Here is a 98253-nt window from a genome sequence, read left to right on the forward strand (position 1 = left end):
CCCCCCCCGCGACCGCGGCCGAAACGGAGCCGCGCAAACGCCCCAGCCCCCCGAGCCCCCAAACATCCAAGCCCTCCCAAGCCCCCCAGCCACCCCGAACGCCCAAGCCCCAAGCCCCCTCCGACTCTGCGACAATCCCGCCCTACGCGCCCGCTTCGAGGCGTAGCCCTCACCCCACGAAATCTGATGGAACAACAGACCACCTACGACAAGATCGGCGGCGAACCCACCGTGGCCCGCCTATGCGACCGCTTCTACGGCCTGATGGCCGAAACGCCCCAGTTCGCCGAACTGCGTGCCATGCACCCGCAAGACCTGCAAGGCTCGCGCGACAAGCTGTTCATGTTCCTGTCCGGCTGGCTGGGCGGGCCGGACCTGTTCGTGCAGCACTTCGGCCACCCCCGCCTGCGCGCCCGCCACATGCCGTTCGCGATCGGCACCCGCGAGCGCGACCAGTGGGTCGCCTGCATGCTGCTGGCGATGGAAGAGGTCGGCATCGAGGAAGGCCTGCGCGAACGCCTGCTGCAGAACTTCTTCAACACCGCGGACTTCATGCGCAACAAGGCGGGCTGAACCCCGCTCTCGGGCGGCCTGCGTGCGCCGGGTCAGCTCAGCGGGCTGCATGTCAACGTGCGGCGTTGGCCGAAGCGCACGCAACCGGTTACAGTCGCCACCCCAACCCCATCCCGGAACCGCATTGACCACCCATCACGCCACCGCATCCGACGCCACCCGCGGCCTGCTCGCCGCCCTCGCGGTCGTGATGTTCTGGTCGGGCTTCAACATCGTGTCGCGCTTCGGCGCCACCGCCACGTTCACGCCCTTCGACATCGCCGCGCTGCGCTTCGGCGTGTCGGGCGCGATCGCGCTACCGCTCTACCTGCACTTCGTATCACCCCGGGACTGGCCGCGCCACATGGTGCTCGCGGCGGTGGGCGGCCTGGGCTACGGCATCCTGGTGTACATCGGCTTCGCCTTCGCGCCGAGCGCGCACGCCGGGGTGTTCGTCAATGGCGGCATCCCGTTCTGGACCATCCTGATCATGGCGGTGATGACGGGATTTCGCATCGCCCGCCCGACCGTGATCGCGCTGCTGCTGTCGACCGCCGGTCTGCTGCTGATCGGCTTCGAGAGCCTGTTCGCCGCCAACGCGGGTGCCAACGAATGGATCGGCGATCTGCTCTTTCTCGCCGCCGCGCTGTGCTGGGCGATCTTCGGGCTGCTGATGCGGCGCTGGCAGGTCAAGCCGCAGTTCGGCATCCTCGGCATCGCCTGCTTCTCGGCGCTGGCCTATCTGCCGGTGTACCTGCTGTGGCTGCCGGGCAACCTCGCCGCCGCGAGCTGGGGCGCGATCGCGCTGCAGGGCGGCTATCAAGGCATCGTCGCAGCACTGCTCGCCGGCGGTTTCTACAGCTACGCGGTGCAGAAGGTGGGCGCGAGCGAAGCCTCGATGATGCTCGCGCTGGTGCCGGCCTTCACCGCCGTCGGCGCCTTCCTGATCCTCGACGAGGCGCTCGGCCTCACCACCATCATCGGCATCGTGGTGGTGTCGGTCGGCGCCCTGCTCGGTGCGTTGCCACCCGCGGCGCTCGCCCGCGTGCGCGGATTCGGCAGGCGCTGAACACCGGGACGGGCAGCCCCGCCAAGGCGGCGCACACGCGCCGTCACCAGCGAACCGGCCCCCGAGCAGAACCGACGGGCCTGCGCCGCCGGCTTGCGCGTTCAGTCGCCGTTGCGCGGATCGACCTCGGCCCACCGCGCCCGATAGGCGCCGTCCGCGTCGTACATCGCCGCCTGCCGGTCCGGATCGAAGCGCCGCCCGCCACGCGGGTCGGTGCCGCGGCCGGCGAGGTACGACCAGTTGCCCTGGTTGCTGTAGACGTCGTAATCCACCAGTTGCGCCTCGAACCACGCCGCGCCCGCGCGCCAGTCGCAGCCGAGGTCGTGGATCAGGTAGCTGGCGACGATCTGGCGCATGCGGTTCGACAACCAACCGGTCGCGGCCAGCTCGCGCATGCCCGCGTCGATGAAGGCGTGACCGGTGCAGCCCGCGCACCAGCGCGCGAACGCCTCGGGGTCGTGAGCGGGCAGCGAGGCGCGCTCATCGAGCCCGCGCGCGCGGTACAGCCGGCGACCATGCTGCCGGTGCAGGAAGCGGAAGTAGTCGCGCCACAGCAGCTCGAACCACAGCCAGTAGGTGCTCTCGTTCGCGCCGCGCTCGGCCTCGTGGCGGCGCAGCGCGGCAAAAGCGACCCGCGCCGACAAGGCCCCCTGCGCCAGCCAGGGCGAGAACTTGCTGGAGAAGTCGATGCCGGTGAGGCCGTTTCGGGTGGTCTTGTAGCGCTGTGCCGCGTCGCCGGCGAAGTAGCGCGCCAGATGGGCGAGCGCCGCCCGCTCGCCACCGGCGAAGTCGGGCTGCCACCACGGGAAGGAGGCGTGGGCGCGCGCCCGCTCGCCAATCCTAAGCGGCTCATGCGCGCCTGGCCCCCTGTACGGGTGGCGCACACCGCGCTCATCGGCCGGGAACCCGCAAGCGGTTGATGTCTGCACCGCCGGATCGCCGCTTGCGCCGCGCCAGCCGGGGGCGCTGTGCGCTGGCTCGAACAAGGAACGCGTCCGCAGGATCATGGATTCCGGCAGCGGCGGAAGTACCGCCGGCGCGGCAAGCGGCGCCGGTGGCTGCTGGCCTGCGGCCTCGACCGCACGTCGACAATCCGTGAACACCTTCGGCAAGCGCTCGACCGCGAACGGCAGCGCCGCCGGATCGAGCAGGCTGGACTGCCACACCGTGCGCACCGTCAGCCCGTCGGCACGCAACGCGGCGACGGCGTCCTGCTCCTCAGGCGCGGCAATCTCCTCGCACACCACGCTGTCCGCTCCGATCGAGCGCGCAAGCGCCGGCACCACCTCGGCCGGTGCGCCGCGAAGCTGCAACAGGCGGCTGCCGCGCGCACGCAGTTGCGCATCCAGATCGTCCAGCGCGGCAGCGAGGAAGCCCCGCCGGTGCGGCCCGCGACGCACGAAGCCCCAGGGCGTGGCCGCTTCCTCGGCCGGGTCGTGGCAATACACCGGGAGCAAGCAGCGACCCTCAGCCGAGGCGCAAGCCAGATGCAGCGCCGCGTTATCGCCCAGGCGCAGGTCGGAACGGAACCAGTAGATCACCACATTCAATGACATTCGCGATCCTCGGGCCGTTCACTGCGCAGGCTTGCCACGGCCGCGCCTGCAGCGCTCCGAACAGTAGCGCACCTCGTCCCACACCTTCTCCCAGCGCTTGCGCCACGCGAAAGGCCGCCCGCAACAGGAGCACACCTTGGTCGGCAGATCCCCCTTGCGCCGCATGCCCATCCGTCACTCTCCCTCAAAACCCGAGATCGAGCTGCGCCGCGGCCTGCGCAGCATCGACCTGCGCACGACCACGCCGCCCTTGCGGCCGCATGCGCGAACCGTGGCGCTCGACGATCGCCGCCTTCGCCGCACGCACCTCGGGCTGCGCGCGCAGCGCATGCACGCGGGCCTTGGCGGCGCGGGTGGCCGCCTCCAGCTCGACCAGCGGCAGCGCGATGTCCTCGCCGACGCGCACGCCGCAACGCGCCTGCACCGATTCCGGCATGCGCCAGGGCTCGAACAGCCACGTATCCGGCACCCGGCGCAGCGCCGGCAGCCAGCGCCGCACGAACACCCCCTGCGGGTCGTGGTCGCGGGCCTGCTTGATCGGGTTGTAGACGCGCGTGGTGTTGATCCCGGTGGTGCCGGACTGCATCTGCAACTGGCTCCAGTGGATGCCCGGCTCGTAGTCGAGGAAGGCGCGCGCGAGCCACAGGCCCACCTCGCGCCAGTGCAGCCACAGCGCATAGGCCGCCACCGACACCAGCATCGCGCGCATGCGAAAGTTGATCCAGCCCGTCTCGCGCAGCATCGCCACGCAGGCATCGACCAGCGGCCAGCCGGTGCGCCCGGCGACCAGCGCGTCGAAGTGCGCCGGGTTCCATTGCGGTTCGCGCAGGCCGTCGTAGCCGCGGTGCAGGTTACGGAACTCGAGCGCCGGCTCGGTTTCGAGCTTCTGGATGAAATGGCAGTGCCAGTACAGCCGGCTGACGAAGGCGCTCAAGCCGGCGCGGCGGCGGTCGCCCGCGGGCAGCATGGCGATGCGCGCGCGGGTCGCCTGCACCAGCTCGCGCAGGCTCAGGCAGCCCCAGGCGAGATACGGCGACAGCCGCGAGCAGGCGGTGGGCGCCTTCAGCGGCGAGGAGATGCCGCCGCGGTACTGGCCGCTGCGCGCATCGAGAAAGCTCGCCAGCGCGTCGAGCGCCGCACGCCGGCCGCCGCGCTGGCGGGCCGGCGGCTGGAAGGGGTCGAGGCCGAGCGCGACCGCCTCCGGTGCGCGCGCGGCGACGATCATGCCCGGCGCCGGCCACGCGGCCCCCTCGGCCGGCAGTAAGCCCGCAGGCAGCGGGGCGAAGCGCAGTTCAGTCGGCAGCACGGCCTGCGGCGCGGCGACGTGCGCCTCCCACGCCGCCTGCCAGCGGTTGCGATTGCCCTGTCGGCGCACCACGCCGAACTGCGGCACTTCGTGCCAGCGCACGCCGTGCGCCCGACACCAGGCCGCCACCGCGCGGTCGCGAGCGTAGCTCGAGCCGTTGCCGGTCTCCTCGTGCGCGTACAGCTCGGCGAAGGGCGCAGCGGCATGCACGCGGTCGAGCACCTCGACCGCCCCGCCCACCATCAGGTGCAGGCGGCCGCCGAGGCGGTGCAGCTCGGCGTGCAGCTCGCGCGCGCTCTCGAGCATGAACTCGTAGTGCTGACGCGCGGCATCCGGCTGCGCCCACAGCGCAGGCTCGACGATTGCCACGCACAGCACCGGCCCGCGGCGCGCAGCCGCGGCGAGCGCACCGTGGTCGGCGAGGCGGAAGTCACGCTTGAACCAGACCAGGCTGTAGCTCATCGCGCACACTCGCCAGCACGCGCTGCGCGAGCGCATGACCGCTCAACCAGGCGCCTTCGACCCGACCGCCGCTCACCCAGTCGCCACACAGGCCGAGGCCATCGCCAGCGTCCCAGGCGCAACCGCCCGCCACCGCCGAATCGGTGATCGCATAGCGCCAGCGGTGCGCCGACCACGCCAGCGGCGCCGCACCGCCCAACTCGCAGAAGGCGGCGATCAGCGCCACGGCAACCTGCTCGGGACTGTCCTCGACATGAGCTTCGCTCCATTCGGCGCTCGCGTGCAGCGCCCAGGTCTGCGGCCCCTCACGGCCGGGCTTGCTGGTGTCGCGTGCGATCCAGCGCAGCGGACCGTGATTGACGAAGGCCGCATCGAAATCCAGCGCCGGCGGCACCGCAAAGCGCAGCATCAGCGCCCAGCACGCCTGCATCTGCGCCGCAGCCGCCAGCGCGGCGAGCGCGTGCGAAGAGGGCCGTCGAAGTGGCTGCAGCAGGGGCACCGCCTGCGGCGCCGGCACCGCGAGCAGCACGCCGTCGAAGGCCTCGGGCAGCAGGCCGCGCTCGGCGGTGGAGAGCTCCCAGCCGTGGTCGTAGCGCTGCAGCGCGGTCACCGTTGTCTGCAGGCGCAGATCCAGCCCTTCGGCCAGTAGACGCGCGGGCGCAGTCATGCGCGGGGTGCCGACGTGGCGGGCCTGCTCCTCGCCGCCTTCGCCCCCGTCCGCGCGACGCCCCGCGGCGTCGAACACCGCCAGCCGTGGCCGCCAGCGCGCCGCCACCCCCGCAGCCTCCCAGCGCGCGAGCTCGGCCTGAAAGCGGGGATCGCGCGCGGTGAAGTACTGCGCGCCGTGATCGCACGCCCAGCCCTCGCCGCGGCGCGTGCTCATGCGACCGGAAGGGCCGCGGCTCTTGTCGAAGACCGTGGCGTGCACGCCGGCTTCGGCGAGCGCGCGCGCGCAACTCAGGCCGGCGATACCGGCGCCGATCACGGCGTAATGGAGAGGAGGATTCATGTTGGCATCCAGGCAGGACAGGCGAACAGGCGCCAAAGCGACAGGGTCGGGGCAACGCGACGAAATATACTCTTTTTGTCCTGGACAAAAAAGGCTTGTATTACTAGCATCAGACTGAGTACGAAAGAGAAACTCGCAAAAACAGGTCACACTCGTCTTCTTTCGTCCAGGACACTAAAGCTTTTTGGCACCAGAAAACGGAATCACCCCGTCCAGCCGCCAACCGCGCCCAATCGCCGAACCTTTGCAGGCCCCCAGATGACTCCCGCACACCCCGACCCCCTGCACCGTACCGCCCGATGGCTCGGCTACGGCGGCCTCATTCCGTTCATCGTGCTGGCGCCGGTCAGTCTGCTCGACGCCCATCACGGCTTCACCTGGAGCGACGCGCTCTTCGCCTATGGGGCGGTGATCCTCAGCTTCGTGTGCGCCCTGCACTGGGGGTTCGCGATGGCGCTCCCCGGCCTCGACGACGCGCGCCGGGTGCGCACCATGTTGTGGAGCGTGGTGCCCTCGCTGATGGCGTGGCCGGCGCTGCTGCTGGTGCCGATGGAAGCGGCCGTGCTGCTGGTGACCGGCTTCGTGCTGCATTACATCCAGGACCGCCGCCTCGCCCGCCACGCCGAGCTGCCCGCCTGGTACCTGCCGCTGCGCCTGCAGCTCACCGTGGTCGCCTGCCTGAGCCTGATCGCGGGCGCCTTCGTCCAGTTGCCCTACTAGATTGGTGGCCCACGGGCACGCCAGGGAGACATTCCGCATGAACACCGAAGCCCGCGCCACCGCCGTCCCCGACGGTCGTCTGTCCCGCCTCGCCCGCCTCGGCTCGCTCGCCACCGGGGTCGCCGGCGGCATGCTCGCCGAAGGCGCGCGCCAGCTTGCCGCCGGCAAGCGCCCGAAGGTGAGCGAGCTGGTGCTCACCCCCGCGAACGCGCGCCGCGTCGCCGACCAGCTCGCGCAACTGCGCGGCGCCGCAATGAAGGTGGGCCAGCTGATGTCGATGGACGCCGGCAACCTGCTGCCGCCCGAGCTCGCCGAGATCCTCGCCGGCCTGCGCGAGGACGCGCGCACGATGCCGATGAGCCAGGTGGTGCAGGTGCTGGAGACACACTGGGGCAAGGGCTGGGAGCAGGGCTTCGGGCGCTTTTCCTTCACCCCGTGCGCGGCGGCCTCGATCGGCCAGGTGCACCGCGCCCGCACCCACGACGGCCAGGAGCTGGCGATCAAGCTGCAATACCCGGGCGTGCGCCGCAGCATCGACAGCGACGTGGACAACGTCGCCACCCTGCTGCGCGTGTCCGGCCTGCTGCCCAAGTCACTCGACGTCGCCCCGCTGCTCGAGGAGGCCAAGCGCCAGCTCCACGAAGAGGCCGACTACCGGCGCGAAGCCGAGAACCTGCAGCGCTTCGGCAGCCTGCTCGCGGACGCGAACGATTTCGTACTGCCGCAGGCGGTGGCTGAACTCACCCGCAGCGACATCCTGGCGATGAGCTGGGTGGAGGGCGTGGCGGTGGAGTCGCTCGCCGACGCGCCGCAAGCGCTGCGCGACCGCATCGCCAGCCTCCTGATCGGCCTGCTGTTTCGCGAGCTGTTCGAGTTCCGCCTGATCCAGACCGACCCCAATTTCGCCAACTACCGTTTCGACACCGCCAGCGAACGCCTGGTGCTGCTGGATTTCGGCGCCACCCGGCCGTATTCCGACACCGTGGTCGAGGCCTACCGGCGCTTGATGGCGGGCGCGATCCGCGGCGACCGCGCAGCGATGAGCACGGCCGCGCAGGAGATCGGCTATTTCCAGGACACCATCCACGCCCACCAGCGCGATGCGGTGATCGATCTCTTCGCCACCGCCTGCGAGCCGTTGCGCCACCCCGGCGCCTACGACTTCGGCGCCAGCGATCTGGCCGTGCGCCTGCGCGACGCCGGGCTCAAGCTCAGCCTCGATCGCGACTTCTGGCACACGCCGCCGGCCGACGCGCTCTTCCTGCACCGCAAGCTGGGCGGGCTGTACCTGCTCGCGGCGCGGCTCGGGGCCCGCGTCGATGTGGGCAGGCTGGCCGAGCCCTGGCTGGGCTGAAGCAATGCTGGACGCGCTGCCTGCAAAAGCTCCTGCAGCCGGCTAGCGCGCCGCGGTGAATACCGTGAGCACGCCGGTGTAGCCGTACAGCCGGTTGTGCGCGATCTCGCCGCCGGCGAAGAAGCCCACCAGCGGCACGTCGCCGATCACGTCGCGAATCGTGGTGAGTTCGGCCGCCGGCTCGCCGAAATGCGGCCCACCGCGGCCCGAGCAGCTCACATACACGGCACCGAGCGCCTCGCGTCCGCCACTCACCAGCTCATCGCGAATCTCGCGCGCGATGCGGCGCAGGTCGGCGAGCGCAGCCGCGGGGTCGCGCCGGCAGAAGATCAGCCACGCACCCTTGGCCACCTCATCGCCGATCGCGACCACCCGGGCACGCGGATCGAGGCCGATGATGTTGCGCACCAGCATGTCGGCGCCGAAGGCCGCGGGCGCGACGATCTCGGCGTCCTCGGCCGGATGCAGCCCGACCAGGGTGTTCGACAGCGCCTCGGCCACCGGCTCGAGCGCCATGTCCGGCGGCAGGCCGAGGTCCTGGAGCGCGCAATCGAGCGCGGCGCGGCCATCGAGCGTGATCACGATGTTGTCCTGCGCGCGGCTCACGATGCGCCGCGGCCCGATCGGCTGGCAGCCCTGGGTCACGCGCGAGATGACACCGACCTCGGCCGAGAACGCCACGCCCGACAGCCCGCCGCCGTCGAACACTGCATCGGCGATCTGCACGCTGCGCCCGCGCGAGGCGGACAGGCCGCCGAACAGGTAGCCGCTGGCGGTGCGCTCGGCCAGCTCGGGCAGCAGCTCCTGCAGGTCGGGCATGCGGCCGTCGGCGTGCACCAGCGCGGTGTAGGGATGGAAGTCCGCGCCCTCGGCACGCAGCGGCTGCACACCCGAGAACACGCGGAACGCACTGCGCGGCAAGGGTGCGAGCATCAGCGCGAGCGCGGGCACATCGAAATGTTCGGCGCCGGTGGCGGCCACGCCGACGCCCACGGTGCCCACCCAATGCACGCCGGGAACGCGAAGCTGCAGCTCGGCGAGAATCGCCTCGGCGTCGCCGGCAAAGGCGTCGGTGAGGTAGCACAGGCCGAGCGTGTACTCGACCGGCAGCTCGCCGCTGCCGGTCGAGTGTGCGGTGGCGACGCGGGCGGCGTGCAGCATGTCGTCGAGCGCGCGGCCCAGCGCCACCCGCCAGTCACGGTGGGCGGCATGGCCGGCGGCAAAGGGGATCGGGTTCATGACGCACCTCCGCACAGGAAGTCCTCGAGCACGGCAGCCACCTGCTCGGGCTGATCGTGCTGCAGGTTATGGCCCGCATCCGAGATCGTGACCACGCGCACGTCGGCAAAGCAGTCGAGCCGACGCTGCAACTCATCCGCATCGTCGGCGAAGCGCTCGTTCACATAGCCGCGCTCGGCGAACACCATCAGCGTCGGCGCGCGCACCTGGCGCCAGCACGCCATCACGTCCTCGATCCGATAAACGAAGGGCGAGGACACCTTGTGCCAGGGATCGCAGGCCATCTCCACCCGGTCATCCGCCGCCGCGCGTCCGACGTGGCGGGCGAGGAAGTCGGCGCGCGCTGCGTTGAGCCGGGGATTGACCATGCGCAGCCGGCGCGCGAACGCGGCGTGGTCGGCGTGCGTGGGCAGCCGCGGCGCGGCGGCCTGAGCGTCCAGCCACTTGCGCAACTGGAAGGGAGAGTCCGCCTCGGGCGGCGGCTTGAGGCCGAGGAAATCGAGCATCGCCAGCCAGCCCACGCGCTCGGGGCGCAGTCCGGCATAAACCCCGGCCACCGCCGCCCCCATGCTGTGCCCGACCAGGCGCACCGGCCCCTCGGGCGCGTAGTGCGCGAGCAGCGCCTCGAGGTCGGCGTAGTAATCGGGAAACCAGTAACTGTGGCCGAGCCAGGTGCTGCCGCCGAAACCCCGCCAGTCGGGGGCGATCACCTGCCAGTCGCGCCGCAGCGCGTCGACCACGAACTGGAAGGTGGGCGAGGAATCCATCCACCCATGGAGCAGGAAGACCTGCGGCGCATCGGCCGGCCCCCAGCGGCGCACGGTGTAGGTCAGGCCGCGCACCGCCACCCGGTCGAGCGAGGAGGGTTTGCGCGGCAGGGCTTCCGGGGCACCGTCGGACATGCGGGCCGGATCGTTTTCCGGGACAATCGGGTTCGTGTTCATGACCTGATTCTAGCCGCCCGGAGCGAGCAGACACATCGCTGCGCACAACGCCTTCACACACGCTCCCAAGGCGGCTCGACGCGCTGCGTGACCTTGACCTGACCCGGCCCGCCCGGCTGACCGCCCGATGACCGACCCCGCGACCCTGCGCCAGCGCTTCCTCGCCGAACCCCACACCCTGCGCAACGAGCGCCGCGACTTTCACGCATGGCACCGCGGCCGCCCGCACTACCTGCTGTGGGCGCTCGACGTGGACGCGCCGCCGCTGCGCGCACGCGTGACCGCCGCGCAGCGCGCGCTCGACGGCCTGCTGCTCGATGGGTACATGCGCCAGCCCCACATCACGCTCGCGCTGTGCGGATTCGCGGCAACCGGGCCACTACGCGCGGAAGACGAGTTCGACGACGACCTGATCGCCACCCAGCTCGCCGCGCTGCAGGCGACGGCACCGCCGGCGTTCGAGCTCGGCATCGGCGGGCTCGAGAGCTTCTCCTCGGCCCCCTTTCTCAGCGTGCATGATTCGACCGACGCACTCGCCACGCTCAGACGCTGCCTGCACACCGACGGCTCGCATCCGCAGGGCGGCTACGTGGCGCACGTCACCGTCGGCCTGTATGCCGACGCCTGGCCCACCGCCGAGGTCGTCCGGCGCTTTCGGGCGCTCGACGATGCCCCGCACCTGCCCTGCCAAATCACCCGCCTTAGCCTGATGGGCTATGTGGCCGCCGACATCGGCGGCGAACTGTTCACGCTCGCCGACTACCACCTCGCCGAGCGCCGGCTGCAGTGGCGGGAGGCGCGGACGCCATGAGTGCCCCGCCCCCCGCCCCGGCAACCGCAGCGCCGCGCGCGCACCCTGCCTCGCCACTGGCACTGTTCGTCGCCTTCAGCCTGCTCGCGCTGCAGGGTTTCGGCGGCGTGCTCGCGGTCGCCCAGCGCGAGCTGGTCGACCGTCGCGGCTGGCTGACCCGGCTCGAATTCGTCGAGCTGTATGCAGTCGCGCAGTTGCTGCCCGGCCCCAACGTGGTGAACCTGTCGCTGATGATCGGCGACCGCTATTTCGGTCTGCGCGGTGCGTTCGCCGCGATCTCGGGCATGTTGCTCGCGCCGCTGCTCGTGGTGCTGGCGCTGGCCGCAAGCTACCAGCAGCTTGCCGAGTACCCGGCAGTGGCCGGTGCGCTGCGCGGCATGGGCGCAGTCGCGGCCGGGCTGATCCTGGCGATGGCGCTGAAGATGCTCACCACCCTGCGCGGCAACGTGCTCGGCCCCGCGCTGTGCACCGCGCTCGGGCTCGCCACGCTGACGGCGATCGCGGTGTTTCGCGTGCCGCTGGCCTGGGTGGTGATCGGCCTCGGGCTCAGCGGCTGGGGCCTGGCGCGCTGGCGCATCGCGCTGCACGATGCGGCGGCCGCGCGCGCGAAGGAGGTCCCGACCGATGTCCCGACTACTGCGCCCGCCCCGCCTGCAGGCCGGGACCCCGGCACGCCAGGCTGAGGGACGGAACCCGGAACCGGAATCGACCCGATGATGAACACGCTCCCGGCGGGCGAGCTGCTCGAGCTCTTCCTGCGCTTCCTCACCCTGTCGCTGCTGTCGATCGGCGGCGCGATGTCGACCGCGCCCGAGATGCACCGCTACCTGGTGGTCGAGCGCGGCTGGCTGGGCGATGCCGACTTCACCACCGCGATCGCGCTCGCCCAGGCCGCGCCCGGGCCCAACGTGCTGTTCGTGCCGGTGCTCGGCTTCCAGGTCGCCGGGCTGGCGGGCGCCGCCGCCGCGCTGCTCGGCATCCTGCTGCCGTCGACGCTGCTCTCGCTCGCGGTGAGCCGCTGGGGCGCCACGCGCCGCAACACGCCGCTGGTGCGCGCCTTCACCGCCGGGCTGGCGCCGGTCACGGTCGGCCTGACCTTCGCCGCCGGCTGGCTGCTGGCGCTGCCCTTCATCGGCGACCCCGCCCACCGCCTCGGCGCACTGGCACTGATCGCGCTCACCGCGCTGGTGACGCTGAAGACGAAGCTGGCGCCGATGTGGATGATCGCCGTGGGCGCGGCGGCAGGCGCGCTCGGCATGGTCTGAAACGGCTGCGACGCAAAAGGACGAACGAGCGGACGATGGACAGCGTCGACGTGGTGGTGATCGGGGCGGGCGTGGTCGGCCTGGCGTGTGCGAAGCAGCTCGCCGAGGCGGGTCGCGAGGTGATCGTGCTCGAGGCCGAGACGGCCTTCGGCACCGGCATCAGCGCGCGCAACAGCGAGGTCATCCACGCCGGGCTGTACTACCCGCCGGGCTCGCTCAAGGCTGCGCTGTGCGTGCAGGGGCGGCGAGCGCTGTACACGTATTGCGCGGAACGCGGCATCGCCCACCGCCGCATCGGCAAGCTGGTGGTGGTCAGCCGCGCGCCGCAGTTGCCCGTGCTCGAAGCCATTGCCGCGCGGGCCCGTGCCAATGGCGTGGATGACCTGCGCCTGCTCGACGGCGCTGGCGTGCATGCGCTGGAACCGGAGCTCGACGCCGCCGGTGGGCTGCTCTCGCCCTCGACCGGCATCGTCGACAGCCACGGCCTGATGCAGGCGCTGCTCGCCGACGCCGAACGCCACGGTGCGGTGCTGGCGCTGGGGAGTCCGGTGCGCGGCGGCCGGGCCGACCGCGACGGCATCACGCTCGAGGTCGGCGGCAGTGCGCCGACGAGGCTGCGCGCGCGCTGCGTGATCAATGCCGCCGGGCTGGATGCACCGCGGCTCGGTCATGTCCTCGCCGGCCCGGCTGCCACCCGTGCGCCGCAAGCCTTTTACGCACGTGGGGTGTATTTCAGCCTTGTCGGGCGGGCGCCGTTCTCGCATCTGATCTACCCCATCCCGGAGCCCGGCGGCCTGGGCGTGCACCTGACCCTGGACCTCGGCGGCCAGGCGCGCTTCGGGCCCGACGTGGAATGGATCGAGCGCCCCGACTACCAGGTCGACCCGGCGCGCGCGGAGCGCTTCTACACCGCCATCCGCAACTGGTGGCCGGGGCTCGAGGACGGCCGCCTGCAGCCGGCCTACGCCGGGGTGCGGCCGAAGATCGTCGGCCCGGGCGAAGCGGATGCCGACTTTCGCATCGACGGTCCGGCCGCGCACGGCGTGCCCGGGCTGGTGCATCTGTACGGAATCGAGTCACCGGGACTGACCGCGGCGCTGGCGATCGGGGCGCGGGCGGCGGCGATGTGCTGAGCGGCGATCACGCGCAGCCGAGCGCATGCATGGCGCGCACACCACGGGCCGGGTCGGCACCGTCAGCGCGAAACGCTCGCGGCGGCGCATGGTCAGACGCTTGACGACTTCACCGAGACCGCCATGTCCCCGATCCTGTTCGTGCTGGTGCCGATCCTGCTGCTCGCCGTGTGGCTGCCGGGCTGGTGGGTGCGGCGCACGCTGCAGCGCTACAGCGAGCCCGCCGACCGCTACTACGGCAGCGGCGCCATGCTCGCGCGCCTGCTGCTCGACAAGCACGGGCTGACGCACATCGCGGTCGAGCAATCCGACACCGGCGACCACTACGACCTCGAGGCCCGCGCCGTCCGCCTGTCGCCGCACACTTACCAGCAGCGCTCGCTCACCGCGATCACCGTTGCCGCGCATGAGGTCGGCCACGCGTTGCAGCACGCCGAGGGTTACGCGCCGCTGGCGCTGCGCGAGCGCCTGGTGCGCTTCGCCGTCAAGGGTCAGCGCCTCGGCGCAATGATGATGGTGGCGGTGCCGGTCATCACGGTGCTCACCCGCCATCCCGCACCCGGCCTGCTGTTCGTGATCGCCGGACTGCTGTCGATGGGCCTTGCCGCAGTCGTGCACCTGGTGACCTTGCCGACCGAGTTCGACGCCAGCTTCCGCCGCGCCTTGCCCATGCTCGAGCGCGGCGGCTACCTGCACCCTTCGGATCAGCCCCATGCACGCAAGATCCTGGAAGCCGCCGCGCTGACCTATGTCGGCCAGTCGCTGATGGCGCTGCTCAACATCGCAGCCTGGGTGCGCTTTCTACGCCGGTGAAAGGGCCGGTAAGCCCCGGCGCGCCAGCCGGGCGGACCCGCGCTCAGTGGCGCGCAGCCAAGGCCGGCACATACTCGAACTCGGGCAGCACGAGCTCCCAGCACGCGCACTTCACCGCCTCCTGCTCGCTCTCCCGCGCCTGGCGCACCAGCATCGCGGCGACGCGCACCGCCACGATCGTGCCCGCAGGCGGCTGGAACTTCGACGACATGCGCCCAACCGCAACGCCGGCCGCATCTGCCAGCTCCCACCCGCCGTTGCCGCGCGCGCGAAGCGTCAGCGCACTGCCGACATCGAGCGCGGCCAGCGCGCGATGGACGGCCGCGCCGGGCGCAAAACGCCCCGGCCAGGACAGCACGATCTTCTCGGGATCGGCGCACCAGATACGGTGCGCGAGGCCGGGTTCGGGCGGCGGCGCGGCCGGACGTGAGCGCAGCACCAGGCCATCGAGCTCGGGGACGAAGGGGTGCTGTACGCCGATCGCCTCGCACACGGTCAGCGACTGGCGCGCCCGCGTCATGGCGACGTAGTAGAGCCGGCGCTCGTCCTCGTTGCGCCCCTGCCAGCCGCCGCTGTCGAGGATCAGCACGTGGTCGAACTCCAGCCCCTTGGCGCGGTGCGCGGTCATCAGCACCAGCGGCGCGTTGGGGCGCGGGTCGCCTGCGGGCCGGCCGACGGCGCCGAAGTCGTACAGGGCTTCGATGAGGTCGTCGACCACGCGCTCGCGCCCCGGCGCAGCCGACTCGGTGTCGATGATGAACTGCGCGAGCGCGGCACGGCAGGGGTGCTCGATGAAGCCCTCCGGTGCAGTGTGGAAGCGACACCGAAACCAGCGCGCAAGCGCCCCGGCACGCACCAGCACGCGCCGCCGCCGGGCGCTGCGGCGTTGACCGCGCAGCAGCCTGAGCAGGGCGTCGCCTTCGCGCGTGGTGTGCAGGCGGATGTCGCCCGCGTCGCGCTGCATGCGCACCGGAATGCCGCGCAAGCGGCAGAGCGCGGCCATCGGCTCGAGGTCTTCCCAGCGCCGGGCGATGACGGCGAAGCGGCCCCATTGCCCGGCGCCGCCAGACGCGATGAGCCCATGCAGGCGCTGCAGCTCGGCCAGCGCAAGCTGCACTTCCTGGTGCGGATCGTGCGCCACCTCGAGCACATGGACACGCCCCGCGGCGAGCGGATCGCGCGCTGCCTGTGCGCCGCCGTCCGGCTGCGCGCGCCGGGCGTGATCGACGCGAATCGCCCGCCCGGCCTTCATGCGCTCATGCGCACGCTCGATGACGCGGTTCGCGCAGTCGATGATGTGGCGCGTGGAGCGGTAGTTTTCGACGAGGGCGTAGCGGCGCGCTGCGTAGTCGGCCTCGAACTGGCGGATGTAGCGCACGCTGGCGCCGTCGAAGGCGTAGATGTTCTGGTCGTCGTCACCGACCACCATCAGGCAGACGCGATCTTCCTCGGTCTGCAGCCTGCGTCCTGCGACCGCGCTGATCAGGTCGTAGTGGTCGCCGTTGATGTCCTGGTACTCATCGACCAGCAGGAAGCGCAGCCCGGCCAGCAGGCGATCGCGCACGATGCTCGCGCCGACGCCGTCCCCCGCGCCCGCACCCATCTCCTCGCCCCCATCCCCGCCTTGTTCTGCCGCGCGCAGACACCACGTTGCGTCACGGATGACGGCGCCGAAGTCCACCGTCTCACCGCGCTCGAGCGCAACTGCGTAGCTGGTACCGGTAAGCCGCATCGCCAGGCCGTGCAGGGTCTGCACCGTGACGCCGGCGGCGTCCGCGCCGACCAGCGCCCACAGGCGGCGGCGGATCTCGTTGGCGGCCGCGCGGTTGTAGGCGAGCACCATGATGGCATCGGGCTGCACCATGCTCTCGCGCAGCAGCCAGGCGACACGGTGCACGATCACGCGCGTCTTGCCGGCACCCGGCCCGGCCAGCACGAGGTGATTGCCCTCGAGCGGCGCGGCGACAGCGGAACACCGCCTTGCCGCGCGCCAGGTGCAGAACCTCGTTGGCGTCCAGGTACAGCAGCGCAGCGGACAGGGCCACATCCCACTTGTCGATGTCGAGATCGGCGAGCGTGGTGTCGGCCTGCAGCGCCGCTTCGAGTTCGCCCTGCTTGCAGGTGACGAGCAGCGTGTTGCCCTGACGGCGGTGCTGGAACTCAGCCACCAGCGCACGCGCCAGGCGCATGCGGCGTTCGCGAATGGTCTCGATCTCCCGCCACCCGCGCAGCAGCTTGATGAAACGGCTGTCCGCCGCGTGCGGACGCAGGGCGAAGAAGCCGCGGTTGGTGGCGCCCTCGCCGAAGGGCTCGGCGAAGGATTTCAGCAGGCGGGTGAGGCGATCGGGGTCGAAGTCGACCTGGGCGTCGCGGCGCAGGGTGTCGCACAGGCGGCGCACGTTGAGGATCTGCCAGCCCTCCTCGGCGGCGTCGGGCGCGGCTTCGCGCAGGTTGGCGATGAGGGCGTCCTCGATGCGCGCGAGCTCATCGAGCCGCTGCGCGGTGTCGGGGTCGCGGTAGAAGGTGACGCCGATCTCGGTGTCGTTCGACAGAAGCTTCCAGCGGTCGAGCTCGCGCAGCATGTGCTGCAGCGTGCGCGAATTCTGGCCGGTGGCGAGCATCAGTTCATCGGTGGACACCCCCTCGTCGTCCGCCGCGCGGATGAGCAGGCCGAGAATGCGCAGGTAAGGCTGGATGTCGGCGTCGGCGCCGAGCTTCTTGCGCAGGAGCGCGCCCGCCTCGTCCTCGTTCGCCACCAGCAGGCTGCCGGGAAACACGCGCGTCTGGTTCTCATGGCGCTCGAGCAGGCGCGCCTCCTCGAGCCAGGCGACCGCGATCCGCACCTTGGTGTCGGCGTCGCTCGCGTCCGGGTCGATGCGGTGGGCCTCGGGGATCTCGAGCAGGATCTCGCCGCTGGTCACCACCACCTGGCCTTCGCTGCGGTCCTTGCGTTCGATGGCACGGAGCGCCTTGAGGATCGCGCCGATGTCGTGCTGGGTGAGGCGGGAATTGCGCAGCAGGCGGAACTGCACGTCGAGGTCGGCCTCGTCGTAGAGCAGGATGCAGCGCGCCGGCGCCTGGTCACGCCCGGCACGGCCCGCTTCCTGGAGGTAGTTTTCCAGCGATCCGGGGGTGTCGAGGTGGATCACCAGGCGCACGTCGGGTTTGTCCACGCCCATGCCGAAGGCGTTGGTGGCCACGATCGCGCGCAGGCTGCCGGCGAGGAAAGCCTCCTGCACCGTGCGCTTATCGCTCGGCAGCATGCCGCCATGGAAGTGGCCGCAGGCCAGGCCGGCATCCTTGAGGAATTGCGCGAGCTCCTCGACCGTCTTCTGTCGCGCACAGAAGACGATGGCGCCGCCGTCCTCGCGCAGAGCCTCCTGCACCAGGCGCAGGACCTCGCCGTACTTGGCCTGCACCGGCACCGGGCGCACTTCGTAGCTGAGGTTCTCGCGGCTCACCCCGCCTTCGAGCCGCTCCAGGTTGAGGCCGAGGCGCTTGTCGAAGTGGGTGCAGATATCGTCGACCACATCCGGCTTGGCGGTGGCGGTGAAGCAGAACACCGGCGACGGGGCGGACTTCTGCCGTGCCTTGATGAAGCGCGACACGTACAGGTAGTCGGGACGGAAGTCGTGCCCCCATTTCGACAGGCAGTGCGCCTCGTCGAACACCCAGGCCCCGATCTCGCGGTGCATCAGCGCGCTGGCGAAAGCAGGGCTGCGAAACTGCTCCGGGGCGACAAAGATCAGCCCGAGGTCGCCCAGGCGCAGCTTGTCGAGCATGGCGCGGCGTTCCAGCGGGTTGAGCAGGTTGTTGAGGTAGCCGGCGCAGGTGACGCCACGCGCTTCCAGGTTGTCGACCTGGTCCTTCATCAGCGACTGCAGCGGCGAGACGACCACCGTCAGGCTGCCGTTGCGGTAAAAGCGCGCCAGCGCCGGCAACTGGAAACACAGCGACTTGCCGCCGCCCGTGGGCAGGATGGCGATGACTTCGCGCACGCGCGCAAAGCTCAGGCTCACCCAGGGCGGCAGCACCGAATTGCCACCCACCACGCGCAGCCAGGCCAGCGCGTACGCCAGCGCCTTGTGCCAGGCGGGATCGGGCAGGCAGCACTCGACAATGTGGCGCTGCCCGGTGATGCACACCTTGCCGGCGGTCGCACGCTGCCAGGCTGCGGCCGTATCGGCGGGCGTCGGCCTGAGCGCGCGCCGCAAGATGGCGAACAGGTTGGCCACGCCCTTGCCGTTCTCCGGCGCAAGCAGGAAGTGCAGGCACAGGGCTTCGTCGGGATGATCGACCACGCGCTGCTGCAGCGCCTCGCTCTGGTCGAGGAAGAGCTCGTAGGCCAGCTCCGCGTCGCGCACCGGATCGTTGCGCGTCGTGGTGCACAGCTTGTAGTCCTTCACCAGGCGGTGATAGGGGTTCTGCGGAAACGCGACCGGAGACAACTCCAGCGTGTCGATCAGCGGCAGGCGGTGCAGCGCCAGCCCCGGATGCAGCGCCGCAAGCGCGGGCTGATCGAAGGCGACGACGTTGTGGCCGAGGACGAAGCCTGCTCCCTCAGTGAGGGCATCGAGCCGGCGCGCAAGGTCCGGCGCCTTGCCCGAAAGCCTGAGCCGCGCGTCGAGGTCGGGGCGGAACACGCCGATCTCGCGCAGCACCATGCTGTCGTGGCGGGCGGTTTCGATGTCGAGGCACAGGCAGCGCGCCCGGGGCGCGGCGGGCGGACCTGCCATGACGCTTGTCTGGTGAAAATGATGAACGGAATTCTAGCCGCTATCCCGGGGACTACATGCTGAAGGCGCCCGGGACGACTGCCACATACGTCACACATGCAGGGGAATCTTTCTCACGTGACAGAAAGCAGGCAAGAGCCCGTATCACTGACGCGCCGCTGTGGTCTGGCGATCACGCTGCGCCGCCCAGCGCGCGATGATCGCCGCCAGCGCCGGCAGGCCCTCGCGGATCGCGACCGGACCGGGCGACAGGATCAGCGCCGACTTGAGCTCGTGCAGCTCTCCATCACGCACCGCAGGAACGCCCTCCCAACCTGCGCGCCCCGCCACGCGCTCGGGGCGGAAGCGCTTGCCACACCAGGAGCCCACGATGATGTCGGGTGCCCGGCGCGCCGCCTCCAGCGGATCGGCGAGGATGCGCTGCGCGGCGCCCGGATGCAGCGCACGTTCGGCGAACACATCCTCGCCGCCGGCGATACCGACGAGCTCGGACACCCAGCGCACCGCGCTGATCGGCGGCTCGTCCCATTCCTCGAAGTAGACCCGCGGCCGACGCGGCAGCAGGGCCGCCTGCGCCCGCACCCTGGCCATCGTCGCCTCGAGTTCGGCCACCAGCGCGCAGGCCCTGTCCTCGGCGCCCACCAGCCGGCCGACGGTCTCGATCATCGCCAGGATGCCGTCGACGCTGCGCTGGTTGAACACGTGCACCGCCACACCGGCCTTGATCAGGTCACGCGCGACATCCGCCTGCATGTCGGAGAACCCCAGCACGAGGTCGGGCTCGACCGCGAGGATCTTCTCCAGATCGCCACTCGAGAACGCAAACACCTTGGGCTTTTCCTTGCGTGCGCGCGGCGGGATCACGGTGTACCCGCTGATGCCCGCGATGCGCGCTTCCTCGCCCAGGGCGTAAAGGACTTCGACGGTTTCGGTGGTGAGGCAGACGATGCGGGAGGGGAGGCGGCGTGGGTTCATGGTGGTGATCACACGCCGGCCGATTTCCAGTTTGCGATGCAACACTCGCGCAGGTATTTCAGGGCACGCACCATCTTCGTGTCGTCGCCATCCGGGTCAGCGAGCTGGCCTTCGGCTTCCGGCAGCAGATCGCCCTGCCACATTTGCAGCAGGCCTTCCTGCTTGCCGATCGGCGCGCAGGTCTCGATGAAGTGGACGACCGCCGCGGAATCGAACCCCTTGGCACGGACCGCGCCGATCAGCGCCTTGGCCTCGCGCAGCAGCAAGGACGGCTTGGGCGGCATGCCTGCGGCAATGCGCAGGAAAACCGTGGCCAGCGTATCCGGGTCGCTGCGTCCAGCGGTGGCCTTGATCCACTCGGTGGCGACGAACTGCTCGTAGTGGGCAAGATCCTCATCGAGGCTGTCGTCGACAAAATAGGTGCCCGCCCCGGCGCCAGCGATCACGTCCTCGACAGTCCATTTTTTCGACTTCAGCAGCGGTAAAAGACGCGCGCAGAAGTCATCCAGCGCCGCTTCACCAATCCGCTGATAGTCGGGGGGGGCGTCGCGCAGCAGACGATGCCAGCGCTCAGGCTGCGGCTTGAAGGTCTTCTTGCGCACCTCGGCAATCAACCTGGCCATGACCGACCGCGTTGGCAGGCGCACGGGCTCGAGCCCGGCATGGCAGACCAGGACGGCCGAACGGATCACCTCTTCCGCGGACGAGAACGAAAGCTCGGCTGCGTCGGCGGCGAGTTTCTTGCCGATCCAGAACGCGAACGCAACACGAAGCTGGTTCTCCACGCGCGCGGCCCGATGCGTGCGATAGGTCGTCGCCGTCATCGGGCTGGAGAAACTGTATTCATCCAGAAACTGACGCTGACTCTCGGCCGTGGGGGTCTCCCGGATCATCAAGGTCGACTCGGGCATCGCGTGAAGTTGCTTGAGCATTTCGGATCCACCGCGCGAGTGCGACAGCAAGGTGTTGTCGCGCAGGGAACAGGCCGCCGCGTGCAGGTCGCTGCCGAATTTGTCCTCCAGGTAAAGGCTCGCCAGGTTCGCAAAACGCAGCAGCGCGGTTTCCAGGTTGGCGCGCAGGTAAGCGGTGCCGAAGTGGTTGGCGATCTGCACCAACGCCTTGGCGCCCTCCTCCTGCATCCGGGCACGATGCGCTTCGACAAGGACACCGTGCGCGAAACCATGCGCCAGCGCCCGCTCCAGATAGGAGCGCGCATCAAGGGTCGCGACCGAGTTTGCGCTGGCCGCCATCAGAGCGCGGACTCCTCGTCTTCGCCGGCAAGACCGGGCTCCTGCGTCGGCTGGGCAGCGGAACCGAGCACGGCATTGAGCGCCTCGACCTCGGCTTCCGCGTCGCGCTCGAAGGTGTGCAGCAGGTCCTCGAACACTTCGGTCGCTTCGTAGCGCAGCACCCAGGCCGTCTCCATCCAGTCGCGATCGGCAATCTCCACGCGCTTGACCTTTGGCGCTGCATCGGGATCGAAGCCCTCGGGGGCGCTGTACGGATCCTCGCGCTCGCTGATGTCGATGGCTTCGTCCTCGGGATCGGGGCGCTCATGCGTGCGACCGTAGGCGCCATCGCGGAAATTGCCGGTATTGGCAAACTCCCGGATCTCGTCCCGATGCTCGCTGAAATAGTTCACCAGCACACGAAGCCCGCCGGGCTCTGCGCCCAGGGCATCGAGAAAGTCGGCGGTCTCTTCGGGGTCGCGGTACAGGATCGCGTTCATCATGCCGCGCAAGCGATCGTGGGATTCCTCTCGATAGCGCGCGTCGAGAACCGCTGCGCGCGCAAACTGTTCAGGCGTGACCAGCAGATTGATCGCCGACTCTCTGGAAGCGTCGAACTCGCGCATGATGGCCAGCAGATCTTTCGGGGGCACCTCGTCGAGGACCGTGACCAGGGCATGGTCGCCCTCGTGCTCGGCGATGGCCATCAGGGTGCGCTCGGCACCTGCAAGGTCGCCCGCATTGACGAGCGATGAGGTCTTGATGACTGCGGGATGGGTCAATTCTTGCTCCTTCAGGTCAGGCATCGAGCGCGTCAAAGCCCTGCTCGCTCATCCAGTTGTTGCCGGATTCAGCAAGGTCTTGATCGTCACCGTCGTCGTCGTCATCGTCGGAGCGACGCGAGCGTGGTGCGGCGTCGGCCGCAGGCGCCGCGACCGTACCACCGCGCCTGGCTTCATGCAGACGCAGAAACTCCAGCGCTGCAGCCAGAACGAGGAAGCTGTCACCGCCGGGTTCGGCGCGCACACGATCAACGATGGGTTGCGCCCAATCGGCCACCGTGATGCTCGATTCGAGCGCGTTCCAGGCGGGAAAGTCGCCGTCATCGGGCTCAGCGCTCACCACCGCATCCATATTGCCCGGCGCGGAGAACGAGAAGGCCTCGAAGAAGACGGGTGCGACCATTTCCGGCGCAAAATCCATCATCGGCAGCAGATCCGACAACTGTTCGCGCTTTGTTTGCAGGCGCGTGGCGAGGACGTTCTTCCCGTCACTGTCGCTCAACAGGTCGTCCATCTCGGCCTCGTACATCGAGGACAAGGCATAGAAAAACTCAGACTTTTGCATCACGCAGAATGCGCTCCAGAAAATCCCCAAAAATCCCCCTTGCCGTCTCGAGCGGATCGGCAAGCAGGCTTCGGCGGCGGTTGTCGTCGTAATCCGTGCGGCGAACGGTATCGGATAGCACCTCGTAGGCCTCCTGAACTTCACGGAAGCGGGCAGCCGCATCAGCGGAGGGGTTTCTATCGGGGTGGTATTGCGCGGCCTTCTTTCGGTAAGCCGCCTTGATGACATCGGCACTGGCGTCCGGCGTCACACCAAGCTGCGCATAGTGATCCCGCATGAAACCTCCAGGTTGGCACACGCCACCAAAACGGGGAGCGTGGGCCAAAAGAAAATGGGCCAGGCCCGTAAAGACCTAACCCATTGAATTCTTTGGCGCGCCCGAGACGATTCGAACGTCCGACCCCTGCCTTCGGAGGGCAGTACTCTATCCAGCTGAGCTACGGGCGCAGAGCTGATCGGGCATGCACCCGAACGAGGCCGGCAAGCATAGCCGCGTTCGGGCTTAAAGTCCATGGCGCACTGCCACAATGGTTTTTAGGTCGCTATAATCCAGGCTTTAGACCCTGTCTCGCGCCACTTTCCGCCAAAGGATCCAAGCATGTCGAACCAACGCCCCCTGCGCTCCGCCCGCTTTGCCATGCCCGCCGTCGCCCTGGTCGCAGCCGCGCTGCTGGCCGGCTGTAGCGAGCAGAGCAAGGTCGATCCGGAACTCACCGCCACGCTGATCCAGCCGGTTGCGCGCGTCGAGATCCAGGCCGTCACGATTGCACCGGGCAGCCGGACCGGTGAGCAGATCGTCAAGTCCATCTGCGCGGGCTGCCACGATTCGGGCGCGGTCGGCGCGCCGAAGACGGGTGATGCGGGAGCGTGGGCGCCCCGCCTGGCGCTGGGCCACGACGCGCTGAACGCGTCGGCGATCGCCGGCAAGGGTGCGATGCCCCCGCGCGGCGGCGGCAGCGACCTGACCGACACCGAGGTGTCGCGCGCAGTGGCCTACCTCGCGAACCTGGCAGGCGCCAGCTTCACCGAGCCGCCGGTCGAGCAGTAAGCCGATGACCGCGCCCTAGCGGTCACTTCAGCCACGAAAAGGCAGCCCGCGCGGCTGCCTTTTCGTTGTTCGATGTGCAACGCGGACGTCGACGGTGGGAGCGGGCTTGCCCGCGAATGTAGCGCCCGATCTTCGCGGGCAAGCCCGCTCCCACAGTCCGCTCCCCCGGTGTCTCAAGCAGTGCCTGCCGCACCCGGCGCCCTTCGATCGCAGTGCTCCTGGCCTCGCGAGCGAACTGAAGCTCAGCCCTTGTCGCGGTTCTCGAACATCGCCATCAGGTTGGCGAGCCGCGCCTTGCCTTCTTCCTTCGACACCGGCTGCGCGGTCTTGCGGTCGTTCATCTTGATGTCGCCTCCCATCTCGGCGATGAAGCGGCTCGGCTCGCAGGTGCGGAACTCCTTGCCCGACTTGCGCCGCTCACACCAGGTGATGTTGAGGCTGCGCTGGGCGCGGGTGATGCCCACGTACATCAGCCTGCGCTCTTCCTCGACCTTGTCCTCGTCGACGCTGCTCTGGTGCGGCAGCAGCCCCTCCTCGACGCCGACCAGGAACACGTGCGGAAACTCGAGGCCCTTGGAGGCGTGCAGGGTCGCCATCTGCACGCCGTCGAAGTCGGGGTCTTCCTTGTCGAGCATGGTGATCAGCGCGATGGTCTGGGTGAGCTCGAGCAGGTTCTTGCCGTCCTCCTCGCCCTTCTTGCCGAGCCAGCCGACGAAGTCGCGCACGTTGCTCCACTTGGTCTCCGCCTCGCGGGTGTCGCAGTGCTCGAACAGCCAGGCCTCGTAGCGGATCGCGCCGAGCAGGTCTTCCAGCAGTTGCGCGGCGGGCTCGCGCGGGGCGCGGTACTGCAGGCGGTTGATGTAGGCGGCGAACTCGTGCACGCCCTGCAACTGCTTGGCATTCAGATGCTGGGTGAGGCCCTCCTCGAACACAGCGGCAAAGAGGCTGATGTGGCGATGGCCGGCATAGGCGCCGAGCGCCTCGATGGTGGCGGCGCCTATGCCGCGGCGCGGCGTGGTGATGGCGCGGATGAAGGCGAGGTCGTCGTCCTCATTGACCAGCAGGCGCAGCCAGGCGATGAGGTCGCGGATCTCGGCCTTGTCGAAGAAGCTCTGCCCGCCCGAGATCACATACGGAATGCGGTTGTTGCGCAGGTGCTGCTCGATGAGGCGGGCCTGGTGGTTGCCGCGGTAGAGGATCGCGTAATCCTTGAAGCGCGTGCGATGCTCGAACTTGTGCGTGGTGATCTTGGTCGCCACCCACTCGGCCTCGTGCTCGGCGTCGCGGCAGTTGGTGACGGCGATCTGCTCGCCCTGGCCGTGCTCGGACCACAGGCGCTTGTCGAACAGCTTCTCGTTGTTGGCGATGACGGTGTTGGCGGCTTCGAGGATGCGGCGCGAGGAGCGGTAGTTCTGCTCGAGCTTGATCACCTTGAGCTTGGGGTAGTCCTGCTGCAGCAGCTTCAGGTTCTCGACGTCGGCGCCGCGCCAGGCGTAGATCGCCTGGTCGTCGTCGCCCACCGCGGTGAAGGCGCCGCGCACGCCCGACAGCAGCTTGAGCAGCCGGTACTGGGCGCGGTTGGTGTCCTGGTACTCGTCCACCAGCAGGTAGCGCAGCTTGTTCTGCCAGCGCTCGCGCACCTCGGGGTGCTCGTCGAACAGGCGCACCGGCAGCGCGATCAGGTCGTCGAAATCCACCGCCTGGTAGGCGCGCAGGGTGCGCTCGTATTCCTTGTAGAGCCGGGCGGCGACCGAGGCGATCTCGTTGTCGGCGAGCTGCGCGGCCTCCTCGGGCGTGATCATCGCGTTCTTCCACGACGAGATCTGCCACTGCATCTGCTTGGCGATGCCCTTGTCGTTGTCGCCGGCGACGTCCGAGACGATCTGCACGGTGTCGGAGGCGTCGAGGATGGAGAACTGCGGCTTCAACCCGCAGTGCTTCGCCTCCTGGCGGATGATGCGCACGCCGAGCGCGTGGAAGGTGCACACCGTGAGCCCGCCCGGCACGCGTCCGCCCATGATGTGGGCGACGCGCTCCTGCATCTCCTTGGCGGCCTTGTTGGTGAAGGTGATCGCAGCGATGTTGGCCGCGCTGATGCCGCACTCGTTGATCAGGTGCGCGATCTTGTGCGTGATCACCCGCGTCTTGCCGCTGCCGGCGCCGGCCAGCACCAGGCAGGGGCCGTCGAGATAGCGGATCGCGTCGCGCTGGGGCGCGTTGAGGAGGGCGGACATCGTGGCGGCACTGAAAAACGAAGCCACCCGGGTGGGTGGCGGGGTGCAATTTTAGCCGATCGACCGCAGCGGGGCGGCCACCGTTACAGATCGGACGCTCGAACGGTGTGCGAGCACCGCTCTATCAACGTGTCGGCACGGATGCGCTTGCGCGCAGCGCCTTCGGCACCTCTGCGCATGCGTGCTGTCCGACCACACGTCGGCATCTCCTGGCCCCGGGTGACAAGCTGCGGGGGCTCGCGCACAATCGCCGCGCATTCGCCGGCGTTCGCGCCGGCAGCAAACCGATCCGGATTTGGACATGAAACTGAAGATCCTCGCCGCGGCCGCGGTTCTGGTCCTGTTGATTACAGGCGGCGTCCTGTTCGGACACAAGCCGGCAGCACCGGATGTGAGCTTCTCCACGCTGCACGGCCAGAGCTTTCGTACTGCCGACCTGCGCGGCCAGGTGGTGCTGGTGAATTTCTGGGCGACGACCTGCACCGCCTGCATCGCGGAGATGCCGGCACTGAAGACGACGCAGGACAAGTTCCAGGGGCGCGGCTACCGCACGGTGGCAGTGGCGATGGATTACGACCCGCCCGCGCGGGTCGGCGCCTTTGTCGGACTCAACCCGCTGCCCTTCACCTTCGTGCTCGACCGCGATGGCAGCATCGCCCGCGGCTTCGATGACGTGCGCCTGACGCCGACCAGCTTCATCCTCAACAAACGCGGCGAGATCGTGCACAAGATCCTCGGCGCACCCGACTTCGACGAGCTGCATGCGCTGATCGAAAGACTGCTCGCCGAACCGACCTGAATCCTGCCTGTCGGATCATCCACTCAACTCCAGGCCTGCCCCCCATGCCCAAGACTCGCGCAGCCCCGCTCGCCATCCTGTCCGCCACCTTCCTCCTCACGCTGCCACTGACCGCCGAGGCGCAGCGCGCAGGCAATGTCGGCGGCTGCGACATCCGCCGCGGCACCCTGTGCACCAACATGAACCTGAACGGCGCCGAACTGCCCGGGGTGAATCTGGCGAACTCGCAGTTCACCCGCTCCGACCTGTCGGGCGCCAACCTGCGCGGCGCGACCCTGAACGAGGCGAACTTCTCACAAGCCGAGATGGCCGGCGCGATGCTGGATGAGGCCTCGATGCTGCGCACCAACCTGCGCGGTACGCGCCTCACCGGCGCCAGCCTGAAGGGCGCGAACCTGCGCAATGCAATCCTGCAGAACGCCGACCTGCACGACGCCGACCTGAGTGGCGCTCAACTCGGCGGGGCCGATCTGACCAACGCGCGCGCCGAGCGTACCCGCTTCGACGGCGCCGACCTGCCGCGCACCAACCTGCGCGCGGCCAAACTTTCAGGCGCTTCCTTCGCCGGCGCCAACCTGCAGGGTGCCAACTTCACCCGCGCGCAGCTCATCAACGCCGACCTCACCGGGGCCAACATCGAGCAGGCGATCTTCCTCAACGCGCAGATGGACGGCTGCAAGGGCTGCCCGTAGCTGGGGCTCACGCCGTTTGCGCGCAGCACCGGAAGTGCCTGGCAGCGTACGGGAAATGGCAAATGACAGGTGGCGGCGGACTGAAGCCCGCTGCACGCTGCCGGTACCGCCCCTTACTCGAGCGTGAACTCGAAGGTGCTCACGACCCGTAGACGCTTGCCGATCGTGCGCGAGCTGTCCATCTCGGAACCATCGTCGTCAAGGATGCGGATCGCGCCCTGATTGGCGCTCCTGAGCGGGCCGAGCACCGCGCCGGCGTCGGCGGCGAACTTGCGGGCCTGCTCGCGGGCGCTCAGCGTCGCCTCCTCGAGCAGCAGCGGCTTGACGTCGTTGAAGCCGCGCAACTGGTAACGCGGCGCGCCCTCGCCACCGTCTCCACCGAGCTGGATACCGGCCTCGATCAGCGGATCGACGCGATTGGAGGCCGCAGCCACCAGATCGACCCGCGCCGACTTGACCACCACCTGGCCCTGGCCGTTGAAGCGCAGCGCCACCCGCTCCGAACCGTATTCGCGCGCGAGCAGGTCCTGCACCTGCAGCGGGCGCGCCTCGATCTCGTCGTCGGTAAAGCCTTGCGCGCGCAGGAAGGCCAGCACCCGCTCGCGGTCGGCGGTGAGCGCCTGCTGGACGCGGCCGAACTCGTTTTCCGCGCGGCGAAACGCGAGCGTCCACACCGCGAAGTCGCTCTTCACGTCGCGCTCGGCCAAGCCCTTCACGGTGAGGGTCCGCTCAGCCATGCGAAAGCGCTCGATGCCTTTGGCGACTTGCATTCCGGCAAAGCCGATGCCGGCGGCCAGGATCAGCGCGGGGACAATGCCGACCCTGCCCTCGGCCATCTCAGACCACCCCGGCGCCGTGCGCCTGCTGGTCGGCCCAGTAGCTCGAGCGCACCATCGGACCGCAGGCGGCGTTCCTGAAGCCCATCTTCAGCGCCTCGGTCTCGAACATCTTGAAGGTGTCCGGATGCACATAGCGCAGCACCGGCAGGTGACCGCCCGAGGGCTGCAGGTACTGGCCGATGGTGAGCATCTCGACGTCGTGCGCGCGCAGATCGCGCATGACCTCGAGGATCTCGTCGTCGGTCTCGCCCAGCCCGACCATAAGGCCCGACTTGGTCGCCACGTCCGGGTGACGGGCCTTGAACTGCTTGAGCAGCTCGAGCGACCAGGCGTAGTCCGACCCCGGGCGTGCCTGCTTGTACAGGCGCGGCACGGTCTCGAGGTTGTGGTTCATGACGTCGGGCGGCGCGGCGTCGAAGATGTCGAGCGCGATCTCCATGCGGCCGCGGAAGTCCGGCACCAGCACCTCGATGCGGGTGCTCGGCGCCGCTGCGCGCGTCTCGCGGATGCAGTCGACGAAGTGCTGGGCACCGCCGTCGCGCAGGTCGTCGCGGTCCACCGAGGTGATCACCACGTAGTTGAGGCGCATCGCGGCGATGGTCCTGGCGAGGTCCGTCGGCTCGTTCGCGTTGAGCGGCTCGGGGCGGCCGTGGCCGACGTCGCAGAACGGGCAGCGCCGGGTGCAGATGTCGCCCATGATCATGAAGGTGGCCGTGCCCTTGCCGAAGCATTCGTGGATGTTAGGGCAGGAGGCTTCCTCGCACACGGTGTGCAGCTTGTGCTCGCGCAGGGTGTCCTTGATCTCGTTGAAGCGCTCGGCTTCCATGCCGGCACCGAGCTTGATGCGGATCCACTCGGGCTTCTTGAGGCGTTCGGCGGGGACGATCTTGATCGGAATGCGGGCGGTCTTGTCGGCGCCGCGCTGTTTGCGCGCAGGGGTTTCCATGGTCGCGGGTCTCTGTGGGTTCCGGGTGGGGCTGGCAATTATGAAGCAGGCAGCGTCGCTTCGACAGCCTGCGCCGGCTGATGTGCGCGATCGGCGTCGCCCGTGAGCGGCGGCAGCAGACGCTGCAGGTGGCCGAGCAGGACCTCGCCGACCGCGTCCACGCTGACCTCGATGCCGAAATCCTTCATGCGTATGGTCTTGAGCCCCTCGTAGCCGCAGGGGTTGATCCAGCCGAAGGGGGTGAGATCGGCATCGACATTGATGGCGAGGCCGTGATAGCTGCAGCCGTTCCTGACGCGAAGCCCGAGCGCGGCGATCTTGTCGCCGGCGATGTAGACGCCGGGCGCGCCGCCCTTACGTTCGGCGACCAGGCCGTGATCCGCCAGGGTGTCGATGATGGCCTGCTCCATCAGCTGCACCAGCTCGCGCACCTTGAGCCGGCGCCGATGCAGGTCCAGTAGCAGGTAGGCGACCAGCTGGCCGGGGCCGTGATAGGTGATCTGCCCGCCGCGGTCGATCTTCACCAGCGGGATGTGGGCCGGGTTCTGCAGCAGGTGTTCGGGCTTGCCGGCCTGGCCGAGGGTGTAGACCGGCGGGTGCTGCAGCAGCCAGATCTCGTCGGGCGTGTCGGCGCCGCGCTCGGCGGTGAACACGCGCATCGCCTCGAGCGCTGGCGCGTACTCCACCAGGCCGAGGCGCTTGACGATCACAGCACCACCTTGACCATCGGGTGAGCGGTCAGCTCGCGGTACATGGCATCGACCTGCGCCTGCGAAAGCGCACGGAAGGTGCAGGTGACGGCGAGGTAGTTGCCCTTGCTCGACGGCCGCATCTCCGCGCCGGCGGGGTCGAAGTCGGGGGCGTGGTGCAGCACGACCTCGATCACCGCCTGGGCAAAGCCATCCACCCGCGCGCCCATCACCTTGATCGGGAAGTCGCAGGGGTATTCGATCAGCGTCTGGCGCGTCTGCGCGTCTTGCGTGTCAGCCATTGCGCATCACCGTGTTCTTGAAGTCCTGGTACCAGGCGTACATCTGGCGGCCCATCGGGCCGGGCTTGCCGTCGCCCACCGGGCGGCCGTCGAGCGACGTGATCGGCAGCACTTCCTTGGTGGACGAGGTCATCCACAGCTCGTCGGCGCTGCGCACCTCGGCCTCCAGCACCTCGCGCACTTCGTGCTTCATGCCGTGGCTGCGGGCGAGCTCGAGCACCACGTCGTAGGTGACGCCGGGCAGCATCAGGTGGCTCTTGGGCGGCACCAGCAGCACGCCGTCCTTGCACACGAAGATGCTGGAGGCGGCACCCTCGGTGAGGAAGCTGTCGCGGAACAGCACGGTTTCCATGCAGCCGTGGTCGATCGCGTGCTGGCGCAGCAGGCAGTTGGCGAGCATCGACACCGTCTTGAGGTCGCAGCGCAGCCAGCGGATGTCGGCGGCGCTGACCGCGGCGATCCCGATGGCGAGCAGCTCGGCGCTCGGGGTGACGAGCGGCTCGCTCATCAGGAACACCGTTGGCTTGACCTCCGGCCCGGGGAAAGCGTGGTTGCGCCTGGTGTCGGCGCCGCGGGTGACCTGCAGGTACACCGACTGGTCGTCCCAAGGGTTGCGGGCGACGATCTCGAGGACGATCGCCTTCCATTCATCCGCGCCGTGCGGGTTGGCCAGGCGCATCGCGGCCAGCGTGTTGGCCAGGCGCGCGACATGCTCGTCGAGACGGAAGGCGCGGCGCGAATACACCGGGATGACCTCGTAGGCGCCGTCGCCGAACAGGAAGCCGCGGTCCATCGGCGACACGCGCGCGTCGGCCAGCGGCAGGTAGGCGCCATCGACATAGGCAGTGATCACGTCGTGCTCCCGGGAAGGATCAAAGGCTCTTGAAGAACATCACGATGGCGTCCCACAGGCGGCCGAAGAAGCCGGCCACCGGCACGTCCTGCAGCGCCACCACCGGGTACTGGCCATAAGGCTTGCCATCCACCGTCAGCGACAGCGTGCCGACCGCCTGGCCCTGCTCGATCGGCGCCACGAGCGGCTGGCGGCTCTCGAGCGTGACCTGGATCTTGTCGGCAGACTCCTTCGGCAGCGACATCACGAAATCATTGCTGAATCCGACCGGCAACTCATTGAGCTTGCCCTTCCAGACGCGGAACTGCGACAGCGCCTCGCCACCCGCGTACAGCTTCACCGTCTCGTAGAACTGGAAGCCGAAGTTCAGCAGCTTGAGCGACTCCTGCGCACGCACCGTGTCGGACGCGGCGCCAAGCACCACCGAGATCAGGCGGCGCTCGCCACGCTGGGCGGTGGACACCAAGCAGTAGCCGGCGCTGCTGGTGTGGCCGGTCTTCATGCCGTCGACCGTGGGATCCATGTACAGCAGGCGGTTACGGTTGGGCTGCTTGATGTTGTTGTAGGTGAATTCCTTGAGCGAATACAGGCTGTAGTACTCGGGGAAATCGCGGATGATCGCGGTCGCCAGCCGGGCGAGGTCGCTGGCGGAGGTGTACAGCTGAGGGTCCGGCAGGCCGGAGGAGTTGGTGAAATTGGTGTTGACCATGCCCAGGCGCTGCGCTTCGCGGTTCATCAGCGCCGCAAAGGCTTCCTCGCTGCCGGCGATGGTCTCGGCGAGCGCGACGCAGGCATCGTTGCCCGACTGCACGATCACGCCGCGGATCAACTCGTCCACGGTGACCGGCTTGTTGGGCTCGATGAACATGCGCGAGCCTTCCATGCGCCACGCCCGGGTCGACACCGGCACCAGCTGGTCGGGCTTGATCGTGCCGGCCTTCAGCGCCGAGAAGGTCAGGTAGGCGGTCATCAGCTTGGTCAGCGAAGCCGGCTCGATGCGAGCGTCGACATCCTTGCCGGCCAGCACCTGGCCGGTGGCGTGGTCGACCAGCACCCATGCGTTCGCAGCCAGCGCCGGCGGCGGCACCGACTGCGCCAGCGCGCTCAGGGAAAACAATGAAACGAGTACGGCAATCAGAAAACGCATTGGAAAAACCTGGGGAGAATTGAAGAAAGGCGGGGGTGCCCAATTATAGGCGGCCCCCCCGGATCGGCCAAAAGTCGCAAGCCTTTGTTGCAACCCGGCGCCAGCGGCAGCGGGATCAGCGCACGATCACGAACGGCCTGAGCTTGAGCAGCGTGCCCATGCGCTCGGCTGCGTTGCGCGCGTCATCCATGGAATCGTAAGGACCGGCGTGGAGGCGGAAACGTTCGCCGTCGGCGAACAGTTCGAAGCGCTTGGCAAGGCTGCCCGCCTGGCCTTGCACGGTGTCGCGAAAGCCCTCGGCATTGGCATAGGACGAGAACGCGCCCAGTTGCAGGAAGATGCCGCCGCTGGCCGACGCGACCGGCGGGGCGAGGCCTTCGGCGGCGCCACAGGCGGGCGACGAGTCACATTCCGCCGCCGCTGCAGCGGTCGTGGTGCTCGTGGCGCTGAGGGTCGTCGGTGCGCTGGCCGATGCCGTCGCGTCGGCAGCAGCAGGCGCGGCCTGAGCGAGCGGTGCCAGAGCCCTTGCTTCCGGCCGCGGGGTATCGGCCGCGACCACGCCTTCGTTGGCGCGCGCGCGCAGCGGCGGGACCTTGCGTGTGGCCGCCATCAGCGGCGCCTCGTTCGGCAGGATCTGCTCGACCTCGACCTGTGCGCTCCCGGCATTAATGTAGCCGAGCTTGTGCGCGGCGGCGTAGGACAGGTCGATGACCCGCCCGCGCAGGAAGGGGCCACGGTCGTTCACCCGCACCACCACCGAGCGTCCGTTGCCCAGATGGGTGACGCGCGCATAGCTCGGGATCGGCAGGGTCGGATGAGCGGCCGTCATCGCGTACATGTCGTAGGGCTCGCCGCTCGAGGTCGGGTTGCCGTGGAAACGGCGTCCATACCAGCTCGCATGACCGCGCTGGCGGAAGGGGCGCAGCTCCGTGGCAGGTACGAAGCTCTGCCCCATGACGTGGTAGGGACGGTTTGCGAAGCGGTGCAGCGGCTCGTCGCGCGGTTCCGCATCGGGAATCGCATCGAGGTTGTCGGGCACCTCCTCGTCAGGGCCGTCGTCCTTGTAATAGCCACCGCCGCTGCGGCGCGTGACCGCCGGCGCGGTCGTCTCGGGGGCGGGCGCAGTCGCCTCGTCGGCGTCGCGCCTGGGCGTCGAGCCGCAGGCCGACAGCAGCACGGCCGCGCACACCAGGGCGCAGGCGAGCGCGCTGCGCCGCAGCGCATCCGGGGAACGGGTCGGGGATGGGCGCACGCCCGCGCGTGCGGCCGGCAACGGGGAGAGCTCGGAGTTCATGCTTTTCTCGGGCCTTCAGTTCTTGTCGGCGAAGCGACTGCGCTGGATGCTCATCAGGATGCCGATACCCAGACAGAGCGTGACGAGCGCAGTTCCACCGTAGCTGATGAAGGGCAGCGGCACGCCCACCACCGGCAGGATGCCGCTCACCATGCCCATGTTCACGAAGGCATAGGTGAAGAAGATCATCGTGATCGCGCCCGCGAGCAGGCGCGAGGCGTGGGTGGGCGCATTGGCAGCGATGTGGAAGCCGCGCAGCAGCAGCATGACATAGGTAGCGAGCAGCACCAGGGCGCCGACGAGACCGAACTCCTCGGCGAGCACGGCGAAGATGAAGTCGGTATGGCGCTCGGGCAGGAAGGCGAGGTGGGTCTGCGTGCCGTCCATCCAGCCCTTGCCCATCACGCCACCGGAGCCGATCGCAATCGTGGACTGGATGATGTGGAAGCCCTTTCCGAGCGGGTCACGCGTGGGGTCGAGCAGGGTGCACACGCGCTGCTTCTGGTACTCGCGCAGCACCTGCCAGTCGACCTCGGGCTGGCACAGGGTGTCGCCGAAGGCGACGATCGAACCCAGCCCGATCACCATGACCAGCACCAGCGGCACGATCAGCTTCCACGACAGCCCGGCAAAATAGATCACGTAGACGCCCGAGGCAGCCACCAGCAGGCTGGTGCCGAGGTCGGGCTGGACCAGGATCAGCCCCACCGGGGCCAGCAGCAGCACGCCGGCAAGGACGAAGTCGAGAAAGCGCGTCTGCCCCTCGCGCAACTGGAAGAACCAGGCGAGCATCAGGGGCATCGCGATCTTCATCAATTCGGAGGGTTGGATGCGCGCCACGCCGAGGTCGAGCCAGCGCTGCGCGCCCTTGGACACCTCGCCGAACAGCTCGACCGCGACCAGCAGCAGCACGCCGAGCAGGTACAGCGGCACGGCGAACGACAGCAGCCGCTGCGGCTTGAGCCAGGCCAGCACCCACATGCCGGCGAGCGCGATGCCGATGTGGCTGATCTGCGAATCCAGCCGCTCGGGCGAGGCGCTCTGCATCAGCACGTGGGCGTAGCCGAGCAGGACCGCGAGCACGAGCATCAACACCGGGTCGATCGGGCGCAGGAAACCGCGCACCAGCGCGAGCGGATTGAAGTGGCTCTCGTTCATCGGCCACTCCTCGCGGGCGGGCTCGGCGGCGGGGCAGGGACCGCCGGTTGCGAGCGCGGGGCGGGTTGCGGGTTGGGCTGGGGCGCGGGTTCGTCGTCCGTGGTCTCCACGGCCTCCTCGTCCTCCACGGCAGGCGCGACCACCGGCTGATTGAGCAGGTAGTAATCGATCACCTGGCGCGCGATCGGTGCGGCAGACTGGGCACCGAAGCCGCCGTTCTCGACCAGCACCGCGAGCGCGATCTTCGGGTTTTCTGCCGGCGCGTAGGCGACGAACCAGGAATGGTCGCGCAGGCGCTCGCGCACCCGGCCCTCGACGTAGCGCTGGCCGCGCAGCGAGAACACCTGCGCGGTGCCGGTCTTGCCGCCGACGCTGTAGGGGGCGCCCTTGAAGGCGCGCCTGCCGGTACCGCTGGTGTTGACCTCGACCATGGCGTCGAGCACGGCCTTGAGGTGCTCATCCCGCAGCGGGATCTCGCGCAGCGGCTCCGGCTCGACCGCGCGGCGCTCGCCGGTGCGCGAGTCGACCACGTACTTGACCACGTGCGGGCGGTACAGCTTGCCGTCGTTGACCAGCGCCGCCAGGGCATTGGCGAGTTGCAGCGGCGTGTAGGCATTGTAGCCCTGGCCGATACCCACCGAAATCGTCTCCCCCGCATACCAGCGCTGCTGCTCGGGCTTCTTGAAGCGATTGCGCTTCCATTCCTGCGAGGGAAGTACGCCGGTGGCCTCGCCCGGCAGGTCGATACCGGTGCGCTCGCCGAAGCCGAAGGGGGCCATGAAGCCGGCAATGCCATCGATGCCGAGGTCGTTGGCGAGCTGGTAGTAGTAGGTATTGCACGACACCACGATCGACTTGTGCAGGTCCACCATGCCGTGACCGCCGACCTTGTCGTCCATGAAGCGGTGGCCGCCGAAATTGAAGTAGCCGATGTCGTGGATCGCCTGCTTCGCGCTGCGCTTGCCGGTTTCAAGCCCGGCCAGGGCCATGAAGGGCTTGAAGGTGGAGCCGGGCGGGTAGGTGGAATAGATCGCACGGTGCAGCATCGGGTGGTCGGGCGAATCGATGAGCGCCTTCCAGTCCTGAGTGGAGATGCCATCGACGAACAGGTTGGGGTCGTAAGTCGGCATCGACGCCAGCGCGAGCACGCCGCCAGTCGTAGGCTCGATCGCCACCAGCGCACCGCGGCGATCGCCGAAGGCCTTCTCGGCGACCTTCTGCAACTCGATGTCGAGTGTGAGCTCGAGATCGTTTCCCGGTCTGGCTGGGGTGTGCGAAAGCGCACGTACCGCGCGGCCGCCAGCGTTGACCTCGACCTGCTCGACGCCGGTCGTGCCATGCAGTTCATTCTCGTAGGACTGCTCCAGTCCGGCCTTGCCCATGTGCAAGGTGCCGCGATAGTTGGCGGTCTCGCCCGCCTCCTCGATGCGCTCGACGTCGCGTTCGGTGATGCGGCCGATGTAGCCGATCACGTGCGAGGCAGTGGTGCCGTGCGGATAGTCGCGCAGCAGCCGCGCCTTCACATCCACCCCCGGCAGGCGGTAGCGCTGCGACACCACGCGTGCGACCTCCTCGTCGGTCAGCCGGCTGCGCAGCGGCACACTCTCGAAGTTGCGGCTTTCCTCGTAGAGCTTGCGAAAGCGACGGCGGTCACGGGCGTCGATCGCCACCAGGGTGGCGAGCTCATCGAGCGTGGCGTCGAGCTCACGCACCTGCGAGGGCGTGATCTCGATGGTGTAGGTGGCGTAGTTGCGCGCCAGCACCACACCCTTGCGATCGACGATGGTGCCGCGGTGCGGCACGACCGGCAGCAGGGCGATGCGGTTGTCCTCGGCGCGGGTCAGGAAATAGTCGTGGCGCTGCACCTGCAGGAACTGAAAGCGCGCTGCGAGCAGCCCCAGACAAACGAGCACGAACACCACCGCCACCACCACGCGAAGGCGGAAGCGGGCCAGTTCGATCGCGGGCGCGCGAAACTCGGTCATCGCTCGCCGCCCTCAGATCGGGCGGTTGTCATCGCGCTCCACCGGCTGCAGTTGCGGCAGCAGCAGGAGCAAGGACAACGGCATCCACAGCAGCGCGCTGCTGAAGCTCGACAGGAAGTACGACCAGCCCGGAAATTCCGCACCGGCGAGCAGGCGCACCAGCACCATCAGCACCTGCGAGAACAGCAACAGCGGCAACACATGCAGCGCCTGCTGCCAGGCCGGGAACCACAACACTCGGCGCGCGAGGCTGTTGGTGAAATAAGCGAGCACGACATAGGCGAGCGCATGCTGACCCATCGCCGCGCCGAGGCCGACATCCATGAGCAGCCCGAACACGAAGCCCACGCCCATGCCGATCGCCAGCGGCTCGCGCACGCACCAGAAGGCCAGCACCAGCGCGACCCAGTCGGGCAGGCCGGGCGTACGGCCGGAGGGGATGTACTCGAGCCCGAGCGCCGCGAACAGGGTGAGGTACACGAACCACAGCTTGACCGGGAGCAGAATGCGGCTGGAACGATTGGTCGGTTGCACGGCTCAGCGTCCTCCCTCGGCCGCGGTCGGCGGCGGTGGCGGCGGATACGCCGCGCGTCCGATCACCAGCACCTGCACGCTGCGCTCGATCGCGGCCAGCGGTTCGCATTCGATGCGGGCGAAGGCGTCCGCGTCACGGTCCACCCGGGTCACCGTCGCCACCGGCAGGCCGGGCACGAAGACGCCGTCCAGGCCCGAGGTGACGAGCTGATCGCCGGGCTGGATATCGACGTCGCCCAGCACATGGCGCATCTCGAGCATGCCGCGGCCCACGCCATAGAGCACGCCGCGCACGCCGTTGCGCACCACGCTGACCGGGATCGACTGGTTGCGGTCGGTCAGCAGCGTGACTTCGGCCTGGATCGGGTGCACGCGGGTGACCTGGCCGATCACGCCATTCGCGTCGACCACCGCGAGGCCCGGCTCCACGCCCTGCTGCGCGCCGCGATCGAGGATGACCTTGCGCGCGAAGGGATCGGGTGCGTTGTACAGGATGTCGGCGGCGATGCTCTTGGTCTCGACCCGGCGCGACATCTGCAGCAGCTCGCGCAGATGGGCGTTCTCCTGCTCCAGATGCTCGAAACGCAGCAGGCGCTCGCCGGCACCGAGCTGGTGGCGACGCAGATCGGCGTTCTCGAGCTGGACATCGATCAGCGTGCCGAAGTAGCGCGAAGCGTTGCGCACCACGTCAGCCGGCGTGGAGGCCGCCATCTGCAGCGGATAGGTGACGACCGACAGCGCGTTGCGCATCACTTCCAGGTAGCGGAAGCGCAGGTCGGCCACCAGCAGCGCAAGGCAGACGGCCACGAACACGAACAGGCGCGCAAGCGGCGCCGGTCCACGCTTGAAGATCGGGGGGGGCTGATGGCCGACGAAAGACATCCGGAAAACCAGGGGCCGTCAGGTGAAGGGCAGGACGCCCCGGCAGCGAAGCCGGGGCAGCCCGTCACTCGGAAGTGAAGATGGAAGCGAGCTTGTCCATCTTGTCGAGCGCCATGCCGCAGCCGCGCGCGACGCAGGTCAGCGGCTCCTCGGCCACGACCACCGGCAGGCCGGTCTCTTCCATCAGCAGGCGGTCGAGGTCGCGCACCAGCGCGCCGCCACCGGTCAGCATCATGCCGCGGTCGGCGATGTCGGCGCCGAGTTCGGGCGGGGTCTGCTCCAGGCCGATCTTGACCGCAGACACGATCTGGTTGAGCGGCTCGGTGAGCGCTTCGAGGATCTCGTTGGACGAGATCGTGAAGCTGCGCGGGATGCCCTCGGCCAGGTTGCGGCCCTTGACCTCCATCTCGCGCACCTCGGAGCCGGGGAAGGCGGAACCGATCTCCTTCTTGATCTTCTCGGCGGTGGTCTCGCCGATCAGCATGCCGTAGTTGCGGCGGATGTAATTGACGATGGCCTCGTCGAACTTGTCGCCGCCGACGCGGATGCTGCCCGAGTACACGATGCCGCCGAGCGAGATCACGCCGACCTCGGTGGTGCCGCCGCCGATATCGACCACCATCGAGCCGGTCGCGTCCGACACCGGCAGCCCGGCGCCGATCGCGGCCGCCATCGGCTCCTCGATCAGGAACACCTGCGAGGCGCCAGCGGCCAGCGCGGCGTCGCGGATCGCGCGACGCTCGACCTGGGTCGAGCCACAGGGCACGCAGATGATGATGCGCGGGCTGGGCGAGAACAGGCGGGAGTCGTGCACCTTCTTGATGAACTGCTTGATCATCTGCTCGGTGACGACGAAGTCGGCGATCACGCCGTCCTTCATCGGCCGGATGGCGGTGATGTTGCCCGGCGTCTTGCCGAGCATCTGCTTGGCCTGGTGGCCGACCGCCTGGATCGAGCGCTTGGCGTTGGGGCCGCCTTCGGTACGAATCGCCACTACCGAGGGTTCGTCGAGCACGATGCCCTTGCCGCGCACGTAGATCAGCGTGTTGGCCGTGCCGAGATCGATTGCGAGATCGTTGGAAAAGTAGGAGCGCAGAAAACCGAACATGAAACCTTCCGAAACCGGTGGAGTAGTCGAGCCGCGTTCCGCCGCGCTTGAGTCCCGCGCAGCAACGCGAATACCCCGCCCATTAGCGCCATGCGGCGTAGGCCCAGGCGGGGCAAAGACAGTTATGATAACCTACAAACCTTTGTGGATTCAGCAGGTTTTGTTACCTCATGTCGCTGTCCAATGAACAAGTCGGGAACATCGCCCGCCTCGCGCGCATCGCGCTTTCCGACACCGAACTGGACGCCACCCGCGCCAAGCTGAACGGCATCTTCGACCTCATCGAACAGATGCAGGCCGTCGACACCGCAGGCGTCGAGCCGATGAGCCATCCCCAGGAATTCCCCACCCGCCTGCGCCCCGACGTCGTCACCGAGACCGACCGCCGCGACGCCTTCCAGCAGGTCGCGCCGCAGACCGAGGCCGGCCTCTACCTGGTGCCGAAAGTCATCGAATGATCCGCTGCGCGGCCTTTCGCGCCGCGCGGCCCACCTGCCCGCCCACATCATGATCCACGCATCCCTTCCGGAACTGCGCCGCGCGCTCGATGCGCGGCAGATATCCAGCGTCGAACTCGCGACCCTGTTCCTCGACCGCATCGACGCGCTCAACCCCGAGCTCAACGCCTTCATCACCGTCGACCGCGACGGTGCGCTCGCTGCCGCGCGTGCCGCGGACGCGCGCATCGCTGCCGACCAGGCGGGCGCGCTCACCGGCATCCCGCTCGCGCACAAGGACGTGTTCTGCACCGAAGGCGTGCTGACCACCTGCGGCTCGAAGATGCTGGCGAACTTCGTCAGCCCCTACGACGCCCATGTGGTGAGCCTGCTCAAGGCCGCCGGCGTGGTGAGCCTGGGCAAGGCCAACATGGACGAGTTCGCGATGGGCTCGTCGAACGAGAGCTCGCACTACGGCGCGGTCAGGAACCCGTGGAAGCTCGACCGCGTGCCCGGCGGCTCGTCGGGCGGCTCGGCCGCTGCAGTGGCGGCGCGCCTGGCGCCGATCGCCACCGGCACCGATACCGGCGGCTCGGTGCGCCAGCCCGCGGCCTTCTGCGGCATCACCGGCATCAAGCCCACCTACGGACTGGTGAGCCGCTACGGCATGATCGCCTACGCCTCCTCGCTCGACCAGGGCGGCGCCTTCGGCGCGAGCGCCGAGGACTGCGCGCTGCTGCTGTCGGCGATGACCGGCTTCGACGAGCGCGACTCGACCAGCCTCGAGCGCCCGACCGAGGACTACACCGCCGCGCTCGCCGCGCCGGCTGCCGCCCGCCCGCTCGAAGGCCTGCGCATCGGCCTGCCGCGCGAGTTCTTCGCCGAGGGCATGGCCGACGACGTGCGCGCCACGGTGGACGCCGCGCTCGAGCAGTACCGCACGCTCGGCGCCACCACGGTCGAGGTCTCGCTGCCCAACGCGAAGCTGGCGATCCCCGCCTACTACGTGATTGCGCCCGCCGAGTGCTCGAGCAACCTCAGTCGCTTCGACGGCGTGCGCTACGGCCACCGCGCCGCCGAGTACGGTGACCTCGCCGACATGTACGCCAAGAGCCGCGCCGAGGGCTTCGGCGCCGAGGTCAAGCGCCGCATCCTGATCGGCACCTATGTGCTGTCGCACGGCTACTACGACGCCTACTACCTGCAGGCCCAACGCCTGCGCCGCCTGATCGCGCAGGACTTCCAGGCCGCGCTGCAGCACTGCGACGTGATCGCCGGCCCGACCACACCGACCACCGCCTGGGCGCTCGGCGAGATGGCCGACGACCCGGTGCAGATGTACCTGTCGGACATCTACACCATCGCGGTCAACCTCGCCGGTCTGCCCGGCCTGTCGCACCCGGCGGGCTTTGGCGCCGACGGCCTGCCGGTGGGCCTGCAGCTGATCGGCGACTACTTCGCCGAAGCCCGCCTGCTCGGCGCCGCGCATCGCTTCCAGCAGGCCACCGACTGGCACGCGCGGCGGCCGGCGTGCGCCGAGTGAGTCTCATGGCAAGCCCGGCGCTGCGTCACCCCCCCGGCCGCATCGCCGCGCTTGTCGCCGCGATGCTGCTGGGAGCGTGCGCGCTGCCCGGGCTACCGCCGGCCGACGACCGGGTCAGTGACGAGCCGATCAGCGACGAGGTCCTGGCCAGCCCGAGCTCCGCAGGCAAGCGCCTGCGGCCGATGCCGTGGCGCCCGCTCGATGTGCGCGCCGACTGTCGCTTCCGCGACGAGGCCGGCTACACCACCCGGATCAAGCTCGACATCGTCCAGTCCAAGGTCAAGGCATTCAACGCCGACGTGGACATCCCGCGCCACGGCAGTTGTCGCTTCCATGGCCCGTTCACGCAGACACGCGAGAAGCCGAGCGTGCAGTTGCGCGCGCCCGACGGGTGCACGGTGGACATCTTCGAGCAGGGCAAGGCGGTCACCGTCGGCTTCGCAAACTGCGCCGCACGCTGCACCCGCGGCGCCTTCGATTACCTGTGGCCGATCATCATCGATCGGACCGACGGCCAGTGCCACTGATCCCGGTGGCCGGCCACACGCAACACGGAAAGACACCATGAGCAGATCCGATTGGGAAGTCGTCATCGGGCTGGAAGTCCACGCCCAGCTCAACACCGCGAGCAAGATCTTTTCCGGCGCCAGCACCGCCTTCGGCGCCGAGCCCAACCGCCAGACGAGCGCGGTGGACATCGCGCTCCCCGGCGTGCTGCCGGTGCTCAACCGCGGCGCGGTCGAGCGCGCGATCCGCTTCGGCCTGGCGATCGGCGCCCATGTGGCGGAGAAGAGCGTGTTCGCGCGCAAGAACTACTTCTACCCCGACCTCCCCAAGGGCTACCAGATCAGCCAGATGGACCTGCCGGTGGTGGTCGGCGGCGAGATCACGATCCGCGTCGGCGAGGGTGAGCAGGCCTACGAAAAGACCGTGCGCCTGACCCGCGCCCACCTCGAGGAAGACGCGGGCAAGAGCCTGCACGAGGACTTCCACGGCATGACCGGCATCGACCTCAACCGCGCCGGCACGCCGCTGCTCGAGATCGTCTCCGAACCCGACATGCGCTCATCAAACGAGGCCGTGGCCTACGCGCGCGCGCTGCACGCGCTGGTGCGCTGGATCGACATCTGCGACGGCAACATGCAGGAAGGCTCCTTCCGCTGCGACGCCAACGTGTCGGTGCGCAGGAAGGGTGTCGCCGAGCTGGGCACCCGGCGCGAGATCAAGAACCTCAACTCCTTCCGCTTCCTGCAGCAGGCGATCGACTACGAGGTGCAGTGGCAGATCGACACCCTGGAAGACGGCGGCCGCATCGAGCAGGCCACGGTGCTGTTCGACCCCGACACGGGCGAGACGCGCATGATGCGCAGCAAGGAAGACGCGCACGACTACCGCTACTTCCCCGACCCCGACCTGCTGCCGCTGGTGATCGCGCCCGAGTGGAAGGCGCGCGTGCAGGCCGAAATGCCCGAGCTGCCGGGGGCGATGAAGGCGCGCTTCATGGACGAGTGGGGCCTGTCCGCCTACGACGCCACCACGCTCACCGCGTCCAAGGAGGTTGCCGACTTCTACCAGGCCACGGTGTCGGCGGCGGGGGAGGCGCCCGGCACTCAGCTGGCAAAACTCTGCGCCAACTGGGTCATGGGCGATCTCGCCGCACGCCTCAACAAGGCCGAGCTCGACGTCTCCGCCTCGCCGGTCTCACCCGCGCAAGTCGCCGGCCTGGTCGCGCGCATTGCCGACAACACCATCTCGAACGCCATCGGCAAGAAGGTGTTCGAGGCGCTGTGGAACGGCGAAGGCCAGAGCGCGGACACGATCATCGACCAGCAGGGCCTCAAGCAGGTCACCGACAGCGGCGCGATCGAGGCCATGATCGACGAGGTACTCGCCGCCAACCAGAAGTCGGTCGACGAATTCCGTGCCGGCAAGGAGAAGGCCTTCAACGCCCTGGTCGGCCAGGTCATGAAGGCGAGCAAGGGCAAGGCCAGCCCGGCCCAGGTCAACGAGCTGCTCAAGAAGAAGCTCGGCGCCTGAGGCACTGCCGGGCGTAACCCCAGCGCCCGGCAGCGCTACCCTCGAAGCGGGTCTTCGGGCGAGGCCGCTCCGACAACCTCGATCCTCAACGCATCGTTCTCCTTTTGAAATTGGTCACATTCTTATATTGTTGAATGATGACCAGACCGGACGCTCGTCCGGGCACAGGAGGAGACCGTGGAGACGATCGCCGAATTCGTCGAATGGCTGGGAGAAGACCGCGGCCTTGCGCTGGGCGGCCTGCTCATCGGTGCCCTCTTCGGCTTTTTCGCCCAGCGCTCGCAGTTCTGCCTGCGCGCCGCCGTCGTCGAGGTGGCGCGCGCCCAGTTCGGCCCCAAGCTCGCGGTGTGGCTGCTCGCCTTCTCTGCCGCCATCATCCTCACCCAGTCGCTGCTGCTCGCCGGTCAGTTCGACACCGGTAACGTGCGCCAGCTTGCCAGCCAGGGCAGCATGTCCGGCGCAGCCATCGGTGGATTGCTGTTCGGCATCGGCATGGTGCTGGCACGCGGCTGTTCGAGCCGGCTGCTGGTGCTGGCGGCGAACGGCAACCTGCGCGCACTGCTGTCCGGGCTGATCTTCGCCGTCACCGCGCAGGCCTCGATGAACGGCATCCTGTCGCCGTGGCGTGAGGCGCTCGCCGGGCTGTGGACCATCGATGGCGGTCACGCGCGCGACCTGCTCGCCCTCACCGGCATGGGCCGCAGCAGTGGATTGCTGTTCGGCATAGCCTGGCTCGCCGCTGGCATCTGGTTCGCGCGCCGGTACCAGGTGAAGGCCTGGGGCTGGATCGGCGGCCTCGGCGCCGGGCTGATGGTCGGCGTGGCGTGGTGGTTCACCTGGCGCCTGGCCGGACTGCTGTTCGAGCCGACCCCGGTGCAGAGCCTCTCGTTCACCGGTCCGTCGGCCGACGTGCTGATGCTGGTGCTGTCGCCCCCGGGCCAGCAACTGAACTTCGACCTCGGCATGGTCCCGGGTGTGTTCCTCGGCTCCTTCATCGCCGCCTGGTTTGCCCGCGAACTCAAGCTCGAAGGCTTCCAGGGCGGGCACGCGATGCGGCGCTACATCATCGGCGCGGTGTTGATGGGCTTCGGCGGCATGCTGGCCGGCGGCTGTGCGGTGGGCGCCGGCGTGTCGGGCGCATCGGTGTTCGCGGTCACCGCCTGGGTCACGCTCACCGGCATGTGGCTGGGCGCGAGCCTCACCGACTGGCTGGTCGATCGCCAGGGCGCGGCGAGCTTCCGTAACCTGGCCGCGCCGAGCGCACCGTGACGCGGTGACGGATTCGCACTGAGGCCGCCACGGCAAGCTTCCCCGCTTGGGTATACTGACCGGCATCAACCGTCCGCACGGAGCGCACCGCCATGTGTCAGTTACTGGGCATGAACTGCAACGTGCCGACCGACATCTGTTTTTCCTTCACCGGCTTTCGCGCCCGCGGCGGCCTCACCGACCATCATCGCGACGGCTGGGGCATCGCGTTCTTCGAAGGCAAGGGCGCACGCGTCTTCCTCGACCCAGCCCCGAGCGCGCACTCGCCGGTTGCCGAGCTGGTCAAGCACTATCCGATCCGCTCGCTCAACGTCATCGCCCACATCCGCAAGGCCACGCAGGGCGAGGTGCGGCTGGAGAACACCCATCCTTTCCAGCGCGAGCTGTGGGGGCGTTACTGGATCTTCGCCCACAACGGCAACCTCAAGCACTTTGCCCCAAGCTTGTCCGGGCGCTTCCTGCCGGTCGGCACCACCGACTCGGAGCGCGCGTTCTGCTACATCCTCGACACCCTGGCCGCGCGCTTTCCGCTGGGCACGCCCGCCGCGGCCGAGCTGCACGCCACCTTGCGTGCGCTGTCCTGCGAGATCGGTAGCCTGGGCGAGTTCAACTTCCTGCTCTCGGATGGCGACTGGCTGTTCGCGCACTGTTCATCACGCCTGTCCTACATCATTCGTCAGGCGCCCTTCCCGATCGCCCACCTTTCGGACGAGGACCTCGCGCTCGACTTCAACCGCGTGACCCAGCCGAGCGACCGCGTCGCCATCATCGCGACCACCGCGCTGACCGACAACGAGCGCTGGATCTCGATTCCGCCCGGCAACCTGCTCGCCTTCAAGGAAGGCCTGCCGGTCGCGCTCGGCGACACGCAGACGGTAGGCCAGGACTTTCCTCCGCGCGCGACCTCCGGTGCGTAAGAGTTCCTCGCTATCCGGGCGAGGAAGGGGCTAGATTGAGTGGCCGTTTCCACGCTTCCTGAAGATCGAGACCAAACATGGACTGTCCGCTGTGCGCGCTGCCCCCCGAACACGTCATCTGGGAAGATGAGCGCTGCCGGGTCATCCGCGTCGATGACCCCGCTTACCCGGGTTTCTGCCGCGTGGTCTGGGGCGAACACGTGGCCGAGATGACCGACCTGTCGCGCGCCGATCGTGCCCATCTGTTCGAGGTCGTTATGGCCACCGAGGCCGCGCTGCGCGCGCTGCTGCATCCGGCCAAGATCAATCTCGCCAGTTTCGGCAACATGGCGCCGCACCTGCATTGGCATGTGATCCCGCGCTACCACGATGACCGCCACTTTCCCGAATCCGTCTGGGGCGCCGCACAACGCGAAGGCCGGGCGCACCCTGGCGCGGAACCGGTTGCGCTGGCGCGCGCCATCGACAGCGCGCTGAACCCCGGCGGGCCGGATTGAGCATCGAGCACCCCATGGATTACACCCAGCCCGCGGCCTGTCTCGATCAATTGCACAGGCTGCACCCGATCGATTTCAGGAAGACCCACGACACGCTCGCGCGCATCGTGCAGGGCCTGCTCGCCGCGCGGCCAGCGCCCAATCAGCATCTCGAGGTCCTCGAAGCCGCACGCGACACGCTGAGCTTCACTCAGGGCGAGATGGCCCGCACCTACACCGCCCATACGCTTCCGCCAGGCGAGGACACGGAGCACATGCTCGACCGCGTCGTGGGCCTTTGGCAGGCGATGGCGCGCTCGTATGCGGCGATTGCCGAGGCCGACGCGCGCGAGGGCACGCTCGAGGACCAACGCGCGCTCCTTGCACAGCGCCGCGTGTCCTACGAAGGCCTGGCGCTCGTGGAATACTTCCGCGCCCATCGGGAACTGCCGGCTGGCATGTGGCGCGCGGTGCACGCGAGCTACCAGGATGCGGTCAGCGGGGGGCTCGCCCGCATACGCGTCACCGACGCCCTCAACGACGTCTGGCATGCGCAGAGCCCACACGAGGCCTATGTTGCCGTTCTGCTGGTCGATCTCGCAAACCCTTACGGCCGCAGCGAACGCGAACTCAACTGGGTCATACGCTGGGCGCAGCGCTTCGCACCGTATTGCGCCCTGGACGCCAACGTCGAAGCCCAGAAGCCAAGCACGTACGGGGTGGACACGGCCGGCGACAGCAGCTTGCGCCCGCTCGGTCTGTTGCCGCGGACACCGACGCTGCTGCGCTTCGACGGCAGCAGCCTGGCGATCCAGATCCAGGCCGTGCTCGCGCAATTCAAGCGCGGGGTGAAGCCCGCGTCGCTCGGCCTCGGGGACGACTGCCCGACCAATGTCAGCGCGCGCCTGCTGCTCTCCCTTTACCGCCCATGGGGGCTTGCCTCTTCGGGGCGGCGCTTTCCCCGACGCGCCAGAGCGGGCCAGGTCGAACTCACCGGAGACTGGCTTGCAATCGGCTTCGCCCTCAACGGCAAGCTCTTCCAGCAGCCCCGGGCCGACGGGACGACCCGCGGCAGGCTGAGTGACGACATTTCGCTGCTCACCTTCGGCGAGCGCGTGCCGCGCGTCACGGATCGGGCACAGCCGGTGCGCGCAGACGCCCACCCCCTGAGTTTCGAGTCCGAACAATGGGAAGTGCTCGACCAGTCCGTTGGTGGCTTTCGCCTGCAACACGCAGGGGACGCGGTGCGCCTCGAGCATCACCAGTTGGTCGGCCTGCGTCCGCTCGACGCCGAGCAGTTGTTGATCGCGGACCTCAGCTGGCTGATGTATCGCAGCGGGGGCGTGCTCGAGGTGGGCGTCAACGTCCTGCCCGGTATTCCCCGCGTCGTCTCGGTCCGCTTGCAGGTCGCCCCCGGTCGCCGCGAACCCTTCCATCAGGCCTTCCTGCTGCCGCCGTCACCGGCGCTGAAGTCGGCCGGCTCGCTGGTGCTGCCACCGATGTGGTTCCAGGCCGACCGCATCGTCGAGGTACGCGAAGGCGAGACGTCGCGCCATGTCTGCCTGCGCAAGCTGCTGATGCGCGGAACAAATTTCGATCAGTGCAGCTTCGACGCCGAGGCGGCGATCAGCCCCGCCTGACGCGCGCCGGCGGGAAGCGTGTCGCAAAGCGGCTGCCTCTGCCCAGTTCGCTGGTGACAGTCAGTTCGCCCTGGTGCCGGGTGAGGATGTGCTTGACGATCGCCAGCCCGAGCCCGGTGCCGCCGGTTTCGCGCGAACGCCCCCGGTCGACACGGTAGAAACGCTCGGTCAGGCGCGGGATGTGGACCGGATCGATGCCGATGCCGTCGTCCTGCACCCAGAACTCGCCGCCCCCGCCCTCTTCACTCGTACGCCAGCCGATCTCGACATGGCCCCCCACCGGGGTGTAGCGCACGGCATTGCTGGCGAGATTGGAAAACGCGCTGTGGAGTTCCTTGCGACTACCCAGCAGGGCGCCCCCCCCGTCGAGCACGAGCCGGATCTCATGGCGCCCGGCGGACAGAAGATCAGTCTCGCGCATCACCTCCTCGACGAGCTCGACGGCATCCACCTCCTCATCCACTTGTGCAGGTGCGCCGGTTTCCAGTGCCGACAAGGTCAGCAACTCCTCGATCAGGCGCTGCATGCGGGTCGACTGCTCGCTCGCCAGCTTCAGGTAATGAATGACCTCCTCGCGCGAGAAGTCGTCGGCTCCGTCGATCAGGGTCTCCAGAAAACCGCCCACCACCGTGAGCGGGGTGCGCAGTTCGTGCGACACGTTGGCGACGAAATCGCGTCGCATGTTTTCGAGACGCTCGAGCTGGGAGACATCGCGCGACAGCACCATGCGCCGGTTGCCGGCAAAGGCGATGACCTGTACCTGCAGGGTACGGTCGCGACGGCGCAGCGAGCGCATCACCAGCGGCTCCGCGTATTCGCGGCCTGCCAGATAGGCGATGAACTCGGGCTGGCGGATCAGGTTCGGCAGCGGCGTGCGCAAGTCCTTGCGGCGGTCGAGGTCGAAGTGCTGCTCGGCCATCGGATTCATCCACTCGATGAGGTCGTCGTCGGCCAGATAGATCACGCCATCGGGCATGGCCAGCGCGGCCTGCTGGAAGCGGCCGAGTTCGGCAGACAGGCGCTCCTTGACCTCGCATTCGCGCTGGAAACGATGCCCGATGTCGGCGTAGATGTTGCCCCACAGCCCTTCGCCCTGCGGCACCGGCGTGCCGATCGGCTGCCGCGCCCAGGCAGCCAGCGCTCGAAGGTTGCGCGCCAGCATGATCGCCGCGCCGATGAGCCCCACCGAGATCAGCCCCAGCGCCGCGTCGCTGCCGCGATAGGCTCCAGCGAGCGCGCCGAGGACGAGCATGGCGATCGCCGGGACGGCAACCCCCAGGGTCACATAGGAGAGCGGCCTGCTGATCACGCCGGATCCGTCGAGGACCTGCCCGCGCTCAAGGCGCGACCGCAGCCTGCTGGGCATGCACCGAGAACCGGTAGCCGCTGCCACGCACGGTCTGAATCAGCGCATCGTGCCGTGTCGGCTCGAGCGCGCAGCGCAGGCGGCGGATGTGAACATCGACCGTACGCTCCTCGACAAAGACATGGTCACCCCACACCTGATCGAGCAACTGGGCCCGCGAATGCACACGCTCGGGATGGGTCATCAGGAAATGCAGGAGGCGGAACTCGGTCGGGCCGAGCGCCAGTGCAGTTTCACCGGCGCTCACGCGGTGCGTGGCCGGATCGAGGCGCAGCCCGCCCAGCTCGACGGCATCCTCGGTCGCTTGTGGCGCACGCCGGCGCAATACCGCCTTGATGCGCGCCACCAGTTCGCGCGGGCTGAAGGGCTTGGTGACGTAGTCGTCGGCGCCGATCTCCAGCCCCGTCACCTTGTCCTGCTCTTCGCCGCGGGCGGTCAGCATGATGATCGGGATCTCGCGGGTACGCTCCTCGGCGCGCAGACGACGGGCGAACTCGATGCCCGACGCCCCGGGCAGCATCCAGTCGAGCAGCACGAGATCCGGCAAGGCTTCGCGCACGATGCGCTGGGCGGTCTCCGCATCGGAGGCGCGGACCACGTGATGCCCCGCGCGCGCGAGGTTGGCGGCGATCAATTCCTGGATCGCTGGTTCGTCTTCCACAAGCAAGATGTTCGCTGGCATGCCTGAACTCCGTTTTAGCATTTGCCCGAGTGTATTGCAGCTCCTTGAACCTTTGATGACACGTCATCGAAGCGCAACAACGCCCAACTGCCATCGCACCCCTCCGGTGCGAAACGCCGATCCGGCGATTCGGGTATGATTGTGGCCCTTCCAGCGGGACTGATGTCATGGCCGGACTCGACGAAAACACCCCGATCCCCACCGAAATCACCGTACATCGCAGTTCGAAGCGCCTCGAGCTTGCCTTCGACGACGGCAGCCACTTCGATCTGCCGTTCGAGTTCCTGCGCGTCTATTCCCCATCGGCCGAAGTGCGCGGCCATGGTCCCGGACAGGAGACACTGCAGCAGGGCAAGCGCGACGTCGACATCATCGATATCGCGCCGGTGGGCAACTACGCGATCAAGCCCAGCTTCTCGGACGGTCACGACAGCGGCTTGTACTCCTGGGATTATCTCTACGCGCTCGGCCGTGACCAGCAGACGCTGTGGAACGACTATCTCGAGGCGCTTGAGCGCACGGGCGGCACCCGCGATCCCGCAAAGGTCCCGCCCCCGGAACCCAAGGGCGGCTGCGGACATCACCACTGAGCAGATCATGAGCGACAAGACGACCCACTTCGGCTTCCAGACGGTAGACGAGCAACTCAAGCAGAAAAAGGTGGCCGAGGTGTTCTCCTCGGTCGCGCAGAAGTATGACGTGATGAACGACATCATGTCCTTCGGACTGCACCGCGTGTGGAAGCACTTCACCATCCAGCTATCGGACGTGCGCGAAGGCGATCGCGTGCTCGATGTGGCTGGCGGCACCGCTGATCTCTCGCTTGCCTTTGCGCGCAAGGTCGGATCCAACGGCCAGGTGTGGCTCACCGACATCAACCACGCCATGCTGTCGCGCGGCCGGGATCGCATGGTCGACAAGGGCTTCGCGATGCCCATCGCGCAGTGCAACGCCGAAAAGCTGCCGTTCCCCGACGACTGGTTCGACTGCGTCACCGTCGCATTCGGCTTGCGCAACATGACGCACAAGGACGTCGCACTCGCCGAGATGCGCCGCGTATTGCGCCCGGGCGGCCGGCTGCTGGTGCTGGAGTTTTCCAAGGTGTGGAAACCCCTGTCGCCCATCTACGACTTGTATTCCTTCAAGCTGTTGCCGTGGATGGGCGCGAAGGTCGCCGACGACGCCGACAGCTATCGCTATCTTGCGGAATCGATCCGCATGCACCCCGGCCAGGAAGAATTGAAGGCCATGATGGAACAAGCAGGCCTTGGCCGGGTCGACTACTACAACCTGAGTGCCGGCGTGGTTGCGCTGCACCGTGGCTACAAGATCTGAACCAGGAGACCCCAACGCAATGAAAAGCTTCCTTCTTTCCCTGATCGTCGCCGTGATGTCCTTCGGCTTCGTCGCGTCCGAGGCCGAGGCCAAGCGCCTTGGCGGCGGCAGCAGTTTCGGCATGAAGCGCCAGGCGACACCGCCGGCCCAACCGCGCCAGCCCGCAGCCACCCAGCAAACGCCGGCGGCTGGGGCAGCGACCGCTGCCGCGCAACCCAAGCGTTCGTGGATGGGTCCGATCGCCGGTCTCGCCGCAGGCCTTGGCCTGGCGGCGCTGTTCTCGCACCTCGGCCTCGGTGAAGGCTTCGCGAACTTCTTCATGATCCTGCTGCTCGCTGCTGCCGCCTTCTTCGTCTTCCGCCTCCTCTTCCGCAAGGGCAAGAATGCGGCCAGCCAGCCGAGCCAAGGTCTCCAGTACGCGGGGGCGCCCGCCGGTGGTACGCGGACACCCAACAACGCATTCGAGGCCAGCCAGCCCCTCGGTGGTGCCACTGCCGCCACACCCGCCAGCGGACTCGACAAGGCGCTCGCCTCCGGTTTTGACGCCGAAGGTTTCGCACGCCAGGCCAAGCTGAACTTCATTCGTCTGCAAGCAGCCAACGATGCCGGCAACCTCGACGATCTGCGCGAATTCACCACGCCGGAAGTGTTCGCCGAGATCTGCATGCAGCTCAATGAACGCCGTGGCACCGAGCAGCGCACCGACGTCGTCGAACTGAATGCGGACGTGATCGACGTGGCCGAGGAAGACAACCGCTACATCGTCAGCGTGCACTTCACTGGCCTGCTGCGCGAGGACGCCGAGGCCGCACCCGCGCCCTTCGATGAGATCTGGCACCTGACCAAGCCGCTGAGCGGCAACGGTGGCTGGCTGATCGCCGGCATTCAGCAAGCGCAGTAAGCTTCGCCAGGACGCACACGGGCCTGCCTGCAGCTCTCCTTCGCCCTCGGGCGGAATGGGAGCTGCAGGCAGGCCTTTTACGTTGTTTGAGCCAACCCACTTACCGGGAGCATCGTCATGCTGTCCAGCCTCTTCCTGTCCGCCACCAACCACCTGCTCGCTCAGGCTGGCTGGGCGCGTCAGCGCCTCCAGAGCCACGCCGGACGCACCGCACGCCTTGAGCTGGTGCCGGTCGCCGAGATCGACTTCTCGATCTCGGCGGAGGGACAGCTGGCCGAATGGAGCGGTGAGGATGCCCCTGAGGTCTGCCTGCGGCTCGCGGTCGCAGAGTTGCCGCAGTTGGTGGCGGGCGGGATGGAAACAGCGATGCGGCACGTTCGCGTCGAAGGCAATGCCGAACTGGCCGAAGCCCTCGGCTTTGTCTTCCGCCACCTGCGCTGGGACGCAGAGGAGGATCTGTCGCGCGTCTTCGGTGACATTGCCGCGCATCGCCTGGTCGACGGGGGACGTCGAATCGCTGCAGAAAGCAGGCGATCACTCGAGCGCGCAGGGGGCAGCGTCGCCGAATATTTCACCGAGGAGGCCCCGCTGCTCGTGCAGCGCAAGGCTTTGCCGACGTTCGCGCTCGAAGTGGTGGCTTTACGAGACGCGGTTGCGCGCCTGGACAAGCGTGTTGCAAGGCTTGAAAGGGCGCGTTGAGCGCGGCCGATCGATGAGAAGAAAGGATCAAAAAAAAGCAGCTCGGTGAGCTGCTTTTGTTGTGCGACCCCAAAAAGGGGCGCGTCGATCAGTGACCGCGCTTGCGCAGCCGCTGGATCGCGGCAAGCTGTGCCACCGCCTCCATGAGTTCGGCCTGAGCCTTGGCGTAATCCAGACGCGCAGTCTGGTTGGCCATTGCCTCCTCCGCCCTCTTCTTGGCTTCCAGCGCTTTCGCTTCGTCCAGATCGTGACCACGAATCGCCGTATCAGCGAGCACCGTCACCAGACCCGGCTGAACCTCGAGCAGACCCCCGGCAACGAAAACAAGCTCTTCTTCTGCCTGATTCGGAACCTTGACCCGCACCGCACCCGGTTTGATCCGGGTCATCAGCGGCATGTGGCCGGGCAGAATGCCGAGTTCACCCGCCTCGCCAGGCAGCGCGACGAATTCGGCCAGCCCGGAGAAGATCTGCTCTTCCGCGCTGACGATGTCGACATGAACCGTCATAGCCATAGTGTTTCCTTTTCAAATCTGCGCGACACCGAGGTGCCGCGCAGTCGGGCGAATTACTGCAGCTTCTTGGCCTTCTCGATGGCCTCGTCGATGTTGCCGACCATGTAGAAAGCCTGTTCAGGCAGGCTGTCCAGCTCACCGCTGACGATCATCTTGAAGCCACGGATCGTCTCTTGCAGCGTGACATACTTGCCCGGCGAACCGGTGAACACTTCCGCAACGTGGAAGGGCTGCGACAGGAAGCGCTGGATCTTGCGCGCACGGGCTACCGAAAGCTTGTCTTCCGGCGACAGCTCGTCCATACCCAGAATCGCGATGATGTCGCGCAGTTCCTTGTACTTCTGCAGCGTCATCTGAACCTGGCGCGCCACGTTGTAGTGCTCTTCACCCACGACCAGCGGATCGAGCTGGCGGCTGGTGGAGTCCAGCGGATCGACGGCCGGGTAGATACCCAGCGCGGCGATGTCACGCGACAGCACGACGGTGGAGTCGAGGTGCAGGAAGGTGGTGGCAGGCGACGGGTCGGTCAAGTCGTCCGCAGGCACATACACGGCCTGGATCGAGGTGATCGAGCCAACCTTGGTGGAGGTGATGCGCTCCTGCAGACGGCCCATTTCTTCGGCCAATGTCGGCTGGTAACCCACCGCGGAAGGCATACGACCCAGCAGCGCGGACACTTCGGTACCGGCCAGGGTGTAGCGGTAGATGTTATCCACGAAGAACAGGATGTCACGGCCTTCGTCACGGAAACGCTCGGCCATGGTCAGACCGGTCAGCGCCACGCGCAGACGGTTGCCCGGGGGTTCGTTCATCTGACCGAACACCATCGCAACCTTGTCCAGAACGTTGGAGTCCTTCATCTCGTGGTAGAAGTCGTTACCCTCACGAGTACGCTCACCCACGCCAGCGAACACCGAGAGACCCGAGTGCTGCTTCGCGATGTTGTTGATCAGCTCCATCATGTTCACGGTCTTGCCGACGCCGGCGCCACCGAACAGACCCACCTTGCCGCCCTTGGCGAACGGGCAGATCAGGTCGATAACCTTGATGCCGGTTTCGAGCAGTTCCACGGACGGGGACAGCTCGTCGAACTTCGGCGCCTTCTGGTGAATGGCGCGCAGCTCGTCGGTTTCGATCGGGCCGGCTTCGTCGATCGGGCGACCCAGCACGTCCATGATGCGACCCAGCGTGCCGTGGCCGACCGGGACCGAGATCGGCTTGCCGGTGCTCGAAACCTTCATGCCACGGCGCAGGCCGTCGGAAGAACCCAGCGCGATGGTACGCACCACGCCGTCGCCGAGCTGCTGCTGGACCTCGAAGGTCAGGCCAGCTTCGGCGAAGGAGTCGGCAGCGTCCTCGAGCTTCAGGGCGTCATACACCTTGGGCATCGCTTCACGCGGGAACTGGATGTCCACCACCGCGCCGATGCACTGAACGATCGTACCTTGACTCATCGTCATATCCTTAAATCAATAATCCGTTACACCGCGGCGGCGCCGCCGACGATTTCCGACAGCTCCTTCGTGATCGCGGCCTGGCGGGTCTTGTTGTAGACCAGCTGCAGTTCGCCAATCACGTTCTTGGCATTGTCGGAAGCGGCCTTCATTGCCACCATGCGCGCGCTCTGTTCGGATGCCATGTTCTCGGCCACGGCCTGGTAGACCAGCGCCTCGACGTAGCGGACCAGCAGCTCGTCGATGACGACCTGCGGATCCGGCTCGTAGAGGTAATCCCACGAGCTGTCCGGCGTGCCCAGCTTCTCGCCGGTGAGCGGCAGCAGCTGCTCGAGCACCGGTTCCTGCTTCATGGTGTTCACGAAGCGGGTATAGGCCAGGTAAACCGCGTCGAGCTCGTCGTTCTGGAACGCGTCGAGCATGACCTTGACCGGACCGATCAGCTTTTCCAGGTGCGGCGTGTCACCCAGCTGGGTAACGTTCGACACCACCTTGGCGCCCATGCGCTGCATGAAGCCCAGACCCTTGTTGCCGATGGCGCAGGCACGGATCTCGGTCACGCCCGAGGACTCCCAGTCCTTCATCGCGTTGAGCGCGATACGCTGGACGTTGGTGTTGAGGCCACCGCACAAACCCTTGTCGGTGGTCACCAGGATCAGCCCCACCCGCTTGACCTGGTCCTTGCGGACCAGGAACGGGTGCTTGTAGTCGGTCACATTGGCCTGGGACAGGTTCGCGGCGAGTCGGCGGATCTTCTCGGCAAAGGGGCGGGCGGCACGCATCCGGTCCTGCGCCTTGCGCATCTTGGATGCAGCCACCATCTCCATGGCCTTCGTGATCTTGCGCGTGTTTTGCACGCTCTTGATCTTGGTACGGATTTCCTTACCGCTAGCCATATTCCGTCTCCCTCGCCGGCCTTAAGCCCAGCTCTTCTTGAACTCGGCGATCGCGGCAGCCAGGGTCTTTTCGCCGTCGGCGTCCAGTTCCTTCTTGCTCAGGATCGAGGAGACCAGATCGGCCTGCTTGGTCTTGACGAATTGCAGCAGCGCGGCTTCGAAGGCCAGCACGCGACCCACGTCGACGTCGTCGAAGTAGCCGTTGTTCACCGCGTACAGCACGATGGCCATGTCGGCGATCGACATCGGCGAGTACTGAGCCTGCTTCATCAGTTCGGTAACGCGGCGGCCACGCTCGAGCTGCTTGCGGGTCGCATCGTCCAGGTCAGAAGCGAACTGGGCGAACGCAGCGAGTTCGCGGTACTGCGCGAGGTCGGTACGGATACCGCCGGACAGCTTCTTGACGACCTTGGTCTGCGCAGCACCACCGACGCGGGACACCGAGATACCGGCGTTGATCGCGGGACGGATACCGGCGTTGAAGAGGTCGGTTTCCAGGAAGATCTGGCCGTCGGTAATCGAGATCACGTTGGTCGGAACGAACGCGGACACGTCGCCGGCCTGGGTCTCGATGACCGGCAGTGCGGTCAGCGAACCGGTCTTGCCCTTGACTTCGCCGTTGGTGAACTTCTCGACGTAATCGGCGTTCACGCGCGCGGCGCGCTCGAGCAGACGGGAGTGCAGGTAGAACACGTCGCCCGGGTAGGCTTCACGGCCCGGCGGACGGCGCAGCAGCAGCGAAACCTGGCGATAGGCCCAGGCCTGCTTGGTCAGATCGTCATAAACGATCAGGGCGTCCATGCCGCGGTCGCGGAAGTACTCGCCCATCGTGCAGCCGGCATAGGCGGCCAGGTACTGCATGGCGGCGGATTCCGACGCGGTCGCGGCGACGACGATGGTGTATTCCATCGCGCCGTTCTCTTCCAGCTTGCGCACGACGTTGGCAACGGTCGAGGCCTTCTGGCCGATGGCCACGTACACGCAGTACATGTCCTGGCCCTTCTGGTTGATGATCGCGTCGACCGCGACGGCAGTCTTGCCGGTCTGGCGGTCGCCGATGATCAGCTCGCGCTGGCCACGGCCGATCGGCACCATCGAGTCGACCGACTTCAGGCCGGTCTGCACCGGCTGCGAAACGGACTGGCGGGCGATGACACCCGGCGCGACCTTCTCGATCTTGTCAGTGAGCTTGGCGTTGATCGGGCCCTTGCCGTCGATCGGCTGACCCAGCGCGTTCACGACGCGACCGATCAGCTCGGGGCCGACGGGCACTTCGAGAATGCGGCCGGTGGCCTTGACGGTGTCGCCTTCGGTGATGTGCTCGTACTCGCCGAGCACCACGGCGCCGACGGAATCACGCTCGAGGTTGAGCGCCATGCCGAAGGTGTTGCCGGGGAATTCCAGCATTTCGCCCTGCATCACGTCGGTGAGGCCGTGGATGCGGGTGATGCCGTCGGTGACGGAAACCACCGTGCCCTCGTTACGCGACGTGGCGGCGAGCTGCAGGTTCTGGATCCGGCTCTTAATCAGATCACTGATTTCAGAGGGGTTGAGTTGCATAGCTTTTATGCTCCTAGTTCTTTAGCGCAGCGGCCATGTTCGCGAGCTTGCCGCGGACCGAGGCGTCGATGACTTCGTCGCCGACGGCGATGCGAACCCCGCCGATGAGGGCAGGGTCGATGTGGACCTGGACATTCAGTTTGGCCTTGAAGCGCGCTTCGAGGTCAGCCTTCAGTGAGGTCAGCGTTGCATCGTCGAGGGGGAAGGCAGAGGCGATATCCGCCTCGAGGACACCTTCGTGTTCGTTCTTCAGTGCAACGAACAGGTCACGGATCTCGGGAAGCACCTGCAGGCGTTCGTTATCCACGAGGACACGGACGAAATTCTGCTGTTCTGCGGACAGGGTCCCGGCCACATCCAGCACCAGCTGCATGAGCTGGCCGGCGGTGAGCTTGGGATCGGAAATGCAGGCCCGCATGGTGGAATCGGCCGCCACGACGGCGAGCCGATCCAGTGCTTCCGACCAAGGCCCCAGCGCACCTGCCCCGCGAGCCAGCTCGAAGGCGGCATCCGCATAGGGGCGCGCGATGGTGACGTTCTCGGCCATGACTTATTGCAGTTCCTGTTTCAGGTTGGCAAGCAGTTCGCCGTGCACCTGGGCGTTGATTTCGCGGCGCAGGATCTTCTCGGCGCCGGCAACGGCCAGATTCGCGACCTGGTCGCGCAGGGCTTCCTTGGCGCGCTGGGCAGCCACACCGGCTTCCGCCTCGGCGGCTTCACGGGCGGCCGCAATGATGCGGGCGGCTTCGGCACGGGCCTCGTCGACAAGCTGGCTCGCCTGCTTTTCAGCGGAGGCACGCACATCACCCGCAGATTCGCGGGCCTTGCGCAGTTCCTCGACGACCTTCTTCTCGGCGAGTGCCAGATCGGCCTTGGCCTTGTCCGCAGCTGCCAGCCCGTCGGCGATTTTGTTCGCACGCTCGTCCAGTGCCTTCACGATGGGCGGCCACACGAATTTCATCGTGAACCACGCCAGAATGAAGAACACAACGAGCTGGGCTATCAGGGTTGCGTTCAAATTCACGGTTCTTGGCCCTCAGGTTGGTTCAAAAAAGGATGAACTCGAACCGATCAGAGCTGGAACGGGTTGGCGAAGGCGAACATCATGGCGATACCGACACCGATCAGGAACGCGGCGTCGATCAGACCGGCCAGCAGGAACATCTTGGTCTGCAGCGCGTTCATCAGTTCAGGCTGACGGGCGGAAGCTTCGAGGTACTTGGAACCCATGATGCCGATACCGATACAAGCGCCGACGGCACCCAGACCGATGATCAGACCAGCAGCCAGAGCAACAAAACCCAGAACGTTTTCCATGACAACTCCTTAGTGGGGAAGGTGAGTTTAAAAACCAGTTACTGCTTTGAAGGTGAAACCGAAACTTAGTGGCTCTCGTGCGCCTGACCGACGTACACCAGTGTCAGCATCATGAAGATGAAGGCCTGCAGGGTGATGATCAGGATATGGAAGATCGCCCAGACGGTGCCTGCAACAACATGACCGACGAAGCCGAACACGGTGGCGGTGCCGCCGAGCAGGGCGATCAGGATGAACACGAGCTCACCTGCGTACATGTTGCCGAACAGTCGCATGCCGTGCGAAACGGTCTTGGCGACGAACTCGATGATCTGCATCGCGAAGTTCACCGGGTACAGCAGCGGGTGATTGCCGAACGGCGCGGTGAAGAGTTCATGCACCCAGCCACTCAAGCCCTTGATCTTGATGTTGTAGTACAGGCAGAGCAGCAGCACGCCGATGGACAGGCCCAGCGCGGCAGACAGGTCGGCAGTCGCGACGACACGCATGTAGGCATGCGCCGGATCGCCGCCGCCTGCAGCATAGACGCCCTCCCAGATGCGCGGCAGCAGATCGACCGGCAGGAGGTCCATCGCGTTCATCAGGAAGATCCAGACGAACACGGTAAGTGCGAGCGGAGCGACGAACTTGCGCGACTCCGGGCTATGGACGATGCCCTTGGCCTGGTCCGATACCATTTCGACGAGCATCTCGACGAAGCCCTGGAATCGACCTGGCACACCCGAGGTGGCCCTGCGTGCGGCAAGCCAGAGCAGGAAGACTGTCAGCAGGCCGATCGAGATCGAATAGAACATCGAATCGAGGTTGATCACACTCCAGTCCACGATGTTCTCTTGCGCGTGACCGGTGTTGTTGAGGTGCGTCAGGTGATGAACGACGTACTCGGATGCGGTGGGGGCGTGCCCTTCTGTAGCCATGGTCAGGTCTTTACCAAAAATGCAAACAAATTCGCCTTAAGCGCCAGGATGAGACCGATCAGCATGCCCCCCCAGTGGAGGTCAGGATAAAGGGCCCACACCAGCACCAACAGTCCCACAATCGAGGCGATCTTGATGAACTCGCCTGCGACAAAAGCGGCCACGCTCGCTGTGCCGGTTCGTCGCGCCATCGCCGACAAGCGGATGGCAAACAACCAATTCGGCAACACACATGCCAACCCTGCACCTGCGGCAGAGATCGCTCCGGGGACACCAAACAGTGCTGCTGCAAGCAGCACTGCGATGAATGTAGCGACCACCTGCAGTATGACAGCTTTAAGCATTGGGTTTAACGGGCATGCGTGTCGAGACGCTGGCGACCGCCTAAAATCCCGCGGATGGTAGGGGTTAACCGCAGCAAAGTCAAACCTTGGTTGCATCGCAGCATGGATCTTTGCAAAAGTCCCCTATCTTATAGAAGATGTAACATCTACAGGTCTGAAAATGGACGCTCGAAGAGCTTTTCCGTTGCCCCCACCGCGGACGAATGGCGCCCGATGATCGAAACCCGCAAGGCGCGCCGGCGCGAAATCTTCGGCTGGTGCATGTTCGATTTCGCGAACCAGGCTTACACGCTGTTGATCATCACGGTGATCTTCGGCGATCTGTACACGCGCCTCATCGTTGGCGACGCACCGGACTACCGCCTGGGAAATCTGCTCTGGAGCCTCGCCCTGTGCCTGAGCTACCTGCTGGTGGTCATCAGTGCTCCACTGCTGGGCGCCATCATGGATCAGGCGCGCGCCAAAAAGCGCATGCTGTTCGCGAGTTACGCGATCACGGTCGCGAGCACGGCACTGCTCTACTGCGTTGCACCCGGCCAGATCTGGCTGGGGTTCGCGTTGATCGTGATATCGAACACCGCCTACTCGGCGGGCGAATCCTTCATCGCGAGCTTCCTGCCCTTTCTCGGCGAGCGTCACGAGCTCGGGCGCATATCGGGTCTGGGCTGGGCGCTCGGCTATGCGGGCGGCCTGGTTTCGGCGGGCTTCGTGCTGGTATTTCTGGGTGAGGCGAGCGCGGAAAATTTCGAGCGCATGCGCTGGGTCGGCCCCTTTGCCGCGGCTTTCTTCCTGGTTGCGGCGATTCCGACCTTCGTCTGGTTGCGCGAACCCGCGATCGGCGAGCGTCATGATCTGAGGCTGGCGGTGACGCGAACCGCTTACCTACGACTGGTTCAGACGGTGCGCTCGGTGGCCGATCTTCCGGATCTCGCCTGGCTGTTCCTGTCGATCCTGTTCGCGATGGCCGGCGTCTATGTGATCGTCGCCTTTTCGTTCATCTACGGCGCGCAGGTGATCGGCTGGACCGAGTCGACGCGCAACCTGATGTTCATCGTCGTGCAGATCACCGCCCTGCTCGGTGCGGTGCTGTTCGGCGCGCTGCACAGCCGGCTCGGCGGACGCCTGACCTACGCCCTGACCCTGCTGTTGTGGATTGCAGCGATCCTGGCGATCTACTTCGTCGAGTCGATGACGTCGGGATTGAACGCCTGGCTGGGCCTGGCCCTGCGCGCGGAGCAGGTCTTCCTCTTCTCCGGGCTGTTGTCCGGGCTGAGCCTGGGCTCGAGCCAGTCGGTCGGGCGGGCGCTGGTGGGGATGTTCGCCCCCGAGAGCCGTGCCGCCGAGCTGTTCGGTTTCTGGGGCCTGTTCAGCAAGCTGGCGGCAATCTTCGGGATCTTCGGCGTGGGCTTGCTGCAGTGGCTGTTCGGGCTGCAGGGGGCCGTGCTGTTCTGCATCCTGCTGTTCGCGGTCGCGTTGTTGCCACTGGCCGCGATCGACGAGGCGCGCGGGGTGGAGACAGCCCGGGCCGCCGACGAGGGCGCGCGCGCAGGCGGCGTCTAGCGCAGGCGGCCGAGCACGCCGTCCAATTGGTCGAGGCTGCCGAAGCGGATCGTGAGCTCGCCGGCGCCCTTCTTGTTGGCCTTGATCTTCACCGTGGCGCCAATCGCGTCCGCAATCTCCTCCTCGAGCCGCAGCAGGTCGCGGTCGGGCTGGGCCACCGGCTTCTTCTGGCGCGGATTGAGGATCTGCTGCACCAGGCGCTCGGTGTCGCGCACCGACAACTGCCGGGCGGCGACCTGGTTGGCGAGCTGGATCTGGCTGGCGCCATCGAGTGGCAGCAGCGCGCGCGCATGGCCCATGTCGATGTCGCCCGCCATCAGCAACTCCTGCACCGGTCGGGCGAGGTTGAGCAGGCGCAGCAGGTTCGACGCCGCCGGGCGCGAGCGGCCGACCGCGTCGGCGGCCTGCTGGTGGGTCATGGCGAATTCGTCGATCAGGCGCTGGATGCCACCGGCTTCCTCGAGCGGATTGAGGTCCTCGCGCTGGATGTTCTCGATCAGCGACATCGCCAGCGCGGCCTCGTCGGGAATCTCGCGCACCAGGCAGGGCACCTCGGACAGCCCGGCGATCTGCGACGCACGCCAGCGCCGCTCGCCGGCGATGATCTCCCAGGTGTCCTCGCCCACCGGGCGCACCATGATCGGCTGCATGATGCCCTGCGCCTTGATCGAGGCGGCGAGCTCTTCCAGCGAGCCCGGGTCCATGCGCGTGCGCGGCTGGTACTTGCCGGGCTGCAGCGCGATCGTGGGCAGCGACTGCAGCTCGCCCTTGTCGGTCTCTTCTTCCTGGTTGGCCGCGAGCAGCGCATCGAGTCCGCGGCCGAGGCCCTTGAGTCTGGGTTTGTTCATGTCGGCTCCGGAATTCAGAATGTCTTCGCGCGTTCGATCATCTCGTGCGCGAAGGCCATGTAAGCCTGGGCGCCCTTGGCGGACTTGTCGAACACCACGCCCGGCATGCCGTGGCTGGGCGCCTCGGCCAGGCGTACGTTGCGCGGCACGATGGCGCGGAACACCTTGTCGCCGAAGTGACCTTCGAGCTGGTTCGACACCTGCTGCTGCAGAGTCACGCGCGGGTCGAACATCACCCGCAGCAGGCCGATGATCTTGAGATCGCGGTTGAGATTGGCGTGCACCTTCTTGATCGTGTTGACCAGGTCGGAAAGGCCCTCGAGCGCGTAGTACTCGCACTGCATCGGGATGATCACGCCGGTGGCGCAACACAGGCCGTTGAGGGTGAGCATCGACAGCGAGGGCGGGCAATCGATGAGGACGAAATCGTAATCGTCGTTGAACGCGGCGAGCGCATTGCGCAGGCGCTTCTCGCGCTGGTCGAGGTTCACCAGCTCGACCTCCGCGCCGGCGAGGTCACGGTTGGCGGGCAGCACGTCGTAGCCGCCGGTAGGCGAGGCCACCCGCACGCCGGCCAGATCGACCAGGCCGACGAGCAGGTGATACACCGAGCTCTTCAGGCCGCGCTTGTCGATGCCGCTGCCCATGGTGGCGTTGCCCTGCGGGTCGAGGTCGATCAGCAGCACGCGCTGCCCGGCCTGGTGCAGGGCGGCAGCGAGGTTGACGCAGGTGGTGGTCTTGCCCACCCCGCCCTTCTGGTTGGCGACGCAGAAAATCTTGGCCATTTGGATTCAGGCTGTTCCGTTTACAGGGGTCACGCGCACGGCGCACGTCCCGGAGTGTACTTCAATGCGGCAGCGCAACAGGCGGGGCAGGGCCAGCCGCCTGTCGCCACCGCAGGCGCTTCATCGCCGTGGGAGCGGGCTCGCCCGCGAATACGGCGCTCGATCTTGCGACATTCGCGGGCGAGCCCGCTCCCACAGACAGTTGCTCTCACAGCATTCCACTAACATCCCGTGCGGCGGATGAAGAGTAGATGACGCTCGGCATCCAGCCCCGGGACGCGCAGCGCATGGGTTTCGGTGACGGCCCAGCCCGCCGGCAGCGCGGCGATCTCGTCCACTGGATTGACGCCCTTCATCGCATACAGCGCGCCGCCCTCGGCGACGAGGTGGCCGGACAGCGCGACGAAATCCCCCAGGCTGGAGAAGGCCCGCGAGATCACACCCCCCGGCGCGCCGCCGGGCAGCGCCTCGGCCTGCACCTGCTCGACGCGTTTGTTCAGCACGCTGAAATTGCCCAGCCCGAGCTCGATCTTCGCCTGCTGCTGGAAGCTCGCCTTCTTGCCCACGGTCTCGATCGAACTCACCACCAGCCCCGGGCGCACGATCGCCAGCACCACACCCGGCAGGCCGCCGCCGGAACCGATGTCGGCGAGCCGATCGACCGCCGCCAGATGCGGCAGCACCGCCAGCGAATCGAGCAGGTGGTGGGTGATCAGCTCCTGCGGGTTGCGGATCGCGGTGAGGTTGTAGACCTTGTTCCACTTCAGCAGCAGTTCGCCGAAGGCGAGCAGGCGGTCGCACGTTTCCTGCGGCAGGGCGAGGCCGAGCGCGGCGATGCCGTCGGCGAACTGGGTGGCGTAAGGCTGCAGGCGTCCGCTCATGGCGCCGGCCTCCGCACCGCATCCCCGGCCTCAGCAGGCTCGGCCGAACGCCCGGCGCGCGCCGCCAGGTCGCGGCGCTTGAGCCACACCAGCAGCAGCGAGATCGCCGCTGGCGTCACGCCCTGGATGCGGCCGGCCTGGCCGATGGTCTCGGGCTTGTGCTGGTTGAGTTTCTGCTGCACTTCTTTCGACAACCCGCGCACCTGCGCATAGTCGAGCTCGACCGGCAGCCGGGTGGCCTCGGCCTGCGTCTGTCTGCTCACCTCGTCCTGCTGGCGGTCGATGTAGCCCTGGTACTTGGCGGCGATCTCGATCTGCTCGATGACCTGCGGGTCGGTCTCGCGCTCGATTGGCGCGCCGGGCAGGCTCATCAGCGAGTCGTAAGTGGTCTCCGGCCGGCGCAGCAGCTCGAAGTAGCACTGCTCGCGCTCGAGCGCCTTGCCGAGCACGCGCTGCTGATCGTCCGCGGGAATCGCCTCCGGTCGCGCCCACGCGGCCTTCAATTGCGCCGTGCCACGCTCGATCGCCTCGCGCTTGGCGCAGAAGGCTTCCCAGCGCACGTCATCGACCAGGCCGAGCTCGCGCCCCTTGTCGGTCAGGCGCAGGTCGGCGTTGTCCTCGCGGAGCGACAGGCGATACTCGGCACGCGAGGTGAACATGCGGTAAGGCTCGGACACGCCACGCGTGATCAGGTCGTCCACCAGCACGCCCAGATAAGCCTCGTCGCGGCGCGGGCACCAGGGCTCGCGCTCCTGCACCTGCAGCGCGGCGTTGGCGCCGGCAAGCAGCCCTTGCGCGGCGGCTTCCTCGTAACCGGTGGTGCCGTTGATCTGACCGGCGAAGAACAGCCCGCCGATCGACTTGGTCTCCAGGCTGGACTTGAGGTTGCGCGGGTCGAAGTAGTCGTACTCGATCGCGTAGCCCGGGCGCAGGATGTGGGCGTTCTCCAGCCCGCGGATGCTGCGCACGATCTGCAACTGCACGTCGAAGGGCAGCGAGGTTGAGATGCCGTTGGGGTAGATCTCGTGCGTCTCCAGGCCCTCGGGCTCGAGGAAGATGTTGTGGCTGTCCTTGTCGGCGAAGCGGTGGATCTTGTCCTCGATCGACGGGCAGTAGCGCGGCCCCACGCCCTCGATCACGCCGGAATACATCGGCGAGCGGTCGAGGTTGGCGCGGATGATGTCGTGCGTGCGCGCGTTGGTGTGTGTCATCCAGCACGGCAGCTGGCGCGGGTGCTGGGCCGCATTGCCGAGGAAGCTGAACACCGGCACCGGGTCGTCACCCGGCTGCTCGGTCATCACCGAGAAGTCGATCGTGCGCGCGTCCAGCCGCGGCGGCGTGCCGGTCTTGAGCCGGCCCTGCGGCAACGCGAGTTCCTTTAGGCGCTGGCCGAGCGAGATCGCTGGCGGGTCGCCCGCGCGTCCCGCGGAGTAATTCTGCATCCCCACATGCACCAGGCCGTTGAGAAAGGTGCCCGCGGTCAGCACCACCGTCGGTGCCTCGAAGCGCAGGCCGATCTGGGTGACCACGCCGGTGACGCGGTCGCCGACCACGGTGAGGTCGTCGACTGCCTGCTGGAACAACCAAAGGTTCGGCTGATTCTCCAACCGGCGACGGATCGCCGCCTTGTACAGCACGCGGTCGGCCTGGGCGCGGGTGGCGCGCACCGCCGGACCCTTGGAGGCGTTGAGGATGCGGAACTGGATGCCGCCCTCGTCGGTGGCCGCCGCCATCGCGCCGCCGAGCGCATCGACCTCCTTGACCAGGTGGCCCTTGCCGATGCCGCCGATAGACGGGTTGCAGCTCATCGCGCCCAGGGTCTCGATGTTGTGGGTGAGCAGCAGCGTGGCCGCGCCCATGCGCGCCGCGGCGAGCGCGGCCTCGGTCCCGGCGTGACCGCCGCCGACCACGATGACATCGAAACGGGTGGGGTAGAGCATGGTGCGCTCCGTGCTGCAATGCGTGAACAAGGGGGGCGATTCTACGCCTTCAGCGCCCGAGCGGCCAGGTTCCGCGCTGATGTTCCACGGAATTTTTCAATTCAAACATCGGCTTATTGTTCAAGCTTGCGAGCACTCCCGCCCTCACCACCGCGCCCGCCGAAGCGCCACCACGGCAGCACCCGGCTCATCGACAGCACCTCGCCGCTCTGCATCGGCGCATAGCCCGGGAGTTGCGCCAGACGTTGTTGCCATTGGGCGGTCCGCAGCACGGCGAGCAGGGCGCGGGTGGCGGGCTGCTCGAGGGTGGACTTGAGACAGGCGAGGAAATAGGCCTCCTCCACCAACGGCACGAAGTCCAGCCCGCGGCTGCGCGCGCTCGCCTCGATGCCGAAGCCGGCGTCGGCCTGGCCGGTGGCCACCGCCTGCGCAACCGCCGCGTGAGAAGGCTCGTCGGCGGCATAGCCGGGGATGGCAGATGGCGCGACGCCGAGCTCGCCGAGCAACTCATCGAGCACCACCCGGGTGCCGGTGCCGCGCGCCCGATTGACGAAGCGCACCCCGGGCCGCGCGAGATCGAACAGGCCGCGCAGGCGAAGCGGGTTGCCGCGCGCGACGATCAGGCCCTGGCTGCGACGGGCGAAGCCGATCAGCTTGTGCAGGCCGGGACGCAGCAGCGGCTTGTAACTGCGCTGTGAGTGTGACGACGACAGCCGCGATCCGGGCACCGCCGGCAGGCGCACATGGAAGCCCGCCAGCGTGCACCGCCCCTCGTTGAGCGCGCGGATCGCATCCACGCTGCCGGTGAAGCGCACGTCGAGGTGCAAGCCACCGGCGCGCGCCTCGTCGCCGAGCGCGGCGAGTGCCTCGTCGTGGCTGGCGTGGAAGGACAGCACATGCACCGCGTCGTCGAAGGCGATCGCGAACGCGCGCTCGAGGTCGGCACGCAGCGCCTCGATCTGCGGCAGCAGGCGCGCCTGCACCTGACGCTCGGCGAGCAGCAGCTTGGCGCCAAACTCGGACAGCCGCGCCGCCTGGCCCTTCTCCCACAGGATCAACGGCTGACCGAGCTCGCCCTCCCAGCGCTTGAGCTCGCCCCACACATGGCGGTACGACAAGCCCAGCACACGCGCCGCAGCCGAGATCGAGCCCTGCGCGCTGACCGCCTGCAGCAGATCGAGCAGCGGATTGCGGATCAGCGCCGACGCGGCGGCGGTGCCCAGGGCGTAGTGGAGGCTGATCCTATGCATTTCTTTTCATATTGATCGGGTCGGGCAGGGTCAATAGATTGCGCCAATCCGACCGCAGGCGGCAATCGTCACGCCCGGCGCAATGGATTCGCGCATCGCGCAGGACGAACACCCAGCCCCCGGATGCCATCGAGCCAGGCCCCGGGGCTGCTGGCGCGGTCCTTCACCCGGCTTTGCACCACACCCAAGAACCGAGGAGACACCCCAAATGTTGCCCCTGATCCAGACGCTTGCCCGCAAGCACCTCGCCGGCCTTGCCACGGCCACCCTGCTCGCGGTGCTGCCGCTAGCGGCCCAGGCGCAAGCCCCCTCGATCGTCGTCGCATCGACGACCTCCACCGAGCAGTCCGGCCTCTTCGGCATGATCCTGCCGCAGTTCAGGCAGGCGACCGGCATCGACGTGAAGGTGGTCGCGCTCGGCACCGGCCAGGCGCTCGACGTCGGCCGCCGTGGCGATGCCGACGTCGTCTTCGTGCACGACGCTGCGGCCGAACAGAAATTCGTCGACGAAGGCCACGGCATCGAGCACCGCAAGGTCATGTACAACGACTTCGTGCTGGTCGGCCCGAAGGACGACCCCGCTGGCACCCGCGGCAAGGACATCACCGTGGCGTTGAAGAAGCTCGCCACCGCCAACGCCAACTTCGTGTCGCGCGGCGACAAGAGCGGCACCCACGCCGCCGAGCTGCGCTACTGGACGGCCGCCGGCGTCGCCGACAAGGGCACCGGCTACAAGGAATGCGGCTGCGGCATGGGCCCGGCGCTGAACATGGCGGCATCTTCCGCTGCCTACGTCCTCGCCGACCGCGGCACCTGGCTCAGCTTCAAGAACCGCGCCGACCTGGCGGTGCTGGTCGAAGGCGACACGCGGCTGTTCAACCAGTACGGCGTGATGGTGGTGAACCCCGAGCGCCACCCGCATGTGAAGACCGTCGAAGCACGCAAATTCGTCGAATGGGTGGTGTCGCCCGCGGGGCAGGACGCGATCGCCGCATACAGGATCGAGGGCGAACAGCTCTTCTTCCCCAACGCGAGTCAGTAGGGCAGACAGCGCCCTTCAACACCCGATTCGCGGGCAAGCCCGCTCCCACTGAAGACTTGCCGGCGCCAACCATGATTTCCGAGGACAGAATCCGCGCAGGTGCATGCCCACGATCCAATGGCACGCATACGGTCAAGAACTCATCGAATCCACACAAGCGCAAGGCCGCGGGGCCGGTGTGACGGTCGCCAACTTCATGAGCGCCGAGGTGGAGGGCGTCGCGGGGGAAACAAGGCGACGCATGTCTGAGGCGCGCAGCGCCGAGTTTGCGTCGCCGCCCCCGCGGCGTCCTCCGTCGAGGGCAGCCCCGAGCGTACGCGAGGGGCCGCGAATGCAGGCGGCGACCGTCACCCCGGCCCCGCGGCCGAGTCGAAGCCGCGCACGCCCCAGATCCACGCCACCACACAACCGCACGAATTCGAAGCACGCGGACGCACCCGTTCCCGCACCACACTGAAACCGCTTCGCCCCCACCCCCAAACCCTCCGATGCCGCAGCAGGGCTAAGCCCCGCAAGCCGCCTCAGGTCGCAATACCGCCGGTGTCGAACACCTCAGCATGGATGCGCGCCGACTCCACACCCAACTCGTGCAGCGTCGCGATCTGCGCCTCCAGGAAGCCGACCGGGCCGCACAGGTAGTAATCGGCCCCCGGCGCCAGCACCTCGCCCGCGAGCGCGCGCAAGTCGACACGCCCCGACTGCACCGGCGGCGCCACGGGGCCTTCATCGTGGAACAGATGCATCTTCACCTGCGCATTGCGCTCCGCCACCTTCGCCAGATGCGCGCCGAAGGCGAACACCGCGGCATTACGGCACGCATGCACGAACTGGACCGGGCGTGACGGCGCCGCCGCCACCAGCCGATCGAGCATCGCCATCATCGGCGTGATACCGACGCCGCCGCTGATCAGCACCACCGGACCGTCGTGCGTCTCGTCCAGGTAGAACTCGCCGAAGGGCGGCGCCAGCTCCAGCATGTCGCCGACCTGATAGAAATCGTGCAGCCGATTCGACACCCGGCCCGCCGGCGAGGTGGCGCCCGCCGGCTCGCGTTTCACCGAGATGCGAAAGTGCATCGCCCCCGGCGCGATCGACAGCGTGTACTGGCGCAACTGCATCACGCCAAGTTCGGGCACGAACACGCGCGCGCAGGTGTACTGGCCGGCGTTGTAGCCGGGCAGCGGGCCACCGTCGCAGGGCACGAGGTGGAAGGACGTGATCTCCTCGCTCTCGCGCACCTTGTCGATGATGCGGAAGCTGCGCCAGCCGCTCCAGCCACCATCCGCGTTGCAGGCCTGGTTGTAGAGCTTGCTCTCGGCCTCGATGAACACGTCGGCGAGCGCACCATAGGCCACGCCCCAGGCGGCGACCAGCTCGTCGCTCGCGGCATCGCCCAGCACCTCGCGGATCGACGCCAGCAGGTGCTTGCCGACAATCGGATAGTGCTCGGCACGGATACCGACGCTGGCGTGCTTGTGGGCGATCATCGTGATCACCGGAGCGAGCACCGAAGGGTCGTCGATGTTCTCGGCATAGGCCAGCACCGCCATCGCCAGCGCCACCGGCTGCTTGCCGGTCTCGTTGTGCGACTGGTTGAAGATGTTCTTCAGCTCCGGGTTGTGGCGGAACAGGCGCTGGTAGAAATAGGTGGTCAGAGCCACGCCATGCTCCTTGAGCACAGGGATCGTGGCCTTGACGAGTTCGCGAACGCGGGCGTCCATGGTGTCTCCTCGGTGGGTCCGCACGCGGCGGACTTCGTGTCGGTTTAGCTCAAGCGCGGCGTAAGCGCCACGCAGCCCGAGAATCTTGGACGCCCACACCCACCGCCGCTATCCAATCACAACGTGACATATATCCAGTTTGTGCACACCCTGCCCTCAGGCGCCGGGCAGCGGCAGCGCGGTCTTGTCGATCACCCGCCGCAGCACGAAGCTCGAATGCACGCCGGTGACGCCCGGGATGCGGGTGATGCGCTCGAGCAGCAGCTCCTGATAGGCGTCCATGTCGGCCACCACGACCTTCAACTGGTAGTCGGCATCCTGGCCGGTGATCAGCAGGCATTCCAGGACCTCGGGGATGGCGCCGACCTGGGCCTCGAAGTGGGTGAAGCGCTCGGGCGTGTGGCGGTCCATCGAGATGTGGATCAGCGCCATCAGCGACAGGCCGAGCTTCCTGGCGTCGAGCAGGGCGCGGTAGCCGCGGATGAGGCCGGATTCTTCCAGCGCACGCAGCCGGCGCAGACAGGACGAGGGCGACAGGCTGATGCGGTCGGCGAGATCCTGGTTGCTGATGCGGCCGTCCTGCTGCAGCAGGTCGAGGATCTGGCGGTCGTAGCGGTCGAGTTGCATGATCGGGCGCCCTCTTGGATCAGATAAGCAGATTCTTTCACTCATTGCACGCTTAGTGAACGTTTCTGCACAAAAACACCCTTTCGCACTGCAACAACGCAATCGTCTGCCGCAGCCCCCGGCGTAAACTTTCGTCCATCGAATCACGCCATGCCCACGAGGACCGCGCCATGATGTTGCCCAACCCCGCCGCCAAGTACCGCCCCTTCGCCCCGATCGCGCTCGCCGACCGCCAATGGCCGAACAAGGTCATCGACCGCGCCCCGATCTGGATGAGCACCGACCTGCGCGACGGCAACCAGGCGCTGTTCGAGCCCATGAACGTCGAGCGCAAGATGCGCATGTTCCGCACCGTGTGCGAGATCGGCTTCAAGGAGATCGAGGTCGGCTTCCCGTCCGCCTCGCAGACCGACTTCGACTTCGTGCGCCAGCTCGTCGAGGGCGGCCACATCCCCGCGGACGTCACCATCCAGGTGCTCACCCAGGCGCGCGAGGACCTCATCCGCCGCACCATGGAATCGGTGCGCGGTGCGCCGCGGGCGATCATCCACGTCTATAACGCCACCTCGCCCACCTTCCGCGAAGTGGTGTTCGGCATGGAGAAGCCGCAGGTGGTGGCGCTCGCGGTGTCGGCCGTACGCCTCATCAGGCAGATCGGCGCGCAGATGAATGCCGAGTGCTGCACCGAGATCCGCCTCGAATACAGCCCCGAGACCTTCTCCGCCACCGAGCTCGACTTCGCCCGCGAAGTCTGCGACGCCGTCACCGCCGAATGGGGCGCGACGCCCGACAACAAGGTCATCATCAACCTCCCGGCCACGGTCGAAGTGTCGACGCCCAACGTCTACGCCGACCAGGTCGAGTGGATGCACCGCAATCTCGCCCGCCGCGACGGCATCGTGCTCTCGCTCCACCCGCACAACGACCGCGGCAGCGGCGTGGCCGCCGCCGAGCTCGGCCTGATGGCCGGCGCCGATCGCGTCGAGGGCTGCCTGTTCGGCAACGGCGAGCGCACCGGCAACGTCGACATCGTCACCCTCGCGCTCAACATGTATACGCAAGGCGTGGCGCCCGGGCTCGACTTCTCCGACATCAACGCGGTCGCGCGCACCGTCGAGTACTGCAACCAGTTGCCGATCCACCCACGCCACCCCTATGTGGGGGATCTCGTGTTCACTGCCTTCTCCGGCTCCCACCAGGACGCCATCAAGAAGGGATTCGCGGCTCAAAAGGCGCTCAGTGGCGAGACTCGCCCGTGGAACGTACCTTACCTCCCGATCGACCCCGCCGACCTCGGCCGCAGCTACGACTCGGTGATCCGGGTCAACAGCCAGTCCGGCAAGGGCGGCATCGCCTACCTGCTCGAGGCCGAGTACGGCATCGTGATGCCGCGCCGCCTGCAGGTGGAGTTCTCGCGCGAGGTGCAGCAGGTCACCGACGCCAGCGGCGGCGAGATGTCGGCGGCGGCGATCTGGGACCTCTTCCGCAGCACCTACCTCGACAGCGTCGAGCCGGTGCGCTACGTCGAGCACCACCTCTTCGAGCACGGCGAGGCGCAGGGCATCCGTCTGGTGGTGGAGATCGGCGCCACCCGCCACCTGCTGGTGGGCGAGGGCAACGGCCCGATCGACGCCGCCATCCACGCCTTGCGGGGCGCCGGCATCGACGTCCAGGTGCGCAGCTTCGAGGAGCGCTCGATCGCCCCGAGCGAGGACGGCGGCAACGCCCAGGCATGCGCCTTCCTCGAGCTCACCGAGGCGAGCGGGCAGGGCGGCGACCGCTACGGCGTGGGGGTCGACAGCAACATCGTCACCGCCTCGATCCGCGCCATCGTCAGCGGGGTGAACCGCCTGCAGCCGGTACGGGTCATCGAACCGACCGCACGTGCGGCCTGATGGAGCGCTGCCGGCGAGTGATTCCATGACCTGCTCGCGACGTGCGTGAAGGATTCGGTGGGCGGACGCGGACGGTCGTGCCACTATGCAGGCGTCGATGATGCGCCGCGCAATGCGCGTTTCATTAAGCCGCAACCCGAGCGCGGGGCCGCGAGCGCAACATCTCCTCAACACTATGCGTGGCGTCACTGCGCTTGGGCCCGTTCACAGGTCACCGCACAGCCGTGGCGCGCGCGGCACGCACGGAGGCGATCCTCATGCCAGCAGCGCAACGAGGCGGGAAAGGGCTCAACACCGGGCTGAACACCGGGCCGAACACGGTCCCGGCCGCTAAGAACGGCGCCGCCCAGGGCTCGCACCGCCACAATGGCGTGCCCGACGGCCGGGCGCTCTATCGCCGCATCGCCGCGATCGGCGACGGGCTCTCTGCGCACGCCGATCCCTACGGCATCGCCGCGCCCATCCTGCATGCGCAGATGGCGTGGCTGATGCATCCGCAGGAGCTCGGCGAGCGCATCGCCAGCCTGAGCAGCGCGCTGTGGGAGCTGCAATGGCACACCTGGCGGCGCGCCGTCGGCCTGCCCAGCGCCGACCCGGTCAAGCCCAACGCTGACGATCCGCGCTTCGCCGATCCGGTGTGGACCGATTCGGCCACCTGGGACCTGGTCAAGGAGTGGTACCTCGCCTTCACCCACCACATGCAGGACATGCTCTACGACACCCCGGGGCTGTCCAGCAAGGAGCGCCGGCGCGCCGCGTTCTGGTGGCGCAAGTGGCTCAACGCGGTGGCGCCCACCAACTACCTGCTGACCAACCCGATCGCGCTGCGCAAGTGCATCGACAGCCGCGGCGAGAGCCTGGTGCACGGCTGGCACAACATGCTCGCCGACCTGCAGGCCGGCAACGTGCGCATGACCGACCCGGATGGCTTCAAGGTCGGCGACAACCTCGCCACCACGCCCGGCGCGGTCATCTTCCGCAACCGCCTGCTCGAGGTCATCCACTACGCGCCCACGCAGCCGCAGGTGCACGCCGAGCCGGTGGTGATCATCACGCCCTGGATCAACAAGTTCTACATTCTCGACCTCAACCCGAAGAAGAGCATGGTGCGCTACCTGCTCGACCAGGGTCTCGACGTCTTCATCACGAGCTGGAAGAACCCCGACGCTTCGATGCGCGACGTGCGCTTCGACGACTACATCACCGAGGGCATCGACGCGATCGTGCAGGTGGCGCGCGCATTCAGCGGTGCAGAGCGGGTACACGCCGCGGGCTACTGCATCGGCGGCACCGCGCTCGCCACCTGGATGGCGTGGGCTGCGCGCCACTACGGCGAGGACGCCGTGCCGGTGCGTGACTGGACGCTGTTCACCACCCTGGTGGACTTCCACAAGCCGGGCGACATCGAGGTATTCATCGACCCGCAGACCGTGGACCACCTGAGCGCGCAGATGGCGAAGAAGGGCTACCTCGACGGCAAGGACATGGCGGCCTCGTTCCGCCTGCTGCGCTCGAACAGCCTGATCTGGCACTACGTGGTGCAGGGCTGGCTGTACGGCGAGTCGCCCGCGGCCTTCGACGTGCTGTACTGGAACATGGACACCACGCGCATGCCGTACGCGATGCACGCCTGGTACCTGCGCGAGCTCTACCTCGAGAACCGCCTCATCCAGCCCGACGCGCTCACCATCGCCGGCGAGCCGATCGACCTCGGCCGCATCCGCCAGCCGCTGTATGCGGTCGCCGCCGAGGACGACCACATCGCACCGTGGGCGCAGACCTTCCACACCCTGCACCACGTCGCCGCCGACAAGCGCTTCGTGCTGTCGAGCTCCGGCCACATTCTCGGCATCGTCAATCCGCCGGTGAAGCCGCCCAAACGCCACTACCGCGTCGCCACCGCGCATCGTGCTGACAAGCCCCAGCACTGGCGCGAGCGCGCCGAGTTGCACGAGGGCAGCTGGTGGGAGGACTGGATGGCCTGGCTCAAGCCGCGCGCCGGCGAGTTGGTCGACGCGCGCCCGGCCGCCGACGAGCGTCATCCGGCGCTGTGCGCCGCCCCGGGGACCTATGTGCGGGAGGCGTGAGCGCTGAAGCGCGCGACCGCTCGGGCGCTGGCTGCGTTCGCGGGCCTCGCCCGTGCGCGCGGCACAGGCGACCGGAACGGCGCGACACGATAAGATCTTTCGCGCTCAAGCTACCCCCCCCCAACGCTTCCTGCCTGCGCGATGGATCCCGAACTCGCCTCCGAACTGTTTGATTCGCTCGGCCTCGAGGCCCTGCTGCCCGCGACGCTCGCCGCCTGGCGGCCGCTGCTGGTCGAGGGCATGGCCTTCTTCCTCGACCGCCTGCCCGAGGCACGCCTCGGCGCGATCGTCGCCGAGCAGTTCGCGCTGGCCGCAACCGCCCCCGCCGCCGAACGCATCACCGCGCTGCTCGCGCACTGCCCCACGCTGCACAAGCTCGGCCAGGTGGTCGCGCGCCAGCCTGGGCTGGACCCCGAGCTACGCCGCCACCTGCAGGCGCTGGAATCGCTGCCGGCGAGCACGGATATCGCCCGCCTGCTCGCCCACGTTCGCTCACAACTCGGCCACGACAGCGGCCTGCACCTGGCCGACCGTGCGCTCGCCGAGGGCAGCGTCGCGGTGGTGCTGCCGTTCTCGTGGCGGCAGGACGGGCGCAGCCATGAGGGCGTGTTCAAGGCGCTCAAGCCGGGGGTGGCGAAGCGGCTGGGCGAGGAGCTCGCCATCCTGCCCGCGCTCGGCGACTTCCTCGAGCGCCGCGGTGCCGTGCTCGGCCTGCCGAAGATCGACTACCGCAGCCACCTCGCCACTGCCGGCCGCCTGCTGATGCAGGAGATCCGCCTCGAGCACGAACAGGCCAACATGCGCGCCGCATCCATCGTGCTCGCCGACGATGCGGACGTCTTCGTGCCCGCGCTGCTGCCCTGGTGCACGCCGGCGCTCACCGCGATGGAACGCATCGACGGCACCAAGCTCAGCGACGCCGCGCTGCCGGCAAACGAATCCCGCCGCCTCGGCCGCGCGCTGGTCGGCGGCCTGCTCGCCCGCCCGTTCTGGTCGCGCAGCGAAACCGCGCCTTTCCACGGCGACCTGCACGGCGGCAACCTGCTGCTCGCCGCCGACGGCCGCATCGCCGTGATCGACTGGAGCCTCACCGCCCGCCTCACCAAGACCGAGCGCGAAGCGCTGGTCGAGGTCGCGCTCGCCGCGCTGGCGCTCGACGCGCGCCGCATCGCGGCCGGCCTCGCCGGTCTCGGCCTGCAGGGCACGGGCGATGCAGCGATCGCCGCCACCGTGGAGCGCGCGCTCGACGCCCTGGTGCGCAGCAACCGGCCGCTCGGCTTCGACTGGCTGGTGAGCCTGCTCGATGCGCTCGCGCTGCAGGGCGCGAGCGGCTTCGGCGAGCAACTGGCGGTGTTCCGCAAGAGCTGGCTGTCGCTCGCCGGCGTGCTCGCCGACCTCGGCTCGGTGGGCGATGCCGACCGCCCGCTGATCGGCCTCGGCCTGCAGCGCTTCGCCGCCGAATGGCCGGCGCGCCTGCTCGCCCCGGCCGAATCGCGCGCGTTTTCCACCCACGTCTCCACCGCCGACCTGATGCGCGCCGCCGCCGACATCTGGCCTGCCGGGCTGCGCTACTGGGCGCGGCTGCTCGGGCAATCGCGCGGAGCACGGAAGACACAGTGCCCGTCATGAATCCCGCCGACGCCATCCCCGCATCCTTTGCCGATCGCGCCCTGTTCGAGCCGATCGCCGCCTGGCTCGGGCGCTTCGCCGCACCCGGCGTCCCGATCCATGCCGAGCTCGACGCCCTGCTCGCTCAAGCTGCGCCCGCCGCGCGCAGCGGGGACGGCGCGGCGATCCGCTTCGTGCTCCCGGCAGGCGACGTGGAAGGCTACGAGGCGCGTATCTTCGCCAGCGGCGAAGTGCCCACCCGCAGCGGCGACTGGCACGACTTCTTCAACGCGCTCGCCTGGTGCGCCTGGCCGCGCACCAAGGCGGCCTGCAACCGCCTGCACCTGGCCGAGCTCCACGCCCGCACGGCGGCCGGCCTGCCCGGGCGCGGCCCGCGCCGCGACGCGCTGACCCAGTTCGACGAATGCGGCATCGTCGTGGTGTCCGCCGACACCGAGTTCCCCGCCCTGCTCGCCGCGCACGAGTGGGAAGAGGCGCTGTGGACGCGGCGGGCGCGCCTGCTGCAGAGCACCCGCTTCCTCGTCTTCGGCCACGGCACCTGGGACCAGTTGCGCGCGCCCTTCGTTGGCCTGTGCGCCAAGGCGCTCTTCCGCGTGGTAGACCCCGCCTGGCTGGCGCTGCCCGCCGCGCAGGCCCTCGCCGAGACCGACGCCTGGCTCGCCGCCCACCTCACGGCCAACATCGACACCCTCACCCCGCGCAGCCTGTCGCCGCTGCCGCTGCTCGGCATTCCGGGGGTGACCGCCGACAACGAATGCGCCGCGTACTACCGCGACACCCGGCAGTTCCGCCCACGCAGGCGAACGACGCCCAGCGCGCCGCCGACCTGAAACCCGAACTGGCCAGGCGCAGCGACTGTACATAAAATGCTCAAGTCATTTTCGTGCAGCGCCCGCCATGCCTCTCCGCGATCACCACCTGCCGCGGGCGAGCGATCCGCTCGCCCCTTCGAAGGGCATTGCGCTCGCCGTGTGCGCGCTGATCCTGGCGCTCGGTCTGTCGCCGGCCCCCAGCCTCGCGCAAGCGCCGCCTGCCGGCGCCAATGCGGCGCCCGCGCCGCTCGGCGCCACTTCCACGGCGGCTCCCGTCGCGATGCTCGCCCTGCGCTACGACGCATCGATCGACCCCGCCGCATACTGGGTCAGCGAAAAGCTCGACGGCGTGCGCGCATTGTGGGATGGGCAACGCCTGCGTTTTCGCAGCGGACGCGAGATCGTCGCCCCGGCATGGTTCATCGCCGCGCTGCCCGCCACCGCGGTGGACGGCGAGCTGTGGCTGGGGCGGCGGCGCTTCGATGAACTCTCCGGCCTCATCCGCCGCGAAGACCCGCAGGACCCCGGCTGGCGCGACGTGCGCTACCTGCTGTTCGACCAGCCCGGCGGCGCCGGAGATTTCACTACCCGGCTGCAGGCACTGCGCGAACTCGTCGCCGCGGCTGCCTTGCCCTGGCTGCAACTCGTGCCGCAGCAACGCGTGCCCGACCGCGCCACGCTTCAGCGCCTGCTCGACGACACCGTGCGCAGTGGCGGCGAGGGGCTCATGCTGCACCGCGCCGACGCGCGCTGGCAGTCCGGGCGCAGCGCGGCGCTACTCAAGCTCACCCCCTGGCTCGACGCCGAGGCGCGCGTGGTCGGCTACGTCCCCGGCAAAGGCCGGCTGCAGGGCAAGGTGGGCGCGCTGCGGGTGGAGGCCGCCGACGGCCGGCGCTTTCGCATCGGCAGCGGTCTCACCGACGCCATTCGCGCCAACCCACCCGCGCTCGGCGCGCTCGTCACCTACCGCTACCGCGAGCTCACCCCCGCCGGCCAGCCGCGCTTCCCGCGCTACCTGCGCGAGCGCACGCTGCCCTGAGCCAATCGGCCGCGTCATGGCAATGGGACGCGGCACACGGATGTCCTCCGGGCTAGCGCATCCCGTCGCCCGAACGCGCCGCGCACGCCCGCGTGCACGCCATCAGCGCATAACGCACAGCGCGCACCCCCTCACAGCTCGAGCTGCAGCGCCGCCAGCCTTGCATACAGCCCGCCCTGGCGGCGCAGGTCGGCCGGGGTGCCGGTCTCGACGATGCGCCCGCCGTCCATCACCACGATGCGATCCACCTGCTGCACCGTGGCCAGGCGGTGGGCGATGATCAGCGTGCTGCGGCCCTGCATCGCCGCGGCCAGGCCCTGCTGCACCAGGATTTCGGATTCGGCGTCGAGCGCGCTGGTGGCCTCGTCGAGCAGCAGGATGGGCGCGCCCTTGAGGATCGCGCGTGCGATCGCGATGCGCTGGCGCTGCCCGCCCGAGAGCCGCGTTCCGCGCTCACCGAGGAAGGTGGCGTAACCCTCCGGCAGCCGAGCAACGAACTCGTCGGCGGCGGCCGCGCGCGCGGCGGCGATCACGTCCACATCGCTGGCGTCGGGGCGGCCGTAGCGGATGTTGTCGAGCGCGCTCGCGGAGAAGATCACCGGGTCCTGCGGCACGATCGCGATGCCGGCGCGCAAGGTGTGCAACGGCAACTCGCGGATGTCGCGACCGCCGATGCGGATGCAGCCGTCGGTGACCTCGTAGTAGCGCAGCAGGAGCTGGAACAGGCTGGTCTTGCCGGCGCCGGAGGGGCCGACCAGCGCGAGCTTCTCGCCCGGAGCGATGTGCAGGGAGATATCGTCGAGCGCGCGCACGCCCGGACGGGCGGGATAGCAGAACACCACGTGCTCGAGTTCGATTCCAGCCTCTCCGGCCGAATCCGCCGCCCGCGCGACGTTCGATGCGTCCGGAGACCTATTCCGTGGGAGCGGGCTTGCCCGCGAAAGCGGCCGCTCCGGGCACGACGATGTATCCGCTGTTCGCGGGCAAGCCCGCTCCCACAAGAGCCGCCCCCACAACCCCTGTGCCGACGGTGCAGCCGTCTCCGCGTCACGGATCGCCGGCTCGGCGTGCAGCAGTTCGAGCAGGCGCCCGGTGGCGCCGCTGGCGCGCATCACGTCGCCCCACACCTCGGCCAGCGTGCCCACGCCGCCCGCAACCAGCGCGGCATAGATCAGGAAGGCGCCGAGCTCGCCCATCGACAGCGTGCCGGCCTGCACCTGGCGCGCGCCGATCCACAGCACGAAGACGATCGTGCCCATCACCGCGGTGATGATCAGCGCGGTCAGCAACGCGCGCACCCGGGTGCGCCGCACCGCGCTGCGAAAGCCGGTCTCGCTGCGTTCGGCGAAACGCGCGGCCTCGCGGTCTTCCTGGGTAAAGGCCTGCACGGTCGGCATGGCGTTGAGGATCTCGCCGGCCAGCGCCGAGGCGTCGGCGATGCGGTCCTGCGACTCGCGCGACAGCTTGCGCACGCGGCGGCCGATGAGCACGATCGGCAGCGCGAGCAGCGCCATCAGCCCGAAGATCATGGCGAAGAGGTGCACGCTGGTCGCCGCCAGCATCACCATGCCGCCGACGAACTGGAACAGGCTGCGCAGCCCCATCGACACCGAACTGCCGACCACCGCCTGCACCAGCGTGGTGTCGCCGGTGAGCCGCGACAGCACCTCGCCGGTCTGCAGGGTTTCGAAGAACTGTGGCGACTGGCGCAACACGCGCGCATACACCGCGCTGCGCAGGTCGGCGGTCACGCGCTCGCCGATCCACGACACCACGTAATAGCGCGCCGCCACCGCCGCCGCCCAGAACACCGCGAGGCCGAACAGCGCGACGAAGCGCCCGTCCAGACCCTGCGCGCCGAACAGCCCGCCGCCGCCGCCCACCCCGGCACTGGATGCACCACCCGCAGGCACGCCGCCGAAGCCCGCATCGATCAGGTCACGGAACGCCAGCGGCACCACCAGGATCGCCGCGGATCCCAGGCACAGCAGCACGAAGGCGAGCGCCACCCGCGCGCGGTAGGGACGCAGGAAGGGCAGCAGGCCGCGCAGCGCGGAGAGCGGGGCGGCCGTGGGGGCAGGGAGGGACATGCTCGGATTATTGCCCCATCCCCACCGGGACGGTGCACATCGACGGCGCCGCGGCCGGACAGTCGCAAAACGGCACCACCCACACGCGTCGCCTGTCCCGTGGGAGCGGGCTTGCCCGCGAAGGCAATACGCTCAAGCGCCGATTCGCGGCCAAGGCCGCTCCCACAGACCGTTGCGCCCACGAAGAACCGCCCGGCATTCCCGCAGCCCGCGTCGAACCGCACTGGGCTATGCTTCGGTCACACAGGCCGTTCCCACGGAGCCCAGCATGGACACGCCAGACACGATCCACGCCTACTGGTTTGGCTCCGCCGCCGACACGGCTGACGACACCGCCATCGTCGCCCGCCAGTCGGCGCTGTGGTGGAAGAAGCAGCCCGAGGTCGATGCCGAGATCCGCCTGCGCTTTGCGCCGCTGGTGGCGCGCGCCGCGGTGGGCGAGCTGGACGACTGGCTGAGCGGAGCGAGCGGCGTGCGCGGGCGCCTCGCCCTGATCCTGCTCACCGACCAGTTCCCGCGCAACATCTGGCGCGGCCAGGCCGCCGCCTTCGCCTTCGACGTGCTCGCACTGCGCTGGGCAAAGGAGACGATCGAGCGCGGCCTCGACCTGCAGGCGCGGCCGATCGAGCGCGTGTTCCTGTACCTGCCGCTGGAGCATTCCGAAGACCTCGCCGACCAGCGCGAAGCGGTGCGCCTGTTCGACACGCTCGCCGGCGAGGTGGCCCCCGCGGCACGGCCCGCCTTTGCCGGCTACCTCGACTACGCCCGCCGCCACCTCGAGATCGTCGAGCGTTTCGGGCGCTTTCCGCACCGCAACGCCGCGCTCGGGCGCGAGACGAGCGCCGAGGAGGCCGAATTCCTGCGCCAGCCGGGTTCGGGGTTCTGAGCCCTGCGCGCGGCCAGCGCTGCCAACCTGGACTGCGGTCTGCCCCCACCGCGTCCGCACAATGATCAGGACACCATGAAAGCCCACATCCTGCAGCACGTCCCCTTCGAAGGCCCCGCCAGGATCGGCCAGTGGCTGGCGGCGCGCGGCGCACAAGTCAGCCATACCCGCTTCTGGGAGTCCGCCGCGCTGCCCGACCCGGCGGCCGTGGACCTGCTGGTGGTGATGGGCGGGCCGATGAGCGTCAATGACGAGGCCGAGTTTGCGTGGCTGGCGGCAGAAAAGCGCTTCATCGCCGACGTGGTCGCACTCGGCCGCCCGGTGCTGGGCATCTGCCTGGGGGCGCAACTGATCGCCAGCGCGCATGGCGCGCGCGTTTTCCGCAACACCGAGAAGGAGATCGGCTGGTTCGACGTCCACGCCTGCACAGGCACCAAGGACGCGTTCGAGTTCCCGCCGACCACGACCGTGCTGCACTGGCATGGCGAAACCTTCGAGCTGCCGCCGGGCGCACGCATGCTCGCCTCCAGCGCGGCCTGCAGGCATCAGGCATTCCAGCTCGGCGAACGTGCGATCGGGCTGCAGTTCCACCTCGAGATGACCGCTGAGAGCCTGCGCGCGATCATCGACAACTGCCGCGCCGAGCTCGCGCCGGCACGCTGGATCCAGGACGAGGCGGCGATCCTCGGCCACGCCGAGGGCCATTTCGCGGCGACCCATGCGCTGATGGACCGCCTGCTCGACTGGCTCACCCGACCACACCCCGGCGGGGGTTGAAGGCAGCGCCGAAGGCGGCGCTCAACCCCCTTCGCGCGGTCGCCCGTTGTACTTGATCGCGGCTTCGATCCAGGCCTTCGCCTGTTCGGCGTCGATCGGCGCCAGGTTCTTCTGCGCGCGGCGGGCAACCTCGTCGTTGTATTTCGCCGTGACTTCCTCGACGGACGCGCCCGCCAGCGTCGCCAGCGCGCGGATGCCCACCGCCCACAGCACGTCGGCCGCACGCGGATCGATGGCGCGCACCGACAGTAATTCGGCGTGCCCGATCCACTCCGCCAGCCGCCCGCGATCGACCCCGACCAGCGCGGATAGCTCGGCGCTCGACTTCAGCCGCGACCCCGCCACCAGCAGGTCGTTGATGGTGTAGATCTGGTGGCGGTTGAGCGCGCCGCGCCAGGTCTCGCCGACGCCGATGATGTCTTCCACACCGGCGTAAGGGCTGAACTCCGGCCCCGCACTGAGGCCGGCGTCCTCGCGCGGCAGCGGCACGAGGTCGAGGCGGATGCGCGACAACTTGGACGGGTCGATGTCGTCCTCTGGGCGCACGAAGCGGTATTCGAGCGTGCCCAGCGGCGACACATCCACGGTGACCTGGGCGTCGATCGCCACCTCGCGGACCGCGAATCGACTCACCGGGTTGGTGGTCTGCGCGAGCTTGTTCTGCAGCGTGTCGAGGGTGTGCGCGACCGCGCTCGCGAAGTCGTCCGGGCTGCGCTTGCGCGCGGCCTCGACCTCGGCGAGCTGGCGGCGCAGCGCGGCGTTCTCGCTCTCGAGCCGGGAGAGCTCCTTGCGCATCGCGGCAATCACCGCCTCGGTGTTGTCTGCGCCGCTGTCGCCATCGGCGACCGGGGTGAACACCCCTAGCCGGCCGTCCAGGTTGACCAGGCTGGAACTGCCGACCGGCTTGAACGCCATCGCGTCGACGAGCCGGGGGTCGAGCAGCGAAGCGGCGGCAATGCGGGGGTCCTTGGGGTCGATGGGCATGGCAGCTCGGAGGTCTGGGCGGGTTGATCAGGATTGCGGCGACACGTCCGGCATCGCGCTGCGCGGCGCCAGGCGAAGTCGCACCACCAGGCTGCTCGAGGCCTGGTAGCCATAGAGGCTGACCTGGCGCGGATCCACCGGCCGCGACATCAACTGCGCCGGCGCGCTTGCGGTGGCGCGGCGCACCGAGGCCGACAGCGCCACCTCGAGCGCGACGTCGGTGAAGGTGTACCATAGCGGCGGCACGAGCGGGGCGTCCGCATCGCCGCGCTCCATGGCGTCCAGGCGTTGGGTGGCGTGGCGGTCCAGGCCTTCCTGGGCCGCGGCCACCGATACCACGGTGCTCGCGAGCAGCTCGCCGAGTTCCACCGCCTGCTGGCTGGCGAGTTCGCTCGCCTGCGTGATCGTGCTCATGGGTTCTCCCGCCGGCCGGGGCGGTCATCGTCGCCGCCCCGGCCGATCGCTCAGAAGGTGATGGTCACCGAGTTGCTGACCAGACCGATGCGCGCGGTGATGATGAAGTTCGCCGGCGTGGTGTCGGCGTCCTCGTCGAGGAAGTCGCGGCGCAGCTCGATCTGGATCTGGCCGGACGCGTCGGTCACCCCGGTGCCGAGATGGCGCCAGGGCACGCCGGAGGTCTCGATCGACAAGGCCTTGCCGGTGATCGCGCTGCCATCGCGGCGGGTGAACTGCAACAGCATGCTCATCGTGCGGCCGACGATGGCGTCGCCGTCCAATTCGTCGGCGATCTCGCCCTGGATCAGCGCGAGCCGAGGCCCGCGGATCACCTGGTTGGGCTTCGGAATGCCGACGTCGTCGCGCGGCTCGAGCAGGGCACTCGCCCGGATGCGGCCGAGCGACACGTCGGTGGACACCTCCGCCGCGGTGGTGCGCTCGCTCGATGAACTGCCGACACGAACCAGGCCGGGGCCGAGGAACATGGACACGCCGGAGCCGAACAATCCGCTGTCCGAGGACGCGGTCGTGGTCGAGCTATCAGACGAGGCTGCGAACTCGCGGGCGAAGAACTCGCCCTGCAGGCGCACGCTGGTCCACTGGTAGAACACCGGGTCGATGAAGCTGATCAGCGGCAGCGGTCGCACATGGTTGGTGACATGGTCGAGCGTGCCGTCGTCGCGGAACACGCGCTCGCGCACGGCGATCACGTTCACCAGCGTCGAGGCCAGCGCCGAGGCGGTGGCGGCGCTCGAGGTGTCGAGCTGCAACTGGGTGGCGGCAACCGCCGCGCCCGTGCGCTCGACCAGGGTGCCGAAGGCGATGCCGGCACCGCGCAGTTCGTCGGCGACGTTGGCGTCCTCGGCGAGCACGGTGGCAAGGGAAGGAAGCAGATCAGGCATGGTGGATTCTCCTATCCGGGGCTGCGCTTAAAGCGACACGCTCAGGCTGCGTTCGATCTGGCCCAGGGTCGCCGTCACCGTGCCGCGGGCGCGGCGCTGGAACAGCGGGCTGGGAATGTTGCGCGACAGGGTGACGCGGCACTGGCCGCTGGCGTTGGTGGTGTTGCCGGTGAAGCCGTCGGTGGTGGCGAAGGACAGGTCGAAGGGGCCCGGATCGACGTCGATCGCCACCGCCGGATTCACCGACCCGTCGGCCTTGCGCACGGTGATGACGATGTCGGTCGCGCGTGCGGTCACCACGCCCGAGGTCAGCGTCTCCTGCACGCTGCCCAGCGCCATGAAGATCTGCGGCCCGATCGTCACTTCGGCGGGCGGGTCGAACCCTTCGACGTTGCGCGGCTGCAGCAGGGCGTCCATCACCACGCGGCCTTCGGCCCAGTTGGACTCGAAGTCCGACTCTTCCTTGCGGAAGGTGGAGTTGCTCTTGAACGAGGACACGCCGATGCCGAGAAAGCCGAAGAACAAACCCACGTTGGCGGCGCGGCGGCTGTCGCTCTTGCTGGTGACGGTGATGCCGCGCTCGCTGTCGACCGCGCCGACGGTCATGTCCATGCGCAGCGCGACGTGGCTCCACTGGTGGGCGGTGGGGCGCACGAAGTTGATCAGCGACACGTTCTGGGTGACGAGCTGGGTCGCCGAGGGCACCGGCAGGCCGTCGTCGTTGAGCTCCTGCACGACGTCGGTGACCACGGTGATGTTGGCCTGTGAGAGCGTGGTGGCGGTGGCGACCAGGCCGGCGTCGAGCGCGGTCTGCGAGTCGGCAACGCCGCGGCCGATCGAGCCCAGGATGTCGCCGAAGCTCGGCGCGATCTGGGCCAGTTCGCCCGAGACGTCGGCCGCGAGCGCGAGCGCGCCGCCGACACCGCCGGAGATCAGCGCATCGGCCGAGAGGATGCTGCCCTCGGGTACGGCAGTGACCGGCGGGGTGGCGCCGGCCGAACGGGTCCGGGTGGGCTTGGCCTTGCCCGGATTGTCGGTGTTGTCAGCCATGATGCACTCCTCTTGGGTGGTTCATCGGAACAGGCTTTCGCCACAGGCGGCGCGCGCAACGCTGCGGTCGAGCGCGTCGAGCAAGGGTGCCAGCGCTGCGACCAGCGCCTGCCAGTCGCCTGCGGAAGCACCACCGGGTGGCCCGTCGAGCAGCCGGCGGGCCGGAAACGCCCACGCCAGCGCCGCCGCCGAAGGGGGCGACACACTGACGAAGGCGGCCACATCCTGGACCTGCCGCCGCAACGCGGCAGGCAGGAAACCCAGCGCGGCGGCGTCGGGCACGCCAGCGCACAAGGCGGCCATGCCGCCCGGCAGCGCGGACTCCAGGCTCCGCGCCCGGGCCGCGCCGACGCCGCGGATCGCCGACCACGGCAGCGCGAGCCGCCAGCGCAGCGCTGGCGTCGCAGCATCGGGGTCGGGCTCCGGTGCGGGTTCGGGCGGCGGTTCGGGCGCGACCGGCGGAGCTGCGCCCGGACTCATCGCCAGCGCCCAGGGCTGCGGCCCGAGCGGCACATTCACGCCGCGCACCTGCAGCGTCCACGGCCCCGCATCCAGCTCGACGTCGATGCACTCGACCGTATTGCGCCGGTCGGGGCTGCCGACGGCACCGGCCGGATGGTTGCCCCAGGCACGCACCTCTCCGCTGGCGTCGAGCAGCACGAGGTCGAGATCATTGACCAGGGTCTCCGCCGGCGCGTCGTACCAGCACAGCACGGCACGCAGGCGGCCCGGGCCCTGCCACGCGATCTGGCGCAGACCGCCGGTTGCCAGCCCGTCGCGATCCTCGACCAGCACCGGCCCAGCCGTGCCGGGCAGACTGCCCGCCAGCCACAGGCGGCCGAAGCCGGCGCTGTTGCTGTCCTCGTCGCTGCCGCCGTCGCGCCGGCGCACCGGCTGCGTGCCCTGGATCAGCAAGGCCTTGAGCGCGGCGCCGCCGGGGGCATGGCCAAGCGCCTGCCGCCAGCGCTGGCGCAGCACGGCCGCCGCGCCCGCGACCACGCCGGTCGCCATCGAGGTGCCGCCCAGGTACTGGTACCAGGGCAGCGGATTCGCCAGCCCCCAGCCTCGCGCCGAGGTGGCGGTGCTGCGCGGCGCAGCGAGGTTGGTGCCGGGTGCGCATAGCTCGGGCTTGATGCGACCGTCGAGCGTGGGCCCGCAGCTCGACAGCAGCGCGAGGCGTGCGGGGTCGCCCGACACCGGTGCGGCGCGCAGCGCGGGATCGGGAAAGCGGGTGCCCATCGGGTCGAGCGCCGCCCAGCCGCCGCGCAAGCCGACGCCCATATCAGGCCCCTCGGTCGCGCCGACGCTGAGCACGTTCTTGGCGCTCGCTGGCGCGTACAGCGTGCCGGCGTCGACCCGGCCGTCGCGGTTGCGGTCGCGCCCGGCATTGCCGGCGGCGAAGATCAGCAAGGACTCGGGATGCTCGTGCAGGAAATGGTCGCACTCCCAACTGTCGTCGGTATAGGCGCCGGCCGCCTCCACCCCCCAGGCATTGGCGTGAATGGCAGCGCCGGCGGCGCGCGCCTGTTCGAGCAGCTCGCGCAGGTCGAGCGGACGGCCGGCGAGGTAGAAGCCGGGCTGCAACTGGCTGCGCCACGCCGGCAGCGGGTCGATGTACTGCTCGATGGCCTGCATCAGGATGCGGGCACCGGGCGCGATGCCGCGCAAGCGCCCCGCGCTCGTGCTGCCGTCACCCGTCGCCAGTCCGGCCACGTGCGTGCCGTGCCCGGTGCCGCGGTCGGCGCCGCCGTCGTCCGCGCCCGGCGTGCGCACGAAGGTCGCCCAGCCGGCCGAGACCGGCCAGCTATGAATCGCGTGCACGCGGCCGGCGAAGTCGGGATGCGGCGCGGCGGGCTCGCCGGTGCCCAGTCCGGTGTCGGCAAAGGCGATCAGCTCGCCCGCGCCGGGGGGGTCATCGTCGGTCGGGGCGGCAGGCGCCGGCACCACGCCGATCGCAAGGCCGAGCGAGGCCGAGGCCAGGCGCGGCAGCGCGCCCGGATCGGCGATCTTCACCCCCACCGCATCACGCAGGTGCCCAACGGCGTCGGGCCCACCGACCACACGCAGCTTGTAGCGGCTGGTCTCGACCACCTGCAGGCCGGCGTCGGCGAGCGCCTGTTCGAGCCGCGCACGGTCGGCCTCGGTGAAGGCCACCGCGTCGAAGGTCTGCGGCAGGGCGTCGACCCGACCGCTGCCGGGGCGGGCGCAATCGTCCGCTTCATAGGCACCGATCGCACGCAGGGTCGGCAAGGCCGCGCGCAGGGCGTCGACGTCGGGGCCGATGTCCGCACACAGCGCGAACGGCGGGCAGTCGAAGCGCACCACCCAGCCCAGCGTCGCAAGCGTCTCGCGCCAGGCGGGTGCGATCGGCCCGGCAAAGCGCAGGATGCAACGCGGCCCCGCCCCGGGCGCAAACACGCCGGGCGGCAACACACGCGCCACGCCGTTCACCGAGACCGGGTCGAGGTCGGTCCAGCTCGCCCACGCCTGCGGCGGCGCGCCGTCGACCGCCACCAGGGCAAGTTCGCCATAGCGCTCGAGCACCTCGCCTGCCGCCACCGTATCCGCAGGCAGCAGGGCAAAACGCAAGGCGACGGCAACAGCAGGGCCGGCCAGCGAGGCAGCCATGACAGCAAATCCCTGAAAGATGTTCGGATGAGCGCGTGCAGGAAAGGGCGCAAGCGGTCGCGTGCGAACCCAGGCAGTTCGATCCATCGCGGCCGGCGGTTCGACGATGCCGCCGTGCACCCCGGTATAGACCCGGAATGGGGACAATGCAAAATGCAAGCCACCGCGTTCATTACAGCGCCATGCGAATCGCGGATCGGCGTGCCAGGTGCCGGCCGTCGGCACGTCAGCGCAGTTAGAATGTGGCGATCGGCGCAACGCCTTGCGCCCGCCGCCGTCCCCACGCTCCAGGAGCCCAGGCCCATGCGCAATCTCCCCCACTTGCCGCGATTCAACGATGCGCGCGCCCTTGCCGCGCTCCTCCTCGTCCTCCTCGTCAGCCTGGCCGTCACCGGCTGCGCCAGCCTGGTGCACCGCGAGCCGGTGCGCATCAACGTGGTCGGCCTCGAGCCGATTCCCGGCGAAGGCATGGAGATGCGCTTCAAGGTCAAGCTGCGGGTGCAGAACCCGAACGAGACCGCGATCGACTTCGATGGCCTCGCGCTCGATCTGGACCTCAACGGTCGGCCCTTCGCCACCGGCGTCAGCGACCGCGCCGGCAGCGTGCCGCGCTTTGGCGAGACGCTGATCGAGATCCCGGTGTCGGTGTCGGCGATCGCGGTGGTGCGCCAAGCGCTCGGCGTGATCGAAGGCGACGGCAAGGCCGAGGTGCCCTACGCGCTGCGCGGCCGCCTCGCCGGCGGCCTGCTCGGTGGCATGCGCTTCTCCGATTCCGGTACCCTGAAGCTGCCCGACCCGCTCAAGACCCCGCGCTGACACGCCTTACACGCCGCAAGAACAAGGAGACCGCACGATGACCCTGCCTACCGTCAAGGACGCCCGCCTGCAACTCGACAACCGCGTCGCCACCCTCACGCTGGCGCGCGATGACGTGCGCAATGCGCTCACCGGCACTGCGCTGATCGACGACATCGTCAACATCGCCGAATGGGTGAACACCTGCGACGAGGTCTCGGTGCTCGTCATCACCGGCGAGGGCTCGGCCTTCTCGGCCGGCGGCAACGTCAAGGACATGGCGGCGCGCGGCGGCGACTTCGCCGGCGACGTGGCCGAGGTCGCCACCCGCTACCGCCGCGGCATCCAGCGCATCCCGCTGTCGCTGCAGGCGGTCGAGGTGCCGATCATCGCCGCGGTCAATGGCCCGGCGATCGGCGCCGGCTTCGACCTCGCCAACATGGCCGACCTCCGCATCGCATCGACGAAGGCGAAGTTCGGCGAGACCTTCCTCAACCTCGGCATCATCCCCGGCGACGGCGGCGCCTGGTTCATGCAGCGCCTGATCGGCTACCAGCAGGCCTTCGAGCTCACCCTGTCGGGGCGCATCGTCGGCGCCGAAGAGGCCAAGACGCTGGGCATCGTGCTCGAGGTGGTCGAACCCGACCAGCTGCTGGCGCGCGCGCACGAGATGGCCGCGCGCTTCGCCGCCCAGCCCCCCAAGGCCCTGCGCCTGACCAAGCGCCTGATGAAGATGGCGCAGCGCATGGAGCTCAAGGACTTCCTCGACCTGTGCGCCGCCTTCCAGGGCATGTGCCACAACGAGCCCGAGCACCTCGAGGCGGTCAACCGCCTGCTCGCGCGCTCCTGAACCACGGGCACACGCAAACGATGGACGGCCACGCTCCCCAGTTCGACGTCGAGGATTTCGCCGATCCGGCGGCGGCATTGACCCGCGTGCGCGAGATCTACGAGCGCGCGGTCGACCACCTGCGCCGCGGGCTGCAGCACTACGTCGATGGCGCCGACATCGGCCGTCACGTGCGGGCCTGCTACCCGCTGCTGCGCGTGCGCACCGACACCGTGGCGCGCGCGGACTCGCGCCTGTCCTACGGCTTCGTCGCCGGGCCCGGCGTGTTCGAGACCACGCTGACCCGGCCCGACCTGTTCGCCGACTACTACCTCGAGCAGTTCCGCCTGCTGGTGGAGAACCATGGCGTGGCGCTGGAGGTGGGCAGCAGCACGCAGCCGATCCCGGTGCATTTCGCCCTGCCCGAGCACGACTACCTCGAGGGCCACCTCGCCCCCGAGCGCCGCCACCTGCTGCGCGATCACTTCGACCTGCCCGACCTCGGCGCCATGGATGACGGCATCGCCAACGGCACCTTCGAGCCGGGCCCGGGCGAGCCGCATCCGCTGTCGCTGTTCACCGCGCCGCGGGTGGACTACTCGCTGCACCGCCTGCGCCACTACACCGGCACGCGGCCGGCCTTCTTCCAGAACTTCGTGTTGTTCACCAACTACCAGTTCTATATCGACGAGTTCATCCGCCTCGGCCACGCCCTGATGGCCGACACCACCTCCGGCCACGGCTACGAGGCCTTCGTCGAGCCGGGCAACGTCCTCACCCGCCGCAGCGCTCTCGCGCCGCAGGCCGAGGACGCCGACGGCACCCCGCCGCCGCGCCTGCCGCAGATGCCGGCCTACCACCTGGTGCGCGGCGACCGTGCGGGCATCACGATGGTCAATATCGGTGTCGGCCCGGCCAACGCCAAGACCATCACCGACCACATCGCGGTGCTGCGCCCCCATGCCTGGATCATGCTCGGCCACTGCGCCGGCCTGCGCAACAGCCAGCACCTGGGCGACTACGTACTCGCCCACGGTTATGTGCGCGAGGACCATGTGCTCGACGAGGAGCTGCCGCCCTGGGTGCCGATTCCGCCGCTGGCCGAGGTGCAGGTCGCGCTCGAGGCCGCGGTGGCCGAGGTCACGCAACTGTCGGGCTACGAACTCAAGCGCCTGATGCGCACCGGCACCGTCGCCAGCACCGACAACCGCAACTGGGAACTGCTGCCCTCGCACGGCATGTCGACCAGCCCCGAGCGCCGCTTCAGCCAGAGCCGCGCGGTGGCGCTCGACATGGAATCGGCCACCATCGCCGCCAACGGCTTCCGCTTCCGCGTGCCCTACGGCACCCTGCTGTGCGTCAGCGACAAGCCGCTGCACGGCGAGATCAAGCTGCCCGGCATGGCCGACAAGTTCTATCGCGAACGCGTGGACCAGCACCTGCGCATCGGCATCCGCGCGCTCGAGCAGTTGCGCGCGCAGGGCGTCGATCGCCTGCACAGCCGCAAGCTGCGCAGCTTTGCCGAAGTGGCGTTCCAGTAGCGCCTGCGGCATCCTCGCGCCCTTCGCCCAAGCCGATCCACCATGTCCGCCACCGCGCCGCCCACCCCGTCAGAAACCACCGCGCCGCCCGCAGCCACCGGGCAGGCCGCCGGCGCGCTGCGCGTGCTCTCCGTCATCCCGCCGATGACGCAGCTCAACACGCCTTATCCTTCGACCGCCTACCTCACCGGCTTCCTGCGCTCGCGCGGCGTGGATGCGGTGCAGGAAGACCTCGCACTCAAGCTGGTGCTGCGCCTGCTCTCGCCCGCCGGCCTGGACGACATCCGCGCCTGCGCCGAGGCCCTGCCGAAAAAGCAGCGCACGCCGCTGGTGCAGGGCTTCATCGAGCACTTCACACGCTACCGCTACACCGTCGGGCCCACGATCGCCTTCCTGCAGGGGCGCGATCCGACCATCGCGCATCGCATCGCCAGCCGAACCTTCCTGCCCGAGGGCCCACGTTTCGATGCCGTGGATGCCTACGTCGACCCCGACGACCCCGACGGCGGCGACCCGCTCGCCTGGGCCTTCGGCGCACTCGGCCTCGCCGACCGCGCGCGTCATCTGGCAACGCTGTACCTCAACGAGCTCGCCGACATCCTGCGCGACGCCGTCGACACGCGCTTCGAGTTCGTGCGCTACGCCGAGTCGCTGTCGATGAGCCAGCCCACCTTCGAGCCGCTCGCCGCGGCGCTCGAGGCCAGGCCGACGCTGGTCGACGAGTATCTGAAAGACCTGGCCCTCGAGGCCATCTCCCGCCACCAGCCGCAACTGGTGCTCGTGTCCACGCCCTTCCCCGGCTCGGTCTACGGCGCCTTTCGCATCGCGCAGGCGATCAAGGCCGCGCACCCGCAGATCGTCACCGTGCTCGGCGGCGGCTTCGTCAATACCGAGCTGCGCGAGCTTTCCGAGCCGCGCGTGTTCGATCATTTCGACTACGTCACCCTCGACGACGGCGAGCGCCCACTGCTGGCGCTGCTCGAACATCTGCACGGCAGGCGCGGCAAGTCGCGCCTGGTGCGCACCTTCGTGCGCGACGCCGACACCAACGCGGTGCGCTACATCAACCTCGCCGAGCCCGACGTGCCCTTCGCCGAGATCGGCACCCCGACCTGGGACGGCCTGCCGCTCGACGGTTACCTGTCGGTGCTCGACATGCTCAACCCGATGCACCGGCTGTGGTCGGACGGGCGCTGGAACAAGCTCACCGTGGCCCACGGCTGCTACTGGAAGAAGTGCACCTTCTGCGACGTCAGCCTGGACTACATCGGCCGCTACGACGGCGCCGCCGCCAGCCTGCTGGTGGACCGCATCGAGGCGATCATCGCCGAGACCGGGCAGACCGGCTTTCACTTCGTCGACGAGGCCGCGCCGCCCAAGGCGCTGCGCGCGCTCGCCGAGGAGCTGCTGCGGCGCGGGGTGGCGATCTCGTGGTGGGGCAACATCCGCTTCGAGAAGTCCTTTACGCCCGAGCTGTGCCAGTTGCTCGCCGACAGTGGCTGCATCGCGGTCTCCGGCGGGCTGGAGGTGGCCTCCGACCGCCTGCTCAAGCTGATGAAGAAGGGCGTGTCGGTGGAGCAGGTGGCGCGCGTCACCCACGCCTTCACCGAAGCCGGGGTGCTGGTGCACGCCTACCTGATGTACGGCTTCCCGACCCAGACGGTGCACGACACCGTCGACGCGCTCGAATACGTGCGCCAGCTCTTCGAAGCCGGCTGCATCCAGTCCGGCTTCTTCCACCGCTTCGCGTGCACCGTGCATTCGCCGGTGGGGATGAACCCCGAGGACTTCGGCGTCAGCCTGCTGCCGCTGCCCGAGATCAGCTTCGCCAAGAACGACGTCGGCTTCATCGACCCCACCGGGGTGGACCACGATCGCCTGGGCAAAGCGCTCAACAAGGCGCTATACAACTATATGCACGGCATCGGCCTGGACAGCGACGTGCGCGCCTGGTTCGAGGACAAGGTGCCGCGCCCGCGCGTGGCGAAGCACTTCATCGTGCGCGCGCTCGGACAATGAACGCCGGTCAGTGACGTTCCGCACGCTGACCGGCAGGCGGCCGCGATTAGAATCGAGCGACGTTCACCTTCCGAATATGCCATTGCGATGAAAGCATGGAAAACGACCTGCCCGCCGGACCGGACCTGAGGCTGCTCTTCGACGAGGCCAGCCGGACACTGAGCGCGAGCCTCGCGCCCGACCCACGGTTTCCGCGCATCGATGCGCTGTGGCTGCGAAGCCGCCTCGCTGCCGCCCACCATGCCGATCTGCAGATCCGCCCCGAGCCGATCAAGCAACTGATCGCGCGCTACAACGCGGGCGAAGCCGTGCCGCCGATCGAGATCGCGCACTGCGTGGATGCAAGCTTGCAGATCATGGTTTCGCTCGACGGACTGAGTGCCCGCCTCACCCTCATCCCGCCCAAGGGCGGCAAGCCTGCAACCAAGGTCGACGTGCTCACGCAGATCCAGGCCAAGGGCATCGTCGAGGGGGTGCTGGTCGACGAGATCAATCGCGCAATCGCCGAGGGCAAGGCGGACGACCTCGTCATCGCCCGCGGCCGCGAGCCTCTACCGGGCGAGGATGGCAAGCTCGAGAGCCTGTTACCGGAGACACGCGAGCGTGTGCCCAGCGTCAATGCCAGCGGCCGCACCGACTACCGCGACCTGGGCGAGGTGCAGATCGTGCGCGCGGGCGATGCGCTGATGCGCCGCCATCCACCCACCCGCGGTACCGAGGGCCTGAGCGTGCTCGGCCGCCCTCTCCCGGCCAAGGCCGGCCGCGACGCACGATTCGCGGCCGGCCTGCGCGGGGTGGCGCCGTCGGTCGACGATCCCGACCTGCTGGTGGCGGCAACCGATGGCCAGCCAGTGCAAGTCAAGGGCGGGGTAATCGTCGAACCCGTATACACCGTCGATACCGTCAACCTCGCGACCGGCAACATCAACTTTGACGGCACGGTGCGCGTGCGCAACGACGTCCAGGCCGGCATGTCGATCCGTGCCACCGGTGACATCGAGGTCGGCGGCACGGTCGAACCCGCCACCCTCGAAGCTGACGGCAACATCGTCGTGAAGGGCGGCGTCCTGGGTGGGCTCGGCGGCAAGACCGCCGGCAAGGACATGAGCGCCCATGCCATCCGCTGCGGCGGCAGCTTCTCTGCCGGCTACGCCCAGCAGGCGCGCATCAGCGCCGGCGACTCGATCTTCATCGACGACCTGGCGATGCAGTGCCAGCTCGACGCCGCCAACCACATCCGCATCGGCAACCTGCGCCGCGGGCACATCATCGGCGGGCTGACACGCGCCTGCCTGTCGATTCACGCCCGTGTGATCGGCGCGCCTAACCGCGTCCGCACCGAAATCGAGGTCGGCAACGACCCTGCCCTGGCACAAGCAGCGCAGGAAAAGGCCGCCGAGCGCGATGGCAAGGAGAACAAGCTGCTCGAGATCGGCAAGTTGCTGACCGTGGCCGACCGTAATCCCGGCAAGGTGTCGCCCGAGATCATCGCGCGTGCCGAGGAGTCGGCATCCGCCCTTTCAGGCGAAATCGAGAGCCTGCGCAGCGAAGAGGAAGACCTGCGCCACCGCCTGATGCTCACCCAGCAGGCGCGGGTCAATGCCGAATCTGCCATCCACGAGGGCGTCTCGGTCAGCATGGGCGACAAGACCCTGCGTATCCCGCACGAGCGCGGAGCATCTACCATCCGCCTGGCCGAGCAAGGTCTGGGCTTGTTCGCGCTCGAGGACGACAGTCATCTCACTGCGCCGCAACGTCCCGGGCCCGAGGCCGCGAAGCGGCGCTGAGCCGTCGGGCCTGAAGCGTACTCGCAAGAACGGGCCCACTCGGGGCCCGCTCGCTTTCGGCGCTAACCGGCTTACTTCAGCGCAGCCAGCGCGGCCGCGTAGTCCGGCTCTTCCTTGATCTCGGGCACAAGCTGCGAGTAGACGACCTTGTCATTGGCGTCGACCACCACCACCGCACGCGCGGTCACGCCGGCGAGCGGGCCGGAGGTGATCGCGACGCCGTAGGCTTCGCCGAACTGCGGGTTGCGGAAGGTCGACAGCGTCTTCACGTTCTGCAGGCTTTCAGCCTCGCAGAAGCGCTTGGCGGCGAAGGGCAGGTCGGCGGACACGACCAGCACGACGGTGTCGGCGAGCTTGCCGGCTTCCTCGTTGAACTTGCGCGTCGAGGTGGCGCACACCGGCGTGTCCAGGCTGGGGACGATGTTCAGCACCTTGCGCTTGCCGGCGAAGGCGTCGAGGCCGACGTCGGCCAGGTCGGCACCGGTCAGCTTGAAAGCGGGTGCGACATCGCCGGCCTGGGGGAAACGGCCCGCCACGTCGATCGGGTTGCCGCCGAGGGTGACTTTGCTCATGTGTCTGCTCCTGTGGGTAAGGGTTCTGCCGGCTTGTCTGATCGGCGCCGGCTGGTCCGCCCATTAGCCTACACCAAGCGGGTGCAGGTTGCCGCCAGCGCCAGGCCGATCGTGCTGGTTGCTGGCGCAGGTGCGACCCGGCGGGCTCAGCGTCCGACGCGCGACAGCTTGAGCCGGCGCGAGCCGCGGTCGATCAGCACGGTCAACAGTACGATCATCACCAGGTAGGTACCGGCGCGCTCGAAGCGGAACCACTCGAAGTTGAAACTGAACTGGAAGCCCAGCCCGCCGACGCCGATCAGGCCCAGCACCACCGCGGCGCGCACGTTGCTCTCGAACTGGAAGAAGCTGTAGGTCATCCAGTCGCGCCACACCAGCGGCACTGCCACCACACCGTAGGTCGCTGCCCGCGAGGCGCCGCAGGTGGGCTCGAAACGGCGCAGCGGCAGGTTATCCACCGCCTCACCGAACACCCGGGTGAGCACGCCCAGCGTATGCAGCGCGATCGCCAGCGTGCCCGCCACCAGCCCCGGGCCGAAGAAGGCGATGCACAGGAAGGCCCACATCACCTCGGGCACACCACGCGCGACGACCGCCGTCGCGCGTGCTGCGACGAGCTGCAGCATCCGTAGCGCACGCTGCCCGGGCGCCGGCGTCTCGCCGCTGAAGCGTGCGGCATGGCGCTGGAAGCTCGCCGAATGCGGGTAGGTGAGCAGGATCGCCGCCCCCACGCCGAGCACGGTACCGACCACCGCGATCGCAAGCGGTATCGCGGTCGACTCGACCACCCGCCATACGAACCACTTCTGCAGTTCCTGCTGCCAGGCCAGCCACGCTGCAGGACGCCAGAAGTCGAGCGGGCCATGGGTGGCGAACAGCTCGACCGCCTTCCCCTCGCTGGCGCGCGCCGCGGCCTTGGCGGGATCGCCCCGGCCGATCGCGGCCAGATCGAGCTCGGGCTGCAGCAGGCGCTCGAAGAAGCGCAGCTTGCTCCAGGCCTCGCCACTGAGCAGTTCCGCGGCCGGCGCAAGATGGTTGCGCGCCAAGCCGTCGTCGCCAGCGCGATTGCCCCAGCCCATGAACCATAGCGACCAGACGAGCACCAGCGCGACCAGGCCGGCGGCAAACCAGGGGCTGAGCGGCGGCCCGGCGCCAGGCGACGCCACCCCCGCGCCCAGGAGCGTGTCCTGGCGCAAGGCAGCCACAGGCGTCGGCGCTCCCTCCCCAGCCGCATCGACGCTGCTCACCACCGCACACGAGGCGCTGCCGCTGCGCGACGCGTCGCCGCGCAGCTGGCGACGGATGGTGTTGCTCACGAGGTCGGCCGCCAGCGTCAGCAGCAGCGTGAACAGAATCAGGGTACCGACCTTGTCCCAGGCGCCGAAGCGCACCTGATACCAGATCTCCGAGCCCAGCCCGCCGCCGCCCACCGCCCCGATCACCGCAGCGTTGCGGATCGCGCACTCGGCACGCATCAGGGTGAAGGACAGCACGTTGCGCGAGGCCAGGGGACGGATGCCGTACAGGAAGGTCGCGAGCCGCCCCCCGCCGAGGCTACGAACCTGGGCATAGCGCGATTCGTCCACGCTGTCCCACAGCTCGCTATAGACCTTGGCCAGGATGCCGGTAATGTTGAGCGCCAGCGCCAGCGCGCCGGTCAGCGGCCCGAGGCCGATCAGCGCCACCAGGATGATCGCCCACACGAAATCCGGCACCGCGCGCAGGATGTCCTGAACCAGCCGGCAAGCGGCGCACAGCAGCGCGGACGGCGAACGCAGCGGCAGGCTTCGCCACAGGCGTGCGAACACGCTGCCACCCGCTGCACCGCGCGCCTCCCCGACGCAGACGGCACGGCTCGCCCCCATCGCCAGCGGCCAGGCCAGCAGCACTGCCAGCGCGGTACCGAGGATGGCGGCCGAGAGCGTCTGCAGGGTCAGCTCCCAGGCATGGTGCACGAAGTCCGGCGACAGATCGGGGCGCGCGAAGGCGGCCAGCCAGGCGCCGATGCGCGTCGCTGCCTCGCCACGGCGCGCGGCGTCGGTGAGCGCGCCCCAGTCCCAGTCGGTGGCGGCAAAGGCTGCCAGCAGCGCGAGCAGCACACCAAGCAGGGCGACGAAATGGCCGAGCGGGCGGCGCTCGTAGCGGGCGTGCTCGCAATCGGGACCGGCTTGCCCGCGCAAGCAGGATTCGCTAGCGCTCGCCATTCAGCCGCCCCCCTGTGGAAGCGAGCTTGCCCGTGAAAAGACCACACGGGCGTGCGATGTTCGCGGGCAAGCCCGCTCCCACGGCGCCCGCTCCCAGGTGCGGCTGGCCGAGGCCAGCCGTTGCCGCAACGAAGTCGGCCGGCGGGCGGCGCAGGCGCGTGCACTCCGCCTCACGCCGGCACCTCGATCTCGTCCAGGTGCAGCGAACGGTACTCGGCCCCATACAGCTCACGCAGCAGGTGCTGGGTGAGCTGTGCCGGTTCGCCCTGCCAGAACAGGCGCCCGCCGCGCAGCGCGATGACGCGGTCGAAATGGCCTTGCAGCAGGTCCAGGGTGTGCAGGTTCACCACCAGCGTCGCGCCGTCGCGCTGCGCCAGCCCGCACAGCAGGCCGATGATCTCGCGCCCGAGGCGCAGGTCGAGCGCACTCACCGGCTCGTCCGCCAGCACCAGCTTCGGCTGCTGCACGATCAGGCGGGCGACGGCGACACGCTGCTGCTGGCCGCCGGAGAGCTCATCGGGCAGCGCCCACAGCTTGTCGGCAAGCTCGACGCGTTCCAGCGCCGCGCGTGCGCGCTCGATCTGCTGCGGCCACAGCAGCGACAGCAGCGCGCGCGCCAGCGACCAATGGCCGAGACGGCCCATCAGCACGTTGTGCACCACGCGCAGCTGCGGGATCAGGTTGTCCTGCTGGTGCAGGAAGCCGAGCTCGCGGCGCAGCCGCGCCAACCGCTTCCCGCGCAGGCGACGGGTGTCCTCGCCCAGGGTCAGTGCGCTCCCGGCCGCCGGCTTCACCAGCCCGGCGACAAGGCGGAACAGCGTGGTCTTGCCGGCGCCCGAGGGGCCGATGACGGCCACACGCTCGCCCGCCGCAATATCCAGGCTGATGTCCTCGAGCACGCGCTGGCCGCCATAGGCGACTGCGGCGGTCTCGAGACGGATGGGGGGCACGGGCGCAGCCCGTGCATCGGAGTGCTCGATATTCATGATGATCAAGGGAAGGGGAATGACGGCCTCCTGGCGACGCAAGCCCGCCCTCGCCGCACGGCAGCACCACGCAAGCGTTGGAGCGTCTTACCCGTAGGCGCGGGCTTGCCCGCGAAAGCAGCTGTCGAAGCGTCGCCATGCGCGGGCAAGCCCGCTCCCACAGAAACCGTTCGAACGCCCCTCAACCACCAATATCGATGCCCGACGCGAGCAGGTCGACGTAGCCCTGCCACTCGCCGATGGCGGCGTCGATGAATTTTCCGGCTTTCAGGTACTTGAGCACCTGGGCGCCTTCCG

Annotated in this window: 90 protein-coding genes, 1 tRNA gene and 1 pseudogene; 38 read left to right on the plus strand and 54 right to left on the minus strand. The window is 68.4% G+C overall.

Features of this window, described 5'->3' with window-relative positions:
* Positions 1-186 precede the first annotated feature (186 nt).
* On the plus strand, positions 187-573 hold the full coding sequence (locus RBT54_RS10590; RefSeq protein WP_320366951.1) for a group II truncated hemoglobin: 387 nt from the start codon (positions 187-189) through the stop codon (positions 571-573).
* Between the two features lie 124 nt (positions 574-697).
* Positions 698-1621 carry a DMT family transporter gene (locus tag RBT54_RS10595; protein ID WP_320366953.1) on the plus strand — a complete coding sequence of 308 codons (924 nt, stop codon included), beginning with the start codon at positions 698-700 and terminating at the stop codon, positions 1619-1621.
* A gap of 101 nt (positions 1622-1722) precedes the next feature.
* On the opposite strand, the gene RBT54_RS10600 is transcribed toward RBT54_RS10595, so the two are convergent.
* The 4 genes from RBT54_RS10600 to RBT54_RS10610 are packed head-to-tail and all read right to left on the minus strand — an operon-like array spanning position 1723 to position 5954.
* Positions 1723-3177 carry a DASH family cryptochrome gene (locus tag RBT54_RS10600; RefSeq protein WP_320366955.1) on the minus strand — a complete coding sequence of 485 codons (1455 nt, stop codon included), beginning with the start codon at positions 3175-3177 and terminating at the stop codon, positions 1723-1725.
* 18 nt (positions 3178-3195) lie between these two features.
* On the minus strand, positions 3196-3348 hold the full coding sequence (locus RBT54_RS18465) for a DUF2256 domain-containing protein (RefSeq protein ID WP_413788441.1): 153 nt from the start codon (positions 3346-3348) through the stop codon (positions 3196-3198).
* A 13-nt stretch (positions 3349-3361) separates the two neighbouring features.
* Entirely contained in the window at positions 3362-4945 is a 1584-nt protein-coding gene (locus tag RBT54_RS10605; protein ID WP_320366957.1) for a cryptochrome/deoxyribodipyrimidine photo-lyase family protein, read from the minus strand.
* The gene (locus RBT54_RS10610; RefSeq protein WP_320366959.1) at positions 4914-5954 is read right to left on the minus strand and encodes an NAD(P)/FAD-dependent oxidoreductase; all 1041 of its coding nucleotides are present in this window, start codon (positions 5952-5954) and stop codon (positions 4914-4916) included. The genes RBT54_RS10605 and RBT54_RS10610 overlap by 32 nt, the downstream gene beginning before the upstream one ends.
* A 258-nt stretch (positions 5955-6212) precedes the next feature.
* Between RBT54_RS10610 and RBT54_RS10615 the strand changes: the two genes are divergently transcribed.
* Positions 6213-6674, plus strand: a complete 462-nt coding sequence (locus tag RBT54_RS10615; RefSeq protein ID WP_320366961.1) for a DUF3429 domain-containing protein — start codon at positions 6213-6215, stop codon at positions 6672-6674.
* Between the two features lie 37 nt (positions 6675-6711).
* A complete protein-coding gene (locus RBT54_RS10620) occupies positions 6712-8028 on the plus strand; it encodes an AarF/ABC1/UbiB kinase family protein (RefSeq protein ID WP_320366963.1) in 1317 nt (438 codons plus the stop codon).
* Between the two features lie 42 nt (positions 8029-8070).
* On the opposite strand, the gene RBT54_RS10625 is transcribed toward RBT54_RS10620, so the two are convergent.
* Complete coding sequence (locus RBT54_RS10625; protein ID WP_320366965.1) at positions 8071-9267, minus strand: FIST N-terminal domain-containing protein; 1197 nt, start codon at positions 9265-9267, stop codon at positions 8071-8073.
* Complete coding sequence (locus RBT54_RS10630) at positions 9264-10169, minus strand: alpha/beta hydrolase (protein WP_320367100.1); 906 nt, start codon at positions 10167-10169, stop codon at positions 9264-9266. The genes RBT54_RS10625 and RBT54_RS10630 overlap by 4 nt, the downstream gene beginning before the upstream one ends.
* A 169-nt stretch (positions 10170-10338) precedes the next feature.
* Here RBT54_RS10630 and RBT54_RS10635 point away from each other — a divergent pair, with 169 nt between their 5' ends.
* The 5 genes from RBT54_RS10635 (at position 10339) to RBT54_RS10655 (ending at position 14233) form a co-directional block, all read left to right on the plus strand.
* Positions 10339-11022, plus strand: coding sequence for a 2'-5' RNA ligase family protein (locus RBT54_RS10635; protein ID WP_320366967.1), 684 nt, complete (start codon positions 10339-10341; stop codon positions 11020-11022).
* Complete coding sequence (locus RBT54_RS10640; protein WP_320366969.1) at positions 11019-11705, plus strand: chromate transporter; 687 nt, start codon at positions 11019-11021, stop codon at positions 11703-11705. The genes RBT54_RS10635 and RBT54_RS10640 overlap by 4 nt, the downstream gene beginning before the upstream one ends.
* 33 nt (positions 11706-11738) lie before the next feature.
* Positions 11739-12287: a chromate transporter gene (locus RBT54_RS10645; RefSeq protein ID WP_320367101.1), complete on the plus strand. Its 549-nt coding sequence runs from the start codon at positions 11739-11741 to the stop codon at positions 12285-12287.
* A 35-nt stretch (positions 12288-12322) separates the two neighbouring features.
* The gene (locus RBT54_RS10650) at positions 12323-13420 is read left to right on the plus strand and encodes an NAD(P)/FAD-dependent oxidoreductase (RefSeq protein WP_413788442.1); all 1098 of its coding nucleotides are present in this window, start codon (positions 12323-12325) and stop codon (positions 13418-13420) included.
* Between the two features lie 123 nt (positions 13421-13543).
* Positions 13544-14233 (plus strand): zinc metallopeptidase, encoded by a 690-nt coding sequence (locus RBT54_RS10655; protein WP_320366972.1) that lies wholly within the window; start codon positions 13544-13546, stop codon positions 14231-14233.
* Between the two features lie 43 nt (positions 14234-14276).
* Here the strand turns inward: RBT54_RS10655 and RBT54_RS10660 are convergent, their stop codons facing one another.
* The 8 genes and pseudogenes from RBT54_RS10660 to RBT54_RS10695 all read right to left on the minus strand — a co-directional run bounded on the left by RBT54_RS10660 (position 14277) and on the right by RBT54_RS10695 (position 22967).
* Positions 14277-16280 carry an ATP-dependent helicase gene (locus RBT54_RS10660; protein ID WP_320366974.1) on the minus strand — a complete coding sequence of 668 codons (2004 nt, stop codon included), beginning with the start codon at positions 16278-16280 and terminating at the stop codon, positions 14277-14279.
* A gap of 1006 nt (positions 16281-17286) precedes the next feature.
* A pseudogene (locus RBT54_RS10665) lies at positions 17287-18969 on the minus strand (RecQ family ATP-dependent DNA helicase); the annotation flags it as partial.
* A 144-nt stretch (positions 18970-19113) separates the two neighbouring features.
* Positions 19114-19944, minus strand: a complete 831-nt coding sequence (locus tag RBT54_RS10670; protein WP_320366976.1) for an ABC transporter substrate-binding protein — start codon at positions 19942-19944, stop codon at positions 19114-19116.
* A gap of 8 nt (positions 19945-19952) precedes the next feature.
* Positions 19953-21194 (minus strand): hypothetical protein, encoded by a 1242-nt coding sequence (locus tag RBT54_RS10675; RefSeq protein ID WP_320366978.1) that lies wholly within the window; start codon positions 21192-21194, stop codon positions 19953-19955.
* Positions 21194-21955 (minus strand): hypothetical protein, encoded by a 762-nt coding sequence (locus tag RBT54_RS10680; RefSeq protein WP_320366980.1) that lies wholly within the window; start codon positions 21953-21955, stop codon positions 21194-21196. Before RBT54_RS10680 ends, RBT54_RS10675 begins: the two co-directional genes overlap by 1 nt.
* A gap of 16 nt (positions 21956-21971) precedes the next feature.
* Positions 21972-22469 carry a hypothetical protein gene (locus tag RBT54_RS10685; protein ID WP_320366982.1) on the minus strand — a complete coding sequence of 166 codons (498 nt, stop codon included), beginning with the start codon at positions 22467-22469 and terminating at the stop codon, positions 21972-21974.
* 37 nt (positions 22470-22506) lie between these two features.
* Positions 22507-22797, minus strand: coding sequence for a DnaJ domain-containing protein (locus tag RBT54_RS10690; RefSeq protein WP_320366984.1), 291 nt, complete (start codon positions 22795-22797; stop codon positions 22507-22509).
* A gap of 93 nt (positions 22798-22890) precedes the next feature.
* Positions 22891-22967 (minus strand) — tRNA-Arg (locus RBT54_RS10695).
* 151 nt (positions 22968-23118) lie between these two features.
* Between RBT54_RS10695 and RBT54_RS10700 the strand changes: the two genes are divergently transcribed.
* Positions 23119-23568: a c-type cytochrome gene (locus tag RBT54_RS10700; RefSeq protein ID WP_320366987.1), complete on the plus strand. Its 450-nt coding sequence runs from the start codon at positions 23119-23121 to the stop codon at positions 23566-23568.
* A gap of 242 nt (positions 23569-23810) precedes the next feature.
* Here the strand turns inward: RBT54_RS10700 and RBT54_RS10705 are convergent, their stop codons facing one another.
* Positions 23811-25802, minus strand: a complete 1992-nt coding sequence (locus RBT54_RS10705) for a UvrD-helicase domain-containing protein (protein WP_320366989.1) — start codon at positions 25800-25802, stop codon at positions 23811-23813.
* Positions 25803-26103: 301 nt separating this feature from the next.
* Here RBT54_RS10705 and RBT54_RS10710 point away from each other — a divergent pair, with 301 nt between their 5' ends.
* Together RBT54_RS10710 and RBT54_RS10715 are read left to right on the plus strand one after the other, a co-directional pair.
* On the plus strand, positions 26104-26601 hold the full coding sequence (locus RBT54_RS10710; protein WP_320366991.1) for a TlpA disulfide reductase family protein: 498 nt from the start codon (positions 26104-26106) through the stop codon (positions 26599-26601).
* Between the two features lie 44 nt (positions 26602-26645).
* On the plus strand, positions 26646-27293 hold the full coding sequence (locus RBT54_RS10715) for a pentapeptide repeat-containing protein (protein WP_320366993.1): 648 nt from the start codon (positions 26646-26648) through the stop codon (positions 27291-27293).
* A gap of 113 nt (positions 27294-27406) precedes the next feature.
* Here RBT54_RS10715 and RBT54_RS10720 read toward each other — a convergent pair whose 3' ends face one another.
* The 12 genes from RBT54_RS10720 to RBT54_RS10775 all read right to left on the minus strand — a co-directional run bounded on the left by RBT54_RS10720 (position 27407) and on the right by RBT54_RS10775 (position 39030).
* Positions 27407-28129, minus strand: coding sequence for an SIMPL domain-containing protein (locus RBT54_RS10720; protein WP_320366996.1), 723 nt, complete (start codon positions 28127-28129; stop codon positions 27407-27409).
* 1 nt (position 28130) lies between these two features.
* Positions 28131-29078 carry a lipoyl synthase gene (gene lipA / locus RBT54_RS10725; protein ID WP_320366998.1) on the minus strand — a complete coding sequence of 316 codons (948 nt, stop codon included), beginning with the start codon at positions 29076-29078 and terminating at the stop codon, positions 28131-28133.
* 38 nt (positions 29079-29116) lie between these two features.
* Entirely contained in the window at positions 29117-29788 is a 672-nt protein-coding gene (gene lipB, locus RBT54_RS10730) for a lipoyl(octanoyl) transferase LipB (RefSeq protein ID WP_320367001.1), read from the minus strand.
* Positions 29785-30069, minus strand: coding sequence for a DUF493 domain-containing protein (locus tag RBT54_RS10735; RefSeq protein WP_320367003.1), 285 nt, complete (start codon positions 30067-30069; stop codon positions 29785-29787). Before RBT54_RS10735 ends, lipB begins: the two co-directional genes overlap by 4 nt.
* Positions 30062-30922, minus strand: a complete 861-nt coding sequence (locus tag RBT54_RS10740) for a D-amino acid aminotransferase (RefSeq protein ID WP_320367004.1) — start codon at positions 30920-30922, stop codon at positions 30062-30064. Before RBT54_RS10740 ends, RBT54_RS10735 begins: the two co-directional genes overlap by 8 nt.
* 19 nt (positions 30923-30941) lie before the next feature.
* Positions 30942-32069 carry a D-alanyl-D-alanine carboxypeptidase family protein gene (locus tag RBT54_RS10745; protein ID WP_320367006.1) on the minus strand — a complete coding sequence of 376 codons (1128 nt, stop codon included), beginning with the start codon at positions 32067-32069 and terminating at the stop codon, positions 30942-30944.
* A gap of 115 nt (positions 32070-32184) precedes the next feature.
* Positions 32185-33363 carry a septal ring lytic transglycosylase RlpA family protein gene (locus RBT54_RS10750; RefSeq protein ID WP_320367008.1) on the minus strand — a complete coding sequence of 393 codons (1179 nt, stop codon included), beginning with the start codon at positions 33361-33363 and terminating at the stop codon, positions 32185-32187.
* 15 nt (positions 33364-33378) lie between these two features.
* Positions 33379-34521, minus strand: coding sequence for a rod shape-determining protein RodA (gene rodA, locus RBT54_RS10755; RefSeq protein ID WP_320367010.1), 1143 nt, complete (start codon positions 34519-34521; stop codon positions 33379-33381).
* Positions 34518-36506, minus strand: a complete 1989-nt coding sequence (gene mrdA, locus RBT54_RS10760) for a penicillin-binding protein 2 (RefSeq protein ID WP_320367012.1) — start codon at positions 36504-36506, stop codon at positions 34518-34520. Before mrdA ends, rodA begins: the two co-directional genes overlap by 4 nt.
* A 12-nt stretch (positions 36507-36518) precedes the next feature.
* Positions 36519-37040 carry a rod shape-determining protein MreD gene (gene mreD, locus RBT54_RS10765; RefSeq protein ID WP_320367013.1) on the minus strand — a complete coding sequence of 174 codons (522 nt, stop codon included), beginning with the start codon at positions 37038-37040 and terminating at the stop codon, positions 36519-36521.
* A gap of 3 nt (positions 37041-37043) precedes the next feature.
* The gene (gene mreC / locus RBT54_RS10770; RefSeq protein WP_320367015.1) at positions 37044-37922 is read right to left on the minus strand and encodes a rod shape-determining protein MreC; all 879 of its coding nucleotides are present in this window, start codon (positions 37920-37922) and stop codon (positions 37044-37046) included.
* A 64-nt stretch (positions 37923-37986) separates the two neighbouring features.
* A complete protein-coding gene (locus RBT54_RS10775; RefSeq protein WP_320367017.1) occupies positions 37987-39030 on the minus strand; it encodes a rod shape-determining protein in 1044 nt (347 codons plus the stop codon).
* A 170-nt stretch (positions 39031-39200) separates the two neighbouring features.
* Here RBT54_RS10775 and gatC point away from each other — a divergent pair, with 170 nt between their 5' ends.
* The 8 genes from gatC to RBT54_RS10815 all read left to right on the plus strand — a co-directional run bounded on the left by gatC (position 39201) and on the right by RBT54_RS10815 (position 47349).
* Entirely contained in the window at positions 39201-39488 is a 288-nt protein-coding gene (gatC, locus tag RBT54_RS10780) for an Asp-tRNA(Asn)/Glu-tRNA(Gln) amidotransferase subunit GatC (RefSeq protein WP_320367019.1), read from the plus strand.
* 49 nt (positions 39489-39537) lie between these two features.
* A complete protein-coding gene (gene gatA, locus RBT54_RS10785) occupies positions 39538-41010 on the plus strand; it encodes an Asp-tRNA(Asn)/Glu-tRNA(Gln) amidotransferase subunit GatA (RefSeq protein WP_320367020.1) in 1473 nt (490 codons plus the stop codon).
* A 5-nt stretch (positions 41011-41015) separates the two neighbouring features.
* The gene (locus RBT54_RS10790) at positions 41016-41537 is read left to right on the plus strand and encodes a hypothetical protein (RefSeq protein WP_320367102.1); all 522 of its coding nucleotides are present in this window, start codon (positions 41016-41018) and stop codon (positions 41535-41537) included.
* Positions 41538-41574: 37 nt separating this feature from the next.
* A complete protein-coding gene (gatB, locus tag RBT54_RS10795) occupies positions 41575-43047 on the plus strand; it encodes an Asp-tRNA(Asn)/Glu-tRNA(Gln) amidotransferase subunit GatB (protein ID WP_320367023.1) in 1473 nt (490 codons plus the stop codon).
* Between the two features lie 177 nt (positions 43048-43224).
* Entirely contained in the window at positions 43225-44316 is a 1092-nt protein-coding gene (locus RBT54_RS10800) for a YeeE/YedE family protein (protein WP_320367025.1), read from the plus strand.
* 92 nt (positions 44317-44408) lie between these two features.
* Positions 44409-45233 carry a class II glutamine amidotransferase gene (locus RBT54_RS10805; RefSeq protein WP_320367027.1) on the plus strand — a complete coding sequence of 275 codons (825 nt, stop codon included), beginning with the start codon at positions 44409-44411 and terminating at the stop codon, positions 45231-45233.
* Between the two features lie 77 nt (positions 45234-45310).
* On the plus strand, positions 45311-45730 hold the full coding sequence (locus RBT54_RS10810; RefSeq protein ID WP_320367029.1) for an HIT family protein: 420 nt from the start codon (positions 45311-45313) through the stop codon (positions 45728-45730).
* A 14-nt stretch (positions 45731-45744) separates the two neighbouring features.
* A complete protein-coding gene (locus RBT54_RS10815) occupies positions 45745-47349 on the plus strand; it encodes a hypothetical protein (protein WP_320367031.1) in 1605 nt (534 codons plus the stop codon).
* Here RBT54_RS10815 and phoR read toward each other — a convergent pair.
* Entirely contained in the window at positions 47336-48658 is a 1323-nt protein-coding gene (gene phoR / locus RBT54_RS10820; RefSeq protein ID WP_320367033.1) for a phosphate regulon sensor histidine kinase PhoR, read from the minus strand. The two genes, RBT54_RS10815 and phoR, sit on opposite strands and share 14 nt — an antisense overlap.
* A 28-nt stretch (positions 48659-48686) precedes the next feature.
* Positions 48687-49397, minus strand: a complete 711-nt coding sequence (gene phoB / locus RBT54_RS10825; protein ID WP_320367037.1) for a phosphate regulon transcriptional regulator PhoB — start codon at positions 49395-49397, stop codon at positions 48687-48689.
* Positions 49398-49564: 167 nt separating this feature from the next.
* Here phoB and RBT54_RS10830 point away from each other — a divergent pair, with 167 nt between their 5' ends.
* The 4 genes from RBT54_RS10830 (at position 49565) to RBT54_RS10845 (ending at position 52332) form a co-directional block, all read left to right on the plus strand.
* Complete coding sequence (locus RBT54_RS10830) at positions 49565-49987, plus strand: DUF971 domain-containing protein (protein ID WP_320367038.1); 423 nt, start codon at positions 49565-49567, stop codon at positions 49985-49987.
* Positions 49988-49994: 7 nt separating this feature from the next.
* The gene (ubiE, locus tag RBT54_RS10835; RefSeq protein WP_320367040.1) at positions 49995-50732 is read left to right on the plus strand and encodes a bifunctional demethylmenaquinone methyltransferase/2-methoxy-6-polyprenyl-1,4-benzoquinol methylase UbiE; all 738 of its coding nucleotides are present in this window, start codon (positions 49995-49997) and stop codon (positions 50730-50732) included.
* Positions 50733-50751: 19 nt separating this feature from the next.
* Complete coding sequence (locus RBT54_RS10840) at positions 50752-51633, plus strand: Tim44 domain-containing protein (RefSeq protein WP_320367042.1); 882 nt, start codon at positions 50752-50754, stop codon at positions 51631-51633.
* A gap of 117 nt (positions 51634-51750) precedes the next feature.
* Positions 51751-52332 carry an SCP2 domain-containing protein gene (locus tag RBT54_RS10845; protein ID WP_320367044.1) on the plus strand — a complete coding sequence of 194 codons (582 nt, stop codon included), beginning with the start codon at positions 51751-51753 and terminating at the stop codon, positions 52330-52332.
* Positions 52333-52420: 88 nt separating this feature from the next.
* On the opposite strand, the gene RBT54_RS10850 is transcribed toward RBT54_RS10845, so the two are convergent.
* The 9 genes from RBT54_RS10850 to RBT54_RS10890 all read right to left on the minus strand — a co-directional run bounded on the left by RBT54_RS10850 (position 52421) and on the right by RBT54_RS10890 (position 59334).
* Complete coding sequence (locus tag RBT54_RS10850; RefSeq protein WP_320367046.1) at positions 52421-52846, minus strand: F0F1 ATP synthase subunit epsilon; 426 nt, start codon at positions 52844-52846, stop codon at positions 52421-52423.
* Between the two features lie 53 nt (positions 52847-52899).
* Positions 52900-54300: a F0F1 ATP synthase subunit beta gene (atpD, locus tag RBT54_RS10855; RefSeq protein ID WP_320367048.1), complete on the minus strand. Its 1401-nt coding sequence runs from the start codon at positions 54298-54300 to the stop codon at positions 52900-52902.
* A 26-nt stretch (positions 54301-54326) separates the two neighbouring features.
* Positions 54327-55196 (minus strand): F0F1 ATP synthase subunit gamma, encoded by an 870-nt coding sequence (gene atpG / locus RBT54_RS10860; protein ID WP_094269682.1) that lies wholly within the window; start codon positions 55194-55196, stop codon positions 54327-54329.
* A 21-nt stretch (positions 55197-55217) separates the two neighbouring features.
* Positions 55218-56756 (minus strand): F0F1 ATP synthase subunit alpha, encoded by a 1539-nt coding sequence (atpA, locus tag RBT54_RS10865; protein ID WP_094269683.1) that lies wholly within the window; start codon positions 56754-56756, stop codon positions 55218-55220.
* Positions 56757-56769: 13 nt separating this feature from the next.
* On the minus strand, positions 56770-57303 hold the full coding sequence (locus RBT54_RS10870; protein ID WP_094269684.1) for a F0F1 ATP synthase subunit delta: 534 nt from the start codon (positions 57301-57303) through the stop codon (positions 56770-56772).
* Between the two features lie 3 nt (positions 57304-57306).
* On the minus strand, positions 57307-57780 hold the full coding sequence (locus RBT54_RS10875; RefSeq protein WP_094269685.1) for a F0F1 ATP synthase subunit B: 474 nt from the start codon (positions 57778-57780) through the stop codon (positions 57307-57309).
* Between the two features lie 47 nt (positions 57781-57827).
* Complete coding sequence (gene atpE / locus RBT54_RS10880; RefSeq protein WP_320367055.1) at positions 57828-58073, minus strand: F0F1 ATP synthase subunit C; 246 nt, start codon at positions 58071-58073, stop codon at positions 57828-57830.
* Positions 58074-58138: 65 nt separating this feature from the next.
* Positions 58139-58990 (minus strand): F0F1 ATP synthase subunit A, encoded by an 852-nt coding sequence (gene atpB, locus RBT54_RS10885; protein ID WP_320367057.1) that lies wholly within the window; start codon positions 58988-58990, stop codon positions 58139-58141.
* 2 nt (positions 58991-58992) lie between these two features.
* Positions 58993-59334, minus strand: coding sequence for an ATP synthase subunit I (locus tag RBT54_RS10890; protein ID WP_320367059.1), 342 nt, complete (start codon positions 59332-59334; stop codon positions 58993-58995).
* Between the two features lie 213 nt (positions 59335-59547).
* On the opposite strand from RBT54_RS10890, the gene RBT54_RS10895 reads away from it, so the two are divergent.
* Positions 59548-60894 (plus strand): MFS transporter, encoded by a 1347-nt coding sequence (locus RBT54_RS10895; protein WP_320367061.1) that lies wholly within the window; start codon positions 59548-59550, stop codon positions 60892-60894.
* Here the strand turns inward: RBT54_RS10895 and RBT54_RS10900 are convergent.
* The 5 genes from RBT54_RS10900 to RBT54_RS10920 all read right to left on the minus strand — a co-directional run bounded on the left by RBT54_RS10900 (position 60891) and on the right by RBT54_RS10920 (position 66598).
* Complete coding sequence (locus tag RBT54_RS10900) at positions 60891-61742, minus strand: ParB/RepB/Spo0J family partition protein (protein ID WP_320367063.1); 852 nt, start codon at positions 61740-61742, stop codon at positions 60891-60893. The two genes, RBT54_RS10895 and RBT54_RS10900, sit on opposite strands and share 4 nt — an antisense overlap.
* Before the next feature lie 14 nt (positions 61743-61756).
* Positions 61757-62527 carry a ParA family protein gene (locus RBT54_RS10905; RefSeq protein ID WP_320367065.1) on the minus strand — a complete coding sequence of 257 codons (771 nt, stop codon included), beginning with the start codon at positions 62525-62527 and terminating at the stop codon, positions 61757-61759.
* A 221-nt stretch (positions 62528-62748) separates the two neighbouring features.
* On the minus strand, positions 62749-63408 hold the full coding sequence (gene rsmG, locus RBT54_RS10910) for a 16S rRNA (guanine(527)-N(7))-methyltransferase RsmG (protein WP_320367067.1): 660 nt from the start codon (positions 63406-63408) through the stop codon (positions 62749-62751).
* Positions 63405-65348: a tRNA uridine-5-carboxymethylaminomethyl(34) synthesis enzyme MnmG gene (mnmG, locus tag RBT54_RS10915; protein WP_320367069.1), complete on the minus strand. Its 1944-nt coding sequence runs from the start codon at positions 65346-65348 to the stop codon at positions 63405-63407. Before mnmG ends, rsmG begins: the two co-directional genes overlap by 4 nt.
* A gap of 113 nt (positions 65349-65461) precedes the next feature.
* Entirely contained in the window at positions 65462-66598 is a 1137-nt protein-coding gene (locus RBT54_RS10920) for a substrate-binding domain-containing protein (protein ID WP_320367071.1), read from the minus strand.
* Positions 66599-66806: 208 nt separating this feature from the next.
* Here RBT54_RS10920 and RBT54_RS10925 point away from each other — a divergent pair, with 208 nt between their 5' ends.
* A complete protein-coding gene (locus tag RBT54_RS10925; protein ID WP_320367073.1) occupies positions 66807-67640 on the plus strand; it encodes an extracellular solute-binding protein in 834 nt (277 codons plus the stop codon).
* 521 nt (positions 67641-68161) lie between these two features.
* Here RBT54_RS10925 and hmpA read toward each other — a convergent pair.
* Together hmpA and RBT54_RS10935 are read right to left on the minus strand one after the other, a co-directional pair.
* Complete coding sequence (gene hmpA, locus RBT54_RS10930; protein ID WP_320367075.1) at positions 68162-69361, minus strand: NO-inducible flavohemoprotein; 1200 nt, start codon at positions 69359-69361, stop codon at positions 68162-68164.
* A gap of 156 nt (positions 69362-69517) precedes the next feature.
* The gene (locus RBT54_RS10935) at positions 69518-69988 is read right to left on the minus strand and encodes an Lrp/AsnC family transcriptional regulator (protein WP_320367077.1); all 471 of its coding nucleotides are present in this window, start codon (positions 69986-69988) and stop codon (positions 69518-69520) included.
* Between the two features lie 170 nt (positions 69989-70158).
* Here RBT54_RS10935 and leuA point away from each other — a divergent pair, with 170 nt between their 5' ends.
* The 5 genes from leuA to RBT54_RS10960 all read left to right on the plus strand — a co-directional run bounded on the left by leuA (position 70159) and on the right by RBT54_RS10960 (position 77450).
* A complete protein-coding gene (gene leuA / locus RBT54_RS10940) occupies positions 70159-71883 on the plus strand; it encodes a 2-isopropylmalate synthase (RefSeq protein ID WP_320367079.1) in 1725 nt (574 codons plus the stop codon).
* Positions 71884-72359: 476 nt separating this feature from the next.
* Positions 72360-73970: a PHA/PHB synthase family protein gene (locus RBT54_RS10945; RefSeq protein ID WP_320367104.1), complete on the plus strand. Its 1611-nt coding sequence runs from the start codon at positions 72360-72362 to the stop codon at positions 73968-73970.
* A 141-nt stretch (positions 73971-74111) separates the two neighbouring features.
* Positions 74112-75599: an AarF/UbiB family protein gene (locus tag RBT54_RS10950; protein ID WP_320367080.1), complete on the plus strand. Its 1488-nt coding sequence runs from the start codon at positions 74112-74114 to the stop codon at positions 75597-75599.
* Entirely contained in the window at positions 75596-76429 is an 834-nt protein-coding gene (locus RBT54_RS10955; RefSeq protein ID WP_320367106.1) for a DUF3025 domain-containing protein, read from the plus strand. Before RBT54_RS10950 ends, RBT54_RS10955 begins: the two co-directional genes overlap by 4 nt.
* 67 nt (positions 76430-76496) lie before the next feature.
* On the plus strand, positions 76497-77450 hold the full coding sequence (locus RBT54_RS10960) for a DNA ligase (RefSeq protein ID WP_320367081.1): 954 nt from the start codon (positions 76497-76499) through the stop codon (positions 77448-77450).
* A gap of 131 nt (positions 77451-77581) precedes the next feature.
* On the opposite strand, the gene RBT54_RS10965 is transcribed toward RBT54_RS10960, so the two are convergent.
* A complete protein-coding gene (locus RBT54_RS10965; protein WP_320367082.1) occupies positions 77582-79540 on the minus strand; it encodes an ABC transporter transmembrane domain-containing protein in 1959 nt (652 codons plus the stop codon).
* 268 nt (positions 79541-79808) lie between these two features.
* Between RBT54_RS10965 and RBT54_RS10970 the strand changes: the two genes are divergently transcribed.
* Positions 79809-80426, plus strand: coding sequence for a DUF924 family protein (locus RBT54_RS10970; protein ID WP_320367083.1), 618 nt, complete (start codon positions 79809-79811; stop codon positions 80424-80426).
* Positions 80427-80501: 75 nt separating this feature from the next.
* A complete protein-coding gene (locus RBT54_RS10975) occupies positions 80502-81203 on the plus strand; it encodes a type 1 glutamine amidotransferase (RefSeq protein WP_320367084.1) in 702 nt (233 codons plus the stop codon).
* Between the two features lie 21 nt (positions 81204-81224).
* On the opposite strand, the gene RBT54_RS10980 is transcribed toward RBT54_RS10975, so the two are convergent.
* Genes RBT54_RS10980 through RBT54_RS11000 form a run of 5 tightly spaced genes read right to left on the minus strand, consistent with a single transcriptional unit; the run spans position 81225 to position 87223 of the window.
* Positions 81225-82187, minus strand: a complete 963-nt coding sequence (locus RBT54_RS10980; protein ID WP_320367085.1) for a DUF4332 domain-containing protein — start codon at positions 82185-82187, stop codon at positions 81225-81227.
* A gap of 27 nt (positions 82188-82214) precedes the next feature.
* Positions 82215-82601 carry a hypothetical protein gene (locus RBT54_RS10985; protein ID WP_320367086.1) on the minus strand — a complete coding sequence of 129 codons (387 nt, stop codon included), beginning with the start codon at positions 82599-82601 and terminating at the stop codon, positions 82215-82217.
* A 50-nt stretch (positions 82602-82651) separates the two neighbouring features.
* Positions 82652-83545: a hypothetical protein gene (locus RBT54_RS10990; RefSeq protein ID WP_320367087.1), complete on the minus strand. Its 894-nt coding sequence runs from the start codon at positions 83543-83545 to the stop codon at positions 82652-82654.
* 27 nt (positions 83546-83572) lie between these two features.
* The gene (locus RBT54_RS10995) at positions 83573-84595 is read right to left on the minus strand and encodes a hypothetical protein (RefSeq protein ID WP_320367088.1); all 1023 of its coding nucleotides are present in this window, start codon (positions 84593-84595) and stop codon (positions 83573-83575) included.
* A gap of 21 nt (positions 84596-84616) precedes the next feature.
* The gene (locus RBT54_RS11000) at positions 84617-87223 is read right to left on the minus strand and encodes a S8 family serine peptidase (protein ID WP_320367090.1); all 2607 of its coding nucleotides are present in this window, start codon (positions 87221-87223) and stop codon (positions 84617-84619) included.
* A gap of 303 nt (positions 87224-87526) precedes the next feature.
* On the opposite strand from RBT54_RS11000, the gene RBT54_RS11005 reads away from it, so the two are divergent.
* The 5 genes from RBT54_RS11005 (at position 87527) to RBT54_RS11025 (ending at position 94194) form a co-directional block, all read left to right on the plus strand.
* A complete protein-coding gene (locus RBT54_RS11005; RefSeq protein WP_320367092.1) occupies positions 87527-88039 on the plus strand; it encodes an LEA type 2 family protein in 513 nt (170 codons plus the stop codon).
* 37 nt (positions 88040-88076) lie between these two features.
* Entirely contained in the window at positions 88077-88868 is a 792-nt protein-coding gene (locus RBT54_RS11010) for an enoyl-CoA hydratase-related protein (RefSeq protein ID WP_320367094.1), read from the plus strand.
* A 20-nt stretch (positions 88869-88888) separates the two neighbouring features.
* Positions 88889-90388 carry an AMP nucleosidase gene (locus RBT54_RS11015; protein WP_320367095.1) on the plus strand — a complete coding sequence of 500 codons (1500 nt, stop codon included), beginning with the start codon at positions 88889-88891 and terminating at the stop codon, positions 90386-90388.
* A 144-nt stretch (positions 90389-90532) separates the two neighbouring features.
* A complete protein-coding gene (locus RBT54_RS11020; protein ID WP_320367108.1) occupies positions 90533-92407 on the plus strand; it encodes a B12-binding domain-containing radical SAM protein in 1875 nt (624 codons plus the stop codon).
* 95 nt (positions 92408-92502) lie between these two features.
* Complete coding sequence (locus RBT54_RS11025; RefSeq protein ID WP_320367096.1) at positions 92503-94194, plus strand: FapA family protein; 1692 nt, start codon at positions 92503-92505, stop codon at positions 94192-94194.
* Between the two features lie 71 nt (positions 94195-94265).
* Here RBT54_RS11025 and tpx read toward each other — a convergent pair whose 3' ends face one another.
* The 3 genes from tpx to RBT54_RS11040 form a co-directional block, all read right to left on the minus strand.
* The gene (gene tpx, locus RBT54_RS11030) at positions 94266-94766 is read right to left on the minus strand and encodes a thiol peroxidase (RefSeq protein ID WP_320367097.1); all 501 of its coding nucleotides are present in this window, start codon (positions 94764-94766) and stop codon (positions 94266-94268) included.
* A 146-nt stretch (positions 94767-94912) separates the two neighbouring features.
* Positions 94913-96970, minus strand: coding sequence for a PhnE/PtxC family ABC transporter permease (locus RBT54_RS11035; protein ID WP_320367098.1), 2058 nt, complete (start codon positions 96968-96970; stop codon positions 94913-94915).
* A gap of 170 nt (positions 96971-97140) precedes the next feature.
* Positions 97141-97920, minus strand: a complete 780-nt coding sequence (locus RBT54_RS11040; protein ID WP_320367099.1) for a phosphonate ABC transporter ATP-binding protein — start codon at positions 97918-97920, stop codon at positions 97141-97143.
* Between the last annotated feature and the right edge of the window lie 333 nt (positions 97921-98253).

Origin of the sequence: Thauera sp. (assembly GCF_034003485.1) — a bacterium.
GTDB lineage: Bacteria > Pseudomonadota > Gammaproteobacteria > Burkholderiales > Rhodocyclaceae > Thauera.

Coding starts and splice junctions, on each gene's coding strand:
- RBT54_RS10590 (WP_320366951.1), top strand. CDS start 187: ATGGAACAACAGACCACCTACGACAAGATCGGCGGCGAACCCACCGTG.
- RBT54_RS10600 (WP_320366955.1), bottom strand. CDS start 3,177: ATGTCATTGAATGTGGTGATCTACTGGTTCCGTTCCGACCTGCGCCTG.
- RBT54_RS18465 (WP_413788441.1), bottom strand. CDS start 3,348: ATGGGCATGCGGCGCAAGGGGGATCTGCCGACCAAGGTGTGCTCCTGT.
- RBT54_RS10605 (WP_320366957.1), bottom strand. CDS start 4,945: ATGAGCTACAGCCTGGTCTGGTTCAAGCGTGACTTCCGCCTCGCCGAC.
- RBT54_RS10610 (WP_320366959.1), bottom strand. CDS start 5,954: ATGAATCCTCCTCTCCATTACGCCGTGATCGGCGCCGGTATCGCCGGC.
- RBT54_RS10615 (WP_320366961.1), top strand. CDS start 6,213: ATGACTCCCGCACACCCCGACCCCCTGCACCGTACCGCCCGATGGCTC.
- RBT54_RS10620 (WP_320366963.1), top strand. CDS start 6,712: ATGAACACCGAAGCCCGCGCCACCGCCGTCCCCGACGGTCGTCTGTCC.
- RBT54_RS10625 (WP_320366965.1), bottom strand. CDS start 9,267: ATGAACCCGATCCCCTTTGCCGCCGGCCATGCCGCCCACCGTGACTGG.
- RBT54_RS10630 (WP_320367100.1), bottom strand. CDS start 10,169: ATGTCCGACGGTGCCCCGGAAGCCCTGCCGCGCAAACCCTCCTCGCTC.
- RBT54_RS10635 (WP_320366967.1), top strand. CDS start 10,339: ATGACCGACCCCGCGACCCTGCGCCAGCGCTTCCTCGCCGAACCCCAC.
- RBT54_RS10640 (WP_320366969.1), top strand. CDS start 11,019: ATGAGTGCCCCGCCCCCCGCCCCGGCAACCGCAGCGCCGCGCGCGCAC.
- RBT54_RS10645 (WP_320367101.1), top strand. CDS start 11,739: ATGAACACGCTCCCGGCGGGCGAGCTGCTCGAGCTCTTCCTGCGCTTC.
- RBT54_RS10650 (WP_413788442.1), top strand. CDS start 12,323: ATGGACAGCGTCGACGTGGTGGTGATCGGGGCGGGCGTGGTCGGCCTG.
- RBT54_RS10655 (WP_320366972.1), top strand. CDS start 13,544: ATGTCCCCGATCCTGTTCGTGCTGGTGCCGATCCTGCTGCTCGCCGTG.
- RBT54_RS10660 (WP_320366974.1), bottom strand. CDS start 16,280: ATGTGGCCCTGTCCGCTGCGCTGCTGTACCTGGACGCCAACGAGGTTC.
- RBT54_RS10670 (WP_320366976.1), bottom strand. CDS start 19,944: ATGAACCCACGCCGCCTCCCCTCCCGCATCGTCTGCCTCACCACCGAA.
- RBT54_RS10675 (WP_320366978.1), bottom strand. CDS start 21,194: ATGGCGGCCAGCGCAAACTCGGTCGCGACCCTTGATGCGCGCTCCTAT.
- RBT54_RS10685 (WP_320366982.1), bottom strand. CDS start 22,469: ATGGACGACCTGTTGAGCGACAGTGACGGGAAGAACGTCCTCGCCACG.
- RBT54_RS10690 (WP_320366984.1), bottom strand. CDS start 22,797: ATGCGGGATCACTATGCGCAGCTTGGTGTGACGCCGGACGCCAGTGCC.
- RBT54_RS10700 (WP_320366987.1), top strand. CDS start 23,119: ATGTCGAACCAACGCCCCCTGCGCTCCGCCCGCTTTGCCATGCCCGCC.
- RBT54_RS10705 (WP_320366989.1), bottom strand. CDS start 25,802: ATGTCCGCCCTCCTCAACGCGCCCCAGCGCGACGCGATCCGCTATCTC.
- RBT54_RS10710 (WP_320366991.1), top strand. CDS start 26,104: ATGAAACTGAAGATCCTCGCCGCGGCCGCGGTTCTGGTCCTGTTGATT.
- RBT54_RS10715 (WP_320366993.1), top strand. CDS start 26,646: ATGCCCAAGACTCGCGCAGCCCCGCTCGCCATCCTGTCCGCCACCTTC.
- RBT54_RS10720 (WP_320366996.1), bottom strand. CDS start 28,129: ATGGCCGAGGGCAGGGTCGGCATTGTCCCCGCGCTGATCCTGGCCGCC.
- lipA (WP_320366998.1), bottom strand. CDS start 29,078: ATGGAAACCCCTGCGCGCAAACAGCGCGGCGCCGACAAGACCGCCCGC.
- RBT54_RS10735 (WP_320367003.1), bottom strand. CDS start 30,069: ATGGCTGACACGCAAGACGCGCAGACGCGCCAGACGCTGATCGAATAC.
- RBT54_RS10745 (WP_320367006.1), bottom strand. CDS start 32,069: ATGCGTTTTCTGATTGCCGTACTCGTTTCATTGTTTTCCCTGAGCGCG.
- RBT54_RS10750 (WP_320367008.1), bottom strand. CDS start 33,363: ATGAACTCCGAGCTCTCCCCGTTGCCGGCCGCACGCGCGGGCGTGCGC.
- rodA (WP_320367010.1), bottom strand. CDS start 34,521: ATGAACGAGAGCCACTTCAATCCGCTCGCGCTGGTGCGCGGTTTCCTG.
- mrdA (WP_320367012.1), bottom strand. CDS start 36,506: ATGACCGAGTTTCGCGCGCCCGCGATCGAACTGGCCCGCTTCCGCCTT.
- mreC (WP_320367015.1), bottom strand. CDS start 37,922: ATGTCTTTCGTCGGCCATCAGCCCCCCCCGATCTTCAAGCGTGGACCG.
- RBT54_RS10775 (WP_320367017.1), bottom strand. CDS start 39,030: ATGTTCGGTTTTCTGCGCTCCTACTTTTCCAACGATCTCGCAATCGAT.
- gatC (WP_320367019.1), top strand. CDS start 39,201: ATGTCGCTGTCCAATGAACAAGTCGGGAACATCGCCCGCCTCGCGCGC.
- gatA (WP_320367020.1), top strand. CDS start 39,538: ATGATCCACGCATCCCTTCCGGAACTGCGCCGCGCGCTCGATGCGCGG.
- RBT54_RS10790 (WP_320367102.1), top strand. CDS start 41,016: ATGGCAAGCCCGGCGCTGCGTCACCCCCCCGGCCGCATCGCCGCGCTT.
- gatB (WP_320367023.1), top strand. CDS start 41,575: ATGAGCAGATCCGATTGGGAAGTCGTCATCGGGCTGGAAGTCCACGCC.
- RBT54_RS10805 (WP_320367027.1), top strand. CDS start 44,409: ATGTGTCAGTTACTGGGCATGAACTGCAACGTGCCGACCGACATCTGT.
- RBT54_RS10810 (WP_320367029.1), top strand. CDS start 45,311: ATGGACTGTCCGCTGTGCGCGCTGCCCCCCGAACACGTCATCTGGGAA.
- RBT54_RS10815 (WP_320367031.1), top strand. CDS start 45,745: ATGGATTACACCCAGCCCGCGGCCTGTCTCGATCAATTGCACAGGCTG.
- phoB (WP_320367037.1), bottom strand. CDS start 49,397: ATGCCAGCGAACATCTTGCTTGTGGAAGACGAACCAGCGATCCAGGAA.
- RBT54_RS10830 (WP_320367038.1), top strand. CDS start 49,565: ATGGCCGGACTCGACGAAAACACCCCGATCCCCACCGAAATCACCGTA.
- ubiE (WP_320367040.1), top strand. CDS start 49,995: ATGAGCGACAAGACGACCCACTTCGGCTTCCAGACGGTAGACGAGCAA.
- RBT54_RS10840 (WP_320367042.1), top strand. CDS start 50,752: ATGAAAAGCTTCCTTCTTTCCCTGATCGTCGCCGTGATGTCCTTCGGC.
- RBT54_RS10845 (WP_320367044.1), top strand. CDS start 51,751: ATGCTGTCCAGCCTCTTCCTGTCCGCCACCAACCACCTGCTCGCTCAG.
- RBT54_RS10850 (WP_320367046.1), bottom strand. CDS start 52,846: ATGGCTATGACGGTTCATGTCGACATCGTCAGCGCGGAAGAGCAGATC.
- atpD (WP_320367048.1), bottom strand. CDS start 54,300: ATGAGTCAAGGTACGATCGTTCAGTGCATCGGCGCGGTGGTGGACATC.
- atpG (WP_094269682.1), bottom strand. CDS start 55,196: ATGGCTAGCGGTAAGGAAATCCGTACCAAGATCAAGAGCGTGCAAAAC.
- atpA (WP_094269683.1), bottom strand. CDS start 56,756: ATGCAACTCAACCCCTCTGAAATCAGTGATCTGATTAAGAGCCGGATC.
- RBT54_RS10870 (WP_094269684.1), bottom strand. CDS start 57,303: ATGGCCGAGAACGTCACCATCGCGCGCCCCTATGCGGATGCCGCCTTC.
- atpE (WP_320367055.1), bottom strand. CDS start 58,073: ATGGAAAACGTTCTGGGTTTTGTTGCTCTGGCTGCTGGTCTGATCATC.
- atpB (WP_320367057.1), bottom strand. CDS start 58,990: ATGGCTACAGAAGGGCACGCCCCCACCGCATCCGAGTACGTCGTTCAT.
- RBT54_RS10890 (WP_320367059.1), bottom strand. CDS start 59,334: ATGCTTAAAGCTGTCATACTGCAGGTGGTCGCTACATTCATCGCAGTG.
- RBT54_RS10895 (WP_320367061.1), top strand. CDS start 59,548: ATGATCGAAACCCGCAAGGCGCGCCGGCGCGAAATCTTCGGCTGGTGC.
- RBT54_RS10900 (WP_320367063.1), bottom strand. CDS start 61,742: ATGAACAAACCCAGACTCAAGGGCCTCGGCCGCGGACTCGATGCGCTG.
- RBT54_RS10905 (WP_320367065.1), bottom strand. CDS start 62,527: ATGGCCAAGATTTTCTGCGTCGCCAACCAGAAGGGCGGGGTGGGCAAG.
- rsmG (WP_320367067.1), bottom strand. CDS start 63,408: ATGAGCGGACGCCTGCAGCCTTACGCCACCCAGTTCGCCGACGGCATC.
- mnmG (WP_320367069.1), bottom strand. CDS start 65,348: ATGCTCTACCCCACCCGTTTCGATGTCATCGTGGTCGGCGGCGGTCAC.
- RBT54_RS10920 (WP_320367071.1), bottom strand. CDS start 66,598: ATGCATAGGATCAGCCTCCACTACGCCCTGGGCACCGCCGCCGCGTCG.
- RBT54_RS10925 (WP_320367073.1), top strand. CDS start 66,807: ATGTTGCCCCTGATCCAGACGCTTGCCCGCAAGCACCTCGCCGGCCTT.
- hmpA (WP_320367075.1), bottom strand. CDS start 69,361: ATGGACGCCCGCGTTCGCGAACTCGTCAAGGCCACGATCCCTGTGCTC.
- RBT54_RS10935 (WP_320367077.1), bottom strand. CDS start 69,988: ATGCAACTCGACCGCTACGACCGCCAGATCCTCGACCTGCTGCAGCAG.
- leuA (WP_320367079.1), top strand. CDS start 70,159: ATGATGTTGCCCAACCCCGCCGCCAAGTACCGCCCCTTCGCCCCGATC.
- RBT54_RS10945 (WP_320367104.1), top strand. CDS start 72,360: ATGGCGTGGCTGATGCATCCGCAGGAGCTCGGCGAGCGCATCGCCAGC.
- RBT54_RS10950 (WP_320367080.1), top strand. CDS start 74,112: ATGGATCCCGAACTCGCCTCCGAACTGTTTGATTCGCTCGGCCTCGAG.
- RBT54_RS10955 (WP_320367106.1), top strand. CDS start 75,596: ATGAATCCCGCCGACGCCATCCCCGCATCCTTTGCCGATCGCGCCCTG.
- RBT54_RS10960 (WP_320367081.1), top strand. CDS start 76,497: ATGCCTCTCCGCGATCACCACCTGCCGCGGGCGAGCGATCCGCTCGCC.
- RBT54_RS10965 (WP_320367082.1), bottom strand. CDS start 79,540: ATGTCCCTCCCTGCCCCCACGGCCGCCCCGCTCTCCGCGCTGCGCGGC.
- RBT54_RS10970 (WP_320367083.1), top strand. CDS start 79,809: ATGGACACGCCAGACACGATCCACGCCTACTGGTTTGGCTCCGCCGCC.
- RBT54_RS10975 (WP_320367084.1), top strand. CDS start 80,502: ATGAAAGCCCACATCCTGCAGCACGTCCCCTTCGAAGGCCCCGCCAGG.
- RBT54_RS10980 (WP_320367085.1), bottom strand. CDS start 82,187: ATGCCCATCGACCCCAAGGACCCCCGCATTGCCGCCGCTTCGCTGCTC.
- RBT54_RS10985 (WP_320367086.1), bottom strand. CDS start 82,601: ATGAGCACGATCACGCAGGCGAGCGAACTCGCCAGCCAGCAGGCGGTG.
- RBT54_RS10990 (WP_320367087.1), bottom strand. CDS start 83,545: ATGCCTGATCTGCTTCCTTCCCTTGCCACCGTGCTCGCCGAGGACGCC.
- RBT54_RS10995 (WP_320367088.1), bottom strand. CDS start 84,595: ATGGCTGACAACACCGACAATCCGGGCAAGGCCAAGCCCACCCGGACC.
- RBT54_RS11000 (WP_320367090.1), bottom strand. CDS start 87,223: ATGGCTGCCTCGCTGGCCGGCCCTGCTGTTGCCGTCGCCTTGCGTTTT.
- RBT54_RS11005 (WP_320367092.1), top strand. CDS start 87,527: ATGCGCAATCTCCCCCACTTGCCGCGATTCAACGATGCGCGCGCCCTT.
- RBT54_RS11010 (WP_320367094.1), top strand. CDS start 88,077: ATGACCCTGCCTACCGTCAAGGACGCCCGCCTGCAACTCGACAACCGC.
- RBT54_RS11015 (WP_320367095.1), top strand. CDS start 88,889: ATGGACGGCCACGCTCCCCAGTTCGACGTCGAGGATTTCGCCGATCCG.
- RBT54_RS11020 (WP_320367108.1), top strand. CDS start 90,533: ATGACGCAGCTCAACACGCCTTATCCTTCGACCGCCTACCTCACCGGC.
- RBT54_RS11025 (WP_320367096.1), top strand. CDS start 92,503: ATGGAAAACGACCTGCCCGCCGGACCGGACCTGAGGCTGCTCTTCGAC.
- tpx (WP_320367097.1), bottom strand. CDS start 94,766: ATGAGCAAAGTCACCCTCGGCGGCAACCCGATCGACGTGGCGGGCCGT.
- RBT54_RS11035 (WP_320367098.1), bottom strand. CDS start 96,970: ATGGCGAGCGCTAGCGAATCCTGCTTGCGCGGGCAAGCCGGTCCCGAT.